General features: G+C 67.3%; 112 protein-coding genes and 3 pseudogenes (1 of these 115 only partly in view). 56 read left to right on the top strand and 59 right to left on the bottom strand.

Going from position 1 to position 110,137, the window contains the following annotated elements; all coding sequences use genetic code 11:
• The 3 genes from H5V44_RS03740 to H5V44_RS03730 all read left to right on the top strand — a co-directional run.
• A protein-coding gene (locus tag H5V44_RS03740) for an ABC transporter ATP-binding protein (protein ID WP_185191771.1) crosses the window boundary here: on the top strand, nucleotides 1–714 show its 3' portion. Its footprint begins 411 nt before the window's first position; 714 of the gene's 1,125 nt are visible here — the last part of the coding sequence; its start codon lies beyond the left edge, outside the window; its stop codon occupies nucleotides 712–714.
• Complete coding sequence (locus H5V44_RS03735) at nucleotides 715–1,521, top strand: ABC transporter permease (protein ID WP_185191770.1); 807 nt, start codon at nucleotides 715–717, stop codon at nucleotides 1,519–1,521.
• A gap of 137 nt (nucleotides 1,522–1,658) precedes the next feature.
• Nucleotides 1,659–2,396 (top strand): SDR family NAD(P)-dependent oxidoreductase, encoded by a 738-nt coding sequence (locus H5V44_RS03730; protein ID WP_185191769.1) that lies wholly within the window; start codon nucleotides 1,659–1,661, stop codon nucleotides 2,394–2,396.
• A 26-nt stretch (nucleotides 2,397–2,422) separates the two neighbouring features.
• On the opposite strand, the gene H5V44_RS03725 is transcribed toward H5V44_RS03730, so the two are convergent.
• The 3 genes from H5V44_RS03725 to H5V44_RS03715 all read right to left on the bottom strand — a co-directional run bounded on the left by H5V44_RS03725 (nucleotide 2,423) and on the right by H5V44_RS03715 (nucleotide 5,186).
• Nucleotides 2,423–2,602: a hypothetical protein gene (locus tag H5V44_RS03725; RefSeq protein ID WP_185191768.1), complete on the bottom strand. Its 180-nt coding sequence runs from the start codon at nucleotides 2,600–2,602 to the stop codon at nucleotides 2,423–2,425.
• A 46-nt stretch (nucleotides 2,603–2,648) separates the two neighbouring features.
• Nucleotides 2,649–4,115 carry an ATP-binding response regulator gene (locus H5V44_RS03720; RefSeq protein ID WP_185191767.1) on the bottom strand — a complete coding sequence of 489 codons (1,467 nt, stop codon included), beginning with the start codon at nucleotides 4,113–4,115 and terminating at the stop codon, nucleotides 2,649–2,651.
• Between the two features lie 132 nt (nucleotides 4,116–4,247).
• Nucleotides 4,248–5,186, bottom strand: a complete 939-nt coding sequence (locus H5V44_RS03715; RefSeq protein ID WP_185191766.1) for an SDR family NAD(P)-dependent oxidoreductase — start codon at nucleotides 5,184–5,186, stop codon at nucleotides 4,248–4,250.
• A 186-nt stretch (nucleotides 5,187–5,372) separates the two neighbouring features.
• Here H5V44_RS03715 and H5V44_RS03710 point away from each other — a divergent pair, with 186 nt between their 5' ends.
• Entirely contained in the window at nucleotides 5,373–6,209 is an 837-nt protein-coding gene (locus H5V44_RS03710) for a bacteriorhodopsin (protein WP_185191765.1), read from the top strand.
• Nucleotides 6,210–6,402: 193 nt separating this feature from the next.
• Nucleotides 6,403–6,735, top strand: a complete 333-nt coding sequence (locus tag H5V44_RS03705) for an FUN14 domain-containing protein (protein WP_185191764.1) — start codon at nucleotides 6,403–6,405, stop codon at nucleotides 6,733–6,735.
• Between the two features lie 5 nt (nucleotides 6,736–6,740).
• Here the strand turns inward: H5V44_RS03705 and H5V44_RS03700 are convergent, their stop codons facing one another.
• The gene (locus H5V44_RS03700; protein ID WP_185191763.1) at nucleotides 6,741–7,466 is read right to left on the bottom strand and encodes a ribosome assembly factor SBDS; all 726 of its coding nucleotides are present in this window, start codon (nucleotides 7,464–7,466) and stop codon (nucleotides 6,741–6,743) included.
• A 158-nt stretch (nucleotides 7,467–7,624) separates the two neighbouring features.
• Here H5V44_RS03700 and H5V44_RS03695 point away from each other — a divergent pair, with 158 nt between their 5' ends.
• Entirely contained in the window at nucleotides 7,625–7,819 is a 195-nt protein-coding gene (locus tag H5V44_RS03695) for a hypothetical protein (protein ID WP_185191762.1), read from the top strand.
• Nucleotides 7,820–7,890: 71 nt separating this feature from the next.
• Here the strand turns inward: H5V44_RS03695 and trxA are convergent, their stop codons facing one another.
• Both trxA and H5V44_RS03685 read right to left on the bottom strand, forming a co-directional pair.
• Nucleotides 7,891–8,229, bottom strand: a complete 339-nt coding sequence (trxA, locus tag H5V44_RS03690; protein WP_185191761.1) for a thioredoxin — start codon at nucleotides 8,227–8,229, stop codon at nucleotides 7,891–7,893.
• Between the two features lie 119 nt (nucleotides 8,230–8,348).
• Nucleotides 8,349–9,035, bottom strand: coding sequence for a 2,5-diamino-6-(ribosylamino)-4(3H)-pyrimidinone 5'-phosphate reductase (locus H5V44_RS03685; protein ID WP_185191760.1), 687 nt, complete (start codon nucleotides 9,033–9,035; stop codon nucleotides 8,349–8,351).
• Nucleotides 9,036–9,173: 138 nt separating this feature from the next.
• Here H5V44_RS03685 and H5V44_RS03680 point away from each other — a divergent pair, with 138 nt between their 5' ends.
• Nucleotides 9,174–10,199, top strand: coding sequence for a glycosyltransferase family 4 protein (locus H5V44_RS03680; RefSeq protein WP_185192023.1), 1,026 nt, complete (start codon nucleotides 9,174–9,176; stop codon nucleotides 10,197–10,199).
• A 57-nt stretch (nucleotides 10,200–10,256) separates the two neighbouring features.
• On the opposite strand, the gene H5V44_RS03675 is transcribed toward H5V44_RS03680, so the two are convergent.
• Nucleotides 10,257–10,784, bottom strand: a complete 528-nt coding sequence (locus H5V44_RS03675) for a DUF7510 family protein (RefSeq protein ID WP_185191759.1) — start codon at nucleotides 10,782–10,784, stop codon at nucleotides 10,257–10,259.
• Nucleotides 10,785–10,910: 126 nt separating this feature from the next.
• Here H5V44_RS03675 and H5V44_RS03670 point away from each other — a divergent pair, with 126 nt between their 5' ends.
• Together H5V44_RS03670 and H5V44_RS03665 are read left to right on the top strand one after the other, a co-directional pair.
• Nucleotides 10,911–11,666, top strand: coding sequence for a GNAT family N-acetyltransferase (locus tag H5V44_RS03670; RefSeq protein WP_185191758.1), 756 nt, complete (start codon nucleotides 10,911–10,913; stop codon nucleotides 11,664–11,666).
• 193 nt (nucleotides 11,667–11,859) lie between these two features.
• Nucleotides 11,860–13,236: a cytochrome P450 gene (locus H5V44_RS03665; RefSeq protein ID WP_185191757.1), complete on the top strand. Its 1,377-nt coding sequence runs from the start codon at nucleotides 11,860–11,862 to the stop codon at nucleotides 13,234–13,236.
• Nucleotides 13,237–13,358: 122 nt separating this feature from the next.
• Here the strand turns inward: H5V44_RS03665 and acs are convergent, their stop codons facing one another.
• The 3 genes from acs to H5V44_RS03650 form a co-directional block, all read right to left on the bottom strand.
• Nucleotides 13,359–15,344: an acetate--CoA ligase gene (acs, locus tag H5V44_RS03660; protein ID WP_185191756.1), complete on the bottom strand. Its 1,986-nt coding sequence runs from the start codon at nucleotides 15,342–15,344 to the stop codon at nucleotides 13,359–13,361.
• Between the two features lie 84 nt (nucleotides 15,345–15,428).
• Nucleotides 15,429–16,067, bottom strand: coding sequence for a ferredoxin--NADP reductase (locus H5V44_RS03655; protein WP_185191755.1), 639 nt, complete (start codon nucleotides 16,065–16,067; stop codon nucleotides 15,429–15,431).
• Nucleotides 16,068–16,131: 64 nt separating this feature from the next.
• Nucleotides 16,132–16,947: a succinylglutamate desuccinylase/aspartoacylase domain-containing protein gene (locus tag H5V44_RS03650; RefSeq protein ID WP_185191754.1), complete on the bottom strand. Its 816-nt coding sequence runs from the start codon at nucleotides 16,945–16,947 to the stop codon at nucleotides 16,132–16,134.
• A 101-nt stretch (nucleotides 16,948–17,048) separates the two neighbouring features.
• Here H5V44_RS03650 and H5V44_RS03645 point away from each other — a divergent pair, with 101 nt between their 5' ends.
• The 7 genes from H5V44_RS03645 to H5V44_RS03615 all read left to right on the top strand — a co-directional run bounded on the left by H5V44_RS03645 (nucleotide 17,049) and on the right by H5V44_RS03615 (nucleotide 25,305).
• On the top strand, nucleotides 17,049–17,798 hold the full coding sequence (locus H5V44_RS03645) for an N-acyl homoserine lactonase family protein (RefSeq protein WP_185191753.1): 750 nt from the start codon (nucleotides 17,049–17,051) through the stop codon (nucleotides 17,796–17,798).
• Nucleotides 17,799–17,906: 108 nt separating this feature from the next.
• The gene (gene glnA2, locus H5V44_RS03640; RefSeq protein WP_185191752.1) at nucleotides 17,907–19,259 is read left to right on the top strand and encodes a gamma-glutamylputrescine synthetase; all 1,353 of its coding nucleotides are present in this window, start codon (nucleotides 17,907–17,909) and stop codon (nucleotides 19,257–19,259) included.
• Nucleotides 19,260–19,480: 221 nt separating this feature from the next.
• Nucleotides 19,481–21,241 (top strand): 2-oxoacid:acceptor oxidoreductase subunit alpha, encoded by a 1,761-nt coding sequence (locus tag H5V44_RS03635; RefSeq protein ID WP_185191751.1) that lies wholly within the window; start codon nucleotides 19,481–19,483, stop codon nucleotides 21,239–21,241.
• Nucleotides 21,238–22,101: a 2-oxoacid:ferredoxin oxidoreductase subunit beta gene (locus tag H5V44_RS03630; RefSeq protein WP_185191750.1), complete on the top strand. Its 864-nt coding sequence runs from the start codon at nucleotides 21,238–21,240 to the stop codon at nucleotides 22,099–22,101. The genes H5V44_RS03635 and H5V44_RS03630 overlap by 4 nt, the downstream gene beginning before the upstream one ends.
• A 374-nt stretch (nucleotides 22,102–22,475) precedes the next feature.
• Nucleotides 22,476–23,711, top strand: coding sequence for a digeranylgeranylglycerophospholipid reductase (locus H5V44_RS03625; protein ID WP_185191749.1), 1,236 nt, complete (start codon nucleotides 22,476–22,478; stop codon nucleotides 23,709–23,711).
• Nucleotides 23,712–23,815: 104 nt separating this feature from the next.
• Nucleotides 23,816–24,598, top strand: a complete 783-nt coding sequence (locus H5V44_RS03620) for an aldo/keto reductase (protein ID WP_185192022.1) — start codon at nucleotides 23,816–23,818, stop codon at nucleotides 24,596–24,598.
• Nucleotides 24,599–24,876: 278 nt separating this feature from the next.
• Entirely contained in the window at nucleotides 24,877–25,305 is a 429-nt protein-coding gene (locus H5V44_RS03615; protein WP_185191748.1) for a DUF5820 family protein, read from the top strand.
• A 100-nt stretch (nucleotides 25,306–25,405) separates the two neighbouring features.
• Here H5V44_RS03615 and H5V44_RS03610 read toward each other — a convergent pair whose 3' ends face one another.
• From H5V44_RS03610 to H5V44_RS03600, 3 genes are all read right to left on the bottom strand, one after another.
• Nucleotides 25,406–27,193, bottom strand: a complete 1,788-nt coding sequence (locus H5V44_RS03610) for a vanadium-dependent haloperoxidase (RefSeq protein WP_185191747.1) — start codon at nucleotides 27,191–27,193, stop codon at nucleotides 25,406–25,408.
• A gap of 415 nt (nucleotides 27,194–27,608) precedes the next feature.
• Nucleotides 27,609–29,264, bottom strand: a complete 1,656-nt coding sequence (locus H5V44_RS03605; protein ID WP_185191746.1) for a hydantoinase B/oxoprolinase family protein — start codon at nucleotides 29,262–29,264, stop codon at nucleotides 27,609–27,611.
• On the bottom strand, nucleotides 29,261–31,303 hold the full coding sequence (locus tag H5V44_RS03600) for a hydantoinase/oxoprolinase family protein (RefSeq protein WP_185191745.1): 2,043 nt from the start codon (nucleotides 31,301–31,303) through the stop codon (nucleotides 29,261–29,263). Before H5V44_RS03600 ends, H5V44_RS03605 begins: the two co-directional genes overlap by 4 nt.
• A 194-nt stretch (nucleotides 31,304–31,497) precedes the next feature.
• On the opposite strand from H5V44_RS03600, the pseudogene H5V44_RS03595 reads away from it, so the two are divergent.
• The 3 genes and pseudogenes from H5V44_RS03595 to H5V44_RS03590 all read left to right on the top strand — a co-directional run.
• Nucleotides 31,498–32,033 (top strand): annotated as a pseudogene (locus tag H5V44_RS03595) (ribbon-helix-helix protein, CopG family); the annotation flags it as partial.
• Nucleotides 32,034–32,136: 103 nt separating this feature from the next.
• Nucleotides 32,137–32,271 carry a hypothetical protein gene (locus H5V44_RS17760; protein ID WP_281381231.1) on the top strand — a complete coding sequence of 45 codons (135 nt, stop codon included), beginning with the start codon at nucleotides 32,137–32,139 and terminating at the stop codon, nucleotides 32,269–32,271.
• Nucleotides 32,272–32,598: 327 nt separating this feature from the next.
• On the top strand, nucleotides 32,599–33,282 hold the full coding sequence (locus H5V44_RS03590) for a haloacid dehalogenase type II (protein ID WP_185192021.1): 684 nt from the start codon (nucleotides 32,599–32,601) through the stop codon (nucleotides 33,280–33,282).
• A 1,230-nt stretch (nucleotides 33,283–34,512) separates the two neighbouring features.
• On the opposite strand, the gene H5V44_RS03585 is transcribed toward H5V44_RS03590, so the two are convergent.
• The gene (locus H5V44_RS03585) at nucleotides 34,513–35,988 is read right to left on the bottom strand and encodes an ATPase domain-containing protein (RefSeq protein ID WP_185191744.1); all 1,476 of its coding nucleotides are present in this window, start codon (nucleotides 35,986–35,988) and stop codon (nucleotides 34,513–34,515) included.
• Nucleotides 35,989–36,061: 73 nt separating this feature from the next.
• Between H5V44_RS03585 and H5V44_RS03580 the strand changes: the two genes are divergently transcribed.
• Both H5V44_RS03580 and H5V44_RS03575 read left to right on the top strand, forming a co-directional pair.
• Entirely contained in the window at nucleotides 36,062–37,564 is a 1,503-nt protein-coding gene (locus tag H5V44_RS03580; protein WP_185191743.1) for a PAS domain-containing protein, read from the top strand.
• Nucleotides 37,565–37,584: 20 nt separating this feature from the next.
• Nucleotides 37,585–39,843: a PAS domain S-box protein gene (locus H5V44_RS03575; RefSeq protein WP_185191742.1), complete on the top strand. Its 2,259-nt coding sequence runs from the start codon at nucleotides 37,585–37,587 to the stop codon at nucleotides 39,841–39,843.
• Between the two features lie 221 nt (nucleotides 39,844–40,064).
• On the opposite strand, the gene H5V44_RS03570 is transcribed toward H5V44_RS03575, so the two are convergent.
• The 3 genes from H5V44_RS03570 to H5V44_RS03560 all read right to left on the bottom strand — a co-directional run bounded on the left by H5V44_RS03570 (nucleotide 40,065) and on the right by H5V44_RS03560 (nucleotide 41,749).
• Entirely contained in the window at nucleotides 40,065–40,202 is a 138-nt protein-coding gene (locus H5V44_RS03570; RefSeq protein WP_185191741.1) for a hypothetical protein, read from the bottom strand.
• Nucleotides 40,203–40,230: 28 nt separating this feature from the next.
• Nucleotides 40,231–40,719, bottom strand: a complete 489-nt coding sequence (locus tag H5V44_RS03565) for a type II toxin-antitoxin system death-on-curing family toxin (protein WP_185191740.1) — start codon at nucleotides 40,717–40,719, stop codon at nucleotides 40,231–40,233.
• Nucleotides 40,720–40,957: 238 nt separating this feature from the next.
• Entirely contained in the window at nucleotides 40,958–41,749 is a 792-nt protein-coding gene (locus H5V44_RS03560; protein ID WP_185191739.1) for a hypothetical protein, read from the bottom strand.
• 118 nt (nucleotides 41,750–41,867) lie between these two features.
• Between H5V44_RS03560 and H5V44_RS03555 the strand changes: the two genes are divergently transcribed.
• Nucleotides 41,868–42,425, top strand: coding sequence for a hypothetical protein (locus H5V44_RS03555; protein ID WP_185191738.1), 558 nt, complete (start codon nucleotides 41,868–41,870; stop codon nucleotides 42,423–42,425).
• A gap of 353 nt (nucleotides 42,426–42,778) precedes the next feature.
• On the opposite strand, the gene H5V44_RS03550 is transcribed toward H5V44_RS03555, so the two are convergent.
• Nucleotides 42,779–43,378, bottom strand: a complete 600-nt coding sequence (locus tag H5V44_RS03550; RefSeq protein WP_185191737.1) for a hypothetical protein — start codon at nucleotides 43,376–43,378, stop codon at nucleotides 42,779–42,781.
• Nucleotides 43,379–43,627: 249 nt separating this feature from the next.
• Here H5V44_RS03550 and H5V44_RS03545 point away from each other — a divergent pair, with 249 nt between their 5' ends.
• The 4 genes and pseudogenes from H5V44_RS03545 to H5V44_RS03530 all read left to right on the top strand — a co-directional run bounded on the left by H5V44_RS03545 (nucleotide 43,628) and on the right by H5V44_RS03530 (nucleotide 45,157).
• Entirely contained in the window at nucleotides 43,628–43,909 is a 282-nt protein-coding gene (locus tag H5V44_RS03545; protein ID WP_185191736.1) for a DUF433 domain-containing protein, read from the top strand.
• Nucleotides 43,909–44,250, top strand: a complete 342-nt coding sequence (locus H5V44_RS03540; protein ID WP_185191735.1) for a DUF5615 family PIN-like protein — start codon at nucleotides 43,909–43,911, stop codon at nucleotides 44,248–44,250. Before H5V44_RS03545 ends, H5V44_RS03540 begins: the two co-directional genes overlap by 1 nt.
• A 225-nt stretch (nucleotides 44,251–44,475) precedes the next feature.
• Entirely contained in the window at nucleotides 44,476–44,835 is a 360-nt protein-coding gene (locus tag H5V44_RS03535) for a hypothetical protein (protein ID WP_185191734.1), read from the top strand.
• Nucleotides 44,835–45,157 (top strand): annotated as a pseudogene (locus tag H5V44_RS03530) (hypothetical protein). Before H5V44_RS03535 ends, H5V44_RS03530 begins: the two are co-directional and overlap by 1 nt.
• 360 nt (nucleotides 45,158–45,517) lie before the next feature.
• On the opposite strand, the gene H5V44_RS03525 reads toward H5V44_RS03530, so the two are convergent.
• The 3 genes from H5V44_RS03525 to H5V44_RS03515 all read right to left on the bottom strand — a co-directional run bounded on the left by H5V44_RS03525 (nucleotide 45,518) and on the right by H5V44_RS03515 (nucleotide 47,976).
• Nucleotides 45,518–46,009: a DUF3368 domain-containing protein gene (locus tag H5V44_RS03525; protein ID WP_185191733.1), complete on the bottom strand. Its 492-nt coding sequence runs from the start codon at nucleotides 46,007–46,009 to the stop codon at nucleotides 45,518–45,520.
• Entirely contained in the window at nucleotides 45,999–46,244 is a 246-nt protein-coding gene (locus tag H5V44_RS03520; RefSeq protein WP_185191732.1) for a UPF0175 family protein, read from the bottom strand. The genes H5V44_RS03525 and H5V44_RS03520 overlap by 11 nt, the downstream gene beginning before the upstream one ends.
• A 346-nt stretch (nucleotides 46,245–46,590) precedes the next feature.
• Entirely contained in the window at nucleotides 46,591–47,976 is a 1,386-nt protein-coding gene (locus H5V44_RS03515; RefSeq protein WP_185191731.1) for an NAD(P)/FAD-dependent oxidoreductase, read from the bottom strand.
• Between the two features lie 217 nt (nucleotides 47,977–48,193).
• Between H5V44_RS03515 and H5V44_RS03510 the strand changes: the two genes are divergently transcribed.
• Genes H5V44_RS03510 through H5V44_RS03500 form a run of 3 tightly spaced genes read left to right on the top strand, consistent with a single transcriptional unit; the run spans nucleotide 48,194 to nucleotide 51,127 of the window.
• Complete coding sequence (locus H5V44_RS03510) at nucleotides 48,194–49,135, top strand: extracellular solute-binding protein (protein WP_185191730.1); 942 nt, start codon at nucleotides 48,194–48,196, stop codon at nucleotides 49,133–49,135.
• Between the two features lie 28 nt (nucleotides 49,136–49,163).
• The gene (locus H5V44_RS03505; protein ID WP_185191729.1) at nucleotides 49,164–49,979 is read left to right on the top strand and encodes an ABC transporter permease; all 816 of its coding nucleotides are present in this window, start codon (nucleotides 49,164–49,166) and stop codon (nucleotides 49,977–49,979) included.
• Complete coding sequence (locus H5V44_RS03500; RefSeq protein WP_185191728.1) at nucleotides 49,976–51,127, top strand: ATP-binding cassette domain-containing protein; 1,152 nt, start codon at nucleotides 49,976–49,978, stop codon at nucleotides 51,125–51,127. The genes H5V44_RS03505 and H5V44_RS03500 overlap by 4 nt, the downstream gene beginning before the upstream one ends.
• Here H5V44_RS03500 and H5V44_RS03495 read toward each other — a convergent pair whose 3' ends face one another.
• From H5V44_RS03495 to trmB, 7 genes are all read right to left on the bottom strand, one after another.
• Nucleotides 51,128–51,919: an endonuclease III domain-containing protein gene (locus tag H5V44_RS03495; RefSeq protein WP_185191727.1), complete on the bottom strand. Its 792-nt coding sequence runs from the start codon at nucleotides 51,917–51,919 to the stop codon at nucleotides 51,128–51,130. It lies immediately after the preceding gene.
• Between the two features lie 85 nt (nucleotides 51,920–52,004).
• Nucleotides 52,005–53,030 carry a DUF7350 domain-containing protein gene (locus tag H5V44_RS03490; protein WP_185191726.1) on the bottom strand — a complete coding sequence of 342 codons (1,026 nt, stop codon included), beginning with the start codon at nucleotides 53,028–53,030 and terminating at the stop codon, nucleotides 52,005–52,007.
• 79 nt (nucleotides 53,031–53,109) lie between these two features.
• Complete coding sequence (locus H5V44_RS03485) at nucleotides 53,110–54,363, bottom strand: outer membrane protein assembly factor BamB family protein (protein ID WP_185191725.1); 1,254 nt, start codon at nucleotides 54,361–54,363, stop codon at nucleotides 53,110–53,112.
• 75 nt (nucleotides 54,364–54,438) lie between these two features.
• Nucleotides 54,439–55,851, bottom strand: coding sequence for a hypothetical protein (locus H5V44_RS03480; protein WP_185191724.1), 1,413 nt, complete (start codon nucleotides 55,849–55,851; stop codon nucleotides 54,439–54,441).
• A gap of 193 nt (nucleotides 55,852–56,044) precedes the next feature.
• Entirely contained in the window at nucleotides 56,045–57,061 is a 1,017-nt protein-coding gene (locus H5V44_RS03475) for a hypothetical protein (RefSeq protein ID WP_185191723.1), read from the bottom strand.
• Nucleotides 57,062–57,068: 7 nt separating this feature from the next.
• Nucleotides 57,069–58,226, bottom strand: a complete 1,158-nt coding sequence (gene priS, locus H5V44_RS03470) for a DNA primase small subunit PriS (RefSeq protein ID WP_185191722.1) — start codon at nucleotides 58,224–58,226, stop codon at nucleotides 57,069–57,071.
• Nucleotides 58,227–58,293: 67 nt separating this feature from the next.
• The gene (trmB, locus tag H5V44_RS03465; protein ID WP_185191721.1) at nucleotides 58,294–59,370 is read right to left on the bottom strand and encodes an HTH-type sugar sensing transcriptional regulator TrmB; all 1,077 of its coding nucleotides are present in this window, start codon (nucleotides 59,368–59,370) and stop codon (nucleotides 58,294–58,296) included.
• Nucleotides 59,371–60,167: 797 nt separating this feature from the next.
• Between trmB and H5V44_RS03460 the strand changes: the two genes are divergently transcribed.
• Entirely contained in the window at nucleotides 60,168–61,181 is a 1,014-nt protein-coding gene (locus tag H5V44_RS03460) for a mechanosensitive ion channel family protein (RefSeq protein WP_185191720.1), read from the top strand.
• A 35-nt stretch (nucleotides 61,182–61,216) separates the two neighbouring features.
• On the opposite strand, the gene H5V44_RS03455 is transcribed toward H5V44_RS03460, so the two are convergent.
• The 3 genes from H5V44_RS03455 to H5V44_RS03445 all read right to left on the bottom strand — a co-directional run bounded on the left by H5V44_RS03455 (nucleotide 61,217) and on the right by H5V44_RS03445 (nucleotide 63,425).
• Entirely contained in the window at nucleotides 61,217–61,639 is a 423-nt protein-coding gene (locus tag H5V44_RS03455) for a universal stress protein (protein WP_185191719.1), read from the bottom strand.
• A 130-nt stretch (nucleotides 61,640–61,769) separates the two neighbouring features.
• Nucleotides 61,770–63,152 carry a bifunctional metallophosphatase/5'-nucleotidase gene (locus H5V44_RS03450; RefSeq protein WP_185191718.1) on the bottom strand — a complete coding sequence of 461 codons (1,383 nt, stop codon included), beginning with the start codon at nucleotides 63,150–63,152 and terminating at the stop codon, nucleotides 61,770–61,772.
• Between the two features lie 66 nt (nucleotides 63,153–63,218).
• Nucleotides 63,219–63,425, bottom strand: coding sequence for a dodecin (locus H5V44_RS03445; protein WP_185191717.1), 207 nt, complete (start codon nucleotides 63,423–63,425; stop codon nucleotides 63,219–63,221).
• A gap of 273 nt (nucleotides 63,426–63,698) precedes the next feature.
• Between H5V44_RS03445 and fer the strand changes: the two genes are divergently transcribed.
• On the top strand, nucleotides 63,699–64,091 hold the full coding sequence (gene fer / locus H5V44_RS03440) for a ferredoxin Fer (RefSeq protein WP_185191716.1): 393 nt from the start codon (nucleotides 63,699–63,701) through the stop codon (nucleotides 64,089–64,091).
• A gap of 217 nt (nucleotides 64,092–64,308) precedes the next feature.
• On the opposite strand, the gene H5V44_RS03435 is transcribed toward fer, so the two are convergent.
• On the bottom strand, nucleotides 64,309–65,040 hold the full coding sequence (locus H5V44_RS03435) for a fumarylacetoacetate hydrolase family protein (protein WP_185191715.1): 732 nt from the start codon (nucleotides 65,038–65,040) through the stop codon (nucleotides 64,309–64,311).
• A gap of 132 nt (nucleotides 65,041–65,172) precedes the next feature.
• On the opposite strand from H5V44_RS03435, the gene H5V44_RS03430 reads away from it, so the two are divergent.
• Together H5V44_RS03430 and H5V44_RS03425 are read left to right on the top strand one after the other, a co-directional pair.
• Nucleotides 65,173–65,889, top strand: coding sequence for a metal-dependent hydrolase (locus tag H5V44_RS03430; RefSeq protein ID WP_185192020.1), 717 nt, complete (start codon nucleotides 65,173–65,175; stop codon nucleotides 65,887–65,889).
• Between the two features lie 126 nt (nucleotides 65,890–66,015).
• Entirely contained in the window at nucleotides 66,016–66,414 is a 399-nt protein-coding gene (locus H5V44_RS03425; RefSeq protein ID WP_185191714.1) for an OsmC family protein, read from the top strand.
• 33 nt (nucleotides 66,415–66,447) lie between these two features.
• Here the strand turns inward: H5V44_RS03425 and H5V44_RS03420 are convergent, their stop codons facing one another.
• The 3 genes from H5V44_RS03420 to H5V44_RS03410 all read right to left on the bottom strand — a co-directional run bounded on the left by H5V44_RS03420 (nucleotide 66,448) and on the right by H5V44_RS03410 (nucleotide 68,192).
• Nucleotides 66,448–66,621, bottom strand: coding sequence for a hypothetical protein (locus H5V44_RS03420; protein ID WP_185191713.1), 174 nt, complete (start codon nucleotides 66,619–66,621; stop codon nucleotides 66,448–66,450).
• Nucleotides 66,622–66,734: 113 nt separating this feature from the next.
• A complete protein-coding gene (locus tag H5V44_RS03415; RefSeq protein ID WP_246403651.1) occupies nucleotides 66,735–67,325 on the bottom strand; it encodes a DJ-1/PfpI family protein in 591 nt (196 codons plus the stop codon).
• Nucleotides 67,326–67,382: 57 nt separating this feature from the next.
• On the bottom strand, nucleotides 67,383–68,192 hold the full coding sequence (locus H5V44_RS03410; protein ID WP_185191712.1) for an HAD-IIA family hydrolase: 810 nt from the start codon (nucleotides 68,190–68,192) through the stop codon (nucleotides 67,383–67,385).
• Nucleotides 68,193–68,584: 392 nt separating this feature from the next.
• On the opposite strand from H5V44_RS03410, the gene H5V44_RS03405 reads away from it, so the two are divergent.
• Together H5V44_RS03405 and dpsA are read left to right on the top strand one after the other, a co-directional pair.
• Nucleotides 68,585–69,376 (top strand): GTP cyclohydrolase IIa, encoded by a 792-nt coding sequence (locus H5V44_RS03405; protein WP_185191711.1) that lies wholly within the window; start codon nucleotides 68,585–68,587, stop codon nucleotides 69,374–69,376.
• 105 nt (nucleotides 69,377–69,481) lie between these two features.
• Nucleotides 69,482–70,030: a DNA starvation/stationary phase protection protein DpsA gene (gene dpsA, locus H5V44_RS03400; RefSeq protein ID WP_185191710.1), complete on the top strand. Its 549-nt coding sequence runs from the start codon at nucleotides 69,482–69,484 to the stop codon at nucleotides 70,028–70,030.
• Nucleotides 70,031–70,117: 87 nt separating this feature from the next.
• Here the strand turns inward: dpsA and H5V44_RS03395 are convergent, their stop codons facing one another.
• Nucleotides 70,118–70,297 (bottom strand): hypothetical protein, encoded by a 180-nt coding sequence (locus tag H5V44_RS03395; RefSeq protein ID WP_185192041.1) that lies wholly within the window; start codon nucleotides 70,295–70,297, stop codon nucleotides 70,118–70,120.
• 61 nt (nucleotides 70,298–70,358) lie between these two features.
• On the opposite strand from H5V44_RS03395, the pseudogene H5V44_RS03390 reads away from it, so the two are divergent.
• The 5 genes and pseudogenes from H5V44_RS03390 to H5V44_RS03370 all read left to right on the top strand — a co-directional run.
• Nucleotides 70,359–70,775, top strand: a pseudogene (locus tag H5V44_RS03390) (oxidoreductase); the annotation flags it as partial.
• 63 nt (nucleotides 70,776–70,838) lie between these two features.
• Entirely contained in the window at nucleotides 70,839–71,732 is an 894-nt protein-coding gene (locus tag H5V44_RS03385; protein ID WP_185191708.1) for a DUF7547 family protein, read from the top strand.
• A gap of 119 nt (nucleotides 71,733–71,851) precedes the next feature.
• Nucleotides 71,852–72,802: an ABC transporter ATP-binding protein gene (locus H5V44_RS03380; RefSeq protein ID WP_185191707.1), complete on the top strand. Its 951-nt coding sequence runs from the start codon at nucleotides 71,852–71,854 to the stop codon at nucleotides 72,800–72,802.
• Nucleotides 72,799–73,560 carry an ABC transporter permease gene (locus H5V44_RS03375; RefSeq protein WP_185191706.1) on the top strand — a complete coding sequence of 254 codons (762 nt, stop codon included), beginning with the start codon at nucleotides 72,799–72,801 and terminating at the stop codon, nucleotides 73,558–73,560. Before H5V44_RS03380 ends, H5V44_RS03375 begins: the two co-directional genes overlap by 4 nt.
• A 58-nt stretch (nucleotides 73,561–73,618) precedes the next feature.
• The gene (locus tag H5V44_RS03370) at nucleotides 73,619–74,287 is read left to right on the top strand and encodes a bifunctional 4-hydroxy-2-oxoglutarate aldolase/2-dehydro-3-deoxy-phosphogluconate aldolase (protein WP_185191705.1); all 669 of its coding nucleotides are present in this window, start codon (nucleotides 73,619–73,621) and stop codon (nucleotides 74,285–74,287) included.
• Here the strand turns inward: H5V44_RS03370 and H5V44_RS03365 are convergent, their stop codons facing one another.
• The 6 genes from H5V44_RS03365 to H5V44_RS03340 all read right to left on the bottom strand — a co-directional run bounded on the left by H5V44_RS03365 (nucleotide 74,288) and on the right by H5V44_RS03340 (nucleotide 79,317).
• Complete coding sequence (locus H5V44_RS03365; protein WP_185191704.1) at nucleotides 74,288–74,986, bottom strand: carbonic anhydrase; 699 nt, start codon at nucleotides 74,984–74,986, stop codon at nucleotides 74,288–74,290.
• 47 nt (nucleotides 74,987–75,033) lie between these two features.
• Complete coding sequence (locus H5V44_RS03360) at nucleotides 75,034–76,722, bottom strand: PH domain-containing protein (protein WP_185191703.1); 1,689 nt, start codon at nucleotides 76,720–76,722, stop codon at nucleotides 75,034–75,036.
• A gap of 1 nt (nucleotide 76,723) precedes the next feature.
• Entirely contained in the window at nucleotides 76,724–77,191 is a 468-nt protein-coding gene (locus tag H5V44_RS03355; protein WP_185191702.1) for a PH domain-containing protein, read from the bottom strand.
• 7 nt (nucleotides 77,192–77,198) lie between these two features.
• Complete coding sequence (locus tag H5V44_RS03350; RefSeq protein WP_185191701.1) at nucleotides 77,199–77,657, bottom strand: CopD family protein; 459 nt, start codon at nucleotides 77,655–77,657, stop codon at nucleotides 77,199–77,201.
• A gap of 63 nt (nucleotides 77,658–77,720) precedes the next feature.
• Nucleotides 77,721–78,407, bottom strand: a complete 687-nt coding sequence (locus H5V44_RS03345) for a YqjF family protein (protein ID WP_185191700.1) — start codon at nucleotides 78,405–78,407, stop codon at nucleotides 77,721–77,723.
• Nucleotides 78,408–78,453: 46 nt separating this feature from the next.
• Nucleotides 78,454–79,317, bottom strand: a complete 864-nt coding sequence (locus tag H5V44_RS03340) for an inositol monophosphatase family protein (protein WP_185191699.1) — start codon at nucleotides 79,315–79,317, stop codon at nucleotides 78,454–78,456.
• 118 nt (nucleotides 79,318–79,435) lie between these two features.
• Between H5V44_RS03340 and H5V44_RS03335 the strand changes: the two genes are divergently transcribed.
• The 6 genes from H5V44_RS03335 (at nucleotide 79,436) to H5V44_RS03310 (ending at nucleotide 83,462) form a co-directional block, all read left to right on the top strand.
• Nucleotides 79,436–79,963, top strand: coding sequence for a helix-turn-helix domain-containing protein (locus H5V44_RS03335; protein WP_185191698.1), 528 nt, complete (start codon nucleotides 79,436–79,438; stop codon nucleotides 79,961–79,963).
• Between the two features lie 73 nt (nucleotides 79,964–80,036).
• Nucleotides 80,037–81,242: an alanyl-tRNA editing protein gene (locus tag H5V44_RS03330; protein ID WP_185191697.1), complete on the top strand. Its 1,206-nt coding sequence runs from the start codon at nucleotides 80,037–80,039 to the stop codon at nucleotides 81,240–81,242.
• An 81-nt stretch (nucleotides 81,243–81,323) separates the two neighbouring features.
• On the top strand, nucleotides 81,324–81,872 hold the full coding sequence (locus H5V44_RS03325; RefSeq protein ID WP_185191696.1) for an HAD family hydrolase: 549 nt from the start codon (nucleotides 81,324–81,326) through the stop codon (nucleotides 81,870–81,872).
• An 87-nt stretch (nucleotides 81,873–81,959) separates the two neighbouring features.
• Nucleotides 81,960–82,361 (top strand): hypothetical protein, encoded by a 402-nt coding sequence (locus H5V44_RS03320; RefSeq protein WP_185191695.1) that lies wholly within the window; start codon nucleotides 81,960–81,962, stop codon nucleotides 82,359–82,361.
• A 472-nt stretch (nucleotides 82,362–82,833) separates the two neighbouring features.
• Nucleotides 82,834–83,079: an AbrB/MazE/SpoVT family DNA-binding domain-containing protein gene (locus tag H5V44_RS03315; RefSeq protein WP_185191694.1), complete on the top strand. Its 246-nt coding sequence runs from the start codon at nucleotides 82,834–82,836 to the stop codon at nucleotides 83,077–83,079.
• The gene (locus H5V44_RS03310) at nucleotides 83,076–83,462 is read left to right on the top strand and encodes a PIN domain-containing protein (protein WP_185191693.1); all 387 of its coding nucleotides are present in this window, start codon (nucleotides 83,076–83,078) and stop codon (nucleotides 83,460–83,462) included. The genes H5V44_RS03315 and H5V44_RS03310 overlap by 4 nt, the downstream gene beginning before the upstream one ends.
• Nucleotides 83,463–83,683: 221 nt before the next feature.
• Here H5V44_RS03310 and H5V44_RS03305 read toward each other — a convergent pair whose 3' ends face one another.
• The 5 genes from H5V44_RS03305 to H5V44_RS03285 form a co-directional block, all read right to left on the bottom strand.
• Complete coding sequence (locus H5V44_RS03305) at nucleotides 83,684–84,076, bottom strand: type II toxin-antitoxin system VapC family toxin (RefSeq protein ID WP_185191692.1); 393 nt, start codon at nucleotides 84,074–84,076, stop codon at nucleotides 83,684–83,686.
• Nucleotides 84,073–84,225: a hypothetical protein gene (locus H5V44_RS03300; RefSeq protein WP_179231123.1), complete on the bottom strand. Its 153-nt coding sequence runs from the start codon at nucleotides 84,223–84,225 to the stop codon at nucleotides 84,073–84,075. Before H5V44_RS03300 ends, H5V44_RS03305 begins: the two co-directional genes overlap by 4 nt.
• Nucleotides 84,226–84,319: 94 nt before the next feature.
• Nucleotides 84,320–84,616, bottom strand: coding sequence for a chorismate mutase (locus H5V44_RS03295; protein WP_185191691.1), 297 nt, complete (start codon nucleotides 84,614–84,616; stop codon nucleotides 84,320–84,322).
• A complete protein-coding gene (locus tag H5V44_RS03290; protein ID WP_185191690.1) occupies nucleotides 84,613–85,461 on the bottom strand; it encodes a shikimate kinase in 849 nt (282 codons plus the stop codon). The genes H5V44_RS03295 and H5V44_RS03290 overlap by 4 nt, the downstream gene beginning before the upstream one ends.
• Before the next feature lie 51 nt (nucleotides 85,462–85,512).
• On the bottom strand, nucleotides 85,513–85,950 hold the full coding sequence (locus tag H5V44_RS03285; RefSeq protein WP_221625529.1) for an acyl dehydratase: 438 nt from the start codon (nucleotides 85,948–85,950) through the stop codon (nucleotides 85,513–85,515).
• Nucleotides 85,951–86,204: 254 nt separating this feature from the next.
• On the opposite strand from H5V44_RS03285, the gene H5V44_RS03280 reads away from it, so the two are divergent.
• Nucleotides 86,205–86,681: a DUF5796 family protein gene (locus H5V44_RS03280; RefSeq protein ID WP_185191689.1), complete on the top strand. Its 477-nt coding sequence runs from the start codon at nucleotides 86,205–86,207 to the stop codon at nucleotides 86,679–86,681.
• Nucleotides 86,678–86,908 (top strand): DUF7508 domain-containing protein, encoded by a 231-nt coding sequence (locus H5V44_RS03275; protein ID WP_185191688.1) that lies wholly within the window; start codon nucleotides 86,678–86,680, stop codon nucleotides 86,906–86,908. The genes H5V44_RS03280 and H5V44_RS03275 overlap by 4 nt, the downstream gene beginning before the upstream one ends.
• Before the next feature lie 69 nt (nucleotides 86,909–86,977).
• Here the strand turns inward: H5V44_RS03275 and H5V44_RS03270 are convergent, their stop codons facing one another.
• From H5V44_RS03270 to H5V44_RS03260, 3 genes are all read right to left on the bottom strand, one after another.
• A complete protein-coding gene (locus tag H5V44_RS03270; protein ID WP_185191687.1) occupies nucleotides 86,978–88,162 on the bottom strand; it encodes a DR2241 family protein in 1,185 nt (394 codons plus the stop codon).
• Nucleotides 88,155–89,030 carry a CbiX/SirB N-terminal domain-containing protein gene (locus H5V44_RS03265; protein ID WP_185191686.1) on the bottom strand — a complete coding sequence of 292 codons (876 nt, stop codon included), beginning with the start codon at nucleotides 89,028–89,030 and terminating at the stop codon, nucleotides 88,155–88,157. The genes H5V44_RS03270 and H5V44_RS03265 overlap by 8 nt, the downstream gene beginning before the upstream one ends.
• A gap of 111 nt (nucleotides 89,031–89,141) precedes the next feature.
• Nucleotides 89,142–89,804: a potassium channel family protein gene (locus tag H5V44_RS03260; RefSeq protein WP_185191685.1), complete on the bottom strand. Its 663-nt coding sequence runs from the start codon at nucleotides 89,802–89,804 to the stop codon at nucleotides 89,142–89,144.
• A 395-nt stretch (nucleotides 89,805–90,199) separates the two neighbouring features.
• On the opposite strand from H5V44_RS03260, the gene H5V44_RS03255 reads away from it, so the two are divergent.
• Nucleotides 90,200–91,714 (top strand): class I adenylate-forming enzyme family protein, encoded by a 1,515-nt coding sequence (locus H5V44_RS03255; protein ID WP_185191684.1) that lies wholly within the window; start codon nucleotides 90,200–90,202, stop codon nucleotides 91,712–91,714.
• Between the two features lie 81 nt (nucleotides 91,715–91,795).
• A complete protein-coding gene (locus tag H5V44_RS03250) occupies nucleotides 91,796–92,338 on the top strand; it encodes a DUF7523 family protein (protein ID WP_185191683.1) in 543 nt (180 codons plus the stop codon).
• 72 nt (nucleotides 92,339–92,410) lie between these two features.
• Here the strand turns inward: H5V44_RS03250 and H5V44_RS03245 are convergent, their stop codons facing one another.
• Nucleotides 92,411–93,373, bottom strand: a complete 963-nt coding sequence (locus H5V44_RS03245) for an L-lactate dehydrogenase (RefSeq protein ID WP_185191682.1) — start codon at nucleotides 93,371–93,373, stop codon at nucleotides 92,411–92,413.
• 176 nt (nucleotides 93,374–93,549) lie between these two features.
• Here H5V44_RS03245 and cysS point away from each other — a divergent pair, with 176 nt between their 5' ends.
• Nucleotides 93,550–95,040, top strand: coding sequence for a cysteine--tRNA ligase (gene cysS / locus H5V44_RS03240; protein ID WP_185191681.1), 1,491 nt, complete (start codon nucleotides 93,550–93,552; stop codon nucleotides 95,038–95,040).
• 33 nt (nucleotides 95,041–95,073) lie between these two features.
• On the opposite strand, the gene H5V44_RS03235 is transcribed toward cysS, so the two are convergent.
• Nucleotides 95,074–95,361 carry a DUF357 domain-containing protein gene (locus tag H5V44_RS03235; RefSeq protein WP_185191680.1) on the bottom strand — a complete coding sequence of 96 codons (288 nt, stop codon included), beginning with the start codon at nucleotides 95,359–95,361 and terminating at the stop codon, nucleotides 95,074–95,076.
• Nucleotides 95,362–95,414: 53 nt separating this feature from the next.
• Nucleotides 95,415–96,305, bottom strand: coding sequence for a DMT family transporter (locus tag H5V44_RS03230; RefSeq protein ID WP_185191679.1), 891 nt, complete (start codon nucleotides 96,303–96,305; stop codon nucleotides 95,415–95,417).
• A 240-nt stretch (nucleotides 96,306–96,545) separates the two neighbouring features.
• On the opposite strand from H5V44_RS03230, the gene H5V44_RS03225 reads away from it, so the two are divergent.
• The 4 genes from H5V44_RS03225 to H5V44_RS03210 all read left to right on the top strand — a co-directional run bounded on the left by H5V44_RS03225 (nucleotide 96,546) and on the right by H5V44_RS03210 (nucleotide 101,615).
• Complete coding sequence (locus tag H5V44_RS03225; RefSeq protein ID WP_185191678.1) at nucleotides 96,546–97,061, top strand: Lrp/AsnC family transcriptional regulator; 516 nt, start codon at nucleotides 96,546–96,548, stop codon at nucleotides 97,059–97,061.
• A 247-nt stretch (nucleotides 97,062–97,308) separates the two neighbouring features.
• Nucleotides 97,309–98,649 (top strand): aminotransferase family protein, encoded by a 1,341-nt coding sequence (locus tag H5V44_RS03220; protein WP_185191677.1) that lies wholly within the window; start codon nucleotides 97,309–97,311, stop codon nucleotides 98,647–98,649.
• Between the two features lie 212 nt (nucleotides 98,650–98,861).
• Nucleotides 98,862–100,334: a CoA-acylating methylmalonate-semialdehyde dehydrogenase gene (locus tag H5V44_RS03215; RefSeq protein ID WP_185191676.1), complete on the top strand. Its 1,473-nt coding sequence runs from the start codon at nucleotides 98,862–98,864 to the stop codon at nucleotides 100,332–100,334.
• A 60-nt stretch (nucleotides 100,335–100,394) separates the two neighbouring features.
• On the top strand, nucleotides 100,395–101,615 hold the full coding sequence (locus tag H5V44_RS03210; protein ID WP_185191675.1) for an MFS transporter: 1,221 nt from the start codon (nucleotides 100,395–100,397) through the stop codon (nucleotides 101,613–101,615).
• Nucleotides 101,616–101,729: 114 nt separating this feature from the next.
• On the opposite strand, the gene H5V44_RS03205 is transcribed toward H5V44_RS03210, so the two are convergent.
• A complete protein-coding gene (locus tag H5V44_RS03205) occupies nucleotides 101,730–102,407 on the bottom strand; it encodes a haloacid dehalogenase type II (RefSeq protein WP_185191674.1) in 678 nt (225 codons plus the stop codon).
• A gap of 153 nt (nucleotides 102,408–102,560) precedes the next feature.
• On the opposite strand from H5V44_RS03205, the gene H5V44_RS03200 reads away from it, so the two are divergent.
• Nucleotides 102,561–103,415 carry a hypothetical protein gene (locus H5V44_RS03200; protein WP_185191673.1) on the top strand — a complete coding sequence of 285 codons (855 nt, stop codon included), beginning with the start codon at nucleotides 102,561–102,563 and terminating at the stop codon, nucleotides 103,413–103,415.
• Nucleotides 103,416–103,421: 6 nt separating this feature from the next.
• On the opposite strand, the gene H5V44_RS03195 is transcribed toward H5V44_RS03200, so the two are convergent.
• The 5 genes from H5V44_RS03195 to H5V44_RS03175 form a co-directional block, all read right to left on the bottom strand.
• On the bottom strand, nucleotides 103,422–104,135 hold the full coding sequence (locus H5V44_RS03195) for an ABC transporter ATP-binding protein (RefSeq protein WP_185191672.1): 714 nt from the start codon (nucleotides 104,133–104,135) through the stop codon (nucleotides 103,422–103,424).
• 122 nt (nucleotides 104,136–104,257) lie between these two features.
• Nucleotides 104,258–105,685 carry an ABC transporter substrate-binding protein gene (locus tag H5V44_RS03190; RefSeq protein WP_185191671.1) on the bottom strand — a complete coding sequence of 476 codons (1,428 nt, stop codon included), beginning with the start codon at nucleotides 105,683–105,685 and terminating at the stop codon, nucleotides 104,258–104,260.
• 376 nt (nucleotides 105,686–106,061) lie between these two features.
• A complete protein-coding gene (locus H5V44_RS17755; protein WP_185191670.1) occupies nucleotides 106,062–107,033 on the bottom strand; it encodes an ATP-binding cassette domain-containing protein in 972 nt (323 codons plus the stop codon).
• Complete coding sequence (locus H5V44_RS03180) at nucleotides 107,030–108,733, bottom strand: ABC transporter permease subunit (RefSeq protein WP_185191669.1); 1,704 nt, start codon at nucleotides 108,731–108,733, stop codon at nucleotides 107,030–107,032. The genes H5V44_RS17755 and H5V44_RS03180 overlap by 4 nt, the downstream gene beginning before the upstream one ends.
• A 4-nt stretch (nucleotides 108,734–108,737) precedes the next feature.
• A complete protein-coding gene (locus tag H5V44_RS03175; RefSeq protein WP_185191668.1) occupies nucleotides 108,738–110,087 on the bottom strand; it encodes a branched-chain amino acid ABC transporter permease in 1,350 nt (449 codons plus the stop codon).
• Nucleotides 110,088–110,137: the final 50 nt, after the last annotated feature.

The following is a 110,137-nucleotide window of genomic DNA, read 5'->3' as shown; positions in this document are numbered from 1 at the left end:
CACGTCGACGCGATGCTCGAAGGCGCGCGCAACGACTACTGGCGGCTGACGGTCCGTGAGAACCTCCGGTACTTCGCGACGATCGGCGGGGTGGACCCCGACTCGGTCGCGGATCGCCACGACCGGCTGCTCGACCGGTTCGGATTGAAATCGAAGATCGACACGCCGGTGCGGAACCTCTCGCGGGGGATGAAGGGGAAGGTGTCGCTCGCGAGCGTCCTCGCGGGCGCCGCCGACGTGGTGTTCCTCGACGAGCCGACGCTCGGCCTCGACGTGGAGAGTTCCCGCACCCTCCAGTCGGAACTGCGCCGGGTCGCCGAGGAACGCGGGCTGACGGTGGTCGTCAGCAGCCACGATATGGACGTCGTCGAGGCGGTCTGCGACAGAGTGCTGATCATGTCCGACGGCCGGATCGTCGCCGACGACAGCGTCGAAACGCTGCTGGCCGACGACGACAGACATACCCTGCGGATCGTCAGCCACGATCTGGGTCCGGCGCTGCGTGCCGACCTCCGGCGGGAGTTCGACGTCGTCGGAGCCGACACCACCGGCGGAGTGACGCGGATCGAGGTCGCAATCGACACCGACGACCTCTACGCGCTCGTGCGCTATCTCCGGGAGCACGGGGTCACGATCGACGACCTGGAGACGATCGAACCGGATCTCGAGGACGTGTTCGTGGAACTCACCCGCGACGGCGAGGGGTCCCGATAGATGGCCGGGCGGCCGGAGTCCGGAGGACCGAAACCCGCGGGGTACTACCGGCTCGCACGGGCAGTGCTCTACCGCGAAGCCGTGCTGTTCGTCCGCTATCCGGCCAACGCGGTCGGCGGGGTAGTGATCGCGGTGTTCTTCTTCGGGGTGCTGTTCTACGGCGGGCGGATGGTCGCGGGGCGGGCGCTGACCGACTCGATCGAGGGGATCATCGTCGGCTACTTCCTGTGGACCCTCTCGGTGGGCGCGTACTCCGCGATCTCCAACGACATCGGCAGCGAGGTCCAGTGGGGAACCTTGGAACGCCACGTGATGACCCCGTTCGGGTTCGCGCCGGTGGCGCTTTTGAAGGGCGTTGCGAAGCTCGTCCGGACGTTTCTGACCTCCGGGATCGTGCTGGGCGTGATGCTCGTCGTGACGGGGGTCACCCTCGAACTCAACGTCGTCACCATCGTGATCGTCGCGGGGCTGTCGATCACCTCGGTTCTGGGGCTGGGGTTCGCCGCCGGCGGGATCACCCTGCTGTACAAGCGGATCGGGAACTGGCTGAACCTGCTCCAGTTCGGGTTCGTGGTACTGGTGTCGGCTCCGTCGCTGGACGTGGGGTGGCTGCGACTCCTCCCGCTTGCTCACGGCAGCGGCCTCCTCCAGCGGGCGATGCTGGACGGCACCCGGATCTGGGAGTTCGCCATCGCCGACCTCGGGCTGTTGGTGGCCGTCGCGGTCGGCTACCTCGGCGCCGGCTACCTGGTGTTCCAGTACGCGACGCGTCGGGCCCGCCGCCTCGGCGTGCTCGGCGATTACTGACCGCGAGGCGTTGCCCGGGGACGGTGGGTGGCGGTTCGATCCGGGGATCAGCCCGGGACACCGACCAGCCACGACGTCGGCACGTCCGCCACCGGATCCCCGGACGGATTCAAGTCCGTCGGGTTGCAGGGGACCGTATGGATCTGGCACCTGATCTCGACGGCCGGACGGCGCTCGTGACCGGAAGTGCGACCCGGGTCGGCCGCGAACTGCTGCTCACGCTCGCGGCGTGTGGCGCCGACGTGGTGGTCCACTACCGCACCAGCGAGGACGCCGCCGAAGCGACCGCCGAAGAGGCGCGGGAGTACGGCGTCGAAGCGACCACCGTCGCCGGCGACGTGACCGATCCGGACGCGGTCGACGCCCTGTTCGACGACGCCGAGTCCACCCTCGGGACCGTCGACGTGCTGGTCAACAACGTGGGCAACTTCGATCCCAGACACTGGTCGGAGATCGAGTGGTCGGCGTGGCGGGACGCCGTCGAGAGCACGTTCTACGGGACCGTCCTCTGCTCCCGGCGGGCGCTCGAGGGGATGCGCGAGCAGGGCTGGGGGCGGATCGTCAACATCGGGTTCGCCGACAGCGACCGGATGCACGCCCACCCGGTGAACTTCCCCTACTTCGTCGGCAAGACGGGGGTCGTGATGTTCACCCGGATGCTCGGGGCCGACACCCGAGAGGAGGGGATCACGGTGAACGCGGTCTCGCCGTTCGCCGTCGAGAACACCGTCTCGGACGTCTCCTCGTTCCCGCGGGGGCGGGCAGCGAGCTTCGAGGAGGTCGCCGCACCGCTGCTTTTCTTCCTCGGCGACCACGCGTCGTACATCAGCGGCGAGAACGTGGCGGTCGACGGGGGCCGACTCCCGGAGCTGTGACGGGGAGTCGGCGGGGAAGCGATTCGCTACCGGTCTGCGCCGCCCGACGTGTTCCGTAGCCCTCGGGAGAAGTACGCCTCGGCACCCGGATCCGACGACAAACCCGCGAGTTCCGTGGCGCCGCAGCGGTCGCACGCCTCCAGGTCGTCGGGGACCGCATAAACCGTCCCACAGTCGTGACACGCGAGGTACCGGAGTCCAAGCATCACCGTCCTAACCCGCGCCGGCGGCAAAACCGTATCGCTCGCCGGTTCACGACCGGGTGGATGGGGTCACCGAGTCGACGGGCTCAGCGCTTTCGGCTGATGGCTCGACGCCGGCGAACTCGAAGCGGGCGCCGCCGTCCTCGCTGTCGGTGAGCGTCACGTCCCACCCGTGGGCCGCCGCGATGCGGGACACGATCGCCAGCCCGAACCCGTTGCCCGCCTCGGCGGTCGTATACCCCGGCTCGAATACGGATTCGCGGGCGTCCGGCGGGATCCCGGGGCCGTCGTCGGCGACGTAGAACCCCGCTCGGTCGTCGAGCGACCCGATTTCGATCTTCACGCCCTCGTCAGCGTGAACCACCGCGTTGCGCAGGAGGTTCTCGAGGAGTCGGCGGGTTCGACCGGTGTTGGCCTCGACCGTCGGCGGCGACACCACCGAAAACTCCGCCCCGTCGGTCCCGACGCTCTCCCAGGCGGTCCGGGCCACCGTCCCGAGGTCGGTGGGCTCCGTCGCGGCGACGTCGTCGCCCTCGCGGGCGAGCGTCAGGAGTTCGTCGAGCATCCGCTCGAACCGATCGTGTGCGTCCTCGAGTCGGTCGAAGAACTCCGATTCGCCGGTCTCGCGGGCCAGTTCGGCGGCGGTCCGTGCGGTCGTCAGCGGCGTCCGAAGGTCGTGTGAGGCCACGGAGATGAACTCCTCTAACCGCTCGTTTTGCCGCGCCAACTCCTCGCGGCGACGGCGCTGTGAGGTGATGTCACGGAGGATCCCGGCACACCCGCGGTACTCCTCGTCGAAGGGCAGCGGCGCGATGTGGTCCCGGCACGGGATCAGGTCGCCGTTCTTCGTCCGGATCTCGATCTCGAACTGCTCGGCGTCGGGCCCCGACGACGACACCACCGACCGGAGCGCGTCGTTCGCCTTCTCGACGCTCTCGTCGGTCTTGATCAACGCGGGTTCGACGCCGACGAGTTCTTCCCGGTCGTACCCCGTGAGCTCGGCGAACGCCTCATCGACGTACGCAAACCGGCCCTCGGCGTCGACGACGTACGTCGGATACCCGAGCGCCTGCAGGACCGCGGAGTACCGCTCCCGATCGAGGCCGGCGTGGTACTCCCGGATCGCGTGTTGGACGCGGTTGGCCAGCCGCTCGTGTTGCTCGGGCCCGCCCTTCTGGAGGTAGCCGGTGACGCCCGCGTTGATCGCCCGACTCGCGATCGACTCGCTACCCTTCCCGGTGTACAACAGGAAGGGCAGCTCCGGATACCGCTCTCTGACCCGTGACAGCAGCTCCAGCCCGTCGAGATCAGGCATCTCGTAGTCGCTGACGACACAGTCGAGCGACTCGTCCCGGAGGCGTTCGATCGCCGCTGCCGGCCGTTCGACGGTCGTGACGTCGACCGAGGGAAGCTCACGGGTCAGGAACGCCTCGGTCACGTCCAGAAAGGCCCGGTCGTCGTCGACGTGGAGGAGACGCGTCTGACCGGTCCTGTATCGGTGTTCAGTTCCATTCATCCTCGTGCACGCGCATACGGGCGCGGCGGACAAGCGTTCCGAGCCTAATCCGTTTGGCTCGGTTCACCGACAGAGGGAACCTCGGCGGTCGACAACGCGCCACGGGTCCGAATCGCCGGCCGCACGACGAGTTTACCTCGGGTCGTTCCCCTGTACCGCCGCCTCCGAGGCGTCCGCAAGCGGTTCGTCGATGTCCAGAAGCGACGCGCTTCGCTCCCAGAGCCGCCGGGCCGCGGTCTGATCCCGCGCGGCCGCCGATGGGCTCGCAGGCTCCTGCCCCGAGAAGTAGCGTCCGGAGACGTCGGCGGTCCGGGGCGACACGCCGAGGAACAACAGTGCCGCCGCACCGTCAGCGACTGAGGTGACCCCGGGGACCGAGTCGAACAACCGGACGACCGACGGGAGCGGCCCCGGGAGGAACCGGCTGAACCCGCTACCCGGGATCGCGCCCGGGTGGAAACTGTTCGCGGTGACCGCCCGGTCGGCGGCGTCGAGCCGACGGGCGAGTTCGTTCGAGAAGAGTACGTTCGCGAGTTTTGAGTGGCTGTACGCCCAGGTGCCCGAGTACCCGTCGAGGGTCGTGGCTCGGTCAAGGTCAAGGTCGGTGCCGCGGTGGGCCGCAGAGGCAGTCGTGACCACGCGGGCGCCCCTCCGCAGGTGAGCCAGCAGTTCGGCGGTCACCAGAAACGGCGACAGGTGATTAACGTGGAAGGTTCGCTCCACGCCGAGTCCCGTGATCCGGCCCTCGCGGAAGAACCCGCCGGCGTTGTTGATCAGGAGGTCGACCCCGTCGGTCTCGGAGCGGACAGTCGTCGCAAACTCCCGGACCGCCGCGCGGTCGGTGAAATCCGCCGGGACGAAGGTTGCGTCCGCGCCGACGGCTTCGAGTTCGGCAACCACGGCCGATCCCGCGTCGCGGTCGCGTCCGTGGACGACCACGTCCGCGCCCAACCGCCCCAGCGCCACCGCTGCGGCACGGCCGATCCCGCTCGTCGACCCGGTGACGACCGCCTGTGTTCCGGTACAGTCGACGTCTGCAACGCCGGCGAGGGTTTCGGGAGGCGTCCCCATACGATCGGAACGGGCCTGACAGACAAAAACGACCCGCGCGCAGACGCCGTCCGTCTCTGGCCAGGGGCGGGGAGACCGCCTCCCGAAATCACCCCCGAGCAGTGTGACAATTTAAAAAATATTGTGGCCATTTATTTTCCGAATCGGTCGTACTTATTTATACAGTGAGTCCGTAATCGTGGTTGTATGTCGGGTGCAAGCGTACTGAACGGAATCGCCGTACCGCTGCAGCAAACACAGGGTCAGGTAGCCGACCAGATCGCGGGGAACACGTTGCTCGCTTCCTCGCTGTGGGTCAACATTGCCCTTGCCGGGGTATCGGCTCTCCTGTTCGTGTATATGGGTCGGAACATAACGAACGGACGGGTGAAAGCCATCTGGGGTGCGACGCTGATGATTCCGCTGGTGTCGATCTCCAGCTACCTCGGACTCGTGTCCGGGCTCACGGTCGGACTGATCCAGATGCCGGCGGGCCACGCACTCGCCGGCGAAATGATACTCAGCCAGTGGGGCCGGTACCTCACGTGGGCGCTGTCGACGCCGATGATCCTGCTCGCACTCGGCCTGCTCGCCGACGTCGACATCGGCAGCATCTTCACCGTCATCGCCGCCGACATCGGGATGTGTATCACCGGCCTCGCGGCCGCACTGATCACGTCGTCGTACGGGCTCCGATGGGCGTTCTACTTCGTCAGCTGTGCGTTCTTCGTGGCCGTGCTGTACGCGCTGGTCGCCCAGTGGCCGGACGCCGCTGCGGAGGCTGGAACCAGCGAGATCTTCAGCACGCTACGGGCGCTCACGATCGTGCTGTGGCTGGGCTACCCCATCATCTGGGCGATCGCCCCTGAAGGGCTCGCGCTCATTCCGGTCGGGATCTCGTCGTGGGGGTACTCCGCGCTGGACATCTTCGCGAAGTACATCTTCGCGTTCCTTCTGATCCGCTGGGTCACCAACAACGAGTCGTCGATCCGCGACTTCGCCATCACCGGTAGCGGTGGGCACGCCGCACCCGCAGACGACTGATACGGAGTATTGTAGTCAATTGCCGGTCATCGCCGGATACAGGGTCGGCGATGACCGGCAGTTCGTTACAATAATCCGTATGATACCGATCGCTCTCGTCTCTTTTTCGTTTTTTCCCGGAGAACCCCGGATTTCGTTCTGACCGTCCGATTCCTCCACAAACGACTTATACCGCCAATATCGAGTGAGTGGTATGCTCGAATCGTTACAGTTGTCGCTCGATCCCACACAGCTCGGCATCGAGTTCGGGAGCGGTGCGGTCATCGGCGGCATCATCGGCTTCGCGGCCAAGAAAGTCGCCAAGGTCATCGCGGTGCTCGTCGGGCTGGAGCTGGCGCTGTTCAAGTTCCTCGAATCCCGCGGCATCCTGACGGTCGACTGGGAGCGGTTGAGTTCCGGCGTGCTCCAGAACGCACAGGCCGCAGCCGACGGCACGCCCCCGGGCTGGGTCTCGACGATCCTCTCGACGCTGTCCGTCTCGGCGGGGTTCACCGGCGGCTTCTTAGCCGGATTCAAGAAGGGATAACCCGACTACCGCGTGCTGAGTTCGTCCTTGTCCTTGATGACGCGGGTCTCGGCCTCGCCGGAGGTCAGTTCGTTGACCAGGTCGTAGAAGTCGTTCCGCATCCCGGCGGGGAAGGTGACGACGCCGACCCACGACCCGTCGGGCTGCCACTCCTCGCGCTCTAGGTCGCCGTACTCCCGGACCTGCGCCTGGGTGCTGCCGGCGTGATCGGCAGGAACCTGGACCGCGACCGTCACCTCGTCGAACCGGATGGGGATCACCGGCCGCAGGGCGTCGAGGGCTTCGTCGACCTGCGCCTCCACGGGCTCCATCGGGTCGACCTGGAACCCCGCTTCCTCCAAGGCGCGTTCGATCCGCTCGGGGGGATGGGGGGCGTTGTCCATCTGGGGGTTGACGGCGTTCCGCGCGATCCGGTTTATGAGCGCCTTCCGCTTCTGTTCCTGCATCTCCCGGCGCTGTTCGGCGGTGATCTGGATCTCGCCCTGCCGGACGACCTCCGGGATGACCTCCAGGGGGTCCGTCGTCCCGAACACCGTCTCCAGGTCGGATTCGGCGGGCCGGTCGCCCCGGGAGGCGTCGGAGAAGACGTCCTCCGCCGCGATGACGTCCTCGAGGTCGCCCTCGAACTCGCCGCGCTTCATTTCGAGCGCCGCGTCCGGATCCACGAGGACCTCGAACCGCTCGCCGTGGGATTCGAGCCTGGCCGTCACAGCTTCGTCGAGCGAGATCATACTGCCTCGTACTCGTCCCGAGGTAAAAAGCCCTCCCTGCCCGCGGGCGCACACACCGATGCCCACGCCGCGATTAATCGCTCGTTAACATCGATTTCAATCGCCGAGGTCGAACTAATCGGCTATTAGTTAAGAGAGTGTCCGACGAGTAATGCGATATGACCACCCCCGGCACGATCGACGCATCGGACGGCGACAGGAACACGTACCACATCGTTTGCCACGACTGTCCGACCGAGTTCCTCACCGACGGGCGGACGGAAGCGGAGCAGCGGCTCTCCGAACACCGGAGGTCGACGGACCACAGCGTCGAGTTCGCGTCGCTGGGCGTCCCGGAAATGGAAAACGAGTAAGCGACGCCGGTCGGTGGACCGACAGTTTCGGCGCTCAACCGGCGACGCCGGGGTCGGCGGCGCCTGCCGGCTCAGGCCGCCAACTGCTCGATGATGCCGACCAGGTCGGATTTGTCCTGGACGCCGACGACGCGTTCGGCCTCCTCGCCGTTCTCGTAGAACGCCAGCGTCGGGACCGACCGAACGCCCGCGTCCTGGGCGACCGCCCGTAGGTCGTCGATGTCGACTTTCAGGACCGTCGCGTCGGTCTCGGCCGCGATCTCCTCGACGGTAGGCTCGAGCATCTTGCACGGGCCGCACCACTCCGCGTGGAAGTCGACGAGCACGACGTCGTGCTCGCCCAGCAACTCCTCGAGGTGGTCTTCGCTCTCAACGTGGATCGGCGTACCGGTCGTCTCGGGGGTACTCATCGGTCGACAGTACGGCGGGCAGCCTCTTACTTATTTCGAGGGTGGGACCGCAGCCCGCACGACCGCCTCGCGGTGTCGGTACGGGCCGCTTACGCCCTCCAGGCGGCCGATCCTCGCCGCTACCGGTCCGTTTCGACCCATCCGTCGACGCCGTACTCCAGCAACACGCCGTCGTCGACCCGACGGACCTCCTCTAAACGCAGGTCGGGAACCGACTCCACGAAGCCGTCGCCGTCGACGAGGGTCGGCGCGTCCCGGCCGCCGAGAACCAGCGACCCGACGTACACCGAGAGTTCGTCGACCAGCCCGGCGGCGAAACACGAGAAGATGATCTCCCCGCCGCCCTCGACCATCAGGCGGTCGATCCCGCGGGCCGACAGCGCCGAGAACGCGTCGTCGAGTGCGACACGGTCGTCGTCGCCGGCGACGACGACTTCCGCGCCAGCCCGGTCGAGCGCCCGCCGGCGCGAGTCCGGTGCGGCCGAAGCGACCACGACGTAGGTCGTCGCGGCGTCGTCGAGGATCCGTGCGTCCGCCGGCGTCCGCCCCGTCGAGTCGACCACGACGCGGGCCGGGGTCGCGGGGTCGCCGCGGTCCGTGCGGGCCGCCCGGAGCGACGGGTCGTCCACGGTCAAACGTGGGTCGTCGGCCAGCACCGTCCCGACGCCGACCAGTACCGCGTCGGCGTCGGCACGGAGCCGGTCCACCCGGGCGAAGTCGTCGGGGCCGCTGATCCGGACCTGCTCGCGGCGCCGCGTCGAGAGCTTGCCGTCCGCGCTCACGGCGGCGTTGACGAAGACCTCCATACCGACGGGTGGCGCCCACGGATGAAGCGGGTTTCGGTGCGACGGGTCGGTCCCGGCGGCGTAACTATGATTATCGTACCGGATGGACTTATGTGCGAGAGCGTAGAGGTTGGGACAAGGATGCCGCCCAAGGTACTGATGCTCGGGTGGGGGTTCCCGCCGAACGTGAGCGGGGGACTCGACACGCACGTCGGGGAGCTGTTCGACGGGATGCAAAAGCAGGGGATCGACATCGAGCTGGTGTTGCCGGCGGAGTACGCCCCGCAGGACCGGACGGGGATCGTCGGCGTGGAGACCGGCGATGGCGACATCATCACCCGCGTGGGGCGAATGAGCGAACCGTTCGCGGAGCGTGCGGCGGACGCCGACATCGTCCACACCCACGACTGGTTCGGCTACGGCCCCGGCTCGCGCGCGAAGGCGAACGCCGACGTGCAGTGGGTGTCGACGTTTCATTCGCTGTCGTCGGACCGGAACCTGAACCCCCCGCGTCGGGAGGTCGAGACCGAACGCCGACTCGCACAACGGGCCGACCACCTCATCGCGGTCAGCGAACTCACCGCCGACGACGTCAGGGAACAGTACGGCGGCGACCCGACGGTCATCTACAACGGGTTCTCGGAGTGTTCCACGACCGGCCGCGACTTCAAGGCCGAACTCGGAATCGACGGGGAGATGCTGTTCTTCGTCGGCCGACACACCGACCAGAAGGGGATCGCCCACCTGGTGTACGCGATGGAACGCCTCGACCGCGACGACGTCACGCTGGTGATCGGCGGTTCGGGCCACCTCACCGATCAGCTCAAGCGGTTCGCGGAGCTGCTCGGGATCGACGACCGGATCGAGTGGGTCGGGTACGTCCCCGAGACCGAACTCGGCGACTACTACGCCTCCGCGGACCTGTTCGTGTCGCCGTCGCTGGCGGAGCCGTTCGGGATCACGATCACGGAGGCGCTGTCGGCGGGGACGCGGGTGGTCGCAACCGAGAGCGGCGTCAACGAGGTGCTCCCGGCGGAGTCGGTCGTCGAGGTGGAGCCGAACTCGAAGTCGATCGCCGCCGGGATCGAACGGGCGCTCGAACTGGAGGGGGTCCCCGAGTACGACCCGATCACCTGGGACGAGGTCGTCGATCAGACCGTCGCGTTCTACGAATCGATCGCGTGAGGCCGGTTGCGGCCGACGGGTCGGGCAGGTAATCGCCGGGGGCGTCCCAACGCCCGGTCACCGGAGGACGCGGACGTCAGTGACGGGTTCGGGGTGGCGGATCCGGTACCCGTCGGCGGTCGCGGACAGCCCCTCGCCGTGGGTCGGTTCGCCGGAGCCCCCGTACGGGCTGTCGTCCTCGATGCCCCGATACGGGCTGTCCGTCTGCGCCGACTGGTACGGGCTGTCTGTCGGTGCAGACTGGTATGGGCTGTCCGTACGCACCGATTGGTACGGGCTATCTGTCGGGGCGGACTGATATGGGCTGTCCGTCGGGGCGGACTGATACGGGCTGTCCGGTTCCGATCCCTCGGACCCGTCAGTCTCCCCCGCACGGCCCTCGCGGCTCCCGGGGGCGTCGCGGTCGAAGTCCTCCGGCGGGAGGTAGATCCGCTCGCCGGACGCCGAGCGGACGACCACGGCCGTGTCGCGGTCCCCGCGCATCGTGATGACGGTCTCGCCGTCCTCGATCTCGACCGAGAAGGATACCGGTTCCTCGGCGGCCCCGCCGTCCGTCCGGCCGGATTCCTCGCGTGGTGGCGTCATACCGAACGGGTCGGCGGCGACGTACTTATACTTCAGCCACCCGAAGCGACGGAGTCGTTGTCACACGCGGAACGACCCGTCGGATCGGTCCCGGGATATCAAGTAGGGGGACCACGAACTGTAGGTATGGACATTCGGGATGCGACCACGGAAGACGTCGACGCGATCCGTCGGGTCGCGGCCGCATCGATGCGGACATCGTACGACCACGCCATCGACGAGGAGACGATCGCGGCGGCCGTCGACGAGTGGTACAGCGCCGACCGGCTGACCGACGCCCTGGCGGACGACGACTCGGTGTTCGTCGTCGCGGTCGATTCGGGCTCTGTGGTCGGGTTCGCACAGAGCGAGGTCGCGGAGGGCCGGGAGTCGGTCGGCTACCTCGACTGGCTGCACGTAGTGCCCGACCACCGCGGCGGCGGGATCGGCTCGCAACTGCTCGCGCGGCTCAAACAGGAACTCGTCGTCGCCGGCGTCGACCGCCTCGAGGGTCGGGTCTTAGAAGAGAACCAAGCGGGGGTGTCGTTCTACGAGGAACAGGGGTTCAGCGAGGTCGGAACCCGGACCGTCGAGATCCACGGCGAGACGTTCGAGGAGCGCGTGTACACGACGTTCCTGGAGGATACCGACTCCGATCCCAGCGGGCTCGTCGAGCGGGCGGTCGACGGTCGAACCGTCTACGTCGCCTACGACGAGTCCGCACGCGGGTCGGAAGCGCCCTTCTTTGCGGTCTACCTCGACGAGGACCGGGAGAACCCCTACGGATGGATGTGTGGCGGCGACGAGGGCTTCGACGTCGCGATGGACACGATGGAACGCCTGGAGTGCAACGAGTGCGGCAACCGCCGGAAGGCGGCGCGGTGGGACGCCGCGTATCTGTAGTCGGGCCGTTCCACCTCGATCCACGAGGGTCACAGTGTAACTTCCGCATCGGGGGGCTCAGTACGCCGGTGGAGGTCCATCTGCGCCGACCGGAGTTCGCTACCGAGTCGGTGAGGCGAGCCTCGTGCGGACGTCTCCGCGACGCGCTTTCCCGGGAAAATGATTATTTACTATCATCCGGATACGCTCGCGTATGACGGGTGGTGACACGTCCACAGGTCCGGATGGTGAGACCGACGAGCTTCCGCCGGGCCCGGATGGGCTCCCGGTGCTGGGCAATACCCACCAGTACCTCAACCAGCCGATGGGCTTCTTCGACGAGCTTGCCGGGTACGGCGATGTCGTCCACTGTGAGTTCCCGCGTATCGACGCCGTCGCCGTCTTCCATCCCGAGCAGATCGGCGAGGTACTACTGGAGCAGGGCACCTACGAACGGTGGAACTTCGACGAACTGAAGCAACTTCTCGACTACGAGGTCGCACCCCGAGGTCTCACGTTCACACGTGGTGAGAAGTGGAAACAGCAGCGTCACTTCCTCCAGCCGATGTTCGGGTTAGACCGGCTGGAGGGATTTAGCTCGGCGATGGTCTCGGCCACGGAGCGGCTGATAGAGGGGTGGGACGACGGGGAGGAGGTCGTCATCAACGAGGAGTTCTCGGGGCTGACACTGTCGATACTCACGAATTCGCTGTTCGATTTCGACCTCGGCGAGCACCGGCAGGTGATCACGGAAGCCGCCGACGAACTCCAGGCGATGGCGAATATGAGTGGTCTCAGTGCCGTCGAGATGCTCCTCCCCTCGTGGGTGCCGACCCACGGGAACCGACGGTACGAGCGGGCTATGGATGCGTTCGACGAAACGGTCGATGCGCTCATCGAAGCGCGGAGAGCGACCCCCGGCGAGTACGACGACTTCCTGACGATGATGCTGGAAACGGAGGACGACCACGAGTATACGATGACCGATGCGGAGGTTCACGACCACCTGATCACGTTCCTCATCGCCGGGCACGAGACGACAGCGATGGCGCTGACGTTCACGTGGTTGTTGCTGGCGACCCACCCCGACCAGCGGGACCGGGTATCCCGGGAAGCCACGGCCGTGCTTGACGGCCCACCGACGGCGAACGACCTCGCCGACCTCACCGTTACCGAACACGTCGCCAAGGAAGCGATGCGGCTCTATCCACCGGCGGGGATGCTGTTCCGCGAGGCCGTCAAGGAGACAACTCTCGGAGGCTACCGCGTTCCCGAAGGAACGAAGCTTCTGCTGCCACAGTTCACTGTCCACACGGACGACCGGTGGTTCGACGCGCCCGAGCAGTTCCGACCCGAGCGTTTCACCGATGCCCGGAGCGACGGGCGACCGGAGTTCGCGTACTTCCCCTTCGGCGGTGGCCCCCACCAGTGTATCGGAATGCACTTTGCGATGATGGAGTTGAAACACATCATCCCGATGCTTGCCCGACGTGTGGAGTTCGAGCTGTTGAGCTCCCCCCAGCCCGAAACGAATATGTGGTTGACATTACAGCCGTCCGAGGACGTTCGGATGCGTGTTCACAAACAGTGAGACGTAGCGGGCGGCAGCTCACGCGTTCACCGGTTCGGGGGATCCCGCCCGTCAGGGTGGGGGTAGGGCCTGCTCGGAGGCGAACACACGGGTCACCGGCGGTAATCGGCGCCGTGGCCCGGTTAATCGCCGCTTGCCTGCTCCTGGATGTCGCTGACGACGTCGGGGTTCCGGAGGGTCGTGGTGTCGCCGAGCTCCTCGCCGTTGGCGATCTCTTCGAGGAGTCGCCGCATAATCTTGCCCGAACGGGTCTTCGGGAGTTCCGGCGTGAACGTCACTTCCTCGGGGCGGGCGATCGGGCCGATGGCGTCCTCGACGCCCTCGATGATCCGATCGCGCGTCTCCTCGGTGCCATCGTAGCCGTCCTCGAGGATGACGTACGCGTAGACCGCCTCACCCTTGATGTCGTGGTCGCCGCCGACGACAGCGGCCTCCGCGACGCCGTCGACGCCGACGATCGCGGATTCGATCTCCATCGTCCCCAGCCGGTGGCCGGAGACGTTGACGACGTCGTCGACGCGCCCGAGGATCGTGATGTAGCCGTCGTCGTCGATCTTCGCGCCGTCCTCCGGGAAGTAGACCCACTCCCCTTCGTCGGGATCTGAGTACTCGTCCCAGTACTCGTCGATGAACCGCTCGTCGTTACGGTACAGCGTCCGTAGCATCCCCGGCCAGGGCCGCTGAACCGTGAGGTAGCCCGCCTGTCCGGCGTCGACCTCCTCGCCGTCGGTATCGACGACACGGGCGTCGATCCCCGGCAGCGGCGGCCCCGCCGACCCCGGCTTCATCGTGCCGATCCCCGGCAGCGTCGACACCATCATCCCGCCGGTCTCGGTCTGCCACCAGGTGTCGACGATCGGGCACTCCTCGCCGCCGATGTGCTTGTAGTACCACTTCCACGCCCGGGGGTTGATCGGCTCGCCGACAGTGCCGAGGAGCCGGAGGGTCGAGAGGTCGTAGGACTCGGGGTACTCCGGCCCCCACTTCATGAACGCCCGGATGGCGGTCGGCGCGGTGTAGAACACGTCGACGGCGTACTTCTCGACGAGTTCCCACAGCCGGCCGCGGTCGGGGTAGTCGGGCGTGCCCTCGTACATCACCGTCGTGGTCCCGAGCGCCAGCGGACCGTAGACGATGTATGAGTGGCCCGTGATCCACCCGATGTCGGCCGAACACCAGTAGGTGTCCTCGGGTTCGAGATCCAGGACGGCGTGGGAGGTCCACGCCGTGTACGCGAGGTAGCCGCCCGTGGTGTGTTTCACCCCCTTGGGCTTGCCGGTGGTGCCGGAGGTGTACATTAAGAAGAGCATGTCCTCGGCGTTCCGCTCGACGGGGTCGACCCGGTCGCCCTGGAAGTCGGCCAGCAGGTCGTCCCAGTCGTGTTGGTTGCCCTTCAGGTCGTGGCCGAACCCGTCGTCGCCGAGGCGGTCCACGACGACCGTGGCGTCGACGCCGTGGTCGACGCTGGACAGCCCCTCGTTTGCCTTCGCCTGGTGGTCGAGGGGGTCGCCGCGGCGGTAGTAGCCGTCGCAGGTGATGAGGTATCTGGATTCGGCGGCGTTCATCCGCGTGGCGAGCGCCTCCGCGGAGAAGCCCGCGAAGACGACCGAGTGCGGCGCGCCGATCCGGGCGCAGGCCAGCATCGCGATCGGTAGCTCCGGGACCATCGGCATATACATCGTGACGACATCGTCCTCCTCGACGCCGAGGTCGCGGAGGGCCGCCGCGAACTCGTTGACCTCGCGGTAGAGGTCCTGGTAGGTGTACGTCCGGGTGTTCCCGTGTTCGCCCTCCCACTTGATCGCGACGCGGTTCTTGTCGCCGGCCTCTACGTGGCGGTCGACGCAGTTGTACGACGCGTTCAACGTGCCGTCGGCGAACCACTCGTAGAAGGGGCCCTCGGAGTCGTCGAGGATCTCCGTGTACTCCTCGTCCCAATCGAGGAGGTCGGCCGCGCGGGTCCAACACTCCGGCCACTCCTCTTCGAACTCCTCGTAGATCGACTCGTCGGCGACGTTCGCCTGCTCGATGAAGTCGTCGCTCGGCTCGAACGCTTCCTGCTCGGCCAGTCGCGCTTCGAGTTGTCCGTCACCGCTCTCGTCCGTCATAGACGTTCACAACATTCGCGTAGCGGCCCATAAATCCCGGCGGTGGTCCTCGGCGTCCGGTAATCCGTCCGGTCCGAACCACCACTACCCGAAGTTCTCGACCTTGGCGTCGTCGGGGTCGACCCCCGCACCATCGAGCGCCGCGGTCGCGTCCTCGATGAACCCCTCGAACCCGTAGACGAACACCTGTTCGTCGGCTGCCCCCGTGACCGCGGCAGCGACGTGGCCGTCGATGTCGCCGTCGGTGACCACCACGGACGCGCCAGCCGCTTCGAGCGCGTCGAGCCGCTCGGCGTGGGCGGGTGCGTCGGCCCGGTAGACCACGGCGACATCGTTGCCGTCGGCGACGACCGCCTCGCCGATCCCGACCGCGGGGCCGACGCCCGGGCCGCCCGCGAGCACGACCACGCGGGACTCGCCCTCGTAGAAGTTCCGACCGAACGGCCCGGAGATGTCGACGGTGTCGCCCGCCGCGAGGTCGGCGAGGAACTCGCTGAACGGTCCGGCCTCCTCGGGGTCGATGCCGACGGTGATCTCGAAGGTGTCGTCGACGCCCGGCGAGGAGAGCGTGTAGAACCGCGAGTACTCCTCGCCGTCGACGGTGCCGACGAGCTTCAGGAACTGTCCGGGCTCGGCGTCGAGATCCGCGGGCGCCTCGAACTCGATCGCGATCGTCCGCGGTCCCACGTCCCGGACCGCGGTGACGGCGACTGTCGCATCCATACTTCCGTTTGGTGTTGCGGCGAGAAGGGCCTTGCCTTCCGCGGCGGCCACGCCGCGGGGCGGGTCACTCCCCGGCGACCGCGCCGATCTCGCCGGTCCGATCGGCCGCGTACCCCAGCAGCGCGTCGTGGCCGCTCGCCGACAGCAGCACGGGCCAGAACTCGGTTTCGGCGGTCAGTTCCTCGCCGGTCCCAGTCGTCGCGTAGGCGGTTCCGGGGGCGACGCGCTCGAAGTTCCCGGCGTGGACCCGGTAGGTCGTGCCCGGGGACTTCTCCAGCGTCTCCCGGACGCGGTAGTGGGCCGTCGGCGTCGGCTCCGGCTCGCCGGGGAGTGCGTCCATCACACGGAGGTACGCCAGCAGGCAGTCGTAGGCGGTGTCGGCCGCGGCGTCGGAGCCCTGGTAGCCGGCCTCGACGTTCACGAACCCCGGCAGGTTCACGCTCCGACCCGACACGACCCCGGTGAAGTCCGCGGCGTGGGCGAGCGGCAGCGCCCGCATGATCTCCGCCTTCCCCGGCGTGAGATCCGCGAGCGTCCCGAACGGCTCGTCGAAGGAGACCGTGGAGTGAAACCCGAGGATCGTACAGTCGTTGATCGCCTCCCAGAGGTCGTGCGCCAATCGTTCCTCGTAGGTGTCGCTTGCGGGGTCGCCGGGGAACAGCCGGTTGAGGTCGCCCTCGACGTAGCGGGTGCCCGCTTCGAGCGCGCGCTCGTTGGCAACGACGAGTTTCACCGGCCGTTCGAGGTGCTCGACCGGGCCCTCGTCGAGAAACCGTTCGATGGCGCGGACGCCACAGGGCTCGTCGCCGTGGATCCCGCCGACCGCTGCGACCTCCGGCGCGTCGGCCGTATCGTCGGGGCCGACTGTCTCGACTCGCATACCGAACGGTGGCGGCTCGAACCACTAAACCCTCCCCGATTCCGCCTCCGGGTGGACCGCGTCGCCGTGATTTATTCCGTCGCATCCACAACCCACAGCCGATGTCGCCACGCGTCACGCCGCTGTGCTGTGGGTCGATCGCGATGGACGCCGCGGTGGATCTGGTCGGGGAGTCCGGGCGGATCGAGGCCCCGTCGACGGTGTACCTGATCGAGGCCACGGAGACCATCCTCGTGGATACGAGTTTCGGCGATCCCGACCGAGTGACCGGCCGCCACCCCGGCTTCGAGTGTCACCGGAGCGACGACCGACGGCTCCGACGGGTGCTCGACGCCGAGGGGTACGCGCCCGCCGACGTCGACACGGTCGTCTTCTCACACCTCGATTGGGACCACTGCCACAACCTCGATCCCTTCGGGGAGTCGACGGAGTTCGTCGTCCAGCGGGAGGAACTGTCGTACGCGACCGACCCGTATCCCCCGCACGCGGTCCGGTATGAGGCGTCCTCGACGGGGCCGACGCGACCGTGGACCACGCGCGATCTCACGGCGATCGACGGCGAGGTCGAACTCTGTCCGGGCGTCGTGGCCTTCCCGACGCCGGGACACACCGTCGGCCACCAGTCGATCGCCGTCGAGACCGACGCCGGGACGACGGTGGTCGCCGCCGACGCGGTGCCGACCTTCGGGAACGTCGACCGCGAGGCGGGGGTGCCACAGCACTTGGGCGGGGCGGTGGACCAGGTCGCGTGGTGGGAGAGCGCGACGGCGGTGCTCGACCGCGGCGACGAGATCCTGCCGGGCCACGACTGGGCGATCCTCGATGCGGAGCCGGTCGGGTTAGTGGAGTGAGTCCGGCATCGCGGCCCCTCAAAACGACCGCTCCGTGAGACGTCACCGACACCGACCGAATTTGCCGGTATACCCCCGTTGATGTCGTTGACACGACAGCACCGGCCTATGACGGACGCCGACGACGTGCTTCACCGCGTCGACGCCGACGACGTCGAACTGGTCAGGATCGTCTTCGTGAACAACAGCGGGGTTCCCCGCGGCCGCGTGGTCGACGCCGAGTCGCTGCCGGGCGTGCTCGAGGAGGGGACGAACGTGACGCAGGCGATGCAGTCGTTCAACGCTTTGGACGCCCTCGCCCCGGAGGGGCGGTACGGGCCCGCCGGCGAGGTGCGGGTCGTCCCCGACCCGGAGACGTACACCGACCTCCCCTACGCGGAGCGGGCGGCGCTGCTGCTCGCGGACCTCCGGGACCTCGACGGCGAGCCGTGGGCGGCCGGGCCGCGCGCCCAACTCCGGGAGTACCTCGACGACATCGGCGCTGAGGGGTACGTCCCGCGGCTCTCCTTCGAGAGCGAGTTCTACTACACAACGGAGACCGACGATGGCGAGACGGTGCCGTTCGACGACTCGACGTGCTTCGCCAGCGAGGGGATGCAGAGCGCCCACGACCCGATCCTCGACACCGTCGACGCCTTGAAGTCACAGGGGATGGGGCTGTCGGCGTACTACCCCGAGTACGGGCCGGGCCAGCAGGAACTCGTCGTCGACCACGACGACGGCGTCGCGGCCTCGGACAGCCAGATCCTGTTCACGGAGACCGTCAAGGCGGTCGCCGACGCCCACGGGCTCGGCGCCTCGTTCCGGCCGACGCCGTTCGACGGGCTGCCGGGCAACGGCTGCCACATCCACCTGTCGGTGTGGCGCGAGGGCGAGAACGTGCTGTACGATCCCGACGCCGAGGGGCGGTACCCGCTAAGCGACGCCGGCCGCTTCTTCGTCGGCGGACTCCTGGAGCACGCGCCGGCGCTGGTGGCGGTGACGGCCCCGACCGTCGAGTCCTACGACCGGTTGGCGCCGGGGATGTGGGCGTCGGCGTACACCTGCTGGGGCCACGACAACCGCGAAGCGATGGTCCGGATTCCCTCGGTCGACGCCGACAACCCCGAGGCCACGACCCGTGTGGAGTTCAAGCCCGCTGACAACACCACGAACCCGTATCTCGCCCAGCTCGGGCTGCTCGCCGCCGGGTTCGACGGGATCGAGCGGGAACTCGACCCCGGCGAGCCGCTGAACCGGGATCCGGGCGGCGTCGACGACGCGGAGCTCCGGGAGCGCGGAATCGAGCGGCTGCCGGAGTCGCTGGCGGCGGCGCTCGACGCCTTCGAGGCCGACGACGTGCTCGCCGAGGCGCTGGGCGAGCCACTCCACGGGTCGTTCCTCGAAGTCAAGCGCAGCGAGTGGGCGCAATCGACCGAGGACGGCGAGGTCGACACCGACTACCTCGACCGGGGGTTCTAACCCGACCTCGCGCTTCGGGTGGGGGCGCCGGGTCGGGCTCGGCCGTTGGGCACAGTGTTAAGATCAGAAATAATATCTCGCATAATTTCAATTCGTTTCCTTTCTCGCCCGGAGATGCGGTTTTGTCGTTCACGTTTGTAAGTTACTGACCGACCTCCGTGGCAGTTTTTTCCGCCTCGTTCCGAAGGCTTTTCTTCCGTCCACGGGAACGTGTACGCCATATGCCCGCGGACTTCAATTGGGCCATCGGTGGAGAGGCCGGCGATGGCATCGACTCGACGGGGAAGATCTTCGCCCAGGCCCTGTCCCGGGCGGGGCGGCACGTGTTCACGTCGAAGGACTTCGCGTCCCGGATCCGCGGCGGCTATACGGCGTACAAGATCCGGACCTCCGTCGACCCCGTCCAGAGCGTCGTGGACCGACTCGACGTGCTCATCGCCTTGACCCCGCGGACGATCGAGGAGAACCTCGAGGAACTCCACGAGGGCTCGGTGATCGTCTACGACGGCGAACGAACCACGATGGCCAACGTCGAGATCCCCGACGGGATGGTCGGGCTCGACGTTCCCCTCAAACGGCTCGCCGAGGAGGCCGGCGGGGCGATCATGCGCAACGTCGTCGCGCTCGGCGCGGCGTGTGAGGTCACGGGCTTTCCGATCGAGAACCTCGACAGCGCCTTAGAGAAGCGGTTCGCCTCCAAGGGCCAGGCGCTCGTCGACAACAACAAGGAGGCGGCCCGGAGCGGCCAGGACTACGTGGCCGAGGAGTGCGACGTCGACCTCGGCTACGAACTGGAGACCACCGATTCCGATTACGTCCTGCTCAACGGCGACGAGGCGATCGGGATGGGCGCCATCGCCGCGGGGTGTAAGTTCTACGCGGGCTACCCGATCACGCCCGCGACCGACGTGATGGAGTATCTGGTCGGCCGGATCGAGCGGTTCGGCGGCCACGTCGTCCAGGCGGAGGACGAACTCTCGGCGATCAATATGGCGCTCGGCGCGGCGCGGGCCGGCGCGCGGTCGATGACTGCCACCTCCGGCCCCGGGATCGACCTGATGACGGAGACCTTCGGGCTGGTGGCCACGAGCGAGACGCCGCTGGTGATCGTCGACGTGATGCGGTCGGGCCCTTCGACGGGGATGCCGACCAAACAGGAGCAGGGCGACTTGAACGGGCTGCTGTACGGCGGCCACGGCGAGATCCCACGGTTCGTGCTCGCCCCGACCACGATCTCGGAGTGTTTCTGGAAGACCGTCGAGGCGTTCAACCTCGCCGAGAAGTACCAGACGCCGGTGTACCTCGTCGCCGACCTCTCGATGGCGGTGACCGAGCAGACGTTCACCCCCGAGACGTTCGACATGGACGACGTGGAGGTGGACCGCGGGAAAGTCGTCGACGAGGAGACGCTCGACGAGTGGCAAAACGAGAAGGGCCAGTTCAAGCCCCACGCGATCACCGACGACGGCGTGTCGCCGCGGGCGTTCCCCGGGACCGTCGACGGCGCACACATGTCGACAGGGCTGGAACACGACGAACTCGGCCGACGGACCGAGGACACCGGAATGCGCGTCGAGCAGGTCGACAAGCGCAACCGAAAGGTCGGGACCGCCCGCGAGGAGGAGACGTGGGACCCCCGGGAGTTCGGCGACCCCGACTCCGAGACGCTCGTGATCTCGTGGGGGTCAAACGAGGGGCCGATGACCGAGGCGATCGAGATGCTCGCCGGGGAGGGGATCGATCTCCACTTCCTTTCGGTGCCGTACATCTTCCCGCGGCCGGACCTCACCGACGCCGTCGAGGCCGCCGAGCGGGTCGTCGTCGTGGAGTGTAACGCCACCGGCCAGTTCGCCGACATCGTGGAGCACGACACCCTCACGCGGGTGGATCGGATCAACAAGTACGACGGCGTGCGGTTCAACGCGGACGAACTCGCCGCGGAGATCAAAGCGACCGTCGCGGAAACGGAGGTTACCCAATGAGCTCAGACGTACGTTTCACCGACTTCAAATCGGACAAGCAGCCGACGTGGTGTCCCGGATGCGGCGACTTCGGGACGATGAACGGGATGATGAAGGCGCTCGCGAACACCGGCAACGACCCGGACAACACGTTCATCGTCGCCGGCATCGGGTGTTCCGGCAAGATCGGGACGTATATGCACTCCTACGCCCTCCACGGCGTCCACGGCCGGGCGCTTCCCGTGGGCACGGGCGTGAAGCTCGCAAACCCCGACCTCGAAGTGATGGTCGCCGGCGGCGACGGCGACGGCTACTCCATCGGCGCCGGCCATTTCGTCCACGCCGTCCGCCGGAACGTGGATATGAGCTACATCGTGATGGACAACCGCATCTACGGCCTCACCAAGGGCCAGGCCTCGCCGACATCGCGGGACGACTTCGAGACGGCGACGACGCCCGAGGGGCCCCAACAGCCCCCGGTGAACCCGCTGGCGCTGGCGCTGGCGTCGGGAGCGACGTTCATCGCCCAGTCCTTCTCAACCGACGCCCAGCGCCACGCCGAGATCGTCCAGGAGGCGATCGAACACGACGGGTTCGGGTTCGTGAACGTCTTCAGCCCGTGTGTCACGTTCAACGACGTCGACACCTACGATTACTTCCGGGACAGCCTCGTCGACCTCGCGGAGGAGGGCCACGACCCCACGGACTACGACGCCGCGAAGAACAAGATTCTGGACGCTAGCAAGGAGTACCAAGGCGTCGTCTGGCAGAGCGAGAAGTCGATCCCCTACGGCGAGAAACGAGGTCTCGACACGGACATGTCCCGGGTCGACGAGGGTGCCCCCGAGGGCGCGATGGATCTGGTCCGCGAGTTCTACTAGGACCTTTTTACGTCGGTGGGGTCCCAAACCGCGGGACCCCACCTCGCAAAAAGCTCCGCCAAAAACACCCGTTCGCTCGTTACGCTCGCTCACGGTGAACGGCGCGCACGGCGCGCCGATGCCCGGGGTGCGGCTGGATGGCTTGCCTCCCGCTTCGGCCGATAGTTTTACCACAGCTAATTCCGCCCTTTCGCGGGCGTCAGGAACGTTTCCGCGTGTTTTTTACCCGCGTCGCAATTTATACTGAGTAACGATGACCGCCGACGCCGCGACGGCCGGCCGACGAACCCGGCCGGGTGCGACGCGCCCGCGATGCGGTGTTCACGCGACCACCGTCCCGGATCACCGGGAACCACAGTCCACGAACCCACGCTATGTCTGAGACCTACGACGTCGTCGTCGCCGGCGCAGGGCCGGCCGGAGCACAGTGCGCACGGGACCTCGCACAGCGCGAGTACGACGTGCTCGTGTTGGAGGCCGAACCCGAGGAGGGGTTCCCGCGGCAGTCGAACAAGTCCACGGCGGGGACGTTCGCGTCGATGACGGGCGCGTTCGGGATTCCCGACGACGTCGTGATGAACTACACCGACGAGGTCGTCCTCGAATCCCCCAACGAACAGTTCGTCCAGCGCCAGCCCGGTGCCGTCCTCGAGTTCGCGGAGTTCAAGCGATGGCTGGTCGCGGAGGGTCGCGACCACGGCGCGGCGTACCGCTTCGGGGCGCGCGTGAACAACCCCATCACGGAGGACGGCGAAGTCGTCGGCGTCCAGTACGCCGGCGACGAGGAGGTGTACGCCGACATCGTCGTCGACGCCACCGGCCCGGCGGCACCGCTCGCGAAGAAACTCGACGTCTGTGACCTCGAACGCAAGAACCAGGCCGTCGGCATCGAGTGGGAGATGGAAGGCATCGACGTCGATCACCCCGAGTTCGCGGACCTCACCGACGCGATGATGCTGCGTCTCGACCACGACTACGCTCCGGGGGGCTACTCGTGGGTCTTCCACACCGGCGGCGACACCGCGAAGGTCGGCCTCTGTTACATCCAAAACGAGAGCTACCAGGAGTACGGCGATTCCTCGAGGAGCATCGACGACCATCTGAACCACTGGCTCGAAACGGATCCCCGCTTTTCGGACGCCGAGCGGATCGCGGACAAACAGCAGCACCGCGGCAGCGCGCACATCCAGATGCCGGACGACCTCAGCACGGATAGCTTCATGGCCATCGGCGACACCGTGCCAACGATCGATCCGCTGTGGGGCGAGGGGATCCACAAGTGTATGGAGTCCGCTCGTGCCGCCGCCATCACCGCGGACCGGTGTCTGATGGGGTCGGAGACGGACACGTCGGCGGCGGCGATGTCCGTCTACGACGACCTCTGGCACAGCCGTGTCGCCCCGGATATGCGAACCCGGCTGACGATGACACAGTTGCTGTACCTCGCGCCGAACGACCGCTACGATCGCCTGATGGACGACCTGAACGCGATGGACGCCGACACGCTCGCCGACGCCAACGCCGGCAGCGTCCGCGGCCTCGCGAAGCTCGCGCACCTCGACGACCTCCCGCTGCTCGCGCGGTTCGCGAAACAGCGGCTCGCCGAGTGACGCGGGGGCCGTCGCCCGCAACGACTTTCGGCGCGAGCGGAGTAGCCCGAAGTGAGATGCCACAGCGATCGACAGGCGACGAAGGCGGCCCCCACGCACGGGGGATGCCGGTGCTCGGACTCGGAACGTGGGAGAACACGGATCCCGAGGCGTGTGTGAACGCGGTCGCCACGGCGCTTGAGGCCGGGTACCGCCACATCGACACGGCGCAGGCGTACGGCAACGAGGAGCACGTCGGCCGCGGGATCGAACGCGCGGATGTACCCCGTGAGGACATTTTCCTCGCCACGAAAGTCTGGATCGACCACCTCTCCTACGACGACGTGCTCGCCTCGACCGAGGAGAGCCTCCGGAAGCTCGGCGTCGACGGCGTCGACCTCCTGTACGTCCACTGGCCGGCCCGCGAGTACGACCCCGAGAACACGTTCCGGGCGTTCGACGAACTCGTCGACGACGGGAAAACAGACCGGATCGGGATCAGCAACTTCGAGCCCGAGCAGGTCAACGACGCGATCGATCACACCGAAAACCCGATCTTCGCGAATCAGGTGGAGGTCCACCCGCTGTTGCGGCAGCCCGACCTCCGCGAGCACTGCGCCGACCACGGGATCGAGGTCGTCGCGTACTCGCCGCTGGCCCGCGGGGCGGTGTTCGACGTGCCGGAACTGACCGAGATCGCCGGGAAACACGGCGTGAGCGAGGCGCAGGTCTCCCTGGCGTGGCTCCGGGAGAAGGGCGTCACCGCGATCCCGAAGGCCACGAGTGAGCCCCACATCCGCGACAACCTGGCGTCGCTGGACCTCGATCTCGACAGCGAGGACGTGGCGACCATCGACGCAATCGACCGGACCGATCGGCGTGTCGATCCCGGGTGGGCACCCTGGTAGTCGTGGCGTAGGTTTATCAGCGACCGGGCGGCCACGCGGCGTATGTCGTAGGAAGTCGTCCGCGTCGGGTAGCGGTATCGTCTCGTTCGTAAGTCCAGTCTCGACCGATCGCACGAGTACGTGCGATCTGACGAGAACCCAGTTACAAGCGAGACGAGAGCTCGGCACGTCGACGCGGGAACGGGACGTGCCGACTGGTCGCCATACCGACGTCCGAACCCCAAGCGGCCCCGTCCGCCGACCGGGACTATTTGTACGCCGGCGCCGGAACGTAGCGTATGAGCGGCGACGGGCCCCACGCTGACGGACCCGACGACGATGGGGACACCTCGGACCCTCCGGCGGGGTGGACGGTCTGGAACGACGAGCCCCGCGGCCGTCGGATCCTCGTGTTCCGCCCGGACGTGTTCAACGAGAGCAACGACTTTCCGGCGCCGTGTCTGCCGACGATCCTGGTCTCGAACCGCTCGCGGGCGGCCCGTCCGGGAGCCTCGCGGGTGCGGACTGGAACCTGGCACGCCGTGCTCACGCTGGAGCCCGAGGTCGAGGCCGTCGCCGAGGAGTACGGCAGCCGGGAGGCCGCCGTCGCCGGGGCGAACGACCTCGCTCGTCGGTTTGCCGAGGGCGCGGTCGACTACAGAGCGGCCTACCAGGTACCGCGGGAGGCGTACCTCGATCGGCTGGACGAGGTAGTGGGACGGGCGTGAGCGCGCCGTCGGAGGTCACGCCGACTGCGACCGGCTCCGCGATCCGTAGCGACCGGACGGCGCGGCCCCAAACCTCAGGCGAACCCCCGGCGGCGACAGCCTACGCCGACGGGCGGATGGTGACGGACTCGCCGTCGAACGTCGTCAGACTCAGGCTGAGGTCCCCGTACTCCCTGGTCCGGACGGGGAGGGAAAGCTGGTCTTCCAGGTACCGGATCGCGGCCGCCTCGCCCAGCCGGAGCCCCTCGATCCCGTCGGTCCGGTAGTGGATGCCCGCACGGTTCCGGCCAAGCGCCATGTTCGACGCGAGCTTGTTGAGTTCGCCGCGGACTGTGAGAGTCTCGTCCACACCCAGGTCTGACGTCTCCTCGGCAGTCAGGAGCTCCTGCCCGTCGCGCGTCGGCACGACCTTCTCGCCCGCCGGGAACTCGTAGTCGCCGTCGAACAGCGCCTTCAGAACGGTTACGCCCGCCCCCGCGACGACCGAGTGGCCGGCCGGGTAGGAGGGGTGGGTCGGCGACCCTTCGGCGTACGCCTGGGGAAGCAGGTAGGAGCCGAACGTCTCCTTCGTTCTGGACAGCGCGTCGGAGTCGAGGAGGTTCGTCGGGATGGGGTAACTCACCCCGTCGGGTTCCGAGATCTCACCTTCTTCGCCTTTCACCGCCTGGACGCGGCCGCCGTACTCCTCGGGGCGGAGCCGCCGGTGGACGTTCCACTTCTTGTGCCACGCCGCCAATTGGCCCTGCTCGGAGGCCCCCAGCACCTTCTTTTCGACGTAGAGCGGCCCGAAGTCGTTGAACGGGAGCGTGGTCTGGCCAAGGAACGTCTCCTTGTTGCGCTGGTCGTTTTGGCCATCGCTGAACGGCTTCAGTGTGTACGGGAGGTTGTCGTCCAGCGGCGCGTTCATCGTGAAGATCAGGACCTGTGCGGCCTTCTGGAGCTGTCGAAACGGCGGATCGTCGTGGACTCGCTCGCACATATCCCGGCCGGTGAGTATGTACCGCGTTTCGCCGAACTCGTTCGGCGGGAGGTTCCGCTTGCCCGGTGGGACGCCCCGCTGGATGGCGAGCCACTCGTCGACAGTGGTCGCGTAGTCGCTGCCCGTCGCTTGGACCTCGATCTTCTGGTCCTCGACGCCACCGCCGAGCGCCCGGTCCTTCCAGAGGAACTGTGAGACGTACGGCCCCGTTTCCGCGCCGGGGACGACCCCGCGGAACACGTTACCCGGGGTGACGGTGCCGTCCGACCCCGGTCCGTTGTACGCGTCCAGCGAGTCGAGTTCGGCGGCGGCGGCCGCGACGAGGTCGGACGATCCGTAGTCGTAGAAGCCCACGTCGCGGGTCAGCGCCCGCCAGTAGAGTTCGATCATCTCGGCGCCGGTTTCGGGGTCGTCGAACGCCGGCGGGCGGGCGATCCGGAGTTGCGCCGTCGACCCGCCCGAGGTCTGGTAGGTCCACGCACTCTCGGGCTGGACCAGCGGCCGTACCTCGGTGTCGACGTTCTGCGACGCCTGCGGGATCGACTCGTAGCCGGACCCCGACTCGCAGGCGTCGACGAGCGTCCCGTACGCGTCCGTCGTCGGGAGTCCCGTCTCCCCGTCGTGCGGGAGGGACTTCCCGAACTTCGCGACGACGGCCCGCTCCGAGACCCGGTCGTTGGAGGCGTGCGGGGACGCGTCGGCGTCCTTGACCAACTGTGCCCGCGAGTAGTCGCGCCGCGTTTTGCGCTCATCGTTGACCCGCCGCTTGATCGTCGGATCCGTCGACGGACTGCCGGCGCTTTCCGTCCCCTTGCCGGGGTTGCCGTCGCCGTTACCGCGGGCCTGTTTCGCCGCGGCGGGTCCCGACGCGATCAGTCCGAGACCCGTCGCGCCGAGCCCCTGTAGCAACCGTCGCCTGAACAGTCGGATCGGCGTCGATTCGGTGTCGGTACCGCTGTGATCGGATTGCCCCCGCTTGAGTCCTCTCCACCGCTCCCTCGCATATCAGAATCTACCAATGGTTGATATTTAATAAATTTTAGGGCCGTGACACGCGGGATAGTAATTATCGTGTCGTGGATCGACTGTCGGGCGATCCCCGGGTTATGTGGGGAAACCGCTTCGCTTGAGCGACGGTCTCGCGGGGAGGTGGATCAGTCTGTGCCCTTCCTGCCGGCCGGACCTGCGACCGTCGACGGCCACTTCTCCGGACGCGAGCCGCAGGCTGCGGTTTTCACGCGTGAAAACCGGACCGAAGCGGCGGGCGTTATTATCAGAAACTCGATTATATTCGACACCACCACAGCGAGGGATCGCCGTCGGCTCACTCGTCGGCGTCCGTCCGGCGGGTGTCGCTCCCGACTTTCCCGTCGCGGCGGTCCCGGTCCCGCGCCGCCGCCGACCGCTCGTCGGGGTCGCCGTAGCCGCCGCCGCCGGGCGTCCGGACCGTGACCGTCGTCCCCGCGTCAACCTCGACGGTGGTCTTCGCGGGGACGGGGTCGCCGTCGATCAGGTTCTCTCCGGTCGCGCCGGGCTCCCCACCGGCGGCGCCCTGCGGCGCGTGACGGCGGCGCTCGGTCAAAAGCGACACGACGGCGTCGGTCTCGACGGTGACCGACCGCTCGATGCCGAGCCCGCCGCGGTGGCGACCGTCCCCGCCGCTGTCGGGCCGGAGCGCGTACCGTTCGACGGACAGGGGGTACGCCGATTCAAGCGCCTCGATCGGGGTGTTCAGCGTGTTCGTCATCCCGACTTGGACGCCGTCCATCCCGTCGCTTTCCGGAGCGGCGCCGTCGCCGCCGCCGATGGTCTCGTAGTACGTGAAGCCCGAACCTCCGCCGTGCCCGCGCTGGCTCCCGATGATGGTGTTGTTCATCGTGCCCTGGCCCTGGGCGGGCACGGTGCCGGGGAGCGCCTCCGAGAAGGCCGCAAGCACGACGTCGGTCACCCGCTGGCTGGTCTCGACGTTGCCGCCGACGACCGCGGCCGGCGGCGTGGGATTCAGCAGCGACCCTTCGGGGGCCACCACCGAAACCGGGTCGTAACACCCTTGGTTGGGCTGGATCTCGGGGTCGGTCACCGCGCGGACGACGAAGTAGGTCGCGCTCGTCGCGACCGCCAGCGGCGCGTTCATATTCCCCGCGACCTGGTCGGCGGTCCCCGCGAAGTCGACGGTCACCTCGGTGCCGTCGACCGTCACCGTCGCGGCGATCGGGATGTCCTCGTCTGTGACGCCGTCGCCTTCGAGCACGTCTTCGGCTTCGTAGGTCCCGTCGGGGATCTCCGCGATCTCGGCTTCGATCCGCTCTCTGGAGTAGTCGATGACGGCGTCGAAGGCGGTTTCCAGCCGGTCGCGGCCGTGCTCCGCGAGCAGGTCGCCGATCCGATGCCCCCCGCGCTCGTTGGCCGCGAGCTGTGCGCGGAGGTCCGCGCGCCGCTCCTCGGGGTTGCGGACGTTCGCGAGCACGAATTCGAGGAGATCCGTGTCGATCTCGCCGTCATCGACGATCCGGACCCCGGGGATCCGGAGCCCCTCCTGGTGGATCTCCGTTGCCCCCGCGGGCATACTCCCCGGGGTGCCCCCGCCGACGTCGGCGTGGTGGGCGCGCGTGACCGCGTAGCCGATTATCTCGTCGGCCGGCGCGATCGTCGAGACGACGGTGACGTCCGGGAGGTGGGTCCCGCCCGCGAAGGGGTCGTTCAGAACGTAGGCGTCTCCCGGGGCGGGGTCGCGCTCGCGGACGGCGGCGACGGCCTCGGGCATCGCGCCGAGATGCACCGGGATGTGTTCGGCCTGCGCGATCATCCGCCCCGCGGCATCGAACAGCGCGGTCGAGCAGTCCTGTCGTTCCTTGATGTTCGGGGAGTAGGCCCCGCGGATCAGGACCTGTCCCATCTCCTCGGCGATGCCTTCCAGCCGGTTCCGGAGGATCTCGAGCGTCACCGGGTCGAGATCCTCGCTGTGTGTGGGTGTCGTCATAGCGTATCCTCGGATGCGTCGGCCGCTCCCGCGCCGGCGCCGCGAGGCCGGATCACGAGCGCGCCGTTGTGCCACACGGTCGCCGTCCACGCCGGCGGGACGACCGTCGTGCTCTCGGCCTGTTCGAGAACCGCCGGCCCCTCGACGGTCGCCTCCGCCGGGAGCGCCAGCCGGTCGTGTACCGCCGCCTCGTGTGTCTCGCCGTCGAAGTCGACGGTCCGAGTTCCGACGAGACTGTCGCCGTCGGCGTCGTATCGGGTCTCGACGACCGACCGCGACGCGCGGGCGGTCGCCCGGAGGTTCACGAGTTCGACCGTGGCGTCCATCCGGTAGCCGTGGGTCCGTTCGTGTTCGGCGTGGAACCGCGAGCGGGCGGCGTCGGAGTCGAACGGGAGGTCGACCGGGACCGTCAACTCGAAGCTCTGGCCGGCGTACCGGAGGTCGGCCTCGTACTCGACGGTCGGGTCGGCCGCAGTCGACTCCGCGAGCGCGTCGTGGGCCAGATCGGTCACGGTCTCGGCGACGCGGTCGGGGTCGGCGTCGTCCAGTCGGGTCAAATGGGTGCGGACGCGGTCGTACCGCTCGTCGGCGTCCAGCAGGCCGTAGGCGGAGAGCACGCCCGAGGCGACGGGCACGATCACGGCTTCGATGTCGAGGTCGTCGGCGACGCCGGCGGCGTGCATCGGGCCGGCGCCGCCGAACGCGACCAGCCCGAACTCGCGGGGATCGAACCCGCGCTCGACGGTGATCTCCCGGATCGCGCGGGTCATCTTCGCGTTCGCGACCCGGTAGACGCCGCGGGCCGCCGCCGTTGCGCTTTCCAGCCCCGCGTCGTCGGCGAGGTCTTCGAGGACCGCCTCGGCGGCCGCGACGTCGAGGGAGAGTTCCCCGCCGAGCGCCGTGCTCCCGCCGACGTAGCCGAGCACGACGTTGGCGTCGGTGACGGTCGGCTGCGCGCCGCCGTTGCCGTAACACGCCGGGCCGGGGTCGGCGCCGGCCGAGCGGGGGCCCACCCGGAGCGCCCCGCCAGCGTCGACCCACGCGATCGACCCGCCGCCGGAGCCGATGGTGTTGATGTCGACCATCGGCGTCCTGATCGGGATGCCGTCGATGTCGGTGTCGGTGGTCCGTTCGGCGTCACCGTCGCGGACCAGGCTGACGTCGCTCGAAGTCCCGCCCATATCGAACGTGACGACTCCCGGGAGGTCCTCGGCTGCCCCGACCGCCCGCGCGGCCCTGTCGGCGCCGACGACGCCCGCCGCGGGGCCGGACAGCGCGGTCCCGACGGCGTGGTTGCGGACGGTGTCGGCGCTCGCGATCCCGCCGTTGGACTGCATGATCCGCGGTTCGGGGATCCCCTCCGCCGCGGCCCGCTCGCTCAGCCGGCCGACGTACCTGTCGATCGCGGGGGTGACGTACGCGTCGACGACGGTGGTGGAGGTCCGCTCGAACTCCCGGAACTCGGAGAGCACCGCGTGGGAGGCCGACACCGGGACGTCGAGTTCCTCGCGGAGGATCTCCGCGACCGCCCGCTCGTTGTCCGGCGTGACGTACGCGTGCAGCAGCGCGACCGCGACGCTCTCGACGTCGGCCTCCCGAAGCGTCGCCGCGAGCTCTCTGACCGCCGCGGGGTCGACCGGACGCTCGATTCCGTCGGGTGTGGCCCGCTCGGGGAGTTCGTACCGGCGCGAGCGCGGAACCAGCGGTTCGGGCTTCTCGTCGTGGAGATCGTACAGCGCGGGTCGGTTCTGGCGGCCGATCTCCAGGACGTCCCGGAACCCCTCGGTGGTGACGAGGGCGGTCCGCGCGCCGCTCCGTTCGAGCAGGGCGTTGGTGGAGACGGTCATCGCGTGGGAGAACTCCTCGATTGCGGCGGGGTCGATCCCCGCCTCCGCGCAGGCCTTCTCGATCCCCGCGATCACCCCTTCACTTTGATCGGCGGTCGAGGGAACCTTCGCGGTCACGAGGGTCTCCGATCCGGCGACGAGCGTCACGTCGGTGAACGTCCCGCCGACGTCGACGCCGACGCGGGTCGTCATACGGGATACGGGGGGCGGCCGCCGGCGCCCCGCCGTCCGTGTCGGGTGTGCGGTCGTTGCATTCGGTATCGTATGCCACTGGTGGCGAACGCCGCAAAAGGGTTGTTATGATCGTGACATCCGGGACGTGAACTCGTGTGAGCGACGCCGGGTGGGCCACAGCCTGTTCATACACGAACCGCAATCGTACGCGTCTGATCACGGACCGGATCACGGTCTCCCTCGACGAGGACGCGGCGGACGCTATCGAACAACTGGTGAGCCGGACCGGGAAGGGAAACAGCGAGCTCGTCCGGGAGGCGATCGCGTTCTACGCCGCGAACCGGCAGGTCGCCAGCTCCGACGTGAACCTCGACCTGGAGGAGTACCACGGGATGCTCGCCAGCGGCGAACACGCGCTCCTGGACATCGACTTCCTGGATACCCTCCTCAAATACAGCCCCGACGAGGGCGGCCGGGCCGAGGCGTTCACCCGCGACCTCGACCGGGTCGCGGAGTACCACGCCGCCGAGTACGCAGCGCGGTTCGACGACCTGGAGGAGGTCCTCGATCGGTTCTCGGTGTGTGGGTTCCTGACCGTCCGGGAGAGCACCGACAACACATACCCGTCGTGTTCCCGACGGAGGACGTAAAGCGGTTTATGCTCGGGTTCCTCCGGAAGACCACCGCGGAGTTGCCCTTCGAGCTCGAGATCGAGCAGGGCGTCTCGAAGGTGTTGCTCCGGACGGTCCCGGAGCGACCCGCAGCCCCCTGCAGGGGCGGGGTAGTCGTACCGGGCACTGCGAACGGCGTCGCGACAATGTTTTCGAGGACGCCCGGCGTCCGGTGAACTGATGCCACACGGAACGCCGGGGTTGTCACCACGCCAGCGACTGCTCGCCCGGGGGTGGCATTACGCGGCCTACGCGGTCTTCTTCCTGCTCGTGTACGGTGGGGTCGTCGTGGCGACCGGGGGGTTCCCGGCGTGACTGCCGTTCGCGATACTGGTCGGCTCGGTGCTCAAGGACGTCTACGACGAGATCCGCCTCCAGCGGGGCGGCCAGCCTCTCGCCTACGCCGGGGTCGAACACGCCCCCTCGAACGTGGTGCTCGCCGGGGTCCTCGTTTCGGGAGTCGTGGCGCCGACCGGCACGATCCTGGGATATCCGGCCGGCGACGTGGCGCTGTGGCTGGCCGTCGTCGATCTGGTCTTCGATCCGTCGCAGGATATGCGGGCCCGAGGGTCCCCCGCCTGTAGGGTGACGTGCGGGCGGACCGCCACACATACGTCGGTCGCCGGCGTCCCTCCGGCGAGGATGACATTCGCTGCCGACCGCGTCCGGACCGTCACCTTCGACTCGTACAGCACCCTCGTCGACGTCGAGGCCGCCGAGCGCGCGCTCGCGGACCGCGTTGCGGACCCCGGGCCCGTGTCGGACCTCTGGCGGGCACGGTCGCTCGAGTACACGTTCGTCGCGAACCACACCGACGCCTACCAGCCGTTCTACGAGATGAACCGGGACGCCCTGCAGTACGCCCTGGACGCCTTCGGCGTCGACGTCTCGACCGAGGAGCGCGACGCGATTCTGGCGGTGTACCACGAACTCGACGTGTTCACGGACGTCCGGGACGGCATCGAACGCCTCCGGGACGCGGGCTACCCGTGTTACGTGGTGTCGAACGGGAACCCCGAGATGTTGGCGTCGATGGTCGAGCACGCCGGGATCGGCGATCTGCTCGCGGACACGATCAGCGCCGACGAGGTGGAGACGTTCAAACCGGACGCCGACCTGTACCGTCACGCGGCGGGCCGGACCGGGACGCCGATCGAGGAGATCGTCCACGTGACCGCCGGGTGGTTCGACGTGATGGGTGCCCGACACGCCGGGATGCAGTCCGTGTGGGTGAACCGGACGGACCAGCCGTGGGAGACGTTCGGCGGGGAACCGGACCTGACCGTCGAGACGTTTCACGAACTGGCCGACGCGCTGGGCGCGTGAAATGCCGGGCGGGCGGTGCGGGCGACGCCCCCGGCCGCGAGACCGCCCACCAGCCCGTTCAGGCTCGGATTCGCTCGCGCGAACGGCCGTGAGCGCGAGGCCGACGAGCGACCTACGGGAGCGGGTCGAAAGCCACGCAGTGCCGTTCGTCATCACGAGAGAGCTTCGCTCTCTCGAACGACGAGGAGTGCTTTTGACCGAGGTTTTACCGGAGTGTAGCGGGCGCTTTAGGAGGTCGATGCGCCCCGGAACACTACCGGACGAGACCCTACCGGTAGGTTCGGTGAAAGCGTATCAGGCGGGCTGAGCCTCCCAAACCCACAAAACCAACGCTTCCGTTCAAACCCACGGGCCCACGTAGTGGGAGCAGTTTCATACGCGGCTGAAACGTGGAACACACGACGAAAGGTCTCACTCCCCTTTCAGCTACAGTCATCTCTTTTCGCTCGGAGCAGGCCGTTCGACGCGGCGGCCTACGCCCCAGTCTACAAAAGTTTCCGGAACAATTCTCCGCAGAGCGACGTATACGACAGCAGCACCTCAACTCGGACTGGTACCACAGACCGGAGTTACAGTAGCGTTTGCAACTGGTTGCACATCCGATCGCACGCCGTCGTGCGATCGAGTGAGCGAAGAGTTATACTGTCGGCTATAGTCGCGTGACGGATTTCGACACCCGGGGGGTGTGGAAGATCTTCACGTAGTTATAGCCGACAGTATTACAAACGCTACTATAGCTTCCGAGGTGTTCTGATGCCGGCGTTCACGGTTCGGCTCTCTGATTGGTAGGAGCGTGCGCTCAGGCATCTCCCACTGGCCGGCGTTCCGGTCCTCTCGGCGTCGTTCAACAGCAACAAACTGTTGGCAGTCATCAGGTTCGACGGTAGCCATATCGGGTTCAAATTCGGACTTCCGGTATCGGTCGTGACTGTCCGGCAGTTCGTGAGGGTCCCGAACTCCGGCGTCGGCGTCAACGCGGGTCTTCCGGCGGAATCGCTCCCGGTCGCTACCGTGAGCGTGCCGGTGCTGCTGGTGGTACAAGCGGTGCCGTCGATAGGCCGGCGTACCCCGGTTGCTCCTTTTGGGGAGTTCGTACTGATTCGTGTCGGGGGTGCGCGCTGGCTTGCGATTCGTGGGTTCAATCACGAGCGAGCAGGAGGGTGAACGGTAGCCCACCCGAGCGGCGGTCAGTGCCGGTACAACTCTCACCGGTGGATGTGAGCGCGTCTATTATCTACGTAGGTCTTCCTGTGGCTCCTCGTCGATCATCTCCGGTGTCCCACTCAGAACGTTTCGCATCTGCGTTAGTGGTTCGCCAACCGAGATGCCGTGTTGCGTGATTTTGAACTCCCGAAGCGTCCGCTCGAAGTCGCTCGTTCGTTTTTTCAGGACGCCGATGGCTTTCCGCAACTCACCGCGTAGTTCGAGGTGCTGAAGGAAGATGATACTGTCAGCGAGGTAGCTGATGTTCTCCTGTGTTGCATTGAAATCGCCAGTAATGTTCCGTGTCTCATCGACAAAGATCGTGGAGACGCCCATATTGTTGAGATACCGACCCAACGCGTGCATTCGTTTGAGCATCGTATCACCTTCGCCACGGAGCGTGAGTCTGTACCCGGAGATACCGTCTACCATCACGATTTGAGCGCCGTGTTGTTCAACTTCCGTCCGAACCATTCTAGCAAACTCCTGCGGTGATCGTTCGAGTGCCTCCACCTCGGTAACCTGCAGTGTGCCCCTGTCGATCATTTGCCTGACGGGAATGTTGACTGCCTTTGACCGCTTCAAGAACGTCCCTTTGCTCTCCTCGAAGAGATAGATCACCGATCGTTCTCCTCTACCCGCTGCTTCTTTGATGAACTGTGTGCCAAGCGTGGTTTTCCCAACACCTGTTGGGCCGCTAATAATACTCACCGTTCCTCGGGTCAGGCCGCCGTTGAGAAGCTCGTCGATTTCGGGGACCCCTGCGGAGATCTGTTCGCCGGAAAAGTCACGTTCGTATTGGCCGGGTTCCAACGCCGGGTAGACGCTGATTCCGTTCTCGGAAATCCGGTAGGAGTGTCGGCCAGGCTGCGTCGCTGAGCCCCGGAACTTCGGGACTCGAATCGTTTTCCCGTGTTCGGTTGCAGTCAGATTTATTGTTCCATCGGTTATAAATTCCAAATCGTCGGTCGGGAGTCGTTCCGTGTCCTGCACGGTGAATAGAACGGTCGCCCCCTGATTTTCGAGGAACCGCATAAACCCGACGACCTGTTTGCGGAACTGGTAGTCGCCGGACGTGAGGTATCGAAGCTGTGTTACTGGGTCAACAACCACCCGGTCAGGGTTGATGTCGGTAACTGACTCCGTAATACTCTCCGTGAGGGGTTCCTGCTCGACCTCGGACTCATCGAAGACGCTGTACGATTGCTCTTCGGTGAAGACATCCGCTGTTGGACTCAGGTCCAGAAACTCGATGCTGTCCGTCTCGAACCCGAGTGCGTCGGCGTTCGCTTGAAGATCACTCAGATCCTCTTCGAGGTTGATGAAAAGCGTGGTTTCACCGGCCTCGATCCCCGCCTGTAGGAAATGAAACCCTACTATTGTCTTACCGCTCCCGGCACGACCTCGGAGCATATACGTACGACCGGGGATCAGTCCACCGCGTAGAATCTCGTCTAATCCCTCGATTCCGGTCGATAGCCGCTCACTCGACGTCTGTGACATAGTGCACGGCTATTCGTCAAGGGGATATATAACTGGGTAATAGTTAGTAAGACGCAGTTGATAGGCTAAAAGAATGTCACCGAATCCTGGCATCACTGGAGCAGGCGCTCGCTCCGATGACGATACGCTGCCGATCGGTGAATCAACGATTCTTCTGTTTTTAGAATCCGGACGGGACCGGGAGTTGTTGATCGAAGCACTCGGTGAAACGTACGACGTGGAGACGGCGACCGACGTAGAAGCGCTCGATATGTCGTTTGACTGTTGTATATTCGGTAAACACGAATTCAACAGAGTCGCTGGGACTGTCCAGTCCAAACGAGATCGGTCCAGCCCTGTCTTTCTGCCGTTCGTCCTGTTAGCCGATGGGAGTGCGGCGGGCGAACTGACACACGCCTGGGAGTATGTCGATGACATTATCGAACTGCCCGTAGACAAGGCAGCGTTACACGCCCGAATCGAGAATTTAGTTCAACGGCGACAGACGGCGATGCGACTCGCCGAGCGTGAAGAGCAGCTACAAGAGACGGTCGAGGACTTACGACTGAAAGAGCAGGCGATGGATAAAGCCCCGGTGGGGATTACGATCGGTGAACGACGCGGGGATGAGATACCGCTCATATATGCCAACGAACGGTTTGAAGAACTCACTGGCTACAGTTTGAACGTACTCGGGGAGGACTGCCGGTTTCTCCAGGGCGAAGAGACGGATCCGGAGACGGTCGCTGAGATCCGGCAAGCACTCCAGACAGAGGAGCCAGTCTCGGTTGATATTCTGAACTACCGGCAGAACGGGCAAAAGTTCTGGAACAAACTCGATATCGCTCCCATCCACGATGAAGACGAGCTTGTTACGAACTACGTTGGGTTTCAAACGGAGATCACCGACCGGAAGCTGCGGGAACTCCGTCTCCAAGTGTTGAATCGCGTGCTCAGTCACAACCTGCGGAACAAAATGAACGTCATCGAAGGCTATCTTTCTCTGCTCCGTGACGAGCTTGACGATGCCGAGCCACCGCAGGAAATCACGGAAATCGAACGAACCGCAGCCGATCTGATAGGACTGGCTGAGGCAGTTCGGAAATCCCAGCAGACGCTTGATTCCCAAGCAGAGCCGATTGAACTATTCGAGCGGATGGTACAACTGATGAACGCGTTCGAAGAACGGTATCCGCAGACGGATTTTGAACTCACACTACCCGCGAATGATCCGTGTGAAGTGACTGTCAGCGGGCTATTGACTGCTATCGAAGAGGCCGTCGAGAACGCAGTCAAACACAACGACAACCCGGAGCCATCGGTTGCGGTGACGGTTGATCGGCGCTCAAGCGACTGGGTCGAGATCGAGATCACTGATAACGGCCCCGGGATTCCGTCCAACGAACTCGAAGTTCTGGACCGAGGGGAAACAGCTCTAAAACACGCGGACCGGTTAGGCATCTGGCTTATCTACTGGGTGGTAAACAAAGCCGGGGGAGAGTTTTCGGTTTCCAGAGGGGACTCGGACACGACGACGGTACAGTTGTCCGTTCCGACAGGCGGGTCACCTGATCCGTCTGCTGGCAAGGAACGGTAAGCCGCCGGATTTACGCACGAATGACGCGAGATATCCACGTTCTACACGTCGAAAGCGATTCACAGTTCACCGAGCTCACTGCGGCGTACTTACAACAGGAAATTGAGACGATAGCGCTGTCCACGGAAACACGAGCTACTGACGCACTCACCAGTCTCAGGCAGGCAGACACGGACGTCGACTGTATCGTCAGCGCGTATGATTTCCCCGGGATGAACGGCGTTGAGTTCCTCAGAGCTGTACGCGAGGACTATCCCCGGCTTCCGTTCATTCTGTTTACTGGGAAGGGCAGCGAGTCCGTGGCAAGCGAAGCACTCGCGGCTGATGCAACTGACTACTTACAGAAACAGAAAGGGACTGAACAGTATCACCTGCTGGCAAATCGGATCCGGAATGCCGTCCAACAGTACCGGGAGTCCAAGGACCGACAGAAAGCCGAACACTACCGGCAGAGACTGTACGAGATCGCATCTGACACGGAGCTACGTTTCGACAGGAAAACCAAGCGGCTACTTGAACTTGGGTGTGAACGACTCGGGGTCGAAAACGGACACGTCACACGGATCGACCGGCACACGAACCGACACGAAATCAGGATCGCTGCCGGCTCCGATTTCGTACAGCCCGGCACTACTTCGGACCTATCCGAGACGTACTGCCAGCGGACGATTTCGGAAGATACCATCCTGACGGTCTATGATGCGGTGGAACGCGGCTGGGAGAACGAACCGGCGTATGAGCGGTGGGGCATCGGCTGTTATATCGGCGGAAAGATCGAGGTCGGTGGTGATCTTTACGGCACGGTCTGTTTCGTCGACCAGCATCCCAAATCCGGCCCGTTCACTGAACGAGAACGGACGTTCGTTGATCTCCTCACGCGATGGTTGAGTCACTTGGTTGAACAACGACAGCGGAACCACGAGGCCGAGCGCTACAGGCGGTTGTTCGAGAACCTTCCCGTCGGCGTGTTCCGGACGACGCTCGATGGCGAGATTGTCAGGGCGAACGGAACGGTACTGGACGTTTACAACGCGGAGTCAGATGAGCAACTGCGTCAAGCGGGGGCGCAGGTGCTGTACGTAGACGCCTCAGACCGCGAACGGCTACTCGAAGAGATCCGAAAGACGGGGCAGATCAAAAGCAAGGTGTTGGAAGTCGAAACCCCGGATGGTGAAAAGCGGGCTGTTCGTACGTCGCTCACGCTGGTAGAGGAAGATGGGACGCAGTATCTTGAGGGGGTCGTTCAGGACGTAACCCGCCGGCGGGAGCTTGAGCGGGAGTGCGAACGGATCAAAGCGATCGCTGAGTCGCTGAACGATCCGGCGTACGTGGTTGACGAGAACGGACGATTCACATACGTAAACGACGAATTTGTACGGCTAGTCGGATACCCCGAAGACGAAATCATTGGGAGTACTCCCGCGCTGATCAAGGATGAAGACGCAGTAGACGAGACGGAGCGCCAACTGGGGCAGCTCCTCTCGAGTGACGGCCCGGATACGGTGACGTTCGAGGTGATGATCCGGCCCCAGGACGGCGATCCGGTTCTCTGTGAGGATCGTATGGAGGTTCTGCCGGACGAGGGGGATACGTTCAACGGGTCCGTCGGGATGTTGCGTGATATTTCGGAACGGAAGCGTCGTGAGCGGGCACTGCGTCGGGAGCGGGACGGACTTGACGAGTTTGCGAGCGTCGTCAGTCACGACCTCCGAAACCCACTAAACGTGGCCACTGGACGGCTGAGGATCGTGCAAGACGAGTGCGACAGTCGACATCTGGACGATATTGAGGACGCATTAGGTCGGATGGATGAATTGATTGATGATCTGTCGACGTTAGCTCGTGACGGTCAGCAGGTAGCTGATACTGAGCCGGTTGCCCTCGCGGAGATCTCGAACGACTGCTGGGCGAACGTCGAGAGTCCCGGTGCATCGCTTCGTGTTGAAACCGACCGGACGATTCGGTGTGACTTGAATCGTCTCGGGCAACTGTTTGAGAACCTCTATCGAAATGCAATCGAACACGGGGGGTCGGACGTGACAGTGACAGTCGGTGAGTTGGATGAAGGGTTTTATATAGAAGACGATGGGTCCGGGGTCCCGGACGGAAAGCGAGACCAGGTGCTCGACTCGGGGTTCTCGACGGCAACTACCGGTACCGGGTTTGGCCTCGGTACTGTCCAGCAAGTCGTAGAATCACACGGCTGGAGGATCGATCTGACTGAGGGGAAGGAAGGTGGTGCCCGGTTTGAGATAACCGGTGTCGAATTCGTCAACTGATGTGCTGTAACCGACGGTGATAGCTCGTTCTCCACGAAGCGGCTCCGGCAGCGGTTCCTCCACAAAACAAACGAAATATAGTAGCGTTTGCAACTGGTTGCACGTCCGATCGCACGCCATCGTGCGATCGAGTGAGCGAAGACTTGCGAACGCTACTATAGTAGGTCCGGTGAAACTGGAACGTTCCGCGACCAAGGCTGAAAACCGGATCGACAGGTGAGTTACTCGTCCTCGAGGGCGTCGTAAATTTCGCGGTGTTCGTCCCGGTCGGACTCGGCGACACGGAGTACGAGTTCGCGCCGGATATCCGCCATAACGTCGTCGAGTGGCGTTGTTTCACCCGTTTGTTCTTCCGTCATCGTAACTGTGTCTTGTCCGTGGGCGCGGTTAATCGTTCGGGTCCGACGACTCGTGTATCAGTCGTTCGATTCCGTGTCGAACGAGTTCGTCTCGCCACTGTTCGATCTCTTCGGCTAACTCAATCTCCTCGGAATTCGCTTGGAGGTAGTCGATGACCTGCTCTTCGCTCACCGTCCGTTCGTCCGTACCGAACCGTTTCAGAACGTCTCGGATCTCGTCGTCGTAATCGAATCGATAGCCGTTGAGGAGATAGAACACGGCTACTGTGTTGAGTGCTGTCCGCTTGTTTCCGTCCACGAACGGATGATTGGCAACGAGCAGCCGAAGCAGGTGAAACGCCTTCTCGTGCATCGTTTCGGGGACCGATCCGAAACTTCCTTCTTCGATGTAGTTCAGCGCGAACTCCACGTCACCTCGACTCCGGACACCGCCGCTGGTCTCCGAGTACTCCGAGACGATATCGTCGTGGATATGGACGACATCCTCGACCGACGGATACCAGAGCGAATCGCCCATCCGATAGCGCTGACGGATGCCAGGCGAATGTAGTTTTTCACGCGACGGCTCACTCGACTGGCTTTCCCGTTCAGTTCGAAATGTACGCCCCGGATTATTCTTTATTATCGATAAATATTAAAGTTCTTTCATCTGGCGCACAATATGCCATACACAAGCCCCATACAAATAATCGAGCAATCTTCCAACCTTCGATATAGCATTTCAATTATGTTTCGGAAGCTCGTTCTTGGGTTGGTCAGAGGAACCCGACGAGAGTCACGATGATCCAAAGAATGGCCAGATAGAGAGTTAGGAGGAGAGAGAACGTCCGGAACAATGGAATGAGAATCTCTTTGAGATGCTCCGCGGACGCTCTACCGTATTCCGGCGGATGATAGGTTAGGTTCAGAGTTTTCGGTAGCGCGTCAACTATACCATCAGCATGCCCCGACCCGACAACCGCGAGTACCGTATCGTTCTCCTCAGCCGCGTCAGCGATTCTCTGTGCCATTATCTCGTCCCGATTCTGGTTTCCTGACCTGAACTCCATATTGTACCACCTGAGAAGAAGAACAGGCACAGAGAAACTCACGGCAAGGAAGCCAGCTCCCGCGAGATAGTCCCCCGTTATTAGCCCGACAATCACGCTACTGGGTAAGAGGAGGAAATACAACGAGGCGGAAATCACCCTCATCGTAAACGGGGCGTTCCGTAGTACCTCCGCGTCACTCTCCCGCGTGAAGTACACGTCAGCACCCTGTAGCTCAGCGAAGTCGACGAGAATGTCCTTCGAAACGTAGAGTGGGCTCAGAATATAGAACATTCCCGCTATCGCCTGTTGGAACCACCCCTCCGTAACCCCGTAGTCGCCAGTGTTCTCTGTTCCCTCCAAAACGAGAGCATCGATACCATCTTTCATCAACTCCCGTTCTTTGTCGTGGTCTCCGCGACTACTGTGAATCTCCCCTTTCAGGTGGACTACTGGCTCTGAGTTTGTACTACTATCCTCCTCGATCGTGCCAGTCTTTTTGACGGTGGCTCGACTCATTGCATATATTAACTGACGTACCAGAGAATTATAGAGGCGAGAGGATGACCGCAAAAGGACGTCCAAAATCTATGTCCGTAACCGGACAGAGCCAGTGTCCGCAAGGGGACATCGACCAATGAGCTTGGAAAGTGAGGGTTCTGAGCCCATATCTGATCTTGATGCGAGTCTAAAAACACAGGACAAGCCGATTATTGATGCGTTCTCGCATGCGAAGCATCAAGTACTTCTAACGACGGAAGTAGCCGAGAGAGTCGAATTAAGCGACCGACAGGTGCGTAGACGATTGAAAGACCTTGCGAGCCGAGACATTCTGGGAACTCGAAAACCCGGACGAGATCGACTCTGGTGGCTTAAGCGGGATGTGAGAGAACCTATTACCGCTCAATATCCACTTCTTCGCTTTGCTCGTGATCGTACCGGCGTTCAGCTGTTGCTGGCCGGACTTGGTATCGGGGTAATAGCACTGGTTCTTGTACCTATTGCCTCTCTCACGTATGCGTACAACGTTTCACCACCTTTGATAACAAGGGAAGTATTGCTCCAATGGGGTCTACTCGCAAGCATACTCGCCAGCGGTTTTTTGATCGCCGCTGTCATAGCCGCTATGACTGGCTGGTTACTTCGACGCGCAAACATAGATGTATCTGATCGATTTACTCGAATTTCTGAATGATACCGATGAGTACTAATACTGTTGGCTGTAATTACGTGAAGATTTTCGGCACCCCGGGGTGTCGAAATCCGTCACGCGACTATAGCCGACAGTATAAATACGTGTATCAAGGATTGGTAATGTGTCAGAACACAAAACACTACGAACTGAGGGTATGAAATTGGCTCTTGGAAAGGATTCAATCTTAAACGATGTCGAGAATGACCTCAAGAGATTAGAGTCTGATGGGTGGGAAGTTGTAGATTCAATGTCCTCCAAAGGCACCACTTGTGCCCTCGTTGTTAAACGAGATTAATATACCCTCAGTTTGGCGCTTCAGGGGGAACCCCTCGTCAAGCATTGAACTCAGGAGTTTAAATCGACTCAGTATCAACACCTCTCGACTCACAGAACTCATCAAAAGCGGATCTCCGCGTCACTTTCGCTTTCTCCCCCGGAGCATCTCTACTGATGAACCCACCCAGATCAGGGTGTTCGAGTAGTTTTGCGTGGTGCGAAACAACACTGTAATCGAGATCAGTCTCCTTCGCCACTTTGTACAGATCAACGAATGGGATAAGATCACCATCCATCTCACAAGCTTCGGACAGCGCCTTGAGAATCTGTGCCTGTGACTTGTGAGACAACTTAGCGGCCTGACTCCGAGCGTCAATGGGTTCTTGCTGTGTAGCGGCTATCTCTCCGACCTCGCTTTGGTACTCATCGAGCTTCCGGTTCAGCTTCGCAATCTCCTCCGCGTATTCTGGCTCATCTCGATGTTGCTCTTGAAATGCTTCCATTCCAAGTTCGACGAGCTCGGCCACACCCTCGGTCCACTTTGACCCACCATCAGACCGTTCGAGAGCCATCTCCTCGATGATGAACTCGGCCAGTTCCTCCTTCGTCAGGTCAACCTTCCGTGACGGCCCGAAGTAGACCTCTACCCGGCGATCATCGTAGTCACGCGGAGGCATCGAACACGCACCTCCAGAGATTATAAATAATATCGTTAGTATTCATCCCGATACTCAGCCCGTTTTGGTTATAAGCGAATTGTGCCGTATACGGCCAATAGAAGCCGGTATACGCGGTTTTATACCGGTAAGTGATGATTGTCGCCCGGAACACTACGGGGCGAGTTTCTACTAGTAGGCTCGGTGGAAGTGAAATCGGACGGAAATCTAGTCCAGACGTTCAAGTATGATGGCAGCGTAGCGTACAGTATGAGCCAGGTGACGAGACGTATCGTGCGGGAACTCCACGACGAGCCACATCTCGAAGGCCGACGGATTACTGTTCAGTTCCTCAAAGAACAAGTCGAAGAGCGGGGGCTCTCCCCGAGAACGGTTGCCGATCGCCACGACCTCGATGTGGCCGATGTCTATCGGGCGCTCACCTACTATCATGACCATCCTGAGGAGATGCGGACGATCGAACGCCAGCGGCAATCCGCGATCGAAGAACACGACCACTTGACGACCGATCCCGACAGTGTGCGTGACTAATGGGGTATCGCATCCTCGCTGACGAAAACGTCGAGCGGGCGACGATCAACTACCTGCGGAAACTCGGTCACGATGTCGAATGGATCGGCGATATCAAAGAACTCGGCCTCGGGGCTGACGATGGATCGATCGCTACGTACGGACGCGAGACAGACCGCCTCATTCTCACGCAAGATGACGACTTCTTCACCCAACTGGATAGTGGGGATACTGCTGGCATTCCTTTCCAGAAAGATCAGACGCTTTCGGCCCAGGAGGTCGGGGACATCGTACACGAACTCTCCGAATACATATGCCAGTCCGAAGTGACGCTCGAATACGTGAGTCGGAACTGGCTATAGAGCACCCTTGCATTGAATATCCGAAATGTACGCCCGGAACACTACCGAACGAGTTTCTACTAGTAGGCTCGGCGAAAGTGAACTGATACTGTCGGCTATCGTCGCGTGACGGATTTCGGCACCCGGGGGTGTGGAAAATCTTCACGTAGTTATAGCCGACAGTATGAGTAGCAACGACTTCGGCACAGCAGTACATTCATCACTCCAGTACGCTAAGTACATTATATGCCAGTTCGCATTGAAGAGTTCGAAGCGGGGGACCTGCCAGATGATCCAAGCGTTCCCGAGCAGGCACTCGCCTACCTATATGCGAATCGAGACAGGGCGTTCACCCGTTCGGAGATTGCGACCGGAGTCGAGGAAGCTCCGAACACGGTTGGAACCGCGCTCTCCCGGTTGAAGCAGCGTGACCTCGTCCGACACAAAGGGGAATACTGGGCGATAACGGAGGATCTGGATCGAGTAAAGGACGCGTACAGTCTCCACACCGTAACCGAACAACTCGACGATGAGGACGGTGGTATCGACCCGGACGAATGGGACGCGGTCGCTCCGGACGAACCACACCCGAGTGAACGGAACTGATGCAACCGGAGCGAGGAGATGTCGTTCGGATCCGTTCAAACTGGGCGAGGAGCGCCAGCGTCCGTGGTTGATCGTCAACAACAGTTCGCACCCGTTCGGCGACGAGCAGTTCCTCGCGGTCGCTATCTCTACCAAGGAGTACAGCGACTCGATTGCGATGGACTCCAACGTATGGGAAGTCGGTGGTGTTCCGCGCGAGTCTTTCGTCTCCCCGTGGGCAGTCCACTCGCCACGGATCGAAGATCCGGTAGCGTGGCAGGGCCGTGTTACTGAGGAGTTCATCGATGCTGTCATCGATGAAATAGAGACGTATCTCCGGTAGATCCGAAATGTACGCCCGAAACACTACCGGACGAGTTTCTACTAGTAGGCTCGGTGGAAGTCACACAGCCAACATCCGGCGACCGAGCGGTCCGAAGGACCCGGTAGGTCGCCGGTTCACTCGCCGAAGGCGAGGCCAAGGAAGGGGCGAAGTCCCTGACGCAGGCTTTTGGCCGAGCTTTTGCAAGCGAGCAGCGCGGGACGCTCCGCGTCCCGCTGGCCGTACGGGCGACTCGTGGGTCGCCCGTACGACGAAGCGAGCGCTGCAAAAGGTCGAAGTGTACGCCCGGAACACTACCGGACGAGTTTCTACTAGTAGGGTCGGTGGACGTGGAATCGGCCTCGTCGGCGGACAGAACCGCTATTTGTTCACTTCCGAGAGAGCGCGTGAATAGAGGTCGTCGGAAATCCAGAAGCCTGCTTCGCGGAGGGCATCGAGTTCCTGCTCCAAATCTACCGAATCGATTTTCGCTCCGCGGAGTAGAATGCCGATGACGCCGGTAACCTCCAAGTCGTGTCTGCGGGCGACGCGTCGTCCGTCCCGCTCGTCGAGCAAAACGAGGTCGGCCCCGTGTTCGACCGCGTAGCAGATCGCCGCCGTCTCTCCGAGATCGAGTTCGTGGGAGACTTCGACGAACAGGTCCGAGCGCTCTACCTCAACGATGGTTAGGAAATCGTCGTCTCGCAACTCTCGGAGTGCGTCCAGGCCGTCTTCTCCCTCGGTGAGTTCGTCCCAGACGCGGCGCGGGACGGTGACGGCGGAGAACTGCGTTCTGAGAAGGTCGAGCCGGTCGATGAGTGCGAGGTTCAGAAGAGGCGAGGTGTTCGAGACAACAACTCCGCTATTCGGCATACTCGAGATCTTCTTCGAGTTCCCGTTCGCCGTAGTGGCGGGGAATCTCGCGCTCCCCGAGGAGTTTCTGGAACTCCGCTTTCGACATCTCCGCCAGCGAACGCGCCTTCCCGAAGGAGAGAACGTCACGGGCGTACAGCGAGACCGCCAACTCCCGCTTCATCGCGGACGAGCGCTCACCCTCCGGGAGCTGTAGCGCCTCGTACACGTCGTTGTCGATCTCTATCGTCGCCATATCCGAGATACGTGTACGCGATTCTTGAGTGTTTGGCCGCGGATTCCCGACGGACGACGTTCAAAGCAAGTGCTCGAAGCGGTCGAAGTGTACGCCCGGAACACTAACGGCCGGCCTCATCCCGAGGCGGCGTGCCGCGTCGGCCGGGAAACCCTCGTGTCGGGCGGTCCGTCTTTCGGGCGCGGACGGTCCACGGTGTCGCACACCCGGGTTCGCCGTCGTGTCATCGCTCCCGTGACGGGAGAACTCGGACGGGGACTGAGGGTGCGCACCGCACCTTTGATGCCGAGCCTCAAGATCGTTCCGAGGGCGCGAGAAACCGACGCCGCAGGCGGCGCCCGAGCGCCTACACCACGTAGTCGGTCTCGGGAATCTGGACGTAGCGGCCGTTTCTGGCGGCGAACTTCGCGCGCTTGTAGCTCGCGACCAGTCGCGCCGCGCCGAACCCCGCGCGGATGTTCTTCGCCTTCAGGATGCTGTACCCGCCGCCGCTGTCGAGGAGTTTCCGGGCCGTCGCGAACGCCCAATCCCAGTCGTCGGGGTGGTAGTCACGGACGACATCCGCCATTGCGACGTTCCGGAGCACCTCGTCGCCGACCGCGGCCTTCCAGCGGTCGTTGTACGCTGTGAGGTCGCCCGTGGCGGCGAGTTCCCCCGCGATCGCACCCGTCCTGACTGCGGTGTGGTCGCCGCCCTCGTGGAACGCCGAGGTCGACCCCATCGCGCCGCCGACGACCGCGATCCCCGCCGCAGTCGGCGAGTCGATCGGGCGGGTCGAGGAGATGGCGTAGGTCTCGGTTCCGTCGGACTTCCCGCGGTCCTCCACGACCGGGAAGTCCGATTCGACGTCGTACTCGTCGCCGTACTCCTGCTCGAGCAGGCGGCGGATGTACTCGCTGCCCTGGGGCACCCGGTCGTCGTCCGGATTCAAAAGCGGGTAGGCGTCCCGGTCCGAAACGTCGTCGAGACTCAGGCCGATCGGCATCGTGAGGCCGATGCGGGCGACGTTGTCGTCGTTCGGGAAGATCCAGGGGTAGGCGGTGTGACCCGGCATATGCCCCCACCAGAACTTGATCGCACCGGCGACCTCCTCGAAGACCGGGTCGGGGAGGCGGCGGTGCTCCTGGTAGGCGATGTGGTTGGTCTCGCGGGTCGAGAGCCGATCGGTGACGTCGAAGGGGAGATACTCGTCCAACACCCCGGAGGTGACCTGCCGCTGTGGCCCGTCGGCGAGGATCAGAACCTCGGCGCCGACCTGCTCGCCGCTTGCGAGTTCGAGGCGGTGTCGGGGGCCCTCCGACCGATCGAGATCCGTCTCGACGTTGCGGACCGACGCGCCGGTGCGGTACGTCGCCCCGACCTCGACGGCGCGGTCCCGGAGGAAGTCGTCGAACCGCGCCCGCTGCATACAGAACCCGAAGTGATCGTACGAGGAACTGATGCCGGTCGACCGCATCGTGAGCGACTCGTTCGGTCCGATGAACTCCGCGCGGTCGAGTTCACCGAGCACGACGTCGTCGGGCATCTCGTCGGGGTGAATGTCCATAATGTCGACCCAGTAGTCGAGGATCCCCGCCGCGTCCGTGGAGTCCGGCCCCAGTCGGTCCGGCCGGTCCGCCCGCGGCACCCCCTTCTCCAGGACGACCGCCGACGCGCCGGCCGAGGCGGCGCCGTGTGCGGCCGACGACCCCGCGGGGCCGCCGCCGACGACAGCAACGTCGAATCGCTCCATATGGCTACACCGTCTCCGGGTCGGTATTATACTGTCGGACGGCCACAGGGCACGGTCCCGGCCGGCGCGGCAGGTGAGATCGACCGCAGCGTTCACGCCCAAAGCACGGCCGCATCGAGGCTGGCAGGAGAGGTCGATACCGACGGGCGGGGAAACCACTTTCAGTTTCATACAAAACGAAAAGTAATCAGTATTGGCGACCTATTGTTAGCCCGAGATGGTTGCATCGGACGGCGGGCCACACCGCACCCGACGGGAGTTCCTCGCCGCGGGAACGGCGGCAGCGTTCGGCGGCGTCGCCGGGTGTCTGGGCGGCGGTACCCGCGCGGTCAGCGTGCTGTCGGCCGGGAGCCTCGCGCGGACCTTCGAGGAGCACGTCGGGCCGGCGTTCGAATCGGAGACGGGGATCGAACTCCGGGGGGAGTACCACGGCACCAACGCCCTGATCCGGATGATCGAAGAGCGGACGAAGGTCCCGGACGTGATCGTGAGCGCCGACGCAACCTTGCTACGGGACCGGCTCTACGGATCGGTCACCGACTGGGACGTCGAGTTCGCCGCAAACAGCCTCGGAATCGGATACGACACCCGGACCCGAACGGGCCGCCGCATCGCCGACGGTGACCCGTGGTACGAGGTGGCTCCGGACGCCGACCCCGGCGACGTCGCGATCGCGGATCCCGACCTCGACCCGCTGGGCTACCGGGCGGTGCAGGCCCTCGAGTTGGCCGGGCGGGCCCACGACCGTCCGAATCTGAAGGCGGACCTGCTCGATGCCGTCTACCGCGAGCCCAAGGAGCCACAGCTACTGACGGGCGTCACGACGGGATCGCGGGCGGCCGCGGTCGTCTACCGGAACATGGCCGTCGACCACGGGATCGCGTTCGCCGAGTTCCCCGACGAGTACAACTTCGCGGATCCCGACCTGGCGGACCACTACGCCACGGCCGAATACACCACCGACGATGGGTACACCGCGGTCGGACGGCCGATCCTCTACAACGTCACCGTGTGCGACGGCGCCGACGCGACGGCGGCGGGCCGCCGGCTCGTTGAGTTTCTCGTCGACAACCTCGACCGGCTGACCGCCGCTGGACTCTCCGTTGACGAGCGGTTTCCGCGGACCGTCGGCGACACCCCGGAGGCGATCGACCTGTGACCGTCGCGGACTGGTGGGGTGACTGCGGGTGAGCGGCGACCCTCCCTCGTCGGTGACGCGGCTCCGGCGTCCCGAACTGCTCGTGCCGGCGCTTCTCGGCGGGCTGTTGGTGGTGTACGTGCTCGTCCCGTTCGTGGCGTTCCTCTCGCGGACGAGGACCGCCGGGATCGTCGCCGGCCTGTCGGAGCCGGGGGCACGGACCGCGATACGGAACTCGCTTCTCACGGCGCCGGTCTCGACCGCAGTCGCGACGGTGTCGGGCGTGCCCCTGGCGTACGTCCTCGCACGCCGGTCGTTCCCCGGGAAACGGGTAGTCGAGTCACTCGTCGTGTTGCCGCTGGTGCTCCCACCGGTCGTCGGCGGGGCGATGCTGCTGACCGCCGTGGGCCGGTTCACGCCGATCGGAAGCGTCGCGGCGGCGGCGGGGGTACCGCTGACGGGCAGTCTCCTCGGCGTCGTCCTCGCGCAGACGTTCGTGGCCGCCCCGTTCGTCGTCGTCACCGCTCGCGCGGGGTTCGGCGCGATCGACGAGCGCTTAGAGCGGGCGTCGCGGTCGCTGGGGTACGGCCCGCTTGCGACGTTCCGGAACGTCTCGCTCCCCCTCGCCCGTGGGTCGATCCTCGCCGGGGTCGTCCTGACGTTCGCGCGGGCCGTCGGCGAGTTCGGCGCGACGATGATGGTGGCGTACAACCCGCGAACGATGCCAACCCGGATCTGGGTCGACTTCATCACCGGCGGGATCGACGAGATCGTCCCGGTCGCGGTGGCGCTGCTCGTCGTCGCGCTCGGGGTCCTGACCGCGGTCCAGCGGGTCGGGCGCGTCCCGACGGTGGTCGACCAGTGATCCTCGAACTCGACGGAGTCACCCACCGATACGGCGAGGACCTGGCAGTCGAGAACGTCTCCCTCGGCGTCGAATCGGGGACGCTCGTCGGCGTGCTGGGCCCGAGCGGGTGCGGCAAGACCACGCTGGTCCGGGCGATCGCGGGCCACCTCCGTCCGACGGCCGGGCGCGTCCGCCTCCGCGGCGTGGACGTCACCGACGACCCGCCGGAGTCACGCCGCATCGGCCTGGTGTTTCAGGAACCGACGCTGTATCCGCATATGAGCGTCGCGGAGAACGTCGCCTACGGCGTGGCGGCACGCGAGGCCGACCCGGAGGGTCGGGACGCCGCCGTCGCGGAGCATCTCGAACTGGTGGGCCTCGCCGACCGGGCGGACGCCGCGCCGCGGAGTCTGAGCGGCGGGCAGCGCCGGCGGGTCGAACTCGCCCGGGCGCTCGCGCCGGAGCCGGATCTGCTGGTTCTCGACGAACCCCTGTCGGCGCTCGACCGGTCGCTGCGGACCCGGCTCCGCGAGGAGATCGGCCGGTTACACCGGAAGACCGGGGTGGCGACGCTGTTCGTCACCCACGATCAGACTGACGCGTTGGCGCTCGCCGACCGGCTGGTGGTGATGGCCGAGGGCCGGGTCGCCGCCGCGGGGACGCCCCGGGAACTCTACGAGTCGCCGCCGACGCCGTTCGTCGCCTCCTTTCTGGGCCGCTCGACCACGGTGCGGGGGACGCTCGTCGGCACGTCGCCGCCGCGTGTCGGGGTCGGGGACGGGGAACTCCGCCTCGACGCCGCGGCGACCGAACGGTCCGTCGGCGGGACCGTGACACTCCACGCCCGGCCGCGGACCCTGGGGGTGCGTCCGGTCGGCGACGCCGGGTCGGCTGACGCCGCGGTATCGGACGACGAGTCGGACGCGATGCCGACCCGGTCGCTCCGCGGCGAGGTAACGGGGGTTGCGGATGCGGGTCGGCGGTACGACGTACGCGTCGCGGTCGCTGACGGCGAGGAGGTCGTCGTCGAACGGACGGCCACCCCGCCGTCGGCCGGCGAGGAAGTCGCGGTCGAACTCCCGCCGGGAGCAGTGACGGTGTTCGGCTCTGACTTCGAGGCGTCGGGCGAGTGGGACCCGGACACCGCCCCGGAGCGCCGGAACTGATCAGTCGGCTGCCTCCGCGGGGTCGACGACCGACTCGCCGACCTCGTCGACGCCGACGCGGTCACAACGGTCGTAGAGCGGACACGCCTCCGGGCCGTCGAGACACGCCGGGTTTCGGGCGCTGCAGTACTCGCGGCCGAACTGGATCATCGCGGTGTGGCCGAACCCGCATTTCGTCGCGGGCACGTCCGCCTCCAACCGTGCCCGGACCGCCTCGTGGTCGGCGTCGGCGGGGGCAAGCCCCGTCCGGCGGGCGATCCGGTGGACGTGCGTGTCGACGGGGAAAACGCCCTCACGCCCGCCCGCAAAGAGGAGCACGCAGTCGGCGGTCTTCGGCCCGACCCCGTGGATGTCGAGGAGCGCCTCGCGCACCGTCTCGGGGTCGTCCTCGCGGACGAACTCGTCGAACGCCGCGGCACCGCCGTACGTCCCGCGGATCCGTTCGGCGGCGTCGATGATCACCTCCGACTTCCGGTTGTACAGGCCCGCAGAGGAGATCGTCTCCGCGAGTTCTGACTGCTCGGCGTCGGCCAGGGCGTCCACGAGGTCGCCGTCGCCGTACCGCTCCATCAACGCGTCGTGGGCGGGCTGGGACGCCACGTCGCTCGTGTTCTGCGAGAGGATCGTCCGGACCAGACACTCGAAGGCGTCGGTGCCGCCGTAGGTCTTCTGCCAGTACAACTCGCCGAGTCGGTCGACGACCGCCTCCGCGCGGGTCCCCGCGGTCCCGGGCTCGAACGCCGCGGCGACGGCGTCGTCGCCGGCGATGTTCTCCTGCGGCTCCTCGGACATATTCGGGGCTACGGTCGGGTCGCTCAAAAGCCGTCGGGCCGATCGCAACGAGACCTCCGTCGGGGGCGAGGGACCCGGGGTGACGCTACTCCGCGTCCAGCGTGAACGACGGCATCTCCAGAAACGCGGTCTCGTACCCGACGTGCCGGGCGACCTGCGGGGGGACGTCGACGGCGACCTCGACGTCGCTCGCCGGCGTGAGGCCGGGGACGGCGCGTCCGTAGTGGAATCCGAGTTCGGGGTCGATCGCCGCGTCCAGCCGGACCGGACCGCTCCCCTCGACCGACGCCGAGAGCCCCGCTCCGGGGATGACCAGCCCGTTGTACGGCGTCCGTGCCGAGACGGCGAGGTACGGGTCGGGGCCGAAGCGGTCCGCGGTGACGACGCTGCCTAAGAAGACGGCGTCGCCGCTCGTCCCGCGGCCGAGTTGCGACCCCGGAAGCGGGTCGGGCGCAACGCCCGTCGGGACCGCGTCCATCGACATCGGATCGACGGCGCCGGGCTGGAACCGCCGCTCGTCGAGCTGTCGGTAGGGGATCGCCGAGAGGGCGTCCGCGGAGAACTCGAAGGGGATCGTCGCCTCGGCGGCCCCGTCGAACCGCCCCTCGTAGCCGCCGTACCGCGGGATCGAGAGCCCGCCGACGCTCACGGTCACCTCGTAGGTCCCGTCGCCGTCGAGCGGGAAGTTCGCGCCGTAGTGAAACCCCATCCGCTGTGAGAGCATCGGGTAGATGACCTCCTGGCTCACGAGCTCTCCCTGAGTCCGGATCGCGACCGAGAGGCCGGTGTTCGGCAGCACCAGTTCGGTTTCGGGGTCCCACGGAACGGCCATCAGGTGGACCGTATCGTCGTCCGCGATGTCGACCCGACTCGTCCCGTACCCGTCGCCGTCGCGTTCGACCGTCCAAAAGCGGTGGGGGTACGAGTACGTCAGCCCGACGCGGACGTCGCCGAGCGTGGCCGTCCCCACCATCTCCATCCCCTCGACGTGGTCGGGAACGTAGACGCCCTCCGGCGTCGGGCGCGCGAACAGCCCCGAGACGCCGCCGCACCCGGCGAGCGACGTGATCGCGGCGGTCCCGGCGCCGGCGAGGACCTCGCGGCGGTTCATACGTCGGGGTCGGGCCTCGGTCATAAAGGCGGTTCCGATCGCCGGTGAGCGTCCACCGCGTGGCCCGCTCCGGTTCGCCTTACCCCCCCGTGGCGCCATCGGAGAGAGGAGCGTCCAGCCTGACGACCCGCCCGTCGGCGTACATCACGAGCGCCTCGTGTGCGCCGTCGCCGTCGACGTCCGCGAGCGTGGCGTGGGTGAAGATCGGGACGTCACGGCCGTCGGTCGACAGGACCGCACCGTTCGAGGGGTCGACCAGGGTGACGCTCCCGTCGTTGCCGGCCGCGAGGAGCTCCGGATCCCCGTCGCCGTCGAGGTCACCCAGGTTCGGCGGCGGCATCATCTGGACGCGCTCGGTGACGATCTCGGTCTCCCACTCGGTGTCCCCGGACGCGGCGTCGAGCGCCCGGAGGGTTCCGTCCCGGCTCGTCGCGTACACCTCCGGATCCCCGTCGTCGTCGCCGTCGTCGAACGCGTGGACCGCGCCGAAGGCGCCGATGTTCCGCCGCCACTCGACCCGCCCGGACGCCCCGTTGACCGCGACGACGTCGCCGTCGACCGTCGCGAGGACGGCTTCGAGGGGTCCGTCGCCGTCGGCTTGGCCGTGTGTCCCCCACGTGATCGAGTCGCCCGCTGCGACCGTCCGATTCCACTCGACGGAGCCGTCGCCGGCGAAGAGCGTGGCGTCACCCTCGCGACCGGCAACGAGGAGTTCGGGGTCGCCGTCGGCGTCGAAGTCATCGACGACGGGCTGTGCCCACACGTACTCGTCGAGCGCGGCACGCCAAAGCACCGTCCCGTCGGCACCGAACACGAACACGGTCCCGGTGACGTCGACCGCCACCGTCTCGGAACCGGGCGCCGCCGACAGGTCGGCCACCACTGGCTTGGTGTAGCCGTAATCGGAGAGCCGGTAACGCGACGTGACAGCGCCGGAGCCGGCGTCGAACGTCGTCACCTCCCGTTCGGTCGTCGCCGCGAGCACCTCGGCGGCCCCGTCGCCGTCGACATCGGAAACGGTCGGGTCGGCGACCGAGTGGATGGTGCAGTTCGCCGCCGGGATCTCGTAGTCCCAGATCGGAGTGCCGTTCCCGGCATCCAGCGCGACGAGGGCGCACTCGCCGGTCCCGCCCGTCCCGCTGATCGGGGCGTAGACGCGACCGCCGGCGACCGCGACGGCGTGGTGGTTCGCGGCGATCCCGGTCCCGGTGTCGCTCGTCCACGTCGCCGCGAGCGGCGCGCCGCCCCCGGAGCCGCCGGCGAGACCGAACGCGACGACGCCTCCGAGGAGGAGGGCGACCGCAACGACCGCGGCGAGCGTCGTCGGCTTCACGCCCGTGACTCGGCGCCGAACCCACCTGAGGGCTCCGGTGTGCCGGCGACACTGTCGTCCGCGCCGAGAACCGCCTCACCCAACGACCGGCAGCGAGATCACCCACAGCGAGACGACGGTGTAGCCGATCATCAGGGCGAGGTGCGGCGCGTGTGAAGCCCGCGCGATCCGGTCGGTGGGGGCGAGCCGGGTGGTGACCGCGTCGGCGGCAACGACGGCGACGACGTGACCGCCGACGATACAGACGACCTGCAGCCCCCAGAACGCCGGAAGCGAGAGCCACCACAGGGGATCGACGGCGTCGAGCCCGAGGAGCCGCGGGAGTCGCCCGGCGTTCGTCAGGACGTACGCTGCGTTGTGGGCGACCTCGTACCCCGCGAGGATCGGCGCCAGGGTCGGCGCGAGCAGCAGCGCCACGGCGTCGGAGACACCGTCGGGCTCCGGACGGGCGTCACGGCCGGCTGTCGCGCGCGGCGGCTCCGACCGGAGGAGCCACACGATGAGGGCGGCGATGCCGGAGAACGCCGCGAGGAACGCGGCGAGCCCAACGACATAGAGCAGGAGACTCGCCGTGGCGTCGGCCGGCAGTGCGTCCCGGACGGCGAAGTAGATCCCGCGGTACGCGGGCGACTCCGCGAACCCGTCGAAGGTGACGGTGTAGATCGCCGCGACGACGAACGCCGCGGTCGCCCGGTCGTCGACGGCGCGCGTACACCCGTCCCACGGGTAGCGAACGGTGAACACGGCGGCCCCGTCGTCGCGACGGACCGACACCGGTGCCACACGCCCCAGGAGTCCGTACAGTACCGACAACGCGTCGGCGCGATCGAACCACGATCGACCGAAGACGAGTCCGCCGGCGAAAAGCAGGAGGGCGTACCCCGCCACGACTGCAGCGGTAGCCGCCGGGCGTTGCGGAACCCGAGTGAGGTTCTCGATCACGCCGACGAGGGCGAGGAACCCTACGAACGCGGGCCACCGCCCGAGCCACGCCGGATACCTCCGGGCGGCGATCTCGGATCCTTCCAGGCGGCAGACGGCGTCGTAGGCCGTCCGCCACGGCGAGAGGACGCGCCACGGCGAGCCCGCGAGGACCGCGACGATCCCGACGCCCTTCAGCCAGACTGACCACGTAAAGATGGTCGCGAAGTTCCCGGTCGGGGTCCGCGGGCCGACGATCCCGTAGAACAGAACGGTGACGAACGCGAGGAGGAAGCCGACGCGCCCGGCGACCCGGGTCGCCGAGGCGACGCCCGGCGGGAGCGAGCCGATCCGGGCCCCGGGAGCGGGCGTCGCGTCGAGAAACGCGGCGAGCGCCGCGCTCACAGCCACCGTGAGGCCCGCGCCGAGGTACACCAGCCAAAGCGGTACCGGCGCGTCGAAGCGAGTGACGATGCCGTGGGCGGACGCGGAGCCGACCGCCGCCACGAGGAGCGTGCAGGTCGCCGCGAGGCGGACGGCGGCCCGGCGCGGGAGACGGCCAACCATTACTCGGAGGTACGCTGCCGCGTACAAAACGGGCGCGGAGCGGATCCCCGAACGGAGCACGCGGCGTGATCGTTCGCCACGGAGTCACACTCGTCCGGCACTTCGGTCACAGGTACCGGACCGTCCACCCCCGCGTACGACCCGCCGGGCACCAGACGGTGTGAAAAGGGAGCGTGAGCGGGGCCGAACCCGGTCACTCCAGCCGTTCGGCGGCGTCGCGATCGACGAGCGGTCCGGCGTTCGTCGCCGGCAGGCGGACCACGTCCTCGCGTTCGAGGTCGTACTCCCGCTCGTCGACGCCGTAGATCTTCCCGACGTCCGCCGTGATTCTGAGCGTGACGCGGTCGTCGTGGGGGGCGTCCCGCCCGTTCGTGGCTCCGTCCTGCCCCGCGTCGCCGGAGTCGCGCGACGGCGGGCCCCCGGCGGGGACCACGGTCGCGTCGCCGCCGTCGGTCTCCGCGCCGTCGACGACCGGGACGTCGCGCTCCCGATCCGCCGGGGTCGCCCCGTCGACGGCTTCCGGCGTGGCCGGATCGGGGTCGCTGCCGGTCCGCGACGTCGACGCCGACTCCGCGCCCGCGTCGGTTCCCGACTCCCCGGCGTCGTCGCCGCCCATCGCGGCCGCCAGCACGTCGTCCGGCGCCGGCGGCCCCGCGGACGGTCCGCGTTCGGGGGGATCGCCGCCCGCGTCGGCGGGGTCGGACTCCGTGGGAGCCGGCGTCGCCGCGTCGCCGCCCTCGGAAGTTGCTGTCCCGTCGGCGCCGGTGGCGGGTTCCGGGGCCGACGCGTCCACGTCGATGTCGACGCCGCTTTCATCGCCGCCCTCGCCCGCGAGGGTGTCGAGGACGGTCCGGCGGTTCTGCTTGATCCGGTCGACCAGGTCGTCGAACAGCGCGCGTTCCTCGACGGTGAGCCCGCTTTTGTCCGCACTCATATCTGCGGCCGCGAAGGACGCGAGCTTCACCACCTTGCCGACGCGGCGCTCGTAGATCGCCTCGACGACGTCTTCTGCAGTACTGATCTCGTCGGAGAGCTGTCCGACTTCGGGATCCCCGAAGGGATCGTCGGCGGCCTCGGCGGCGCGTCGGCGTTCGGCCTTGCGTTCCGCGATGTAGGCGGCGACGTCCTCGTAGAAGGAGTCACGGAGGTGCTGGAGGCTGTCCTTCTGGCGCTCGGTCCGTCGGACGCTCCGTAACTCGTCTAAATCCATTCGGTGATCACTCCGTGCGTTTCTCGGCGCGACCTCTGGTCATCAGGAAGACGCCGAGACACTCCTCGATCGGTTGCTCTCCCTCCTGGATACTAAACGTGTCGCCGTCGAAGGTGACTTCCCCGGGGTCGGTGACGGTGATCCGGATGTCGCGGCCGCGGAACCGGTCCGGAACCGCGTCCTCGAGCGGCCGGAACCCGTCGATCTCGGACCGCGAGAGCGGCGTCACCACCAGCCCGGAGCCGCCGTGGAGGCTCCCCGGAAGCCGGATGAGCCGTTTGGTGTCGGTGGTCACCGGCTCGTCGATCGGCGCGGTCTCCTCGGCGACCGTCTCCTCGGCGAGCGCGTCGACGAGGATCCGCGTGCCCGGGCCGCCGGCTTCGACGTTGCCCGCGCGGATGGCGTCGAAGTTGTGTTGGAGTTGCCCGAGGATGGTTTCGGCGCGGCCCTCGCCGATCCCGTCGAGTTCCTGGAGCCGTTCGAGCGCCGCCGCTTCCTCCGTCTCCCGGAGGGTTTCGGCGAGGTCGACGAGCCGGGCGTGGACCCGCGCGCCCCACCCGCCGCGCCGGCGGAGCACCCGTCGGGTGGTGCCCTGGACGGATTCGGTCCCGATCAGCCCCTCGCGGTCCAGATCGATCGCGCGGACGTAGTCGACGATCTCCCGCCGCGCCTCGCTGTCGAGGTCGCGGATCTCGGGGTCGCGGACGTGAACGTGGTACCCTCGGCCGCCGGAGAACACCACCTGCGTCTCCTCGAACCCGAAGTCGTCGTCGAGAAACGACAGCAGGTTCCGGAGTTCGTCCTTGCACGCCGCCAACATCCCGGCGTAGGCGGTCTCCGCGGGATCGACACCCGGGAGGTGGTCGGCGTCGAGGTCGAACACCAGGTCCGCCGACTGCCACCCCTTCTCGTCCATCTCCCCGGCGCCGGGGTCGGCGAAGCGCGCCGACGAGAAGTAGACGTGGCGGGGCGCAGTCCGGTGGAGGAAGTCGTCGAGGTCGCCGAGGTCGAGCAGCGACTGGTGGCGGACCATCGTGGTCGACCCCGCGCTCCAGGGGATGTGGCCCCACTCGCGGCGGTCGGCCGCGGGCGGGAGGGAGACGCCGTTGCGGCGGTAGTAGTCGCCGAACCGCCCCTCCAAATAGGCTCGCGTGCGGGCCTCCATCAGTCCGCGTCGATAACGGGGGGCGGCCTAAAGCCGTTGTGTCTCACGGGTCGGGGGAGGTCTGCGGTCAGTCCTGGGCCCGCGAGTCGAAGCTGTCGCGGTCCGGGACCCCGTCGCGCCCGAGGAGGATCTCCTGGGCCTCGACGTCCTCCAACGACGCGACGAGGCCGCCGACCTCGAGGACGCCGTCGTCGGTTTCGAGACGGAGCGACGCCACCTCCTCGGTCTCCTCGAACGTCGTCGTCTCGACTTCCCCTTCGACGAGTACCGGGTCGCCGCTCTCGACGTCGCGGCCGGTGATGGAGGCGTAGAACGGCCCGTCGAGTTCCCGGACGTCCTTCACCGCGCGGCGGATCGAGGCGTACCGCCGGGGGAAGGGTCGGCGCTTGCCGTCGGTCGAGAGCGTCTCGGCGGTCGACCACAGAACGGTCCCGAAGAAGCCCGACACCAGAAAGCCAAGCGCCGACCGGTTGAAGATCACGCCGTACCGCTCCCGGTCGTCCCGCAGCGCGTCCTGGGTCGCATAGATCGAGTAGTTGCCGTCTGCGACCGCCAGAACTGGAGTGGTGATCCCGCGGCGGGCCCGGGCGATCGTCGACACCTCGCCGTAGTCGAACTCCGCGGGGTCCGGCGCACGCGAGGCGGGCGTCACCAGCAGATCGATGCTCACGCCGTCGTCGATCGCGGCCGCCAGGTCCTCCCGGAACCGACGGAGCAGATCGGGCGTCAGCGAGAGCACGAGCTCGAACTCCGCGCCGTCGATGATCTCCTCGACGTACCGGAGGATCGTCGACCGCGACTTCACCAGCGAGACCGCCTCCGTCTCCCTGGCCGGGGCGGTGTAGCGCGCTTCGAGTTCGTCGACGAGGTCGTCGAGCGACTGTCTGACCCCGCCGAGGGCGTCCTCCGGGGCGACCGCGACGATCTTCATCGGCCGCGACTCCCGGAGTTCGACCAGCCCCCGATCCGAGAGGCTCCGGACCGTGTCGTACACCCGCGGCTGCGGGATCTCGGTCCGATCCGCGATCTCGGAGGCGGTGAGTTCCCCGTGCTCTAAGACCGCCAGATACGCCTCGATCTCGTACTCGCCGAGGTTGAACCGCTCGCCGACCCGTTCGAGAGTCGACCTGAGGTCGTCGGTCATACAGGGAGCTCCACGCCCACCCACTTACTATTTACCGTGTTCCGAGTAGCACCCGGTTACGAAATTACATATACATCCGGTCGTCGGGAGAGAACTCCCGCTTTGCGAGCCGATCGGCGAATCCGGTGTAGTACTGCTCGAACTCGGCGGCGAACGCCCCCGAAGACGCGGGGTCGATGCCGAAGTCGTAGACCCCGGCGACGGTCTCGACCGGCCGGATCGCGGTCCCGATGTCGGGGGGCCTGGGCGTGAACCGGTGTGATGTACGCGCAGACGTCGAGCGGCGAGTCGACGCCGGCGGGAGCCGTCCGTCGCGACGTAGGAGGTGCGGTGTTCGTCCGGGCCGTAGGGGAAAGGACGCTCGGGAGCGCGACCACCTCCGGGAGGTCGCCGGACTCCGCCCACGCCCCGGTCGCATCGGGGAGCGGCAGCGACGCCATCCGTGGGACGAACAGTTCGGCCACGGGACCGTCACGTTGAGGTCCGACCGCGGGAACAGCCGGGTACGTCGGCGCGGCCGGGAGGCCCTCGACGACGCGTCCGGTCCCCGTCAGTTCCGGGTGATCGACACGGTAGTCGACGGCGGCCAGGCCAGGAGTCCGAACGCGGAGAACCCCGCCAGCAGCGTGTTGCTCGGGGGAGTCTCGGGACGACCTCGAAAACGGAGCAGCGTCGGAGACGGGTGCCATACCGGGTGCAGGGTCGCTCGGGTCGTACGTTTCGGGCGATCGCCGGCCGGCCGGACGGCTTCCGCTCGCGAACGACCCTTTTTGTGTGCCCTCCGCGTGGTCGGCGGTATGTGGCTGGGCACACCGCCCGCTGTGGCGTCGGTCGCCGCCGTCCAGGGTGGGTTGGTCGCGGTCGTGCCGGAGTGGGCCAAGTTTCCGGGGTGGAAGTGGGTCGCGGCGGCGCTCGTGATCGTTGCTGGAGTCCTGCTCTCGCGGTACGTCGTCCGGCTGGCCGGCCGGCCGATCGCACGGCGGTTCCGTCGGCAGAGCGTCGCACAGATGGTCCTCCGGCTCGTCCGGGGGAGCATCATCGCGGTCACCCTCGTTGCCGCCGCGTCCATCCTGGGGTTCGAGCTGGGCAACGTCGTGCTGTCGGTCACGGTCTTCTCGGCGGTCCTGGGGATCGTCCTCGCGCCGATCGTCGGCAGCGCGATCAACGGGCTGTTCATCCTCGCGGACGAGCCCTACGAGATCGGCGACATGATCGAACTGCAGGACGGCCGCCGTGGGTTCGTCGACGAGATCACGATCCGGTACACCAAGCTGTTCACCCTCCAAAACACCTTTCTGGTGGTCCCCAACTCCACGATGCGGGAGCAGCTTGTGACCAACTACTCCGCGGAGGACGAACGCGTGCGACTGAAGCTCGACGTGCTGGTGACCTACGAATCCGACACGGAACGGGCACGGACGCTAATGCGGCAGGCCGCAAGGGAGGACGACGCGGTGGTCCGCGGCGGCCCCGACATCCGGATCGGGAGCGCGCGATACCCCGCCCGCCCGACGGTGTTGCGGGCGTCGTTCGCCGACGACGGGGTCCTGCTCAGGCTCCGATACTGGGTCACGAAGCCCTACCGGATCCCGACGGTCGAATCGCGGATCCGGGATCGGATCTGGGACTCCTTCCGATCCGACGAGGCGGACATCAGGTTCGCGTACCCCCACCGGCACCTGGTGTTCGACGACACCAGCGGCACGCTCGACGCCAGCGTCGACGCCGACAGGGGAGCGGCAGAAGGGCGGCCGGCCGCGCCGCGCCGACAGCGCTCGGCGGACGGGCAGCACCCCGGCGACGGGGAGTGATCCGGCAGTCCCCGCGTCGGCGGCGGGACTGTGCCCTACACCGTCGCCCGGGTTCCGTCGGCGCGGACGGTGATCACGGTGCAGTCGAGCTTCTCCCGGAGATACGACTCGATGTCCGGATCGTCGAGGATCCGGCGGAGCATCCGCCGCCACCGCCCCGCCTGTTTCGATCCGAGGACGACCACGTCGGCCTCGTCGGCCGCCACCTCCTCTAAGATCGTCTCCTCGACGAGGAACCCGCGACGGACGACGTACCGGACGCGATCCAGCGATCCGAACGCCGCCTCGACCGACCGCCGGAGCTTCGCCCGGGTGACGCCGTGGTTCTCCTGATAGAGGTCCACGTGGAGGATCGTCAGCTCGGCGTTCCGCTCCTCGGCGATCCTGATGGCCTCCGAGAGCGTCGCTTTCGAGTGTTTCGTCAGCGGATACCGAACGGGGACCACCACGCGGACCATTACCGACCACAACGCGCTCACACAACCTGAACGTTTCTACTCCGGTCCGGGGGTCGAAACCGCCGTCCTGCCGGGCCGAGGTCACGATGCCGGGGCTCGGCAGGCACCCTACCCCCGGCGTAGGGGCCGCCTACGGGGTCCGGTCTGTCGCGTCCGCAACCCGCCGGATTCGCCCCTCGATCTCGGGGTCGATGCCGACGGTCCGTGCGTACTCGGCGAGTACCTCGAACTGGAGGGCTCTCTCCCCGGTTCGGTGCTGCTCCCGAAGCGTCGGGAACTCGTGGTCGGTGGACAGGACGTACGCGGAGGTGGCGATGGTGTACGTCGCCGCCGGGTCGATCGGGTCGCCGTCGACCCGGACCTCCCGTAGCCGGCGGGCCGCGGCGTCCCACGTGAGTCGAACGCCCGAGACGTGACCGTGCCACCTGTCGGGCGCTCCGGACTCGACCACCGCCGCCGACGACTCCCGCAGGATCGACCGGAGTTCCGCGCCCGTCACCGTCGCCTCGACGACCCGTTCCTGGAACGGGACCACGCTCACCAGGTCCGCGACGGTCACCGCGCCGGCGAGCGGCGGCCCCGCGCGGATCCCGCCGCTGTTCTGGAGCCCCACGTCCGCGCCCGTCGCCCACCGGTAGGCGTCGGCGACGAGGTTCCCGACTCGGGTTTCGCCCCCGAACACCGCGGCGTCGTGCCGCTCGACGGGGTCGGAAACGGTGCCGACCACCTCGTCGAGCCCCGCGGCGTCGACCCGGCCGCGGAGTGCACTCGCCACGTCGTCGGCGACGGGCGCCCCGGCGGTTTCGTGACGGTCGACGCCGATCGACCCCGTCGCGTCGAACCGCACCTCGACCACCGCGTGGCCGTTCGCGCCGGGGCGGAGGAGCCGCGTCCCCGCGACCCGGTCGTCCCGCTCGGAGTGGCGGTGGCCCCCGAGGATCAGGTCGATGTCGACCCGCCGTGCGAGGTCGTCGTCGCCGTCGCCGAGGTGCGACAGCGCCACGATCCGGTCGACTCCCTGTGTCCGGAGTTCCGGGACCGCGCGCTCGGCTGCCTCGTAGGGGTCGGTGAACTGCAGGTCCCGGGCCATCGGGTTCAACGACGGGGTCGCGGGGTCCGTGACGCCGAAGACGCCGATCCGGACGCCGTCTACCGTCTCGACGGTCCACGGGACGGTCTCCTCGGCCGCGAACCGCTCGCCGTCGGGGTCGTACACGTTTGCTGTGATCCAGGTCTGTGGGGCCGCACGGACCAGCGACCGCGTCGCCTCCGGCCCGAAGTCGAAGTCGTGGTTACCGAAGGTTTCGAAGTCCGGCCCGACGGCGTCGAAGAGATCGAGCGCCTGCCGGCCCTCCTCGATCAGCGCGAGCACGCCGGGAGCGGTGTTGTCGCCCGTCCCGCAGACGAGCGCGTCCGGGCCGTCGAGCCGGCGGATCGTCCCCGCCAGCCGGCCGGCCCGGGTGGGGTCGTCGTAGACGTTCTCGGCGTCCGAGTAGTGGAGGAGCCGCGGCATTCGATCGGAGTGGGCGCGGCGCGGAAAAGAAGTCGTCGGCGTCGCCGGTCGGGACCGGCCGTCGGTTTACTCGCCGTCGTGGAGCTCGAAGGCGACCGTGACCTCGGCTTGGTACTCGCGGTCCTCGACCGACGCGATCTCGACGCCCAACTCGTCGACCTCGACCCAGCAGACGTTGTCGAGGGTGTCGTTCGCGCGGTCGATCGCGTCGTCGGCGGCGTCGTCGAAACTCTCCTCGCTCCGGCCGATGAGTGTGACTTTCTTGAAGACCATCTACGAGTCAGCACCCACGTTAGTCGGTAACGCCCGTTTCGTGTCCTCTCCCTCGTCAGATCTACTGTTACCATATGACATGGCGGATCGGAGTTGGAGCCACAGTCACCTAAATGTGGACCCGTCGACAGGGGACACCACCGCCGACGGTGCCCGGGGGTCGTCGCCGGGCGCCAGCGTCGTGATCCGTCTGACGCAGTCGCCCGCGGCGTTCATATATCCCCCCAATATCGTGGCACGTCCTCACCCGAGACGTCGCCCAACCGTAGCACGATGCCGGAGATCGAATATCTCGACTACGAAGCGGTCGTCGAGCGGGACTGGGCGGTGGACGACGAGGACCTGTTCGAGAAGGCCGCGGCCGCCGACCTCGAACCGCCGGAGTACGGCTCCTTCGAGGCGAACGAGGCGGAGTACATCCTCGAAGCGGCCGAGGCTCGCGGACACGAGTGGCCGTTCTCGTGCCGGGCGGGCGCCTGCGCGAACTGTGCGGGGATCGTCCACGACGGCGCAGTCGAGATGGATATGCAACAGATACTCAGCGACGAGGAGGTCGCCGACCAGGGGATCCGGCTCACCTGCGTGAGTCGGCCCGCAAGCGACGAGGTCAAACTCGTATACAACGTGAAGCACCTCGACTCGTTACAGGACCGAGTGATCGGCTGACCGGCCCGCAACGCCGAGGGTGCCGCTCGGTCATACCTTCGTCAGATCCGTCCCGTATACGAGATGCGAGTGAGCTACCCCCGGCGTGTTCCTCGCGGGCGGCACCGCGTCGTCGGAGGTGACCCGCCGGAAGCGACGGCCCCGGACCGTCGGGTTCCGGTCCGGTTCTGCACGAGCGCCGGCCGAGCACCGGCGGGGGACGAACCGACGGCTGCCGCTACGGGATCCGCACGTCGTGTTCCAGGGTACCGACGCCCTCGACCTCGACGGCGACGTGGTCGCCGTCGGAGAGCGGGCCGACGCCGCTGGGGGTGCCCGTCGAGACCACGTCGCCCGGTTCCAGGGTGAGGTACGTGGTGATCTCCGCGATCAGTTCCGGGACGGAGAAGATGAAGAAGTCCCGCGAGGAGGACTGTTCGACGGTGCCGTTGATCCGGAGTTCCACAGCGGCGTCGGCCGGCACCTCGGCGGGCGGCGCGATCGCCGGCCCGATCGGGGCGGCGTTGTCGAACGCCTTCCCGCGGACCCAGTTCTGTTCGGCCCGCTGGTCGTCGCGGTTCGAGAGGTCGTTCAGGCAGGTGAACCCCGCGACGTAGTCCATCGCCGCGTCGGCGTCGACGTTGCGGGCGGGCTCGCCGATCACGGCCGCGATCTCGGCCTCGTAGTCGATCCGCTCCTTGCCCGCGGGCAACGTGACGGTGTCGCCGTGACCCGAGAGCGTGTTCGGCGGCTTCAGAAAGAGCAGCGGCCGGTCGGGAACCTCGTTGCCGAACTCCTCGGCGTGTTCGGCGTAGTTGCGCCCGATGCAGACGATCTTGGTCGGCTCACACGGCGGCAACACGTCGACCGCGTCGAGGTCGTAGGTCTCGTCGCCGAAGGAGACGGCGTCGCCGTGCCACTCGCCCGTGCGGACCGATCCCGCCGGATCCCTGAATCTGGCCGTTCGCATACCGACGGCGTTGTCGGCTCGGGGCTTCGGTCTTTCCATCCGTCTCGGGGGATCGCATCACGACGACCGCCGGACGCCGCCGGGGACACGCTTTATTGTCGTTCCGGCAGAAGCTAGGGGTGACGTATGACGATGGAACTCACCTGGCACGGCCACTCGACGTGGCACGTCGACGTCGACGGCACAACCTTCCTGATCGACCCCTTCTTCGACAACCCCAAGACCGACCTCGCGGCCGCGGACGTGGAGACGCCCGACTACCTCCTCCTGACCCACGGCCACGCCGACCACATCGCCGACGCGGGGGCGTTCGCCGACGCGACGGCGGTCGGCGTCCCGGAGCTGACCGGCTACCTCGAATCGGAGGTCGGGTTCGAGGACACCATCGGGATGAACATCGGCGGTACCGTCGAGTGCGGCGACGCGTTCGTGACGATGCACCGCGCCGACCACACCAACGGGCTCAACACGGGCTATGAGACCAGCCTGGGCGTGCCGGTCGGGTTCCTCCTCAGCGACACGAAGCCGACCCAGGAGTCCGACGCCAACGCCACCACGTTCTATCACGCCGGCGACACCGGGCTGATGTCGGAGATGAAGGACGTGATCGGGGCGTATCTGGAACCCGACGCCGCCGCCCTCCCCGTCGGCGACCACTTCACGATGGGGCCGGTACAGGCCGCCATCGCGACCGACTGGCTGGACGTCGACCACGCGTTCCCGATGCATTACGACTCCTTCCCGCCGATCGAGATCGACACCGACGACTTCGTCCGCGAGGTGAAAGCCACCGGGTCCGACGCCGAAGTCCACGTCCTCGACGGCGAGGAGTCCGTCACCCTGGAGTGATGTCGGCCGTCCGGGGCCCGATTCCGGCCGTCTCCCTCGACCCGGCCGGTGCCGGGACGCCCCGGAACACCGACGAACCACGTCATAGGTACTTTTAGGACGCGTCGGCGCCTCAATCAAGGAGGAATGAGTGACATTCGGACGTCCACTGTCAGCGACGAGGGGTTCGCCAGTTCCAGCCAGGTCGGGGAGTTCGAGCTCGGGATCGACGCCACCGGGGAGACCGGACCGGATCCCAACGCCGTCTTAGTGGCGGACTACGCCGCGTGTTTCCTCCCGGCCTTCCGGGTCGGCGCCCAACAGCGCGACCACGACGACCTCGGGAAGGTACAGATCGACGCGGACGCCGACCTCGATGACGACGACGACCTCGAAGCGATCCGGTTCGACATCCACGTCGAGGCGGACCTCGACGGCGGGACCCTCGCCGAGATCGTCGAGCGCGCGGAGGACATCTGCCACGTCCACTCGGCGCTCCGGCCGGAGCTCCGCGCAGAGATAGCGACCCACGGCGACGCGTTCTGACGGAGGTGAGGCGCTCCTCGCGAGTATCGCCGGCTAGCTACGGGCGTACGCCCGGAAACTCATCGCCTGGCCGTCCGCGATGACGATGTCCCGGCCTTCGGGGTCGGGGACGGATCGTTCCTCGACCGCGTCGTGCGAGAGGTACGGGTCGGCCGGTTCGGGCGCGTCCTCGGAGTAGACGTACGGACTGTTCGGTTGGTGGTCCATACGCGAGCGAACGCGCCGATCGCATATAACTCTTTGTCAGACGGTACCACACACCAGGGATCGACCCGCCGGTAGCCGCACCGAGGCGGGTCGATCAGAACGGGACCGACGAGTCAGTCGTCGGCCGCGGCGGGTTCCTGGGTCTCGCTTTCGGCGTCGAGCAGGTCGATGAACGCCGCAAGCCACTCGGGGTGGTCCGGCCACGCCTGGCCGGTCACGAGGTTCCCGTCGACGGTGACCCCGTCGACCCACGAACAGCCGGCGGCTTCGACCTCCGGCCGCACGGCGGGATAGGCGGTCATCTCGTAGCCGTCCAGGACGCCCGCGGCCGCGAGAATCTGCGGCCCGTGACACAGCGCCGCGACCGGCTTTTCGGCCTCGAAGAAGTGGCGGACGGTGTCGAGGACCGCGTCGTAGGTCCGGAGGTACTCCGGGGCGCGGCCGCCGGGGACCACGAGGGCGTCGTAGTCCGCGGGGTCGACCGCGTCGAAGGTGGTGTTCACCTCGAAGTCGTGGCCGCGTTCCTCCAGGTAGGTCTGGTCGCCCCTGAAGTCGTGGATCGCGGTCTTGACAGTCTCGCCCGCCTCCTTCTCGGGACATACCGTGTCGACGTCGTGGCCGACGGCCTCGAGCGTCTGGTACGGGACCATCAGTTCGTAGTCTTCGCCGAAGTCGCCGACGATCATCAGGATCTGTTGGCTCATTGTCGTGCCTCGTCGGTAGTTCGTCGCCCGAGTCTATAACGATTGTGCACGCCCCGGTCAGTCACAAAGGAGCGACTCCAAGGCCGCAAGCGAGTCGAGGACGTGGTCCGGCCGGATCGGCGAGCCGTCGAGGGCGGCGTCGTCGGTCACGCCGGTCCGGACGAGCGCGGTCCGCATCCCCGAGCCCTCCGCTAAGGCGATGTCGGTGTCGAGGCGGTCGCCCACGACGAGCACCTCCTCGGGGCGGAGCCCGAGCCGTTCCAACGCCATATCCCGCGTGGTTCGGCTGGGTTTGCCCAGGATCGCCGCCGGGTCACGGCCGACGACGTTCGCGATCGCGTCGATCACGGCGCCGGAACCCGGAACGTTCCCCTCCGGCGCCGGGATGACGACGTCCGGGTCCGTCCCGAGGAAGGTGACGTCGGGGTCGTCCAGCAACCGGAGACACCGGCGGAGCGTCCGGTAGTGGAACTCCCGGTCGATCGACGCCACGAGGACGTCCGGGCGGGGGGTCGGCTCGGCTCCGGGCTCGGAGCCGACAATCCTGACGGTGAGGCCCTCCTGCCGGAGGAGGTCGACGAAGCCGGGTTCGCCAACCACTGCCACGCTCTCGCCGGCGTGGTGCGCCGAGAGATACCGGGCGGAAACGCTGCCGGCCGTGATCACCTCCTCGCTGTCGACGTCGAACCCCGCCCGTCCGAGCCGCCGCTCGTAGTCCGCGGGGGGTTTCGTCGGGTTGTTGGAGACGAACAGTCGCCGGAGTCCCGCGTCGTCGACCGCCGCGAGTCCGGCGGCCGCCCCGGGGAGCGGTTCGTCGCCGCGGACTAACGTTCCGTCGACGTCGAAGATCACGCCGCGAAGGGTCATCACCACCCATAAGGGCAGTGCGGTGTTTAACGTGATGGGCGTCGGGTGCCGGCAGCGAGACCGCAGCGAGTGCCGAGAGCCGCGACCGACACCCGCGTCGTCCCATCGGGCCTCGGCGTCCCGCCCGGGAGGTTCATATGCGATCACGGGACCACCCCCGGTGTGCGGTGACGCTCACCCCGCGCCGGGCAGCGGTAGTCCGGCACGTCGGCGCGGGGACGGCGGGTGCCGGCTGCTCGCTCCATACCCTACCTCCGGGACTACGTCGGGAGTCAACAGCGGGGAGACGACCGGCAGTTCGACCGACTGCGCCGGGGCCGTATCCCAGTTCTGAGACGATAATCCGATCTGATACGGAAAGACGCATATACCACAGGTTCTTGAGTGGGAGTGTGACGAATTCCCAGCTCACACTCGTTCAGATCGACAACTACGGCCCCTGGACGGTGACGCCGAACCCGCGCCGGGAGATGGACCTCCAGACCCTCCAATCGCGGCTCTTTGCGGACCTCGCGCAGTTCGTCGGGAGCCGGGACGGCTACGTCTTCTTCACGCGGTTCGACAATATGGTGGCGATCACCAACGGGCTCGACAGGGCGGACCACGCGCTGCTGCAGGAAACGATCGGCAACCGGTACCCCGTAACGATCAGCCTCGGGACGGGCGTCGACGAGGTGCCGGTCGCGGCGCTGGAGGCGGCGACCGCGGGGCTCCAACAGGCCGGCTCCGCGCAGGACTGCGACCGGCGGGAGGTGCTCGCCGGGAAGTTCCTCTCGGAGGCCGAGCAGGCCGACTCGAACGTCCGGATCGCCCACTTCGACGTCAACGACGCCACCGGGAAGTACACCGACCAGCTCAACGAGTTCGACTCGTTCATCCAGATCGAACAGGGGTACGCGACGCTGATGCGGTACCTCCGTGAGGAGCACGGCGCGCTCTCCTTTTTCGTCGGCGGCGACAACATCATTTCGGTCTGTCCGACGATGGACGAGGCCGACTACCGGAACGCCATCGACCACGTCGAGACCGCCGCGGGAGTCGAACTGAAGGTCGGCGTCGGTACCGCGTCCACTCCCCACGTCGCGGGAATGGACGCCAAACACGCCCTGGAGGAGTGCCGCCACGAGGGGACCGCCGTCGAACTCGGCCGGCCGCCGGAGGAAGTCGACGTCGCAACGGACTGATCCGGCGCCTCGGGGCCGGTACCGACCAATCGCGTTGGCGTTTGTGAAAAAGATCTTTTTGAAAGTCAAAGTATTAAGTTGGTGCCGGACGTACGTGGAAACGCAATGAGCACCCAAGAGACGGTTCGACAGAGCGCCGGCGAAGTCGAGGGCAGCGAGGCCCTGCGCGTCGACGCGGAACGGGCCGAACAGATCGTCGACGCCCTGAACACGGATCTGGCGTCGACGTACGTCCTGTACCACCAGCTGAAGAAGCACCACTGGAACGTCGAGGGCGCGGAGTTCCGCGACCTCCACATCTTCCTCGGCGAAGCCGCCGATGAGGCCGAGGAGTTCGCCGACGAACTCGCCGAGCGCGCACAGGCGCTCGGCGGCGTCCCGGTCGCGGGGACCGACGCCATCTCCGAACACGCCGCGGTCGAACCCGAAAGCGAGGACGTCTACGACATCCGAACGTCGCTCCAGCACGATATGGAGATGTACGGCGACATCATCGAGACGCTCCGCGACCACGTCGAACTCGCGGAGAACCTCGGCGACCCGACGACCGCACACCTCCTCCGGGAGAACCTGATCAACGTCGAGGACGCGGCCCACCACATCGAACACTACCTCGAGGACGATACGCTCGTCCTCGAGTCGGCAACCCGGTAGACGCCCACCCGCTTCGGCCGAGCGCTCCCGTTCGATAGGTAACGGCGCGCCGTCGATCACATAAGGATTCGCCGCGTTTTCGCCCGACTACCGTTCGATCGACGTCGCAGCGTCGGCGTCGAGCGCGATCCACCCGTCCGAGTTGTCCGCCTCGACGAGCACCATCCGGTCCGGCGAGGATCGGTGTGCGGAGACTTGCGACACCGACCCGCCTGTTAGGTCGGTCCCTGTGTCGGCAGCATCGTCGACGAACTCCGTTTCAGCCATTACTGTCCTCTGGCCCTCGCCAGGATAAAACGGTTTTGGTTCGCCTAAAGACGGCGGGCGCGACGCCCATCGGAAGGTCTGGCCCGACGACGGGCCGGTGTTCGTGCGGATCTCCGCGACCGACTGGCCGTCGTGGGACGCCGCGCGGCCGGCGCCGCTTCCGGCCGACGACGGCGCCGACCTGATCGACGTGAGCGCCGGCGGCATCCACCCCGACCAGCAGGTCCCCAACGCCGGGCCGGGGTACCGGATCCCGTACGCCGAGCGGGTACGGGAGGCCACCGACACAGCAGTGGGTGCGGTCGGCGGAATCACGGCGCCCCGGCAGGCGGATCAGGTGATCCGCAACGGTCGCGCGGACCTCGTCCTCGTCGGCCGGGAGCGTCTCCGGAACCCCTACTTCGCGCTGGAGGCGGCCCACGAACTCGGCGTCGACGTGGCGTGGCCGAAACAGTACCGGCGCGGTCGGGTCGACTGACGGGCGGCTCTACGGGGACGCGCCGGCGCACACGCTTTTGAGCGGTCGCCCCCAACGTCGGGTATGTCCTCCGATCCATCCGACCGCGACGACGACCTGCCCGATCTCCTCGACGACCTCGAAGCCACGCTCTCCGAGCTACGAACGGAGCTCCGGGAGGATCCGGGACGGGAGCGCGGGCGGGAACCGCCCGCGCGGCGGACCCGAGGGGATCGCCGCCGAGGCGGCCCGGACCTCCCACGCCCCCCGTCGGTGTCGGAGCTGTTGCGGTTCACCGAGCAGTACACGCTGCCGACGCTCATCTCGACGCTGGAAGCGACCATCCGGGCGCTGGAGCTCCTCCGCGGGACGCTCCGGCTGGTGGACCCCGACCGGACGGCCTTCGACGCGTCGGCGAGTGAGCGGGGCGCGTCGGCGGCGTCGCGGCTGGGCAGCGGCGCTCGGGGCGTCGGTCGGGAGGCGATCTCGGGGGTCGAGCGCGCGCTCGCGGACCTCGAAACCGCCCTCGCGGACGCGGACGTCCCGGAGGACCGCGCCTCGGGCGACCTCCTCCGGGAGGCCCGGGACCTCTCGGCCGAGGTCAGAGCGCGGCTGGACGCGACCCAGGACCCGGCGTCCGGGAGTCGAGACCGCCGGCGGGAGGCCGAAAACGCCGGCCGCAGCGACGCGACGGATACCCGATCCGAGGGCGTCGCCATCGAGGTGACCGACGGCGACGACGCGACCGCGGGCGACGCCGAGAATCCCGAGGAAGACCGCCCCGATGTCGACGTCGAGGCGGAGTTGGCGTCGATCAGACAGGAAGTTCACGGGGGCGAAGACCCCGATTCCTCCGCGGGAGGCGGGGAAACAGCGGACAGCGAGGGAGCCGACGGCGACGGCGGCTCCGAGCGAGCGGACGGCGGTGGGAACGAGGCCGACGGGATCGACGGCGGTTCCGACGACCGAGCCGCCTGAAGCGGACGCGTACGTCGAAGGAGGGACGTCGAGTCGGCCGCGACTCCCCGTGGAATCAGGGCCGCCGTGACGATCGCAGATCCGAACGGCTTAGGATCCGACGGCCCCCACCCGGAGACATGACCGCGGCACTCGTCGCCGAGGGCGTTCGGAAGGCCTACGGCGACGTGACTGCGCTCGACGGGGTGTCACTCGAAATCGAGGCGGGGGAGGTCTTCGGCTTGGTGGGGCCGAACGGTGCCGGGAAGACGACGCTCGTCCGGGCCCTGACCGGGACGGCTCGGGCGGATGGTCGGGTGCGGGTCCTGGACGCCGCGCCCACAGCCGTCGAGCGGTCCCGGATCGGCCTCCTCCCGCAATCGTTTTCGCCCGCCGGACGGCTCACCCCGCGGGAACTGCTTGCGCAGTACGCCGGTCGCTACGACGACGCCCGCGAGCCCGAGGCGGTCCTCTCGGACGTGGGGATCGACGGCCCGGCGCGGGAGCGGTGGTACGAGACGCTCTCGGGCGGCCAGAAGCGCCGGGTCTGCGTCGGGATCGCGCTGGTGAACGATCCGGAGGTGCTCTTCCTCGACGAGCCGACCACCGGAATCGATCCCGCGGGCCGGCGCGCGCTGTGGGGGCTGCTCGAGGACCTCGCCGCGGGCGGAACCACGGTGCTTCTGACCAGCCACTCGATGGCCGAGGTCGAACGGCTCTCGGACCGCGTGGGGTTCCTGAACGGGGGCCGGCTGGTCGCTGTCGGGACGCCAGGGGACCTGATCGCGGCACACGGCGGTCGGAGCCGGCTCGTGGTCGAACCCGGCGACGGTGTCGCGGAGTCGGACCCGACTCGGATGCCGGCCCCGGATCTCGCCGACCTCGACGGGGGCTTCGAGGTTTCCACCCGGCGTGGCCGGATCGTCGTCGAAGGGGTTGGTCCCCGCGACATCGACAGGGTGGTTGCGGCGTTCGACGCCCGCGGGGTCGACGTGGAGTCGCTGACGTGGACCCAACCCGACCTCGGCGACGTCTACCTGGCGGTCACCGGGGAGTCGTTCGAGGGTGGCGACGGGGAGGCGGTCCGATGAGCCGTGCGGGCCGGATCCGCGCGGAGTTCGTCGCCTCGTGGCACGCGTTCCTCCGGCGACGGACCGCGGTGTTCTTTACGTTCTTCTTCCCCGCGATCATCGTGGTGATCTTCGGCGCCCTGGTGGGGACGCAGCCGACCGGCGGCGGGCTGTTCTCGGAGCCCGACGGCTACTACATCGCGGGCTATCTCGCAGTCGTGGTGCTGTTTACGCCGCTTTCGCGGGTCGGCAGCACGGTGGCGCGCTACCGGGCGGGCAGCCGGTTCGAGAAGCTGGCGACGACGCCGCTGCGCCGGTGGGAGTGGCTGTTGGCGCAGTCGCTGGTGAACGTGGTGGTGATCGGCGCCGCGGCGACGCTTTTGCTCGCGCTCACCGTGCTCGTGACCGGGACCACGGTCCCGCTCGCCCCGGCGACGCTTCTGTTCCTGCCGTTCGTCGCGTTCGGGGTGACCCTGTTCTGCGGTCTCGGCGCGGCGATCGGTCGGCTCGCCGGCTCCCAGGACGGCGTGATCGCGGCCTCGAACGCGGTCGCGCTCCCGCTTCTGTTCCTCTCGGAGACGTTCGTCACCCCGGAGTTGCTTCCGGGCTGGTTCCGCCCCGCCCTGGCGTTCTCGCCGCTGACGTACGTCGCCCGCGGGATCCGCGCGGTGACGTACGCGGATGCGACGACGGCGGTCCTCCCGAACCTCCTGGCCGCGGCGGCGCTCGCTGCGGCGTTCTTCGCGGTCGGCGCGGCCGCCGTGCCCCGAACCGACTGAACCGGGTCGCGAGGGGTCGGCGGGTTTTATTCGCCCGTGGCGTCGACACCGACGTACGATGGTCACACTCGACACGAACGAAGCCACGGAACGGCTCGTCGACAGCGGCGTGGTCGCCGTGATGCGCGGCGCGGACCCCGACACCGCCGTCGAGGTCGCCGCGGCGTTGCACGACGGCGGCGTGACCGCCTTCGAGATCACCGCCGATACCCCCGACGCGATGGAACTCATCGCGGACGTGTCGGCGTCGTTCGACGAGTCGGCGGCGATCGTGGGCGCGGGGACGGTCCTCGACAGCGAGACTGCACACAGCGCCATCACCAGCGGCGCCGAGTTCGTTGTGGGGCCGACGTTCGACCCGGGAACGGTCGAGACCTGCAATCGCTACGGCGTCCCGGTCGCGCCGGGGGCACTCACGCCGACGGAGGCGCTGACCGCCTACGAGGCCGGCGCCGACATCGTGAAGCTGTTCCCCGCGTCGTCGATGGGGCCGGGGCATCTCTCCAGTATTGCGGGGCCGCTCCCCCAGATCCCGCTGATGCCGACGGGCGGGATCGACGTCGACAACGTCGCGGACTACATCGAGGCCGGCGCGGCGGTCGTCGGCGCCGGCAGCGCGATAATGGACGCGGAGGCGATCGAAGCGGGGGACTTCGAGTCGATCACGGAGACCGCACGCGAGTTCACCCGGGTGATCGCGGAGGCGCGGGGCGCTCGCGGGGAGTAGTCAGTCGGACAGCAGCGTCCCGACGTGGGCGTGAAGCGCCGGATCCAGTCGCTCGCGGAGCCGGTCGGGGTCGGTCTCGCCGTCGAGCGCGACCAGGTACGCGGTGCCGTCGGCGCCGCCGTACGCGCGCTGGAAGTCGTAGACGAACCCCGCAACCGTGACGCCCGGGGGAACGCCGGGGTCGGCGTGCAGGAACGCGGCCTGCTCGCGGACCGCACGTTCCGCGAGCCGATTTATCCCCGCCGGTCGCGGGGTGTCGGCGGTAACGATGCCGTTCTCGCGGGCCGCCTCGACGATCGGGACGAGCCGCTCGACCGCCGCGTGTACCGCGGGGGCGCCGTGGTCCTCGGCGTCGGCGTCGAAGACCGCGTCGTAGGCGGCGCTGATCGCTCCACAACCCGTGTGGCCGACGACCGCGACGAACCCGACGCCGAGCGACGAGACGGCGTAGCCGACGGTGTCGTTGACGACGCGGTCGCCGTCGACGTCCGCCCAGACCTGGTTGCCGACGTTGCTCCCGGTGAACAGATCGCCGTTCGAGCGGGCGCTCCAGATCCCCTCGGTCGGCACCCGGGAGTCCGAACAGGAGATCGACGCGACGCTCGGGCGTTGGACCTCCCTGACGGCGTCGAAGTGGCCGACATCGAGCGACGCGACGTGCTCGTCGTTGCTCCGCAGGAGCCCCTCGAGCGGATCCATACCGGACCCGTCGGTCGTTAGGGAGATCAATTGCCGGGGTCGCCGGATCAGTCCCGGTCGGTGGGGTCCTCGGCGTCTCCGGACCGGTCCGGGTCGGCGAGGGCGGGGTCCTCCGGGTCGGCATCGGCCGTCGCGCCGGTCGAGGGGTCCGGATCGCCCGCGTCGTAGGCGTCGTCGATGCCGATCCCGGCGCGCCCGGCGCGGTAGGCGTCGACCGCGCCGTCCAGTCGGGTTTCGAGTTCCTCGCGGAGGTCGTCGGCTCGTGCCCCCGAGATGTCGACCGCGGCGGCGTCCTGTCCGACCACCGACAGCGACCCCGCGGTGTCGACGGTGACCGTCGCGAGGTCGAGGCGACGCTGGAAGACGGTCCGGGCGTCGATCACGGTCTGTATCCGGTAGTAGGGGACGATCTTGGTCTGCCGCCGCAACACCCCGTTCCGGGTGACGACGTGGTGGTCACCGAGCCAGTGGCCGCGGTGTGTCCAGGTCGCGTGGGCGTACCAGACCGCGAGCGGGATCAGGATCGCGGGCGACCACGGCGGGAACGGCAGCGGGACGAACGCGTCGGCGGCGTACGCGATCCCGGTGAGGACGCCGACCACCAGCAGGTACCGAACCAGATACCGGCGCCGGGCCCGCTTCGGCGGCCGTCGGAACTCCACGTCGCCGACGGGTTCCAGCGCCTCGATCAGCGCCAGGACGCGCTCCCGCTTCGCCAGCGGAACCGCCGCCTCCGACCCCCGCGAACTCCCGCCGGAGCCGGGGGCGTAGCCCGCTGTCTCGATGTACAGCGTCGCGTAGCCGAAGTGCCGCTTCAGCGGGTTCTCCGACAGGGTCAGGGTCTGGATCTTGTCGAACGGGATCGACCCGTCGTACCGCTGGAAGAGCCCGCGTTCGTACTGGAGTTCCTCGCCCGACCGCACCAGCCGGAAGCCGTAGTACTGGGCGATGGCGGCGGCGGCGCCGACGATCCACGAGAGCACGGCGATACCGACCAGAACGAGGGTGGCGGCGACCGCGAGCGCGACACCCGAGGCCGAGGACAGGAACGTCGGGACCACGGTCGAACTGACCGTCGAAACGATCAGAAACAGGACGCCCGGCACGCGGAAGTCGATCGAGAGCGCGCCGACCAAGGCGAGTTCCGTCCGGCCGAGCGCGAACAGTTCGGTTTCCGACGGCCCCTCGAAGCGGCGGCCGGCCGGGTCCGCGGGGCGGTCCCCCGCCGGGGACTCGGCGTCGCTTCCGGTTTCGGCGGCGTCCTCGTCGCCGTCTGCTTCCTCGTCGGACCGCTTCAGCCGGCCGAGGGTCGCCTGGAGCCGTTTCGCCTCCTCGAAGGAGACGAACCGGAGCGTCGCCTCGGTCTCGCCGCCGCCGGCGGTCTCGAATGAGACGACCGCGATCCCGAACAACCGCTGGACCACGTTCCGGGAGATGTCGACGTTCTGGATCCGCCGCAACGGGATCTCGCGGCTGCGCCGGGAGAGCACCCCGGACTCGATGTCGAGGGTGTCCGCGCCGAGGTCGTAGGAGAACCGACGGACGTACGCCGTTTCGTAGCCGATCAACGCGAGGGCGCCGGCGCCCGCGAGCGCGAGCAGGACGAGCGGCCCCGCGGGACCGACGCCCGGAACGTCGAAGCCGCCCCCCATCGCGAACGCGACGGCGACCGCGATCCCGCCGCCGCGCTGGAGCACGCGGTACGGCACCGACAGCGGCGAGAGGCTCCGGGGCATCTCAGACGGCGTCCTCGCTCTCCGACCGGATCGCCAGCCGCTTCAGCCGCTCCCGCAGGTCGTCGGCGTCGCCCGGACCCAGCCCCGGGACCGACACGTCCGCGCCGCGGGAGCCGGCGGTGTAGACCACGGTGCTCGCCAGGCCGATCAGGCGCTCGATCGGCGACCGGGAGGTGTCGACGTGCTGGATCCGGACGAACGGGACCACCGTCCGGACCCGGGTGAACACCCCGCGTTCGAGGTACAGCGAGTCCCCGCGGACCTCGAAGCGCCACACCCGGTAGCGGAGGATCGCGAGGACGATCCCGAGCGACGCAAAGCCCACGAAGACCGCCGCGGGCGTCCAGCCGGGGAGCCACGGAGGCGCGAGAAATCGGGTGATGGCGACGGCGACGCCCGCGAGGATGGCGGCCGTGATGACGGCCCGACCCATCCATAACAGCCGAACGCGGGGGTGGAGTCTGTTCATCGGTCGGTCAGTAGAGTTCGATCCCCGCCGAGAGCAGTCCGGCGTCGACGAGCAGCAGGAGCCCAACCACGGCGGCGGCACGGAAGACGCCGGTCGCCGCCGAGGCTGGGGCGCGGACCCGCTTCTCGCGGAGTCCGTCCACGAGCCGGCTCCGCCCGATCTCGACGAGCGCGGTGAACACGAACCACAGCGCGAGCATCGCGAGCACCAGGTGACCCCGCGAGGTCCCGGTCAGCGACGCGACCGTGTAGCCCGTCCCGGCGAGGTGGCCGCCGGTGAGCAACATCACGACCGACGCGCCCCGGGAGAGGTACACCAGCCGGTCGGCGATGGCCTCCAGCGGGGCCGCATCGAGCGTCCCGTCGGCCGCCGCCGGCAGGACAGCCCCGGCGACGAAGACCACGCTGCCGACCCACAGCGCGCCGACGAGGACGTGGAGGGTCGTCATCACGGTGTCGATAGCCATAGGTGACCTCAGAGACCGGCCCCGCTTGAAACCCGGCGGTTCCGTCCGGCGTTGGAGGCCCCGTCATTGTGTCACCGGACCGAGGCCGCCGGCGGTCACGTCGATGCCCGGGGCGTAGTGGACGGTCGGTTCCGCGTCCGGCGCGTCGAACCCGCTGGCCGGAAACAGGGTATTGGAACGGATCGTCGCCGTCGCCTCGGCGATCGACCAGCGTGGATGCGAGATGTCGCCGGCGTACAGCCGGCTTCCAGCCGTGTAGAACCGGTAGTTCTCGGTCAGAAACGCCTCCAGGCTTCCCGGCTCCGGCGCGAACGTCTCGCCGGCCTGCCGGTAGGACGCGTCGAAGCGCGCCGGGGCGGCGTCGGCGTGTGTCCGGCGGCTCCGGAGCGTCATCGACCCGTCGTCCTCGCGGGTGTGCCGCATCTCCGCGCTGAAGTAGGGGAGCCGGAACGCCCCGCGGGCGATCGAGACGCCCAGGCGGTCGGCGGCGTCGAGGCTGAAGAAGTAGACGCCGCGGTCGCCGTTCGGGCCGGTGACGTAGGTGCGGAGGTTGAGTTCGGGAAACGACCGGCCGGCCGGCACGCCGCGGGGCCGGATCCCGGACATCACGAACCCGACGACGCCGAGCCACGCGTCCCCGTCGTGGGTCGCGACGTCCAGGCCGTCGGGCAGCTGTGCGGCGACGGTCGGGGCGTCGACGCGCCAGTGGGCAAAGACCACGTCGCGCCACCGCATCCGGAGGAGGTCCATACTCCAGGTAGGAGCTGCGGACACTTTCGGGTTCCCCTCGGCGGCGTCACCCGGTGTGTTCGGATTCCGGGAGCGGGGCGGCCGCGGCGTCGGCGAGCCGGTCGAGCGCCGTCCGAGTCGTCGCCGCGACGTAGAGGGTTCCGACGCCGGTCGGGCCCGTCTCGTCGGCGTCGGGGGAGACCGCTTCGCCGTTCTCCGGGTCCAGCACCCGGGTCCGGGCGCCCGCCTCCTTCGCGAGGAGTTCCCCGGCGTACTGCTCGTAGACGTCGGGGTAGTACGCCACGAGCCCCTCGATGCCGCCCCGGGCCAGAAGCCCCCAGTCGACGCACGGCGACCAGGTGTCGAGCACCCGCTTGCACTCGGCGCCGATCGACGATTCGACCCGGTCTGCGACCGCCCGACGGTCCGCGTCGCGGAGGGCGGGGAGGCCGACCACGAACGACACCGTCCCCGCCGACAGCGACACGTCGGAGTCGGCCGCGACCGGCGCCCCGTCGACAGTCGCACCGCCGTCGCGGCGCGCGAGATACAGATCGTCCGGGAGTGGCTCGTAGACCGCCGAAACCACCGGAGTGCCCTCGTGGAGGACGCAGGCCGCCGTGGCGAACGACGGGACCCCGGCGGCGAAGTTGTTGGTGCCGTCGAGCGGGTCCACGACCCACTCGTAGCGGTGATCGCCCGCCTGCCCGGACTCCTCGGCGCGGACCGCGTGGGCAGGGTACGCCTCCCCGATGACGTCGAGCACGCGCTCCTCGGCGGCGCGGTCCGCCGCCGCCTTCACGTCGTCGGTCCCGTAGTCGGCGTCGATCGATCCGTCCCGGAACGCGTCGGCGAGGTAGCCGCCGCCGGCGCGGACCGCCCGCTCGGCGACCGCTGTGAGTCGCGCCCGCGACGCCGTTTCGTCGGTCATACCTACCCAACCGGGCGACCGCGGCAAGAGCGTTCGGTTCCTCGGCCGCAGCGCGGTCGTCGGACCCCCGAGTCCCGCGCGACGGTACGCTTTACACCGTGGGACCGGTAGAACGGGTATGACGAAGTACTCCACCGGCGACAGCGGGGGCGGTGGCGACGGCGACAGTTGCGAACTCTGCGGCCGCTCGACCGGCAACCTCACCCGGGCGAACGTCGCCGGCGCGCAGCTTCAAGTCTGCTCCGACTGTGCCCCCCACGACGACGCGCGGCGGACGTCGGGCTCCGGCGGGTCGTCGAGCGGCGGCTCCGGGGGCGGGGACGGCGACAGTCCCTCGCGGGAGAAACGCGCCGCACAGCGGCAGGCGCGGCTGTACGATCAGACGCGGGGCGACGCGAGCCACTGGGAGTCCGGCACCGACTACGAGACGGACCAACTGCCGTATCTCGTCTCCGAGTACGGCAACAGAGCCGCAGCGGCCCGGCGTGAGGCGGGGTTGACCGTCGAGGAACTGGCAACGGAACTCGACGCCAAGGAGTCCGACATCGACGCCGTCGAGCAGGGGCGGGCGACGCGGGCCGGCGTCGGCGGGTCGCTCGTCCGGGCGCTCGAGGAGCGACTCGGCGTCGAACTGGTCGACGAGTGAGTCCGGGGGTCGGGCAAAGCGGGTCCGTCCGGAACGGTAACGGTTTTTCGGCTCCCACGCCTCACCGGATCGTATGCAGACACGCGCCCCGTCGGAACCGAAGGTACGGAAGTTCACGGCCGAAGTCGTCGACGTCGACGGCCGCACGGTAACGCTCGATGAGACGTATTTCTACGCGGAGAGCGGCGGCCAGCCGTCGGACCGGGGGACGATCGACGGCGTTCGGGTCGTCGACGTCCAGACGGTCGACGATGCGGTTCGTCACACCCTCGCGGCGGAGCCCTCGTTCGAGGTCGACGAGCGGGTGACCGGTGTCGTCGACGACGACTTCCGGACGTACTGTATGCGAGCCCACACCGCGAGTCACGTACTCTACGGCGCGGGTCGCCGGCTGCTCGACGACCTCGGCTACGGCGGATTCGACATCTCGGAATCGAAGGTCCGAGTCGACTTCACGACCTCCACCGACATCGACGACGAGGTGCTCGTGGAACTCGAACGCCTCACCAACCGGGCGGTCTGGGAGTCCCGCGACGTCTCCTGGGAGGAGGTCCCGACCGCGGAGGCAACCGCCCGGGACGACGTCGCGTTCAACACCAAGACCGAGGAGGGTGTGATGGACGACGCCGACACGGTCCGGATCGTGGAGGTCGACGGGTGGGACGTGGCCGCCTGCGGCGGGACCCACGTCGCGAACACCCGCGAGATCGGCCCGGTGACGCTTTTCGACCGGTCGAACCCCGGGGAGGGGCTCACCCGCGTCGAGTTCGCGGTCGGCCCCGACGGGATCGACCGCCGGGCGAGCCGCCACCGGGCGCTCAGGGAGGCGACGGTCGCTCTGGAGACGAACGCCGAGGAGCTGGCGGAGACGGCGGCCTCGGTCCGCGAAGAGCGGGACGAGCTCCGCGACCGGGTCCGTGACCTCGAACGGGCCGCCGTCGCCGACGCCATAGAGGGCTTCGAGCCCGTCGAAGCACACGGGACGGCGTGGCGCGTCGGCGTCCTGGAGGGAACCGAGCCGAACGACGCCGGGGAGGCCGCCAAGGACGCGGTCGGCGACGGTGAGGTCGTCGGCGCGGTCGGCGACGGCGAGCGTCCCTACGTGGTCGTCGCCGCGGGGCCCGAGAGCGACGTGCACGCGGGCGAGGTCGTCGGTGCAGTCACCGACCGGTTCGGCGGGGGCGGGGGTGGCGGGCCGCCGTTCGCGCAGGGCGGCGGGCTCGACGCCGACCCCGAGGCGGTCGTCGAGACCCTCCGGGAGATCGCGACACGGAACTGAGGGCGCCGCGGCCGGTGGCCGCAGCGGTCCGGCGCCGTCGGCTTCGAAGCCTCTTTTCGCATCGGCACCGTGCACACGGTAATGACGACCGGTTCAGTCCCGGACCTCGACGCGTTCGACGCCGTCGTCTGGGATCTCGACGGGACGCTCGTGCAGCTGCAGGTGGACTGGGATCGCGTCGCTTCGGACGTGACCGCGACCTTCGAGTCCGCCGGGATCGACGCCGCCGGGATCGACCTCTGGGAGATGCTGAACCTCGCGGACCGGACGGACCTCCGCGAGGAGGTCGAGGCCGTCATCGCGGAGCACGAACGTACGGGGGCGGCGGCGTCCGACCGGCTGCCGTGTGCCGACGCGCTCGGCCGGGCCGACGCGGAGGCGGTCTGCTCGCTGAACTGCGAGACGGCCTGTCGGGTCGCACTCGACACCCACGGGCTCGCGCCACACGTCGACGCCGTCGTCGGCCGCGACACCGTCGCGACTCGCAAGCCCGACCCCGAACCGTTGCTCGAAGCCCTCCGCCGGCTCGATCGCTCGCCCGATGACGCCCTCTTCGTCGGTGACTCGCCCCGCGACGCGGAGGCCGCCGAACGTGCCGGGGTAGCGTTCCGGTACGTCGACGAGGGCTGACTCCGGACCGGCCTCCGATCCGGACGCGGCCCGGTGGAAGCAGGCGCAACACGGGTGTTAAGTCGATCCGGACCCGACTCACAATCGATGAGTCACCCGGTTCGGTACTACTGTCCCCACTGCGGCGCCGTCGTCGAACTCGACCGCGAGGGATACCTCTCGGATAAGTCGGTCACGCCGTACCCGCTCGTCGGGTGGGAGTACCGCGGCCCCGACGAGGACTACGACGACGCCGACGGGGTCCGGCTGGTCTGCGGCGACGACGCGGGGGTCGAGGGCCTCCGGTGGACGGGCGACCGGATGACCGCCGACGACGTGGCGGAGCCGGGCGCCGAGAGCCCGTGCGGGCAGGAGTTTTACCTGTCGTTCGTCCGATTCGAGGAGGGCGAGGAGGTCGACCCCGAGCCGGAACCGTCGCACGTCGAAATCGCCGCCGAGGGGCCGAGCGGTCCGCGGGGCCCGGACGGGCCGAGCGGGTTCGGGCTGTAAGCTACCGGACCGGGCTTTGCGACCGCGACTCACCTCGACAACCTCGCACGGGTCTGGATCCACCCCAGCGGCACCGACGGGCGCGACATCGCGTCTCGATCCCCGGAGGAAACGCAACGACCCCGTACACGACGGTTGGAGGTGCTCCCCCCGGGAAGGATTACGACGGCACCGAGGTCGAACGGGTCCCCCTCGAACCGGCCGACGAGGAGTGACGGTCACCTACGCCGGCCCTGGTTTTCCGCCTCCTACTCGAAGTCCGGACGCGCCGATATCGACCGCCGGCGAAACCGACCCGCTATCTTCCCAACGAGGCCGGTAAAACGCCAGAGTTCGGCTACCGGCTCTCCCGCTGTTCGACCTTGTTCGGCTCGACGAAATCCGCTATGGATTGCTACGAGGTCATCTGGGCTTTACCACAGAAATTCGTCCAGTGGTAAGGTTCTTGTTCTATTCCACCTTAGTCCACTCTATGTCAGCGGAGACGGACCGGCAGGGTCGACTGTACATCCCCAAGGAGGTGCGGAAGAAGTACGGTGAACGGTATCACATCGTGACCTACGAGGACAGAATCGAACTCATTCCGGTTGCAGACGACCCGCTCGCCGCCGTCCGTGAGGCGGCAGGTGGCCTCCGTGATGCGTCCGTCGAGGAGGTTCGAGAGGACATCGAAGAGGAAGCGAAGGTAGACGCCCGAGAGAAGGACGCCGATAGATGACGGTGTACGTCGAGACGGACTTCCTGCTCGCGCTCGCCAAGAACTCCGACTGGTTGCAGGGGTCGGCTGAAGAAGCCCTCAACGAGTATGAGGTCGAAACCTCGGCGTTCTCGTATCTCGAACTCGTCCTCGCTCGGGAACGCTACGAGTTCGATTACGTTCCGCTCGTGGCCAATCTGCTCGAACTCGTCCCCGTGCGGGACGAGGAGGAGACGCAGGTGGTGCTGAAGGCTATCAATTACTACGAGGAAGGAATGACGCCGTTCGACGCGTTTCACGCCGCGACCGCAGAGACACGTGGAATGGACGTCCTCTCGTCGGAGAGAGATTACGACGGCATCGAAGTCGAACGGGTCCCCCTCGAACCGGCCGACGAGGAGTAACGGTCACCTGCGCCGGCTCCGAGCTTCCGCCTCCTACTCGAAGTCCGGACGCGCCGATATCGACCGCCGGCGAAACCGACCCGCTATCTTCCCGACGAGGCCGGTAAAACGCCAGAATCCGGCTACCGGCTCTCCCGCTGTTCGCCCTTGTTCAGGTGGTCAGCTGGTGTAACAGAGACAGCACATATTGTCGCTATCTGGTGAACCTTCTGGGTGTCATTCTATTCCATCAACTCGGTTGGAGAGATGGCACCGTTCTCCAGTAGTTCACCATCGAACGTGACCAGCGTGGCGTCGATATCCTCGGCGAGAGCGAGAAGAACGCAGTCGAGTGTGTACAGTAACGTGTCTTGCTGGAGACTATACGCCGAAATCTGGTCGCTGATTTCCGGCGCGTAGATATCGACGCCTCCGTGGATATCCGCCAGTACCTCTTCGACTCGTTCCTGTTCTACGCGCTTCTTTTTCGTCAACACCGACCGAATTTCCATAGGATTGGGAATCGACGTACAAAAGTCGTGATTCTCGTTCAGCAGTTCAGTCGCTACGTCACTGCGACCCGGTTCGTCGGTGATGCTAGCGATGAAAACGTTCGTATCGACGAATACTTTCATCGACGTTCTCGCGCTTCGCGTACCGCCTCCACGGAGTCGATGTCGACATCAGCCAGTCGTCCCGACAGCAGGTCGCCGAGTTTGACTGCCGACTTGTCGTCCTCGTCGGTTGGCTTCGACCAATCCGGCGGCGTTGCGTAACTTCCCATATGGCTGGATAGAGGTGGTGATGATAAATCAATTTGGCCGGTCGCGCTCTCCGGCCGATTCGATAGCGAGGCGAACGCCCCTGAGGGTGGTATCCTACCGGCTCTCCCGCTGTTCGACCTTGTTCAGCTCGATCAGCAGCCGGAAGACGGCCTTCACCAGGTTCGAATCCACGTCGAAATGCTCGGCGTTCCGGCCGGCACGCTCCATCACGCGCTCCTCCTGGCCCTCGTCGGTCGTGGGCAGGCCCTGCTGGGCTTTCACCTCCGCGATCGAGTCGGCGACGTAGGTCCGACGGGCGATCAGCTCGACGAGCTCCCGGTCGATGCTTTCGATCTCCTCGCGGAGTTCCTCCAGCGACGGTTCCCCCTCGGTGTGGTCGTTGTTGCTCATAGGATGTGTGCTCCGTCGGCCCGCGTCGTGGTTCGCCAGGTCCGCCCGCTGCGCTCGCTCCAGCGGTCGTGGACGCGATCGAGGTCAGCGGCGTCCCCGACCGCGACGACGCTCGGGCCCGTGCCCGACAGCGACACCCCCGCAGCGTGCGGCATCGCCTCGACCGCCGGATCCGGTGAGAACCCGAGCGCGGCCGAGAACGCCAGCCCGTTGACCGTCATCGCCTCGGCGTACCGGTCCTCCAAGGCGAGGTCCGCGACCAGTTCCGCCATCGGCGCGACGTTCGCACACCGCTCGACGTCGGCGTCGGCGGAGTAAGCCCGTTCCTCCGGCGTCCAGACGAGGACGTCCCAGCCCACCTCGTTGCGGGCGAGCAGTTCGTCTTCCTCGTTGTTGGTGACGGTGACGCCCCCGAGCATCGACGCCGAGGCGTCGTCGAACGCGCCGGTGACGGTGACGCCGGTCTCCCGCGCCGCACGGACGCCGAGCCGACACGCCGCGAGCGGATCGGGGTCGGCGCCGAGCGCGTCGGCGGTCGCGAGCACGGCCGCGTTGGCGGCGGCGCTGGAACTCTTCAGCCCCGCCGCCATCGGCACGTCGCTTTCGGTCCGGACGGTCCCGCCCGACGCGCCGTCGCCGTAGGCCTCGCTCGCGAGCTCGACGCACCGCTCGATCAGGTCGGTGTCGGCGTCGCCCTCGTCGACCACTGTTCCCGTCACGCGCCCGGAGCCGTCGAGTTCGACGGTTGCTGTCGTCTCGACGTCGATAGCGAACGCGGAGCCGACGCCGGTCGACAGCGCGTTCAGCACCGTCCCTGCTCCGAGCGCGGCTGCACGACCTCGCATACAGCAAGGCGGGGCGACCGGCCTAAAAGGTGTAGCGGTCGACGGGCGGGATCAGTCCGACTCCGACGACGCGGCGGGCTCCCGCCGGACCATCTCCAGCACGCGCCAGGAGACGACCTCGGTGCCCTCGGCGTCGGAGCCGATCACGTCGGCGTCGACGTAGCCCCGTTCGGGATCCGACTCCGAGACCCGCTTGTCCGCGACCACGACGTCGACTGTCAGGCTGTCGCCCGGGCGGACGGCCGGTGGCACCGGAGGTCGTCGATGCCGCGTCTCCCCAGGAACGCGACCCGCCGGAAGAACGCCTCCGTCGAGAGGCGGCTGCAGGCGCAGAAGCTGTGGAGGCCGCTGGCGACGAGGCCGCCACGGCGACGCCTCGCCCGCCGCCTCGTCGAGGTGGAACGGCTGTGGGTCGTACTCGGCGGCGAACTCGACGATCGACTCCCGGGAGAACGTGATCGACCGGTCGGCCCGGAAGCGGTCGCCCACCGCGACCTCCTCGAAGGTAAGGTGGTTCTCGCTTGCGTTTCCCGCCCCCCGCTGTCGCCGGCAGCGTCGTCGGACCCCCTCACGCTTCTGCCGCCGTCGGCCAAGGACGAAGCCGCTACGTTCCCGGGTGGGCGCCGTCGACCCGGGTCGGACGAGAGCGCCGGCAGCGGATCCAGCCGGACCGTGGCCGTGCCCGGACGCAACGGAGCGCCCGCACCGCGGTCCTTTTGGGAGCCCCGGCCGAAATCCGGGGTATGAGCGCGCACAGCGACGTCCCGCCGAGCACCGTCGGCGTCGAACTCCTCGAATCCGGCGTCGAGGTGGAGTACGTCGACGGCCGGACGACGTTCTACCGGGGCGTTCCCGAGCCCGTCACCGACACGCTCACTACGCCGCCGAAAAAGGAAACGCACGTCCTCGTCACCGACCCGACGGAAACCGAGGGCGTCCTGCTCTACGTCAACGACCTGAAGACCCACGACGACATCCTCGAGTCGACGGGGGTCGGGCGGGTCATCCTCGACGACGGCGGGAGCGAGGAGGTGTTCCCCGGGGTGACGGTGCGCCGCCCCGGCGGGATGCGGACGGAAGTCGAGGCCGACCCCGAAGTCGCCCGCGGCCGCGTGTTCGTCTTCGTCGAGGACGACTGGGGGGAGGCCTCCTACGAGTTCGTGACCGAGGGCGATACCGACACCGAGGACGCCGCGTCCGACGATTCCACCGCCGAATGAGCCTCAGGAAACGGTGGCAGCCGCTGACGCGGTCGACGGTCGGATCCGCGCCGGAGGCGTACGGCCTGATCGAGTTCGGCGACGGCGACGGGACCGTCCTCCGGGCCGCGGCGGGCTTTCTCCCGGACGAACTCCGCGAGGAGTTGGCCTACGGTGACGCCGAACAGGTGCGGTGGAAGCGCGCACAGTCCCGCGAGCACGCAGAGCGGCTGCTGGACGAGCGGTAGGGGTTGCCTCGGATGACCGGTTCGTCGATCCGAGCGTCGACGTAGCTGCGGGGACGAATCCGTCTTCGATCAGTCGTCGCGGTCGCTGTGGTCGTCGTGATCACCATCGTCACCGTGGTCGTCGCGGTCACCATCGTCACCGTGATCGTCGTGGTGTCCCTCCTCGGGTTCGGTTGCCACGCCGGCGAGGTTCCCCGCCTCGTCGAACCGCTTCGCACGCAGGAACCGCGTTCGGTAGCGGTTGGCGCCCTCGTAGACGTCGGCCTCTCGGATCTCGTCGATCCGGTCGTCGGCGACGGCGTCGACGATGGCCTCGATCTGTTCCTTCTCGGAGGGCGTCAGCTCGAACTCGTAGGTGCGGGTCTCTTCCTCCTCCAGTTTCGTCCACTTGCGCGCGGCGGCGACGACCAGCGAGCAGGGTTCCCGGCAGGGGAACGCCCCGGTCCCGCCGTCGGCTTCGAGGTCGTGGTCGGCGTCGTACTGCCACTCCCGGCGCTTGAGACACTGGGAGTCGACACAGCAGGCCTCGGCCAGCCAGTCGACGGCGTCGGGTGGAAGTTCCTCGACGACGTCATAGATCCCGGTCTGGCGCTCGGCGGTCTCCCGCCAGTGGGTGACGTCGAGGTCGCCCTCGCGTTCGAGGTTCCAGTTCGCGATCGAGGCGGGGTAGATCGTGTCCAGCGTCTCAACGGCGTCGCGGCCGTCAAGGTCGGGGAAGACCCACCCCGAGACCAGCGAGGGGGCAGTCCGGAGCGGGCGGTACCGGCCCCGTTCGTCGTAGGTGGACAGCTCCCGGGCGGAAAGCGGGTCGTGGTAGGCGTCCAGTTCGTCGTGATCGACGCCGGCGTCGTCGACGTGGCGGATCTCGTAGCGGCGGTGACCGTCCGCGCCGAGCGTCGCGGTCACGACGACCTCGCCCCACTCGGTCTCCAGCCCCGACCGGAGCGCGTCGTACCGCTCGGGGACGGGGTGCTCGTCGGCGGCCTCGGCGTGGCGGAGGAACGCCCGGCGGTGCCGGCCGCGTCGGCCGATGGCCTCCTCCCAGAAGTACCAGTTTGTGATATATGGGACGACGTGATCCGAGCGGACCGCTTCACGAAGCTCCGGCTCCGACAGTCCATCGTGGCTCTCGTCGGGCGTTTCGAGCGCGTAACCGTCGTCGTCGTCCGTCACCCGGAGGCCGTCGAGTTCGACGGGGCGCTCGGCGACCCGGTCGAGCAGGGCGTCGACCTGTTCGTCCCGCACGTCAGTCACCCGCCGCCTGCGTCTCGCGGGTCGCCTCGCGGACGGTCGCGATCGCGGCGTCGATATCGGCGCCGGCGTCGGAGGCCCGTTCGAGCACGACGTCCGCCATCAGGCCCTCGGTGCCGACCGCGCCGGCGTACCAGATCCGGTGGCCCTCGACCGTCGCGGGCACGTCGTAGCCGGTCCGGTAGTCGTCGGTCAGCCCCATATCCTCGGGGATGTCCTCCTGGGTGTGGAACCCGTCGGCGACGAAAAGCGGGACCACCACCACGTCCTCGCTCCCGAAGTAGTCGGTGACGTCGTCGACCTCGGGTTCCTCGTCCATGTACAGCGCCTGCACCTCGTCGAAGCGGTCCATCCCGCGGACGCGGTCGGCGTGGTACTCGATCGCCTTCGCGGAGTTCTCGTTGCGCTCGGTGCCGTGGCCGACGACCGCGAAGCCGAACCCCTCGCCGACGTCGGGGTCGCCGGTCACCGTCTCGGCGCGCCGGACCAGCACGTCGGTCATCGCCTCGTGGGTGCCGACCGGCCCGCAGTAGTGGACGGTCTGGCCGGTGTCCTCCGCGACGAGGGTTGCGGTATCCGCGCTCAGCCCGTCGGAGTCCCACTCGGAGACGTCCCACCCCGACAGCCGGAGTTCCCGCGGGATCACCTGTTCGGTGAAGTACCCCTCGCTGATGAAAAGCGGGACGACGTAGACCTCGTCGCTCTCGACGGTCCGGAGGACCTCCCGGAGGGAGGGCTCTTCCTTCCAGAACCCGGTTTTTACCTCGTCGAACGCGCCCGTCTCGCGGATGGTGTCCGCGTGCCGGTGGGTCGGCGTCGACGAGTCGGGATTGAGGTGCGACCCGTGAGCCAGGATGACCAGCGCTTGCATACGAGACGCTGGGAACGGCGCACTCTTAGGGACTTCGGGTCTCCGTGCGGGGGCGGCATCCCGAGCCGACGGTCCGGCCGTCGTGTCCGCCCGGTCACTGACCTGGCGGGCCTACGTCCGCCCGGGGTCGCCGGTGCACTGCCGGATGACCTCGCTGACGACGTCCCGGTCGGCCGCGATCAGGTACCGCCGGCCCTCCACGAGCGTCGTGGAGTGTTGGACCGCGACGTGGCCGTCGGTCTCGGCAATGACGACCGACCCCTCCGGCAGGACCTCCGAGACGACCTTGCCCGCGGCCGGGGCGCCGTAGCCGACCCGGATGTCGAGGATTTCGAGGTCGCCCGTCACCTCCTCCAGCGTCCGGACGTCGCTCCCGGTGAGGGCGTTGACCGCCGCCCGGACGCTTGCGCGTTCCGGGAAGTAGACCTCGTCGACGTACTCGTTGTACTCGTCGCCCGCGCGATCCTCGATCCGGGCGACGGTCCTGACGTTCGAGCCGAACTCCTTTGCGGCCATACACACCACGAGGTTCGTGTCCTCCTTGTCGGTCAGCGCGCCGACGACCTCGGTCGCGTCCGAGAGCACCTCCCGCAGGACCGACGGCTTCGTCGCGTCGCCCTGACGGACGTTGATGTGCTCGTGATCGACGGCCTCGACCGCGTCCGGGTCGGGGTCGATGACGGTCACCGTCCGCCCGCGGTCCGCGAACTGTTCGGCAACTCGGTTTCCGACGCGTCCGCTCCCTGCGATGACGACGTGTGGTGAATCGCTCATACCGGCAAAACACACTAATAATAAATAAGGATCCTTGCCGACATCCGGTGGCTTTTTTCAGTCACCCCGGGATGCAAACCGGCCGGCCGCCGGTCGGGGCAGGGGTGGCTGCTTCCGGGGGTCCGCCGGGTTACCACCGGACGAGAAGCGGGTGGTGAACCGTGCGCACGGTTTATTGTTCCCGTGCCGGAAGGTCTACTATCCGCTCGTCCCCGCGAGGAAGCGCCCCTGTCGCCGGCGCGGGTGCGGGAGACGCAGGCGGTGCCACGAACACAGATGTCACCGGATGATCCGAGACGGACGATACGACGTCGAAACGTGCAGAGCGACCGCGAGTGGCCGGCGGCAACCGGGCGCTCGGCCGGAAGGGATCCGGCCACGGGAGTGACCGGCCGATGAACTTCGCGAACCACGTCGACATCACTGCGCGCAATCACGGCGGCGCCCTCGCGGTGGCGGACCCTGCGAGAGAACTCACCTACACCGAACTGTCCCGGGAGACCGACGCCGTCGCAAGCGGGCTGGCGGAACTGGGCGTCGACCCGGGCGACCGGGTCGCCCTGTTCCTGCCGAACGGTGTGACGTTTCTGACGGCGTACTTCGGCGCGATGAAGCGCGGCGCGGTCCCGGTGCCGATCAACCTCCGGTTCGACCCCGAGACCATCGGGTTCGTGCTCCGGAGCACCGGCGCGTCGGTGCTCGTCACGAGCGGCCGGTTCGAGGACGCCGTCGCCGACCGCGACGTGGACATCGAGCACCTGGTCGTCGCGGACGGCGACGCCGGGACGGGATACGACGAACTCGTCGACACCGAGGGTCGCGCCGACGTGTGCGAACGTCGGAGCAACGAACTGGCGGAGCTGCTGTTCACAAGCGGGACGACGGGCCGGCCGAAGGGCGTCAAACACACCCACGGGAACCTCGCGGCCAACGGGTGGGGGTACGTCCGCTACTTCGAGTTTTACTCGGCGGAGACGGTCGGCCTGACGGTCGTGCCGCTGTTCCACGCGGCGGGGTTGAACGTCACCGCGACCCCGCTCGTGCTCGTCGGCGCCGAGAACCACTTCCTGCCGGCGTGGGACGCCGAGACCGGCCTGGAGACGATGGCCGGTCGCGGGGTGACGACGGCGATGTTCGTGCCGACGATGGTCATCGACCTGCTCGAATTCGGGACCGAGGGGTACGACCTCTCGGCGCTGTCGCACGTGATCGTCGGCGGATCACCGATGCCAAAAGAGCGGATCGAGGCCGCCGAGGAGGCGCTCGGCGTCACGCTGCTGGAAGGGTACGGGATGACGGAGACGACCCCCGCGGCTGCAGTCAACCGGCCCGACCAGGACGTCCGGAAGGCGGGGAGCATCGGGCCGCCGATGCGGGACCTCGTCGACGTGCGCATCGAGGACCCCGAGACCGGCCGAGCTGTCGGGGTCGACGAGAAAGGCGAACTGCTCTGGCGCGGCGATACGGTCACCCCCGGATACTGGAACGACCCGGAGGCGAACGCGGAGTCGTTCGTCGACCGCGAGGGAGAGACGTGGCTCCGGTCGGGGGACATCGGCCGGATGGACGAAGACGGCCACCTGTTCGTGGAGGACCGCCTCGACGATATGATCGTCACCGGCGGCGAGAACGTTTACCCACGGGAGGTCGAGGACGTCGTCTACGAACTCGACGGGGTCGTCGAGGTCAGCGTCGTGGGGACGCCGCAGGAACGCCTCGGCGAGCAGGTCACCGCGGTCGTCGTCGGAGACGGGACAGTCACCGCATCGGACGTCGAGTCGATCTGTCGCGACCGCCTCGCGGACTACAAGGTCCCGCGCTCGGTCGAGTTCGTCGAATCGATCCCGAAGACTTCGACCCGGAAAGTCGACAAGGTGGCGCTTCGCGAGCGGTTCGGCGGGGACGGCTGATCGGCCCCTTCGGCGGCCACGGCACACTGCTTCCCGGCCGAAACCCGCTCGCTTTTGAGGGCCGCAATCGAGGGGTCGGGTATGTCACTGGCCGCAGAGACGCGGGCCGCAGTCAGGGCCCGGCCGTGGTTGCGCTACGCGCTCCGTGCGGGCGTCGTGAACTACGCGGCTGCAGCGGAGTCCCTCGACGTCGGGGGCGACCGCGACGCCGTCGCGACCGCGCTCCGCCGGTTCGCCGGGGACCTCCCCGATATCGACACCGACGCCCGCGAGGTCACCGTCCGGATGCGCAGCGGCGTCGGCCTCGGTGGCGCCGACGGCGACGCCGGGAGCGGCGATAGCGACGGCGCCGCCGGCGCGGGCACTGCGGACGCCGACCCGATCGCGTCGGTCGGCGGCGAACGGATCCTGCCGGGTGGCGGCGGATTGACCGCCGTCACAGCCGACGGCGACGTTGACGCCGCGGCGCTGTCGGCTGTCGTCGACCGGCTCGCGGCCGAGAACGTGGTTGTTGACGCCGCAGGCGTCGCGGGCGACCGCCTCGCCGTGGTGGTCCCGCGGAGCGACGGGGCAAACGCGCTGCGGCTGGTCGAGGAGGCACTGGCGGCGGTCCCCGACGGGTAACACCCACTCGGACGGGCTCCGAGGACTGTCCGTCGGGTCCGGGACCGACGCGAAGCGGTAGCCCGGTTCGTCTCAGACCGACAGCCGATCGATCGCCCCCCGAATGACCGTCGCGGAGTCGGCCAGCGCCTCCCGTTCCGCGGGCGAGAGCTCCGATTCGAGGACGTCGCGGACGCCGTGACGACCGACGACACACGGGAGGCTCAGGGTGACATCGTGGTCGATACCGTGGTGGCCCGACGCCCGCGTCGAGACCGTGAGGACCGCGTCGTCGTCGCCGAGGATCCCGTCGACGATCCGCGCCACCGACCGCGCGACGCGGTAGTTCGTGCGGCCTTTCCGTTCGATGATCTCGTAGGCGGCGTTTCGGACCTCGTCGCCGACCCGCGTCCGGAACGCGTCGACGTCGTCGATCCCGTTGTGAGCGCAGTACGACTCGAAGGGAACGCCGCCGACGTTCGCCGTGCTCCAGACGAGGACCTCGCTGTCGCCGTGTTCGCCGATCACGTGCGCCGCGACGTCGGCGGGGTCGATGTCGAACGCCCGACCCAGCGCGTGTCTGAACCTCGCGGTGTCGAGGACGGTGCCCGATCCGATCACCTGGCCGGCGGGGAGGTCCGAGACGGTCCGGGCGACGTGCGTGAGGACGTCGACCGGGTTTGTGACCACGAGCACCATCGCGTCGTCGTCCAGCCCGCTCGTGACCTGCGGGATCATCTCGGCGAACATGTCGGCATTCCGGTCGAGCAGGTCCAGGCGCGTCTCGTCCGGCGCCTGACTCGCACCCGCCGTGACGATCACCACGTCGGCATCCCAGCAGTCCTCGTACTCGCCCGTGCGGACGTCCGTCGAGGGCACGAACGGCGTGCCGTGGGCGAGATCCATCGCCTCGCCGGCCGCCCGCTCGTCGTCGATGTCCACGAGAACGATCTCGTCGACGAGGCGGCTGCTGGTGAGTGCGAAGGCGGTCGTCGACCCGACTGCGCCGGCTCCGCCGACGATAGCGACTGTTCCCCCGCGGCGTCGTTGCGACATACGCGATTATTACTATGATACGAGTAAATATTTGACGACCCCGGGTTCGTTCCCGCCTGGCGGCTCCCTGTCGCGGCGACGGAAGTGCGAGTCGTGCCGAGAGACTGGAGGGGGTCCCGGATCCGCACCCCGCCGTTCCGACGGGTTGAAAACCACCACCGGTGAAGTTGCGGGCGATGACGCTGTCCGTGACCAACACCCTGACGGGGGAGCGCGAGCGCTTCGAGCCGCGGAACGAGGACGAAGTCCTGCTCTACGTCTGTGGGCTGACGGTCTCGGACGAGGCACACCTCGGCCACGCCCGACTCTGGATGCACGCCGACGTGATGCACCGCTGGCTCGAACACGAGGGCTACGACGTGCGCCACGTCGAGAACTTCACCGACGTCAACGAGAAGATCGTCGCGCGGACCGGCGAGCCGGGCGTCGGCGACACCGAACCGGAGGTGGCCGACCACTTCACCTCCGCGGTGATCCGGGACATGCGCGGGTTGAACCTGAAGCGCGCGGAGGTGTACCCCCGCGTCTCCGAACACGTCCCCGAGATCGTCGACCTCGTGGAGACGTTGATCGACCGCGGGTACGCCTACGAGTCCAACGGCTCCGTGTACTTCGACGTCACCGCCTTCGAGGAGTACGGCAAGCTCTCGAACCAGGACTTAGCGGCGATCGAGTCCCAGGGCGACGAGGACGAACGCGCCGAGAAGCGCCACCCCGCTGACTTCGCGCTCTGGAAGGCGGGCGCGGTCGCCCCCGACGACGTTGCCGAGCACCGCGACCCCGACCTCGACCCGATCGCGGAGCCGACCGGCGAGACGTGGGCCTCGCCGTGGGGCGAGGGCCGGCCGGGGTGGCACGTCGAGTGCTCGGTGATGTCGATGACGCATCTGGACGACACCATCGACATCCACGTCGGCGGCCGCGACCTGGTCTTTCCACACCACGAAAACGAGATCGCCCAAAGCGAGGCCGCGACCGGCGAGACGTTCGCCCGGTACTGGCTCCACGTCGGGCTGCTCCAGACCGCCGGCGACAAGATGTCCTCCAGCCTCGGGAACTTCCTCACCGTCGACGAGGCCTTAGCGGAGTACGGCGTGGACGTGATCCGGACGTTCTACCTCTCGACGGCGTACCGCAGCGAGCAGACGTTCGGCGAGGCCGAGATGCGGGAGGCCGAAGAGCGGTGGGACCGGCTGGAACGCGCCTACGACGCCGCGGTCGCGGCCTGTGACAGCACCGACGCCTACGCGACTGTGGCGGACGAGGACCTCCGCGACGCCGTCGCCGAGACGCGGGAATCGTTCCGCGGAGCGATGAACGACGACTTCAACGTCCGGGAGGCGATGGCGGCGCTGTCGGCGCTCGGAACGGCGGTGAACCGCCACCTCGACGGCCACACCGAGTACGACTACCGGGCGCTCCGGGAGGCCGTCGAGACCTTCGAGGAACTCGGCGGCGACGTCTTCGGGCTCTCGCTGGGCGCCGACGCGACCGAGGGCGGCGACGTGACCGTCGCCGGCGAGTTGGTCGAACTCGTGTTGGAGGTCCGGGAGGCCGAACGCGAGGCCGGCAACTACGAGCGGGCCGACGAGCTCAGAGACGAGCTGACGGCGCTCGGGATCGAGGTCCAGGACGGCAACGACGGGCCGACCTACCGGTTCGAGTGAGGAGCGTCGCCGGCACCCCGACGACCGGGACCCTCACTCGGTCGTGAAAAGCTCCGTGCCCGCGGGAACCTCGAACAGCCCCATCCGAACGCCGGCGTCGAGCCACCCGTAGCCGTAGGAGAACGCCGCGAGGGCGTTCACCGGATCGTCGTCCTCGCGGAAGTGTCTCCCGTCCTCCAGGTACGAGAACGCCATCTCGCGGACGTCGGTCGCGGCCCGGCCGAGCGGCGTCGACTCCGGTACGGCGACCTCCGCGACCGAGAGCGCGTCGGCGAGCATCCCCTCGTAGCGGTCCGTCTTCTCCGCCAGGTCGGCAGCCATACCTGCGTTTCGGGCGCCCACCGTTACCATACTTCCGACCGCCGCGAACGCGCCTACCGGTCGCTGGCGGCGACGTAGATCCCCGCAAGCACCACGGCCCCGCCGACCGCCGTCGTCGGGCCGATGACCTCGTTGAGCAGGAGGAAGGCGAGTATCGCGCTCGCGACCGGTTCCGCCAGAAGCGTCACGCTGACGACGCCGGACTCCAGGTGCCCCAGCGACCAGTTCAGCACCGTGTGCCCGAGGATGCCCGGGCCGACGGCCATCCCGGCGAAGAGCAACCACTCCCGCAGCGGATACGCGAGGAGCGGCAGGCCGTTCGTGACGGCAACCGCGAACAGCACGGCCGCACAGACGGCGTAGACGACGGTGACGTACGGCACCACCGGGAGTCGCTGGCGGAACGACCGGCCCGCCAGGACGTACCCCGCCAGCGCGACCGCCGATACGAGCGCGAGTGCGTTGCCGTACAGCGGCCGCGCACCCAACACCGGGCCGCCCAGCAGATCGCCCACGGAGAGCGTCACCGTCCCCACCAGCGCGACCGCGGCCCCGGCGAGCATCCGGCGACTGAACCGCTCGTCCAGCAGGAGCGCCGCCCCGGCAGCGACGAACAGCGGCTGCGATTGGACCAGCGTCACCGACGCCGCGACGCTCGTCCAATCGAGGCTCTCGAACCACAGCGCGAAGTGGACGGCCAGGAACACGCCGGGCACCGAAAGCCGGAGGTACGACCGCGCCGAGAACGACCGGAAGGCGTCGGCGTGTCGCCGGACCGCCACCGGCGCGAGCAACAGCGTGGTAAACAGCACCCGGTAGAGCGCCTGGACGACCGCCGGCGCGCGGCTCCAGTTGATGAGGATCGCGCTCGTCGAGACCGCGAGGATCGCTACCCCCAGGCCGAACTTCGGACGGACCGCGGGCGATTCCGTCTGCGTCGCCATACTACACCTGTGGCGCAGGCGTCCGCGGGTGGTGGAACGTCGGCGCTGCTCGTGATGTCGCCACCGGAGCCTCCTCGCGCGTCGGTCGCCGGGGGACGGCCATACCGGACCCGTACGGAAGTCCGCCCCATAATGACCACGGCTCCGGCCGGCGGTATCGGGCGGCGGCCGCGACTCGTCGGGTGGATATTGATCAATGTTGGTGATACAGCTTATTTGGTTGGACGATGTACGAACGGTATGCGCCAACGATCGCCCGCTTCCGCCGACCTCGACGACGTCGATCTGAAGATTCTCCAACAGATAGAGGACGACTTCGACGTGAGCTTAGAGACCGTCGCCGACCAGCTCGGCCTCTCGAAGTCGGCGGTCCACTACCGCATCACGAACCTCAAGGAGAACGGGATCATCGAGGGAGTGACCGCAGACATCGACCCGTTCGCGCTCGGCCTCGAGATGGTCTCGATCACCGACGTCTCGGTCACCCACCGCGAGGGATACTCCGAGAACATCGGCGAGAGGATCATGGCGATCGACGGGATCGAGCAGGTGTACTACACGATGGGCGACGTCGATTTCGTCGCCGTGAGCCGGGTTCAGACGCGCGATCAGCTGAACGACCTCATCGAGGAGATTGTCGCGATCGACGGCGTCGACGAGACCTCCTCGAAGTTCGTCCTCGAGGAGTTCCACGACGCGAGAAACGTCACCGCGAACCTCACCCAGTCCGGGCGCGACGCGATCCTCGATCCGTAGTCCGGAACGTCGGGTGTCGCTACCGCCGATCGGTTGGTGTGATCCCTGCCCGCCGTTCGGCGGGGACGGTCCCGGCGCCGCCGTCGCTTGTGGCGCCGACCGTTCGACCCCGCGGCGGGGGCGGGCGACCGCATTCGGCTGGAAATCGTCCCCAAAGACGCTTCCTTCGTTCAACAGCGAGTCGGGAAACCGAGCAGAGTAGGAAATTATGCAAAACACTCTTGGTACTCACTTCCAACCTATCCGTATGGCGAGTCAGCAGTCCGAACGAAACGAGATCGAACGGCTCGACCGCGAGTACACCCTCGGAACCTGGACGCGACAACGGGACTTCGATCCGACCCAGATCGCCGACACGGAGGGCCCGCGGATCGTCACCGCGGAGGGCGACTCGATCCTGGATTTCAGCAGCCAGTACGTCTGTACGAGCCTCGGGTACGACGCCGAGCGGGTCTGTGACGCGGTCGACGAGCAGATCAGGAACGTGCCGTACGTCAACCCCGGGTGGGCGACCGAACCGCGGGCGCGGCTCTCCGAGAAGCTCGCCGAGATCACCCCCGGGTCGCTGAAGAAGACGTTCTACTCGACCAGCGGGACCGAAGCCAACGAGGTGGCGTTCAAGATCGCCCGCGCCTACACCGGGAACCACAAGATCCTCTCTCGGTACCGGTCGTATCACGGGGCGACCGCCGCGTCGCTGTCGGCGTCCGGCGACCCCCGGCGGGTCGCCCAGGGCCCCGAGATCCAGCCCGAGGTCCCCGGGATGGTAAAGGGTCCGGACCCCTACGCCTACGGGTCGAGCCTCGATCCGGACAAGAGCCTCGAATATATCGACGAGATGCTGGAACTCGAAGGCGGGACCGTCGCGGCCGTGTTGGTCGAGCCGCTCGTCGGCTCCAACGGCGTGTTGACCCCGCCGGACGACTACCTCCCCAAACTGAAGCAGATCGCTCACGACCACGGCGCGTTGCTGATCTGCGACGAGGTGATGACCGGCTTCGGGCGGACGGGCGAGTGGTTCGCCTCGACGCTGTACGAGACCGAGCCCGACATCATCACGATGGCGAAGGGGCTGACGGGGTCGTACCAGCCCCTTGCGGCCACGACCGTCACCGAGGAGATCGGCGAGTACTTCGAGGACAACCTCCTGAACCAGGGGCATACGTTCGCCGGCCATCCCACGGCGTGTGCCGCAGGGGTGGCGGCCATCGAGACCTACGAGGAGGAAGGTCTCGTCGAGAACGCCCGGGAGATGGGCGAGTATCTGACCGCCGAACTCGAATCGCTCGCCGACCGCCACCCCAGCGTCGGCGAGCGTCGCGGGATCGGCCTCCATCAGGGGCTGGAACTCACCCGCAGCACCGACGAGCGCGTCCCCTTCGAGGAGCGCAGCGACAAGGTGTCGAGCAACACGACCGTCCTCGACGAGGTCGGGGCCCACGCGCTCGACAACGACGTGTACTTCTACACCTCGGTCAACACCATCGTCGTGACGCCGCCGCTGACGATCGGCGAGGCGGAGGTCGACGAGGCGGTCGCCGCCCTCGACGAGGCACTGGAGATCTCCGACGACGCGATGGACGCCTGACGGCACTCGGCCCGCCGGTCGGCGGTACGCGGGGATCCGTCGCGTCGCCGACGCGTGCAGGGCGGTTTCATCACCGCGCGGACGCCTTTTCGAGACAGCGTTCGACCGATAGCCCTGTGGATGAACAGCGTCCTGAATTTCGGTGGCTCTGTCGCATACCGTCCGGAGACTGGCGAACGTTTATGATCCTCCGGGCGGGAGTAGCGCTTACTATGTCACAGCAGACCGAACTCGAGTACGGCGAGGTACGGAACTACGTCGCCGGCGAGTGGCGGACGCCGAGCGCCGAGGGGATCCCCGTCGACAACCCCGCGACGGGCGAGCCGATCGCACACGTCGGGTTCAGTACCGAGGACGACGTCGACGCGGCGGTCGAGGCCGGACAGGACGCCTTCGAGGAGTGGCGGCAACGCCCCGTCGAGGAGCGCATCCAGCCGCTGTTCGAGCTGAAACGGCTGCTGGAGGACAACCAGGACGAACTCGCGGAACTGCTCGTCGACGAGGAGGGCAAGACCTTCGCGGAGGCGAAGGGCGAACTCCGGCGCGGCATCGAGAACGTCGAGGTGGCGACGGGGATCCCGTCGCTGATGCAGGCCGGCCACGTCGAGAACGCCGCACCCGGCATCGACGAGACGGCGGTCCGCCAGCCGATGGGCGTGTTCGCGGCGATCACGCCGTTCAACTTCCCCGGGATGATCCCGATGTGGTTCCTGCCCTATGCGGTCGCGACCGGCAACGCGTTCATCCTCAAGCCCAGCGAGCAGGACCCGCTTGTCCCCCAGCGGATGATCGAACTCGCCGAGGAGGCCGGCTTCCCCGAGGGCGTGGTCCAACTCGTCAACGGCGGCGTCGACACGGTCAACGCCATCCTCGATCACGAGGGCATCGAGGGCGTCTCCTTCGTCGGCTCCACCCCGGTCGCAAAGACCATCTACGAGCGGGCGGCCGCCTCGGGCAAGCGGGTCCAAGCACAGGGCGGCGCGAAGAACCACATCATCGTCTCCGAGACGGCGGACCTGGAGTTCGCCGCCGAGAAGACGGTCGGGTCGGCGCTCGCGTGTTCGGGACAGCGTTGTCTCGCGAACGACGTCGTCGTCGTCGAGGAGTCCGTCTACGAGGAGTTCGTCGATCTGGTCGTCGAGCGGGCCGAAAAGCAGGTCGTCGGGTACGGCAACGACGAGGGGACGACCGTCGGCCCGCTGATCAGCCCGGAACACGAACAGCAGGTCCGCAACTACGTCGAGACCGCGCGCCAGGAGGGTGCCGAACTCGTCTACGACGGCCGCGACCTCGAGGTCGACGGCTACGACGGCAACTTCCTGGGTCCGTGTGTGTTCCGCGACCTGACCCCGGATATGGTCATCGCCCGGGAGGAGATCTTCGGTCCGGTGGTGGGGCTGCTGCCCGTCGAGGACGTCGATGCGGCGATCGAGGTGATGAACGAAAGCGACTACGGCAACGCCGCGAGCCTCTTCACCGGCAGCGGCGCAGAAGCCAAGCGGTTCCGCCACGACGCCGAGGCGGGCAACCTCGCGGTCAACGCGGGGACCGCCGCGCCGATGGCGTTCTTCCACTTCGGCGGGGAGAAGGAGTCGTTCTTCGGCGACCTCCACGCCCAAGCCGAGGACGTCGTCCGGTTCTACACCGACGAGACGGTCTACATCGAGCGCTGGCCGGACGCCTGAATCCCGCTCGGGACCCACGACGATGTTCGGACCGCCACGCGCGTCGATCGGATCGGTGTCGTGACCCGCGGGACCGGCGTCTCGCGGTGGGTGCTGGTCGCCGTCGCCGCCGTCGGGGTCGGGATGGCCGGGACCTACCAGTTCGTGTGGTCGTCGATCCGCGTCCCGGTGAGCGCACGAACTGGCGCCTCCGAGACGGCGCTGGGGACGGTGTTCACGCTGTTCGTGATCTTCCAGGCGTCCGCGCAGTTCCCGGCGGGGTGGGTCCGGGACCGCGTCGGCCCGCGGCTTCCGCTGGCCGGTGGGTCGCTCCTCCTGGTGGTGGGCTACGTCGGCACGGCGTGGGCGGAGAGCGTGACGGGCGCGTCCCTGTGCTACGCGCTGGGCGGGGTCGGTGCCGGCACGGTCTACGCCGTCGCCATCAACACCCCGGCGAAGTGGTTCGACGAGCGACGCGGGCTGGCGACCGGGCTGGTCGGCTTCGCGTACGCCGGCGTGAGCTTCCTCCTCATACCGCTCGTCCGGGGCCGAATCACCTCGGACTTCGCCGGGACGATGCTGGGGCTGGCGGCGCTCGTCGCCGTCGCGATGCTCGTCGGCATCCCGTTTTTCAGGGATCCCGATACGTCGAGCCCGGCCGACGGGGCGGAGCAGGGCGGCGACGGGTCGTCCGCCCGGGACGGGGAGGCGGAGTACACCTGGCGTGAGGCGGTTCGAACCTGGCAGTTCTGGCTGCTGTACGGGATCTTCGTGATCGTCAACGGGGTCGGGTTGATGATCGTCGGGAAGGCTGTAGCCTTCGCCGAGGCGACGGGGCTCCCGACCACTGCGGCCACGGCGGCGGCGTCGCTGGTCGCGCTCGGCGACAGCGCCGGGGTGATCGTCGGCGGCGTCGTCTCGGATCGCGTCGGCCGGGTGCCCACCATCGCCCTGTCGCTCGTGGCGTGTGGGGCCTGCCTCGCGGGGGCGTCGTTCGTGGCGGTCGGCGGCGTCGCCGCCGGCTACGTGGGACTCATCGCGGCGGCGTCGTTCTTCCGGAGTCCCGTCTTTTCGGTGATCCCGAGCCTCGTCGGCGACTACTACGGGACGAGTCACAACTCCGAGACCTACGCGCTGTTGTACTCCTCGAAACTGTGGGGCGGCGTCGTCGGCGGGACGGTCACGAGCGGACTCGTCGTCCTGCTCGGGTGGCAGCCGACCTTCCTGTTGGGGGCCGGGCTCCTCCTCGTTGCCGCCGCGGCGACGGGGCTCCTGCGCCCGGTCGACCCGTCGCCGCAGTAGGCTCGCTTCGGATCCGTCGGCGGACGCGCGATCGAGGCGGAGTCGGTGTCCCGGCGCGCTCCGGCGTCTCGGTCGTCGCTGGAGGATGCGGCCGCTCTCGATGTCGTGACCTGCTCAGGCGATCTCGTCGGCCAGCGCCGCGTAACTCGGCACCACGAGGTCGGGCTCGAACCCGAGCCGGTGTTCGGGCACGCGGTGGCGGTTGATCAATATGCCGTTCAGCCCGGCGTTCCTTGCGCCGGCAACGTCGAAGGTGTGCGTCGCGACCATCGTACACTCCTCGGCCGGGCGATCGACGTGGGTCCCGATGCTGTGATAGACCTCGGGCGCGGGCTTGAACTTGCCCACCTCCTCGACGCTCACGATCCCGTCGATCACCCCGTCGAAGCCGGAGTTCGCCGCGAGGGTCTCCAGCATCTCGGGGTTGCCGTCCGAGAGGATGTACAGTTCGTGACCCGCCGCCGAGAGGCGGTCGAAGGGCTCGATCCCCTCGTAGAGTTCGAGGTGCTCGTAGGCGTTCATCACTTCCTCGCGCTCGGCGGCGGTGAGATCGATTCCGTAGTAATCGAGGACCCACTCGAAGGCCCGCTCGGTGAGCGTCCACCACGAGTCGTACTCGCCCATCAGCGTCACCTCCATCGAGTAGTCGATCTGGTGTTCGACCCAGAGCTCCGACATCTCCTCGGCGACCGCCACAGAGACGTCCGCGACCTCCGCGAGCGTCTCCACGATGCTGTGTTGGTTGTGCGTCGACCCGTAGACGTCGAAACAGAGGACTTCCGTTTCGGCCATACTCGTCTGGAGGTCCAGTGACGGGTTCATAACTGTTGGTGGACGACAGCAGGGGCGGAAACCGCGAGCCGACGCGGACCCGAGGGGGGCCGGCGGACCGAACGGCTCCCGTCGCGGAAACTTTCATACCGATCCCACCCACAGCCGAAGGTGATGAGCGGCATCGGGTTCCTCGACCGCCTCCGACAGCCCCAGTACACCGGCGAGAACCGGTGTACGCCGTGTACCGTCGTCAACGCCGGCATCGCGGTGGTCGCGGCGCTCGGGGTCGGCGCAGCCGTCACGCCGGCCGGTCCCGAGGTGGCTGTGCTGCTCGCCGGCGGCGCGCTCTCGGCCTTCGCCGGCGTCATCTACCTCCGCGGTTACCTGGTTCCGGGAACGCCGTGGCTGACGGAGCGGTACTTCCCCGACTGGCTCCTCCGCCGGTTCGAGCACGGGGACGGCCCGGTCGACACCCGGGCTGCCGACGAGGACACAGCCGCCGGAGCGGAGGCCGCTCCGGAAGTCGACGTCGAGGGGATCCTGCTGGAGGCCGGGGCAGTGACCGAGTGTGACGACGTGGACGACCTCTGTCTCGCCGACGGCTTCCGGACGGCGTGGCGCGACGCGGTCGAACAGGTGCGGAGCGCCGAGGAAAGCCGGGCCGAGATAGCCAGGGTGCTGGACGCGGATCCGGATCGGCTGTCGGTCGAGGAGTACGAGGAGGCGTTTCTGGCACGCCTGGACGGGCGGCGCGTGGGACTGTGGGAGTCCCGCGCCGCGTTCCTCGCGGACGTGGCCGCCGCGAACGTCCTCCGGGAGCGCTACGAGGGGTGGGCCTCCCTCGACGGATCGTCCCGGGTACAGGTGCTCTCCGGACTGCGGCTCTTCATCGAACGCTGCCCGTCGTGCGACGGTCCGGTGACGATCGACCAGTCCGTCGTCGAATCGTGCTGCCGCTCGCTCGACGTCCTCGCGGTGACCTGCCAGGACTGCGGCGCCCGGCTGTTCGAGATCGAGGAGCCGTGAGGGCCGTCAGGCGCCGGCCTGGCCGAGGTACAGCTCCTGGATCTCGTCGCTGTCGAGCAGCTCCTCGCCGGTGCCGACGAAACTGTTCTCGCCTTGGTCGAGGACGTAGCCGCGGTCGGAGTACCGCAGCGCCTGCCGGGCGTTCTGCTCGATCATCAGGACCGCCGTCCCCTGGTTTTTGATGCGCTGGATGCGTTCGAACATCTCCTCGACGAGGTCCGGCGCGAGGCCCGCGCTGGGCTCGTCGACCAGCAGGATGTCCGGGTCGATCATCAACCCGGCGCCCATCGCGACCATCTGCTGTTGGCCGCCGCTCATCTTCCCGACCTTCTGGTTCTGGCGTTCCTCGAGAATCGGGAACCGGTCCCACACCGTCTGGTAGTCGGCGTCGTCGACGTCCTCCTTGGTGTAGGCGCCCATTTCGAGGTTCTCCCGAACGGTGAGGTTCGGGAAGATGTTGTTCCGCTGTGGGACGTAGCTGGCGCCTTCCTTCGTGATCTCGTGTGGGGGATAGTTCGTCACTTCCTGGCCGTCGAGGACGACCTTGCCGTCCCAGCAGTCGATCAGGCCGAAGATGCCCTTCATGAACGTCGACTTCCCGGCCCCGTTGGGGCCGATGATACAGACCATCTCCTCGGGTTCGACTTCGAGGTCGACGCCGTGGACGATCTCCGCGTCTCCGTACCCCGTCACGAAGTTCGACACTTCGAGGATTCCCATTTGTGAGGCCTCCGTTGTCGTAGCTACTCAAAGTACCGGTTAGCCGCGGCTCGCGCTCGACGGGTTTCCCACGTCTACTGGTTCTGCCGGTCCGATAAAGGATCGGACCGGGACGTCGATCCCTACTCGCAGTACTTCGACAGCATCTCGTCGCTGTACAGCTTGCCCTCGAAGTAACTCGCGGGGATCGACGTGACGCGTTCGACGTCGATGCCGCCGTCGCCGGACACGAGGCGGTTGCCCGAGAACCGGTTGTACGGCTCCTTGAAGCAGTTCAGGTTGGCGTTCGACGACGCGCCTTGGTAGTTGATCTCCTCGCCCTCGTCGAGGAGCTGTTTTGCCTTCTCGAACCCGTCGGCGCCGGCGAAGACCTCCTCACCCGGCGGCCGCGAGACCGACTTGATGTTCCGCGCGATGGCGGTGCCGGTGAACTCGCCCGCCTTGTGGGCGGCCAGGCCGGTGAGCATCGCCGAGTCGTAGGAGTGATGGGAGAACGTCGTCGGCTCCTGGTCCATCCGCTCCTGCAGCGCCTCGTTGAAGTACTCGTAGGAAGGGGTGCGGTTCGGCCGGACCGTCGTGATGTAGGAGTCGGCCACGATGTTCGACAGGTCGTTGAACAGGTCCTGCAGGAACATCGACTCCGACATCAGGAGGGTGCCGCCGTAGCCGCCGCGGTTCCACTGCTTCAGGATCGACCGGCCGTTGGCCGGGTAGACGACGAGCCCGAACACGTCGGGATCGTCGGCGAACACCTTGTCCAGCGCCGACGAGTAGTCGCTGGTCTGCTTTGCGACGGGCACCATCGCGGTCGTCTCGCCCTCGAAGGCGGCTTTCGCCTTCCGGGCCAGCCCCGCGCCGTATGGGTTGTCGACGTGCATAAACGCCGCCGAGTCGGCGCCGATGGTCTCGTTCATCACCCGGCCCATCGCGATGCCCTGCGCACCGTCGTTGGGCGAGGTGCGGCCCATATACTTCAGGAGGCCGTCGTCGGTCTCGACCCACCCCTGCCTGGCGAGGGTCGGGGAGGTGGTCCCGTTGCCCATCTGCATGATCTCGTTGTCCGCGGCGATGGGCGCGAGCGTCGCCGAGACGCCGCTGGACCACGTGCCGACGAACGCCTCGATGTTCTCGTTGCTGATGACCGTCTGGAGCTTCGATGCGGCGCGTGACGGCTTCGTCTCCGTGTTCCGGTTGATGGCGGTGAACTGTCGGCCGTCGAGGATGCCGCCGGCGCTGTTCATATCCTCCACGGCGAGGTTGAAGCCGGCCTGCTGCCCCGGACCGAACGCCCCGCCCGCCCCGGAGAGCGGACAGAACGATGCGAACGGAATGGCGTCACCGCCGCCGCTGTCGCTGGACTGCGTCGTGGTCATCTCGCCGCCGCCACTCTCGGTTTCGGTGTCGGCCTCGGTGTCGGCTTCCTCGTCGCCGCCACCACCGCCGCCGCCACCGGAGCATCCCGCGAGCGCGGAGACGCCGCCTGCGGTCATCGCGAGATAATGTCGACGGTTGATACGACTTCCGTTGGGGTTCTCGTTGTCCTCAGACATAACAATCACCGGTACGGTTGCTCGTCGCGTTCGTCGTCTGCAACATCTGGACGCATCACCGTGATGTATCGTAACATACTGAAGGAACTTATGTATTTACACCGACAGAGGATTTGAGTCACGAAAGACACGATGGTGTCACGGTGTGGTGGGCGTTTGTCGTCGTTTCGACTGGTTCCCGAGCGCTTCCGGCGGTGCCGCACGGACGCGCGGCACACCGGGCGGCGGGCGACCGCGCGAGTGGAGTATCTGCGGCCCGAACCGGCGGGCGCGGGTGGCGGGGCCGCGCGGCGGAAGGCGGAGCGACCCGGGGAGATCGTCGCTGCGAGGGGCGGGACAGCCCGTCACGGGCGTCAGCGGCGACCACCCGATCCGGTCACCCGCCGAGGTAGGATTCAAGCACCTGCTGGTTCTGTTGGATCTCCTCGGGCGGCCCTTCGGCGATCTTCTGTCCCTCGGCCATCGCCACGATCCGGTCGCTGATCTCCATTATGACGTCCATCTCGTGTTCGACGATGCAGAAGCCGTAGCCCTCGTCCCGCATCGACGTGATGACGTCCATGATCCGGTCGGTGAGCGCGGGGTTGACGCCCGCGACCGGCTCGTCGAGCAGCACCAGATCCGGATCCAACATCAGCACGCGGCCGAGTTCGAGCAGCTTCCGCTGCCCGCCGCTGAGGTTGCCGGCCTCCTCGTCGCGGAGGTGATCGAGTTCGAGGAGGTCGATGATCTCCTCGGCCTCCGCGCGGAGCTCCCGTTCGTTTTCCGCGACCGCGTCGCGCCGGGCGACCGCGTTGACGAGGTTCTCGCCCGTCTGATCCTGTGGCGCGAGTAGCAGGTTCTCGAGCACCGTCATCTCGGTGAGTTCCCGCGTGATCTGGAAGGTCCGGATCATCCCCCGCTGTGCGAGCTGGAACGGCCGGGAGTGTTTGACGTCGTCACTCCGGTTCCGGTAGGCGCCCTGCCCGAGGTAGAGGCCGACGCCGGCACCGGCCCCGACGACCGCGCCGCCGGCCAGGACGCCGGGCGAGGCGCCGTACAGCACCCGGCCGACGCCGAGTCCGAAGAGCCCGATACTCGTGGCGGAGGCGCTGGTCCAGATCGACCGCTCGGCCGACGACGGTCGCATGATCTCCTGGGTGTCGGTTCCCTTGAACCGGACCGTGCCGCTCGTCGGCTTGTAGAACCCGCTGAGGAGGTTGAACGTCGTCGTCTTGCCCGCGCCGTTCGGGCCGATCAGTCCGGTTATTTTCCCTTCCTCGAGCTCGAAGGAGACGCCGTCGACGGCGGTGATGCCGCCGAACTTCTTCCGCAGGTCCTCGACTTCGAGGAGCGGTGCGTCGCTCACTGGTCGCTCACCTCCGTTCGTGACCGCTCGCCCATCAGTCCCTGCGGCCGGTAGTAGAGGATCAACAGGAACAGGACGCCCATCAGGACGAACCGGAACGCCTGGAAGTTCGTCCGGAGGTCGGTCGCGACGAACCCGGCCAGTTGGGTCGTCGCCGTCTGGAACGCCCAGAAGAGGAACGCGCCGACGATCATCGCCCGGTTGTTGCCGACGCCGCCGAGGAACATGATCAAAAGCGCGATGAACGTCACGCGCGGGGCGAACATCGTGAACACGAGCACCTGGAAGTACATCGCCGCCAGCGCGCCCGCGAGGCCGCCGAGCGCCGACCCCAGCGCCATACTCTGGATCTTGAACAGGAACGGGTCCTTCCCCAGGGAGTTGACGACGCGTTCGTCGTTGCGAACCGCCCGGAGGACGCGACCGAACGGGGACTCGACGACCAGTTCCATCAGGTACAGCGAGGCAAGGAGGATGACGCCGAACAGGAACAGCGTGAACCGCGAGTAGCCGATCCGCGGCGTCTGTCCGGAGAACGACAGGATCCAGACCACGTTGTTGAACACCGTGGTCGCGGCGCTCATCAGGTTCCCGTTGAGCAGCGGTGTGAGCACCTGGATCGGGTAGTACCAGATGATGCCGAACCAGACGCCGGTGAACAGGCCGTATCTGAACGGCCGCGCGGAGAACCGCGACCAGTTCCGGCGGAGATACACCGTCGTGCCGATGACGGCCGCGAACGCGGCCAGCGTCAGCGGCACCCAGACCGTGACGGAGTCGAGGTAGAACATCGGCGCCAGCGCCAGCATAAAGCCGGTTCCCAGCGCGAGGGTCGCGACGTAGTCGATCCCGTCGAAGTTCGTGTAGCTGTTGATGCCCGCAAGCAGGACGAGCCAGGTGTACACGGACACGACGGTCCCGACGGCCAGGAGGCCCACGCGGGTGTTGATCGCGACCACGACGGCGGTGGCGACGGCGACGATGGCGCCGGCCAGGGCGGCCATCCGGAACTGCGTCGTCGCCTCAAAGCCGACGGCCTCCGACTCCGCGACGCCCCCGTCGGGCGAGGCGCCCGTCCGCTCGGTTCCGAGCAGGCGTTCGGTTCCGAGCAGGCCGACGGCGTACAGCGTGTCGGTCCCCCCGCCGACGACCGACCGATCGGCCGCTTCGAGGATCTCCCGGATCCGCCCGAGCCCCAGCGTCGTCAGCGTCCAGACCGTCCCGCAGATGAGCGCGATGATGACGAGTCCCCCGATGGACTGGCCGTCGACCGGGAACCGGCCGATGATCGGCGGGGTGATGCCGCGGAGCGCATCGGGCCCGTTGGCGAGCCACGTCTCCGCTTGGACGATCCGCTGGAAGATGGTTGCGATTCCCAACACCGTGATCGCGAGGTAGTCCTCCCGGAGCCGAAGCGTCGGCAACGCGACGAACGCCCCGACGATGCCCGCGACGACCATCGCCGCCAGGACGCCGACCACCCACGGGAGGTCCAGCCCGAAGAGGTACACCGTGTCGGGGCCGCCCACGTCACCGGGTATCACCAGGAGAGCGGCCGTGTACGCGCCGATCAGATAGAACCCGACGTGACCGAAGTCGAGCAGCCCGGTGTGTCCGTACTTGATGTTCATCCCGAGCGCCAGGATCGAGTAGAACATCGCGAGCACGACCAGGGACACGAGGATGTCAGCGGTCGCCATTATGTCACCCCGTGATCCCCTCTGGTTTGATAAGCAGGACCAGTATCAGCACCACGAACGCCATCGGGGTGCGGTACGTCGCGCCCAACGGCAGCGCGAAGATCCCGATTTCCATCGCCAGCCCGACGATGTAGCTGCCGACCAATGCGCCGTATATCGTGATGCCGCCGACGATGACTGCGGCGAACATCGGTAACAGGATGAAAAATCCCATCGTTATCTTGAGCGTTCCGAACAGGACGCCGAGCGTGGCGCCGCCGATCCCCGCGTACAGCCCGGCGAGCACCCAGACGCCCATCGTCACCTGCCCGACGTCGATGCCGCGGATCTCCGCGAGATCGCGGTTGTCGCTGGTCGCCCGCATCGCCTTGCCGAGCTTCGTCGCGCGCAGCAGCGTGTGAAGCAGCCCCATCATCGCGAGCGCCAGCACGATGATGAAGGCGTTGAGCACCGAGAGCTTGACCCGGGTACCGTAGATCGGACTCCGGGGGACCGAGGCGGGCGTCCCCGCCACGATCCCGACGGCCGCGAACGCGATCAGGCCGACGATCGACCCGAGCAGGTACGGCCCGAGGATCGCCCGCGTGCCCCGCCGGAACCGGTAGCCGGCGTAGCCGACGGCGACGGCCGCGACCAGCATCAGGAGGAAGCTCACCCACGAGTAGAACCCGTTGAAAAGCACCGCTTCACTGACCGGGTCGCTGATGCGCATCAGGAACCCACCCCCGGTGAAGTACAGGTCGAAGAACTTCACGACGACCATGTTCACCGAGCTACCGAAGAGCTCCAGTTCCGGCTGCAGCGAGTAGCTGCGGGTGGTGCTGCCGAAGATCGCCTGGACGGTGAACCGGAGCACGAACGACATCGCCAGCGACACCACGAGCATCATCGCCAGCGAGATGTCCTTCGCGCGGAACTTCCCGAAGACGTACCGTTCCTGCAGCGGCCCGAGGGCGGCGACGACCACGCCCGAGAACAGCATCCCCGCGATGATCGACGGGAGCCCGAGCGCGGCGATGGCGCCGACGACCGCCCCGAGGCCGACGTGGACCACGAGCGCGGCAGGCCGGGGCACGTCGATCGGCCAGAACGACCCCAGCAACGCGTCGACGCCACCGAGCATGTAGATTGTCCCGAGCGTCGAGAGGATCCCGAGCGCGAAGAGGACGACCAGTCCACCTGTCGTCGGCGACTGTCCGCCCGTGGTCAGCACGTCGAGGAGGGGGACGTTTCCGGGTTTGTTTATCAACAGGGCCATATACGCGCCCAGGGTGAGCAGGTCGCCGTGGGCGAAGTTCGGGACTTCAGCGATGCTGTAGACCATCGAAAGCCCGATCGCGCCGAGCGCGACCATACTCCCCGTTGCGATGCCGTTTACGATAGCTTGTAGGAGTGCAGTATCCG

This window comes from Halobellus ruber (assembly GCF_014212355.1).
Lineage (GTDB): Archaea > Halobacteriota > Halobacteria > Halobacteriales > Haloferacaceae > Haloquadratum > Haloquadratum rubrum.
The sequence above is the reverse complement of the archived record's forward strand: the minus strand, read 5'-3'. Positions and strand labels throughout refer to the sequence as shown.

Coding starts and splice junctions, on each gene's coding strand:
- H5V44_RS03735 (WP_185191770.1), top strand. CDS start 715: ATGGCCGGGCGGCCGGAGTCCGGAGGACCGAAACCCGCGGGGTACTAC.
- H5V44_RS03730 (WP_185191769.1), top strand. CDS start 1,659: ATGGATCTGGCACCTGATCTCGACGGCCGGACGGCGCTCGTGACCGGA.
- H5V44_RS03725 (WP_185191768.1), bottom strand. CDS start 2,602: ATGCTTGGACTCCGGTACCTCGCGTGTCACGACTGTGGGACGGTTTAT.
- H5V44_RS03720 (WP_185191767.1), bottom strand. CDS start 4,115: ATGAATGGAACTGAACACCGATACAGGACCGGTCAGACGCGTCTCCTC.
- H5V44_RS03715 (WP_185191766.1), bottom strand. CDS start 5,186: ATGGGGACGCCTCCCGAAACCCTCGCCGGCGTTGCAGACGTCGACTGT.
- H5V44_RS03710 (WP_185191765.1), top strand. CDS start 5,373: ATGTCGGGTGCAAGCGTACTGAACGGAATCGCCGTACCGCTGCAGCAA.
- H5V44_RS03705 (WP_185191764.1), top strand. CDS start 6,403: ATGCTCGAATCGTTACAGTTGTCGCTCGATCCCACACAGCTCGGCATC.
- H5V44_RS03700 (WP_185191763.1), bottom strand. CDS start 7,466: ATGATCTCGCTCGACGAAGCTGTGACGGCCAGGCTCGAATCCCACGGC.
- H5V44_RS03695 (WP_185191762.1), top strand. CDS start 7,625: ATGACCACCCCCGGCACGATCGACGCATCGGACGGCGACAGGAACACG.
- trxA (WP_185191761.1), bottom strand. CDS start 8,229: ATGAGTACCCCCGAGACGACCGGTACGCCGATCCACGTTGAGAGCGAA.
- H5V44_RS03685 (WP_185191760.1), bottom strand. CDS start 9,035: ATGGAGGTCTTCGTCAACGCCGCCGTGAGCGCGGACGGCAAGCTCTCG.
- H5V44_RS03680 (WP_185192023.1), top strand. CDS start 9,174: ATGCTCGGGTGGGGGTTCCCGCCGAACGTGAGCGGGGGACTCGACACG.
- H5V44_RS03675 (WP_185191759.1), bottom strand. CDS start 10,784: ATGACGCCACCACGCGAGGAATCCGGCCGGACGGACGGCGGGGCCGCC.
- H5V44_RS03670 (WP_185191758.1), top strand. CDS start 10,911: ATGGACATTCGGGATGCGACCACGGAAGACGTCGACGCGATCCGTCGG.
- H5V44_RS03665 (WP_185191757.1), top strand. CDS start 11,860: ATGACGGGTGGTGACACGTCCACAGGTCCGGATGGTGAGACCGACGAG.
- acs (WP_185191756.1), bottom strand. CDS start 15,344: ATGACGGACGAGAGCGGTGACGGACAACTCGAAGCGCGACTGGCCGAG.
- H5V44_RS03655 (WP_185191755.1), bottom strand. CDS start 16,067: ATGGATGCGACAGTCGCCGTCACCGCGGTCCGGGACGTGGGACCGCGG.
- H5V44_RS03650 (WP_185191754.1), bottom strand. CDS start 16,947: ATGCGAGTCGAGACAGTCGGCCCCGACGATACGGCCGACGCGCCGGAG.
- H5V44_RS03645 (WP_185191753.1), top strand. CDS start 17,049: ATGTCGCCACGCGTCACGCCGCTGTGCTGTGGGTCGATCGCGATGGAC.
- glnA2 (WP_185191752.1), top strand. CDS start 17,907: ATGACGGACGCCGACGACGTGCTTCACCGCGTCGACGCCGACGACGTC.
- H5V44_RS03635 (WP_185191751.1), top strand. CDS start 19,481: ATGCCCGCGGACTTCAATTGGGCCATCGGTGGAGAGGCCGGCGATGGC.
- H5V44_RS03630 (WP_185191750.1), top strand. CDS start 21,238: ATGAGCTCAGACGTACGTTTCACCGACTTCAAATCGGACAAGCAGCCG.
- H5V44_RS03625 (WP_185191749.1), top strand. CDS start 22,476: ATGTCTGAGACCTACGACGTCGTCGTCGCCGGCGCAGGGCCGGCCGGA.
- H5V44_RS03620 (WP_185192022.1), top strand. CDS start 23,816: ATGCCGGTGCTCGGACTCGGAACGTGGGAGAACACGGATCCCGAGGCG.
- H5V44_RS03615 (WP_185191748.1), top strand. CDS start 24,877: ATGAGCGGCGACGGGCCCCACGCTGACGGACCCGACGACGATGGGGAC.
- H5V44_RS03605 (WP_185191746.1), bottom strand. CDS start 29,264: ATGACGACACCCACACACAGCGAGGATCTCGACCCGGTGACGCTCGAG.
- H5V44_RS03600 (WP_185191745.1), bottom strand. CDS start 31,303: ATGACGACCCGCGTCGGCGTCGACGTCGGCGGGACGTTCACCGACGTG.
- H5V44_RS17760 (WP_281381231.1), top strand. CDS start 32,137: ATGCCACACGGAACGCCGGGGTTGTCACCACGCCAGCGACTGCTCGCC.
- H5V44_RS03590 (WP_185192021.1), top strand. CDS start 32,599: ATGACATTCGCTGCCGACCGCGTCCGGACCGTCACCTTCGACTCGTAC.
- H5V44_RS03585 (WP_185191744.1), bottom strand. CDS start 35,988: ATGTCACAGACGTCGAGTGAGCGGCTATCGACCGGAATCGAGGGATTA.
- H5V44_RS03580 (WP_185191743.1), top strand. CDS start 36,062: ATGTCACCGAATCCTGGCATCACTGGAGCAGGCGCTCGCTCCGATGAC.
- H5V44_RS03575 (WP_185191742.1), top strand. CDS start 37,585: ATGACGCGAGATATCCACGTTCTACACGTCGAAAGCGATTCACAGTTC.
- H5V44_RS03570 (WP_185191741.1), bottom strand. CDS start 40,202: ATGACGGAAGAACAAACGGGTGAAACAACGCCACTCGACGACGTTATG.
- H5V44_RS03565 (WP_185191740.1), bottom strand. CDS start 40,719: ATGGGCGATTCGCTCTGGTATCCGTCGGTCGAGGATGTCGTCCATATC.
- H5V44_RS03560 (WP_185191739.1), bottom strand. CDS start 41,749: ATGAGTCGAGCCACCGTCAAAAAGACTGGCACGATCGAGGAGGATAGT.
- H5V44_RS03555 (WP_185191738.1), top strand. CDS start 41,868: ATGAGCTTGGAAAGTGAGGGTTCTGAGCCCATATCTGATCTTGATGCG.
- H5V44_RS03550 (WP_185191737.1), bottom strand. CDS start 43,378: ATGCCTCCGCGTGACTACGATGATCGCCGGGTAGAGGTCTACTTCGGG.
- H5V44_RS03545 (WP_185191736.1), top strand. CDS start 43,628: ATGAGCCAGGTGACGAGACGTATCGTGCGGGAACTCCACGACGAGCCA.
- H5V44_RS03540 (WP_185191735.1), top strand. CDS start 43,909: ATGGGGTATCGCATCCTCGCTGACGAAAACGTCGAGCGGGCGACGATC.
- H5V44_RS03535 (WP_185191734.1), top strand. CDS start 44,476: ATGCCAGTTCGCATTGAAGAGTTCGAAGCGGGGGACCTGCCAGATGAT.
- H5V44_RS03525 (WP_185191733.1), bottom strand. CDS start 46,009: ATGCCGAATAGCGGAGTTGTTGTCTCGAACACCTCGCCTCTTCTGAAC.
- H5V44_RS03520 (WP_185191732.1), bottom strand. CDS start 46,244: ATGGCGACGATAGAGATCGACAACGACGTGTACGAGGCGCTACAGCTC.
- H5V44_RS03515 (WP_185191731.1), bottom strand. CDS start 47,976: ATGGAGCGATTCGACGTTGCTGTCGTCGGCGGCGGCCCCGCGGGGTCG.
- H5V44_RS03510 (WP_185191730.1), top strand. CDS start 48,194: ATGGTTGCATCGGACGGCGGGCCACACCGCACCCGACGGGAGTTCCTC.
- H5V44_RS03495 (WP_185191727.1), bottom strand. CDS start 51,919: ATGTCCGAGGAGCCGCAGGAGAACATCGCCGGCGACGACGCCGTCGCC.
- H5V44_RS03490 (WP_185191726.1), bottom strand. CDS start 53,030: ATGAACCGCCGCGAGGTCCTCGCCGGCGCCGGGACCGCCGCGATCACG.
- H5V44_RS03480 (WP_185191724.1), bottom strand. CDS start 55,851: ATGGTTGGCCGTCTCCCGCGCCGGGCCGCCGTCCGCCTCGCGGCGACC.
- H5V44_RS03475 (WP_185191723.1), bottom strand. CDS start 57,061: ATGGATTTAGACGAGTTACGGAGCGTCCGACGGACCGAGCGCCAGAAG.
- priS (WP_185191722.1), bottom strand. CDS start 58,226: ATGGAGGCCCGCACGCGAGCCTATTTGGAGGGGCGGTTCGGCGACTAC.
- trmB (WP_185191721.1), bottom strand. CDS start 59,370: ATGACCGACGACCTCAGGTCGACTCTCGAACGGGTCGGCGAGCGGTTC.
- H5V44_RS03460 (WP_185191720.1), top strand. CDS start 60,168: ATGTGGCTGGGCACACCGCCCGCTGTGGCGTCGGTCGCCGCCGTCCAG.
- H5V44_RS03455 (WP_185191719.1), bottom strand. CDS start 61,639: ATGGTCCGCGTGGTGGTCCCCGTTCGGTATCCGCTGACGAAACACTCG.
- H5V44_RS03450 (WP_185191718.1), bottom strand. CDS start 63,152: ATGCCGCGGCTCCTCCACTACTCGGACGCCGAGAACGTCTACGACGAC.
- H5V44_RS03445 (WP_185191717.1), bottom strand. CDS start 63,425: ATGGTCTTCAAGAAAGTCACACTCATCGGCCGGAGCGAGGAGAGTTTC.
- fer (WP_185191716.1), top strand. CDS start 63,699: ATGCCGGAGATCGAATATCTCGACTACGAAGCGGTCGTCGAGCGGGAC.
- H5V44_RS03435 (WP_185191715.1), bottom strand. CDS start 65,040: ATGCGAACGGCCAGATTCAGGGATCCGGCGGGATCGGTCCGCACGGGC.
- H5V44_RS03430 (WP_185192020.1), top strand. CDS start 65,173: ATGGAACTCACCTGGCACGGCCACTCGACGTGGCACGTCGACGTCGAC.
- H5V44_RS03425 (WP_185191714.1), top strand. CDS start 66,016: ATGAGTGACATTCGGACGTCCACTGTCAGCGACGAGGGGTTCGCCAGT.
- H5V44_RS03420 (WP_185191713.1), bottom strand. CDS start 66,621: ATGGACCACCAACCGAACAGTCCGTACGTCTACTCCGAGGACGCGCCC.
- H5V44_RS03415 (WP_246403651.1), bottom strand. CDS start 67,325: ATGAGCCAACAGATCCTGATGATCGTCGGCGACTTCGGCGAAGACTAC.
- H5V44_RS03410 (WP_185191712.1), bottom strand. CDS start 68,192: ATGACCCTTCGCGGCGTGATCTTCGACGTCGACGGAACGTTAGTCCGC.
- dpsA (WP_185191710.1), top strand. CDS start 69,482: ATGAGCACCCAAGAGACGGTTCGACAGAGCGCCGGCGAAGTCGAGGGC.
- H5V44_RS03395 (WP_185192041.1), bottom strand. CDS start 70,297: ATGGCTGAAACGGAGTTCGTCGACGATGCTGCCGACACAGGGACCGAC.
- H5V44_RS03385 (WP_185191708.1), top strand. CDS start 70,839: ATGTCCTCCGATCCATCCGACCGCGACGACGACCTGCCCGATCTCCTC.
- H5V44_RS03380 (WP_185191707.1), top strand. CDS start 71,852: ATGACCGCGGCACTCGTCGCCGAGGGCGTTCGGAAGGCCTACGGCGAC.
- H5V44_RS03375 (WP_185191706.1), top strand. CDS start 72,799: ATGAGCCGTGCGGGCCGGATCCGCGCGGAGTTCGTCGCCTCGTGGCAC.
- H5V44_RS03370 (WP_185191705.1), top strand. CDS start 73,619: ATGGTCACACTCGACACGAACGAAGCCACGGAACGGCTCGTCGACAGC.
- H5V44_RS03365 (WP_185191704.1), bottom strand. CDS start 74,986: ATGGATCCGCTCGAGGGGCTCCTGCGGAGCAACGACGAGCACGTCGCG.
- H5V44_RS03360 (WP_185191703.1), bottom strand. CDS start 76,722: ATGCCCCGGAGCCTCTCGCCGCTGTCGGTGCCGTACCGCGTGCTCCAG.
- H5V44_RS03355 (WP_185191702.1), bottom strand. CDS start 77,191: ATGAACAGACTCCACCCCCGCGTTCGGCTGTTATGGATGGGTCGGGCC.
- H5V44_RS03350 (WP_185191701.1), bottom strand. CDS start 77,657: ATGGCTATCGACACCGTGATGACGACCCTCCACGTCCTCGTCGGCGCG.
- H5V44_RS03345 (WP_185191700.1), bottom strand. CDS start 78,407: ATGGACCTCCTCCGGATGCGGTGGCGCGACGTGGTCTTTGCCCACTGG.
- H5V44_RS03340 (WP_185191699.1), bottom strand. CDS start 79,317: ATGACCGACGAAACGGCGTCGCGGGCGCGACTCACAGCGGTCGCCGAG.
- H5V44_RS03335 (WP_185191698.1), top strand. CDS start 79,436: ATGACGAAGTACTCCACCGGCGACAGCGGGGGCGGTGGCGACGGCGAC.
- H5V44_RS03330 (WP_185191697.1), top strand. CDS start 80,037: ATGCAGACACGCGCCCCGTCGGAACCGAAGGTACGGAAGTTCACGGCC.
- H5V44_RS03325 (WP_185191696.1), top strand. CDS start 81,324: ATGACGACCGGTTCAGTCCCGGACCTCGACGCGTTCGACGCCGTCGTC.
- H5V44_RS03320 (WP_185191695.1), top strand. CDS start 81,960: ATGAGTCACCCGGTTCGGTACTACTGTCCCCACTGCGGCGCCGTCGTC.
- H5V44_RS03315 (WP_185191694.1), top strand. CDS start 82,834: ATGTCAGCGGAGACGGACCGGCAGGGTCGACTGTACATCCCCAAGGAG.
- H5V44_RS03310 (WP_185191693.1), top strand. CDS start 83,076: ATGACGGTGTACGTCGAGACGGACTTCCTGCTCGCGCTCGCCAAGAAC.
- H5V44_RS03305 (WP_185191692.1), bottom strand. CDS start 84,076: ATGAAAGTATTCGTCGATACGAACGTTTTCATCGCTAGCATCACCGAC.
- H5V44_RS03300 (WP_179231123.1), bottom strand. CDS start 84,225: ATGGGAAGTTACGCAACGCCGCCGGATTGGTCGAAGCCAACCGACGAG.
- H5V44_RS03295 (WP_185191691.1), bottom strand. CDS start 84,616: ATGAGCAACAACGACCACACCGAGGGGGAACCGTCGCTGGAGGAACTC.
- H5V44_RS03290 (WP_185191690.1), bottom strand. CDS start 85,461: ATGCGAGGTCGTGCAGCCGCGCTCGGAGCAGGGACGGTGCTGAACGCG.
- H5V44_RS03280 (WP_185191689.1), top strand. CDS start 86,205: ATGAGCGCGCACAGCGACGTCCCGCCGAGCACCGTCGGCGTCGAACTC.
- H5V44_RS03275 (WP_185191688.1), top strand. CDS start 86,678: ATGAGCCTCAGGAAACGGTGGCAGCCGCTGACGCGGTCGACGGTCGGA.
- H5V44_RS03265 (WP_185191686.1), bottom strand. CDS start 89,030: ATGCAAGCGCTGGTCATCCTGGCTCACGGGTCGCACCTCAATCCCGAC.
- H5V44_RS03260 (WP_185191685.1), bottom strand. CDS start 89,804: ATGAGCGATTCACCACACGTCGTCATCGCAGGGAGCGGACGCGTCGGA.
- H5V44_RS03255 (WP_185191684.1), top strand. CDS start 90,200: ATGAACTTCGCGAACCACGTCGACATCACTGCGCGCAATCACGGCGGC.
- H5V44_RS03250 (WP_185191683.1), top strand. CDS start 91,796: ATGTCACTGGCCGCAGAGACGCGGGCCGCAGTCAGGGCCCGGCCGTGG.
- H5V44_RS03245 (WP_185191682.1), bottom strand. CDS start 93,373: ATGTCGCAACGACGCCGCGGGGGAACAGTCGCTATCGTCGGCGGAGCC.
- cysS (WP_185191681.1), top strand. CDS start 93,550: ATGACGCTGTCCGTGACCAACACCCTGACGGGGGAGCGCGAGCGCTTC.
- H5V44_RS03235 (WP_185191680.1), bottom strand. CDS start 95,361: ATGGCTGCCGACCTGGCGGAGAAGACGGACCGCTACGAGGGGATGCTC.
- H5V44_RS03230 (WP_185191679.1), bottom strand. CDS start 96,305: ATGGCGACGCAGACGGAATCGCCCGCGGTCCGTCCGAAGTTCGGCCTG.
- H5V44_RS03225 (WP_185191678.1), top strand. CDS start 96,546: ATGCGCCAACGATCGCCCGCTTCCGCCGACCTCGACGACGTCGATCTG.
- H5V44_RS03220 (WP_185191677.1), top strand. CDS start 97,309: ATGGCGAGTCAGCAGTCCGAACGAAACGAGATCGAACGGCTCGACCGC.
- H5V44_RS03215 (WP_185191676.1), top strand. CDS start 98,862: ATGTCACAGCAGACCGAACTCGAGTACGGCGAGGTACGGAACTACGTC.
- H5V44_RS03205 (WP_185191674.1), bottom strand. CDS start 102,407: ATGGCCGAAACGGAAGTCCTCTGTTTCGACGTCTACGGGTCGACGCAC.
- H5V44_RS03200 (WP_185191673.1), top strand. CDS start 102,561: ATGAGCGGCATCGGGTTCCTCGACCGCCTCCGACAGCCCCAGTACACC.
- H5V44_RS03195 (WP_185191672.1), bottom strand. CDS start 104,135: ATGGGAATCCTCGAAGTGTCGAACTTCGTGACGGGGTACGGAGACGCG.
- H5V44_RS03190 (WP_185191671.1), bottom strand. CDS start 105,685: ATGTCTGAGGACAACGAGAACCCCAACGGAAGTCGTATCAACCGTCGA.
- H5V44_RS03180 (WP_185191669.1), bottom strand. CDS start 108,733: ATGGCGACCGCTGACATCCTCGTGTCCCTGGTCGTGCTCGCGATGTTC.
- H5V44_RS03175 (WP_185191668.1), bottom strand. CDS start 110,087: ATGGTCGCGCTCGGCGCGATCGGGCTTTCGATGGTCTACAGCATCGCT.